Annotated in this window: 99 protein-coding genes and 1 pseudogene (1 of these 100 running past the window's edge); 53 read left to right on the plus strand and 47 right to left on the minus strand. The window is 39.4% G+C overall.

Annotation, left to right across the window (positions count from 1 at the left end):
• Positions 1–340 precede the first annotated feature (340 nt).
• Positions 341–3,295: a TonB-dependent receptor gene (locus tag H4J41_RS08820; RefSeq protein WP_182135763.1), complete on the minus strand. Its 2,955-nt coding sequence runs from the start codon at positions 3,293–3,295 to the stop codon at positions 341–343.
• Between the two features lie 489 nt (positions 3,296–3,784).
• Between H4J41_RS08820 and H4J41_RS08825 the strand changes: the two genes are divergently transcribed.
• The 6 genes from H4J41_RS08825 to mutM all read left to right on the plus strand — a co-directional run bounded on the left by H4J41_RS08825 (position 3,785) and on the right by mutM (position 14,873).
• Positions 3,785–4,126, plus strand: a complete 342-nt coding sequence (locus H4J41_RS08825; protein ID WP_182135764.1) for a DUF3802 family protein — start codon at positions 3,785–3,787, stop codon at positions 4,124–4,126.
• 134 nt (positions 4,127–4,260) lie between these two features.
• Positions 4,261–4,914 (plus strand): single-stranded DNA-binding protein, encoded by a 654-nt coding sequence (locus tag H4J41_RS08830; RefSeq protein WP_182135765.1) that lies wholly within the window; start codon positions 4,261–4,263, stop codon positions 4,912–4,914.
• A gap of 45 nt (positions 4,915–4,959) precedes the next feature.
• Positions 4,960–7,086, plus strand: coding sequence for a hypothetical protein (locus H4J41_RS08835; protein WP_182135766.1), 2,127 nt, complete (start codon positions 4,960–4,962; stop codon positions 7,084–7,086).
• A gap of 377 nt (positions 7,087–7,463) precedes the next feature.
• Positions 7,464–8,129, plus strand: a complete 666-nt coding sequence (locus H4J41_RS08840) for a TVP38/TMEM64 family protein (RefSeq protein ID WP_182135767.1) — start codon at positions 7,464–7,466, stop codon at positions 8,127–8,129.
• Between the two features lie 703 nt (positions 8,130–8,832).
• Entirely contained in the window at positions 8,833–13,488 is a 4,656-nt protein-coding gene (locus H4J41_RS08845; protein ID WP_220460822.1) for a DUF6701 domain-containing protein, read from the plus strand.
• A gap of 455 nt (positions 13,489–13,943) precedes the next feature.
• Positions 13,944–14,873 (plus strand): bifunctional DNA-formamidopyrimidine glycosylase/DNA-(apurinic or apyrimidinic site) lyase, encoded by a 930-nt coding sequence (gene mutM / locus H4J41_RS08850; RefSeq protein ID WP_182135768.1) that lies wholly within the window; start codon positions 13,944–13,946, stop codon positions 14,871–14,873.
• 82 nt (positions 14,874–14,955) lie between these two features.
• On the opposite strand, the gene H4J41_RS08855 is transcribed toward mutM, so the two are convergent.
• Positions 14,956–15,501 (minus strand): class I SAM-dependent methyltransferase, encoded by a 546-nt coding sequence (locus H4J41_RS08855; protein WP_259364424.1) that lies wholly within the window; start codon positions 15,499–15,501, stop codon positions 14,956–14,958.
• 666 nt (positions 15,502–16,167) lie between these two features.
• Here H4J41_RS08855 and H4J41_RS08860 point away from each other — a divergent pair.
• Positions 16,168–16,491, plus strand: coding sequence for a hypothetical protein (locus H4J41_RS08860; protein WP_182135769.1), 324 nt, complete (start codon positions 16,168–16,170; stop codon positions 16,489–16,491).
• A gap of 107 nt (positions 16,492–16,598) precedes the next feature.
• Positions 16,599–16,805 carry a cold-shock protein gene (locus H4J41_RS08865; RefSeq protein ID WP_081150364.1) on the plus strand — a complete coding sequence of 69 codons (207 nt, stop codon included), beginning with the start codon at positions 16,599–16,601 and terminating at the stop codon, positions 16,803–16,805.
• Between the two features lie 402 nt (positions 16,806–17,207).
• Here the strand turns inward: H4J41_RS08865 and coaD are convergent, their stop codons facing one another.
• Positions 17,208–17,702 carry a pantetheine-phosphate adenylyltransferase gene (gene coaD / locus H4J41_RS08870; protein WP_182135770.1) on the minus strand — a complete coding sequence of 165 codons (495 nt, stop codon included), beginning with the start codon at positions 17,700–17,702 and terminating at the stop codon, positions 17,208–17,210.
• An 87-nt stretch (positions 17,703–17,789) separates the two neighbouring features.
• Entirely contained in the window at positions 17,790–18,170 is a 381-nt protein-coding gene (locus H4J41_RS08875; RefSeq protein ID WP_182135771.1) for a nuclear transport factor 2 family protein, read from the minus strand.
• A 172-nt stretch (positions 18,171–18,342) separates the two neighbouring features.
• On the opposite strand from H4J41_RS08875, the gene H4J41_RS08880 reads away from it, so the two are divergent.
• Complete coding sequence (locus tag H4J41_RS08880) at positions 18,343–18,999, plus strand: TetR/AcrR family transcriptional regulator (protein ID WP_182135772.1); 657 nt, start codon at positions 18,343–18,345, stop codon at positions 18,997–18,999.
• A 138-nt stretch (positions 19,000–19,137) separates the two neighbouring features.
• On the opposite strand, the gene H4J41_RS08885 is transcribed toward H4J41_RS08880, so the two are convergent.
• Entirely contained in the window at positions 19,138–19,893 is a 756-nt protein-coding gene (locus H4J41_RS08885; RefSeq protein WP_220460821.1) for a 3-deoxy-D-manno-octulosonic acid kinase, read from the minus strand.
• A gap of 48 nt (positions 19,894–19,941) precedes the next feature.
• On the opposite strand from H4J41_RS08885, the gene H4J41_RS08890 reads away from it, so the two are divergent.
• The 3 genes from H4J41_RS08890 (at position 19,942) to H4J41_RS08900 (ending at position 22,193) form a co-directional block, all read left to right on the plus strand.
• Positions 19,942–21,030 carry a glycosyltransferase family 9 protein gene (locus tag H4J41_RS08890; RefSeq protein ID WP_182135773.1) on the plus strand — a complete coding sequence of 363 codons (1,089 nt, stop codon included), beginning with the start codon at positions 19,942–19,944 and terminating at the stop codon, positions 21,028–21,030.
• Between the two features lie 20 nt (positions 21,031–21,050).
• On the plus strand, positions 21,051–21,494 hold the full coding sequence (locus tag H4J41_RS08895) for an NUDIX domain-containing protein (protein WP_182135774.1): 444 nt from the start codon (positions 21,051–21,053) through the stop codon (positions 21,492–21,494).
• A 93-nt stretch (positions 21,495–21,587) separates the two neighbouring features.
• Positions 21,588–22,193 (plus strand): PepSY domain-containing protein, encoded by a 606-nt coding sequence (locus H4J41_RS08900; protein WP_310649788.1) that lies wholly within the window; start codon positions 21,588–21,590, stop codon positions 22,191–22,193.
• Between the two features lie 72 nt (positions 22,194–22,265).
• Here the strand turns inward: H4J41_RS08900 and waaA are convergent, their stop codons facing one another.
• Both waaA and H4J41_RS08910 read right to left on the minus strand, forming a co-directional pair.
• Entirely contained in the window at positions 22,266–23,558 is a 1,293-nt protein-coding gene (gene waaA, locus H4J41_RS08905) for a lipid IV(A) 3-deoxy-D-manno-octulosonic acid transferase (protein ID WP_182135776.1), read from the minus strand.
• Between the two features lie 89 nt (positions 23,559–23,647).
• Positions 23,648–24,076 (minus strand): Lrp/AsnC family transcriptional regulator, encoded by a 429-nt coding sequence (locus H4J41_RS08910; protein ID WP_182135777.1) that lies wholly within the window; start codon positions 24,074–24,076, stop codon positions 23,648–23,650.
• Positions 24,077–24,253: 177 nt separating this feature from the next.
• Here H4J41_RS08910 and H4J41_RS08915 point away from each other — a divergent pair, with 177 nt between their 5' ends.
• Genes H4J41_RS08915 through glpG form a run of 4 tightly spaced genes read left to right on the plus strand, consistent with a single transcriptional unit; the run spans position 24,254 to position 27,697 of the window.
• On the plus strand, positions 24,254–25,468 hold the full coding sequence (locus tag H4J41_RS08915) for a glycine C-acetyltransferase (protein WP_182135778.1): 1,215 nt from the start codon (positions 24,254–24,256) through the stop codon (positions 25,466–25,468).
• Between the two features lie 2 nt (positions 25,469–25,470).
• Complete coding sequence (gene tdh, locus H4J41_RS08920; protein WP_182135779.1) at positions 25,471–26,499, plus strand: L-threonine 3-dehydrogenase; 1,029 nt, start codon at positions 25,471–25,473, stop codon at positions 26,497–26,499.
• Positions 26,499–26,831, plus strand: a complete 333-nt coding sequence (glpE, locus tag H4J41_RS08925) for a thiosulfate sulfurtransferase GlpE (protein WP_182135780.1) — start codon at positions 26,499–26,501, stop codon at positions 26,829–26,831. Before tdh ends, glpE begins: the two co-directional genes overlap by 1 nt.
• Positions 26,831–27,697 carry a rhomboid family intramembrane serine protease GlpG gene (glpG, locus tag H4J41_RS08930; RefSeq protein ID WP_182135781.1) on the plus strand — a complete coding sequence of 289 codons (867 nt, stop codon included), beginning with the start codon at positions 26,831–26,833 and terminating at the stop codon, positions 27,695–27,697. Before glpE ends, glpG begins: the two co-directional genes overlap by 1 nt.
• 220 nt (positions 27,698–27,917) lie before the next feature.
• On the opposite strand, the gene H4J41_RS08935 is transcribed toward glpG, so the two are convergent.
• Positions 27,918–28,298, minus strand: coding sequence for a flagellar basal body-associated protein FliL (locus H4J41_RS08935; RefSeq protein ID WP_182135782.1), 381 nt, complete (start codon positions 28,296–28,298; stop codon positions 27,918–27,920).
• A gap of 357 nt (positions 28,299–28,655) precedes the next feature.
• Between H4J41_RS08935 and H4J41_RS08940 the strand changes: the two genes are divergently transcribed.
• Together H4J41_RS08940 and ubiA are read left to right on the plus strand one after the other, a co-directional pair.
• On the plus strand, positions 28,656–29,222 hold the full coding sequence (locus tag H4J41_RS08940) for a chorismate lyase (protein WP_182135783.1): 567 nt from the start codon (positions 28,656–28,658) through the stop codon (positions 29,220–29,222).
• A gap of 12 nt (positions 29,223–29,234) precedes the next feature.
• Entirely contained in the window at positions 29,235–30,095 is an 861-nt protein-coding gene (ubiA, locus tag H4J41_RS08945; protein WP_259363137.1) for a 4-hydroxybenzoate octaprenyltransferase, read from the plus strand.
• A 148-nt stretch (positions 30,096–30,243) separates the two neighbouring features.
• On the opposite strand, the gene H4J41_RS08950 is transcribed toward ubiA, so the two are convergent.
• The 3 genes from H4J41_RS08950 to plsB form a co-directional block, all read right to left on the minus strand.
• Positions 30,244–31,731, minus strand: coding sequence for a glutamate synthase subunit beta (locus H4J41_RS08950; RefSeq protein ID WP_182135784.1), 1,488 nt, complete (start codon positions 31,729–31,731; stop codon positions 30,244–30,246).
• Between the two features lie 20 nt (positions 31,732–31,751).
• Positions 31,752–36,359 carry a glutamate synthase large subunit gene (gene gltB / locus H4J41_RS08955; protein ID WP_182135785.1) on the minus strand — a complete coding sequence of 1,536 codons (4,608 nt, stop codon included), beginning with the start codon at positions 36,357–36,359 and terminating at the stop codon, positions 31,752–31,754.
• Positions 36,360–37,763: 1,404 nt separating this feature from the next.
• Entirely contained in the window at positions 37,764–40,205 is a 2,442-nt protein-coding gene (gene plsB / locus H4J41_RS08960) for a glycerol-3-phosphate 1-O-acyltransferase PlsB (protein ID WP_182135786.1), read from the minus strand.
• A 209-nt stretch (positions 40,206–40,414) separates the two neighbouring features.
• Here plsB and H4J41_RS08965 point away from each other — a divergent pair, with 209 nt between their 5' ends.
• The 4 genes from H4J41_RS08965 (at position 40,415) to H4J41_RS08980 (ending at position 43,573) form a co-directional block, all read left to right on the plus strand.
• A complete protein-coding gene (locus tag H4J41_RS08965) occupies positions 40,415–40,906 on the plus strand; it encodes an NYN domain-containing protein (protein WP_182135787.1) in 492 nt (163 codons plus the stop codon).
• A gap of 189 nt (positions 40,907–41,095) precedes the next feature.
• On the plus strand, positions 41,096–42,040 hold the full coding sequence (locus H4J41_RS08970) for a response regulator (RefSeq protein ID WP_182135788.1): 945 nt from the start codon (positions 41,096–41,098) through the stop codon (positions 42,038–42,040).
• Positions 42,041–43,026: 986 nt separating this feature from the next.
• On the plus strand, positions 43,027–43,233 hold the full coding sequence (locus H4J41_RS08975) for an antitoxin Xre/MbcA/ParS toxin-binding domain-containing protein (protein WP_182135789.1): 207 nt from the start codon (positions 43,027–43,029) through the stop codon (positions 43,231–43,233).
• 10 nt (positions 43,234–43,243) lie between these two features.
• Entirely contained in the window at positions 43,244–43,573 is a 330-nt protein-coding gene (locus H4J41_RS08980) for a helix-turn-helix domain-containing protein (RefSeq protein WP_182135790.1), read from the plus strand.
• A gap of 57 nt (positions 43,574–43,630) precedes the next feature.
• On the opposite strand, the gene H4J41_RS08985 is transcribed toward H4J41_RS08980, so the two are convergent.
• The 4 genes from H4J41_RS08985 to H4J41_RS09000 all read right to left on the minus strand — a co-directional run bounded on the left by H4J41_RS08985 (position 43,631) and on the right by H4J41_RS09000 (position 45,672).
• A complete protein-coding gene (locus tag H4J41_RS08985) occupies positions 43,631–43,852 on the minus strand; it encodes a hypothetical protein (RefSeq protein ID WP_182135791.1) in 222 nt (73 codons plus the stop codon).
• Complete coding sequence (locus tag H4J41_RS08990) at positions 43,849–44,046, minus strand: peptide chain release factor-like protein (protein ID WP_182135792.1); 198 nt, start codon at positions 44,044–44,046, stop codon at positions 43,849–43,851. The genes H4J41_RS08985 and H4J41_RS08990 overlap by 4 nt, the downstream gene beginning before the upstream one ends.
• A gap of 17 nt (positions 44,047–44,063) precedes the next feature.
• On the minus strand, positions 44,064–44,351 hold the full coding sequence (locus H4J41_RS08995; RefSeq protein ID WP_182135793.1) for a hypothetical protein: 288 nt from the start codon (positions 44,349–44,351) through the stop codon (positions 44,064–44,066).
• A 304-nt stretch (positions 44,352–44,655) separates the two neighbouring features.
• Positions 44,656–45,672 carry a YafY family protein gene (locus H4J41_RS09000; protein WP_182135794.1) on the minus strand — a complete coding sequence of 339 codons (1,017 nt, stop codon included), beginning with the start codon at positions 45,670–45,672 and terminating at the stop codon, positions 44,656–44,658.
• Between the two features lie 180 nt (positions 45,673–45,852).
• On the opposite strand from H4J41_RS09000, the gene H4J41_RS09005 reads away from it, so the two are divergent.
• On the plus strand, positions 45,853–47,277 hold the full coding sequence (locus H4J41_RS09005) for a hypothetical protein (RefSeq protein ID WP_182135795.1): 1,425 nt from the start codon (positions 45,853–45,855) through the stop codon (positions 47,275–47,277).
• A gap of 312 nt (positions 47,278–47,589) precedes the next feature.
• Here the strand turns inward: H4J41_RS09005 and H4J41_RS09010 are convergent, their stop codons facing one another.
• The 4 genes from H4J41_RS09010 to H4J41_RS09025 form a co-directional block, all read right to left on the minus strand.
• Positions 47,590–48,453, minus strand: coding sequence for a YicC/YloC family endoribonuclease (locus H4J41_RS09010; RefSeq protein WP_182135796.1), 864 nt, complete (start codon positions 48,451–48,453; stop codon positions 47,590–47,592).
• Between the two features lie 124 nt (positions 48,454–48,577).
• The gene (locus H4J41_RS09015; RefSeq protein ID WP_182135797.1) at positions 48,578–50,302 is read right to left on the minus strand and encodes a GMC family oxidoreductase; all 1,725 of its coding nucleotides are present in this window, start codon (positions 50,300–50,302) and stop codon (positions 48,578–48,580) included.
• Positions 50,299–51,069, minus strand: coding sequence for a gluconate 2-dehydrogenase subunit 3 family protein (locus H4J41_RS09020; protein WP_259364423.1), 771 nt, complete (start codon positions 51,067–51,069; stop codon positions 50,299–50,301). Before H4J41_RS09020 ends, H4J41_RS09015 begins: the two co-directional genes overlap by 4 nt.
• On the minus strand, positions 51,047–51,610 hold the full coding sequence (locus tag H4J41_RS09025) for a thioredoxin family protein (protein WP_182135798.1): 564 nt from the start codon (positions 51,608–51,610) through the stop codon (positions 51,047–51,049). The genes H4J41_RS09020 and H4J41_RS09025 overlap by 23 nt, the downstream gene beginning before the upstream one ends.
• Before the next feature lie 167 nt (positions 51,611–51,777).
• On the opposite strand from H4J41_RS09025, the gene rph reads away from it, so the two are divergent.
• Positions 51,778–52,491, plus strand: a complete 714-nt coding sequence (gene rph / locus H4J41_RS09030; RefSeq protein ID WP_146879660.1) for a ribonuclease PH — start codon at positions 51,778–51,780, stop codon at positions 52,489–52,491.
• An 18-nt stretch (positions 52,492–52,509) separates the two neighbouring features.
• Positions 52,510–53,151 carry an orotate phosphoribosyltransferase gene (pyrE, locus tag H4J41_RS09035; protein ID WP_182135799.1) on the plus strand — a complete coding sequence of 214 codons (642 nt, stop codon included), beginning with the start codon at positions 52,510–52,512 and terminating at the stop codon, positions 53,149–53,151.
• 114 nt (positions 53,152–53,265) lie between these two features.
• On the opposite strand, the gene H4J41_RS09040 is transcribed toward pyrE, so the two are convergent.
• From H4J41_RS09040 to bioH, 3 genes are all read right to left on the minus strand, one after another.
• Positions 53,266–54,273, minus strand: a complete 1,008-nt coding sequence (locus tag H4J41_RS09040) for a putative metalloprotease CJM1_0395 family protein (protein WP_182135800.1) — start codon at positions 54,271–54,273, stop codon at positions 53,266–53,268.
• A gap of 5 nt (positions 54,274–54,278) precedes the next feature.
• Positions 54,279–54,587 (minus strand): hypothetical protein, encoded by a 309-nt coding sequence (locus H4J41_RS09045; protein ID WP_182135801.1) that lies wholly within the window; start codon positions 54,585–54,587, stop codon positions 54,279–54,281.
• 176 nt (positions 54,588–54,763) lie between these two features.
• Positions 54,764–55,546: a pimeloyl-ACP methyl ester esterase BioH gene (gene bioH, locus H4J41_RS09050; protein ID WP_259364422.1), complete on the minus strand. Its 783-nt coding sequence runs from the start codon at positions 55,544–55,546 to the stop codon at positions 54,764–54,766.
• 78 nt (positions 55,547–55,624) lie between these two features.
• On the opposite strand from bioH, the gene H4J41_RS09055 reads away from it, so the two are divergent.
• Entirely contained in the window at positions 55,625–56,392 is a 768-nt protein-coding gene (locus H4J41_RS09055; RefSeq protein ID WP_182135803.1) for a ComF family protein, read from the plus strand.
• A gap of 4 nt (positions 56,393–56,396) precedes the next feature.
• Here the strand turns inward: H4J41_RS09055 and H4J41_RS09060 are convergent, their stop codons facing one another.
• Positions 56,397–58,949 (minus strand): M14 family zinc carboxypeptidase, encoded by a 2,553-nt coding sequence (locus H4J41_RS09060; RefSeq protein ID WP_182135804.1) that lies wholly within the window; start codon positions 58,947–58,949, stop codon positions 56,397–56,399.
• A 235-nt stretch (positions 58,950–59,184) separates the two neighbouring features.
• Between H4J41_RS09060 and nfuA the strand changes: the two genes are divergently transcribed.
• Complete coding sequence (nfuA, locus tag H4J41_RS09065; RefSeq protein ID WP_182135896.1) at positions 59,185–59,763, plus strand: Fe-S biogenesis protein NfuA; 579 nt, start codon at positions 59,185–59,187, stop codon at positions 59,761–59,763.
• Between the two features lie 27 nt (positions 59,764–59,790).
• On the plus strand, positions 59,791–60,027 hold the full coding sequence (locus H4J41_RS09070; protein WP_182135805.1) for a hypothetical protein: 237 nt from the start codon (positions 59,791–59,793) through the stop codon (positions 60,025–60,027).
• A gap of 6 nt (positions 60,028–60,033) precedes the next feature.
• On the opposite strand, the gene H4J41_RS09075 is transcribed toward H4J41_RS09070, so the two are convergent.
• Positions 60,034–61,365 (minus strand): MATE family efflux transporter, encoded by a 1,332-nt coding sequence (locus H4J41_RS09075; RefSeq protein ID WP_259364421.1) that lies wholly within the window; start codon positions 61,363–61,365, stop codon positions 60,034–60,036.
• A gap of 101 nt (positions 61,366–61,466) precedes the next feature.
• Here H4J41_RS09075 and H4J41_RS09080 point away from each other — a divergent pair, with 101 nt between their 5' ends.
• Positions 61,467–62,516, plus strand: a complete 1,050-nt coding sequence (locus H4J41_RS09080; protein ID WP_182135806.1) for a polysaccharide deacetylase family protein — start codon at positions 61,467–61,469, stop codon at positions 62,514–62,516.
• A 238-nt stretch (positions 62,517–62,754) separates the two neighbouring features.
• Here the strand turns inward: H4J41_RS09080 and H4J41_RS09085 are convergent, their stop codons facing one another.
• The 5 genes from H4J41_RS09085 to H4J41_RS09105 all read right to left on the minus strand — a co-directional run bounded on the left by H4J41_RS09085 (position 62,755) and on the right by H4J41_RS09105 (position 66,756).
• Complete coding sequence (locus H4J41_RS09085) at positions 62,755–63,432, minus strand: SCO family protein (protein WP_182135807.1); 678 nt, start codon at positions 63,430–63,432, stop codon at positions 62,755–62,757.
• Complete coding sequence (cyoE, locus tag H4J41_RS09090) at positions 63,432–64,349, minus strand: heme o synthase (protein WP_182135808.1); 918 nt, start codon at positions 64,347–64,349, stop codon at positions 63,432–63,434. The genes H4J41_RS09085 and cyoE overlap by 1 nt, the downstream gene beginning before the upstream one ends.
• 9 nt (positions 64,350–64,358) lie before the next feature.
• Positions 64,359–65,366 carry a heme A synthase gene (locus H4J41_RS09095; RefSeq protein WP_182135809.1) on the minus strand — a complete coding sequence of 336 codons (1,008 nt, stop codon included), beginning with the start codon at positions 65,364–65,366 and terminating at the stop codon, positions 64,359–64,361.
• Positions 65,367–65,927 (minus strand): hypothetical protein, encoded by a 561-nt coding sequence (locus tag H4J41_RS09100; RefSeq protein WP_182135810.1) that lies wholly within the window; start codon positions 65,925–65,927, stop codon positions 65,367–65,369.
• 82 nt (positions 65,928–66,009) lie between these two features.
• A complete protein-coding gene (locus H4J41_RS09105; protein ID WP_182135811.1) occupies positions 66,010–66,756 on the minus strand; it encodes an SURF1 family protein in 747 nt (248 codons plus the stop codon).
• 51 nt (positions 66,757–66,807) lie between these two features.
• Between H4J41_RS09105 and H4J41_RS09110 the strand changes: the two genes are divergently transcribed.
• Positions 66,808–67,017 carry a DUF2909 domain-containing protein gene (locus H4J41_RS09110; RefSeq protein WP_182135812.1) on the plus strand — a complete coding sequence of 70 codons (210 nt, stop codon included), beginning with the start codon at positions 66,808–66,810 and terminating at the stop codon, positions 67,015–67,017.
• 70 nt (positions 67,018–67,087) lie between these two features.
• On the opposite strand, the gene H4J41_RS09115 is transcribed toward H4J41_RS09110, so the two are convergent.
• The 5 genes from H4J41_RS09115 to lexA all read right to left on the minus strand — a co-directional run bounded on the left by H4J41_RS09115 (position 67,088) and on the right by lexA (position 72,973).
• A complete protein-coding gene (locus H4J41_RS09115) occupies positions 67,088–67,972 on the minus strand; it encodes a cytochrome c oxidase subunit 3 (protein WP_182135813.1) in 885 nt (294 codons plus the stop codon).
• Positions 67,973–68,002: 30 nt separating this feature from the next.
• Positions 68,003–68,587 (minus strand): cytochrome c oxidase assembly protein, encoded by a 585-nt coding sequence (locus H4J41_RS09120; protein ID WP_182135814.1) that lies wholly within the window; start codon positions 68,585–68,587, stop codon positions 68,003–68,005.
• An 11-nt stretch (positions 68,588–68,598) separates the two neighbouring features.
• On the minus strand, positions 68,599–70,203 hold the full coding sequence (gene ctaD, locus H4J41_RS09125; RefSeq protein ID WP_182135815.1) for a cytochrome c oxidase subunit I: 1,605 nt from the start codon (positions 70,201–70,203) through the stop codon (positions 68,599–68,601).
• Between the two features lie 12 nt (positions 70,204–70,215).
• Complete coding sequence (gene coxB / locus H4J41_RS09130) at positions 70,216–71,772, minus strand: cytochrome c oxidase subunit II (protein ID WP_404842461.1); 1,557 nt, start codon at positions 71,770–71,772, stop codon at positions 70,216–70,218.
• 586 nt (positions 71,773–72,358) lie between these two features.
• On the minus strand, positions 72,359–72,973 hold the full coding sequence (lexA, locus tag H4J41_RS09135) for a transcriptional repressor LexA (protein ID WP_182135816.1): 615 nt from the start codon (positions 72,971–72,973) through the stop codon (positions 72,359–72,361).
• A 283-nt stretch (positions 72,974–73,256) separates the two neighbouring features.
• On the opposite strand from lexA, the gene H4J41_RS09140 reads away from it, so the two are divergent.
• Together H4J41_RS09140 and oxyR are read left to right on the plus strand one after the other, a co-directional pair.
• A complete protein-coding gene (locus H4J41_RS09140) occupies positions 73,257–73,559 on the plus strand; it encodes a hypothetical protein (protein ID WP_182135817.1) in 303 nt (100 codons plus the stop codon).
• 270 nt (positions 73,560–73,829) lie between these two features.
• Entirely contained in the window at positions 73,830–74,732 is a 903-nt protein-coding gene (gene oxyR, locus H4J41_RS09145) for a DNA-binding transcriptional regulator OxyR (protein WP_182135818.1), read from the plus strand.
• Between the two features lie 248 nt (positions 74,733–74,980).
• Here the strand turns inward: oxyR and ahpF are convergent, their stop codons facing one another.
• The 3 genes from ahpF to H4J41_RS09160 form a co-directional block, all read right to left on the minus strand.
• Positions 74,981–76,582: an alkyl hydroperoxide reductase subunit F gene (gene ahpF, locus H4J41_RS09150; RefSeq protein WP_182135819.1), complete on the minus strand. Its 1,602-nt coding sequence runs from the start codon at positions 76,580–76,582 to the stop codon at positions 74,981–74,983.
• A gap of 110 nt (positions 76,583–76,692) precedes the next feature.
• Positions 76,693–77,262, minus strand: a complete 570-nt coding sequence (gene ahpC, locus H4J41_RS09155; RefSeq protein WP_182135820.1) for an alkyl hydroperoxide reductase subunit C — start codon at positions 77,260–77,262, stop codon at positions 76,693–76,695.
• A gap of 1,498 nt (positions 77,263–78,760) precedes the next feature.
• Positions 78,761–79,180, minus strand: coding sequence for a hypothetical protein (locus H4J41_RS09160; protein WP_182135821.1), 420 nt, complete (start codon positions 79,178–79,180; stop codon positions 78,761–78,763).
• 346 nt (positions 79,181–79,526) lie between these two features.
• Here H4J41_RS09160 and H4J41_RS09165 point away from each other — a divergent pair, with 346 nt between their 5' ends.
• From H4J41_RS09165 to H4J41_RS09190, 6 genes are all read left to right on the plus strand, one after another.
• Positions 79,527–80,420 carry a PepSY domain-containing protein gene (locus H4J41_RS09165; RefSeq protein ID WP_259364526.1) on the plus strand — a complete coding sequence of 298 codons (894 nt, stop codon included), beginning with the start codon at positions 79,527–79,529 and terminating at the stop codon, positions 80,418–80,420.
• Positions 80,417–81,142 (plus strand): PepSY domain-containing protein, encoded by a 726-nt coding sequence (locus H4J41_RS09170; RefSeq protein WP_259364527.1) that lies wholly within the window; start codon positions 80,417–80,419, stop codon positions 81,140–81,142. The genes H4J41_RS09165 and H4J41_RS09170 overlap by 4 nt, the downstream gene beginning before the upstream one ends.
• A gap of 158 nt (positions 81,143–81,300) precedes the next feature.
• Positions 81,301–82,200, plus strand: coding sequence for an endonuclease/exonuclease/phosphatase family protein (locus H4J41_RS09175; RefSeq protein WP_182135822.1), 900 nt, complete (start codon positions 81,301–81,303; stop codon positions 82,198–82,200).
• Between the two features lie 185 nt (positions 82,201–82,385).
• Complete coding sequence (locus H4J41_RS09180; protein ID WP_182135823.1) at positions 82,386–83,054, plus strand: alpha/beta fold hydrolase; 669 nt, start codon at positions 82,386–82,388, stop codon at positions 83,052–83,054.
• Between the two features lie 177 nt (positions 83,055–83,231).
• Positions 83,232–84,866, plus strand: coding sequence for a methyl-accepting chemotaxis protein (locus tag H4J41_RS09185; RefSeq protein WP_182135824.1), 1,635 nt, complete (start codon positions 83,232–83,234; stop codon positions 84,864–84,866).
• Between the two features lie 386 nt (positions 84,867–85,252).
• Positions 85,253–85,594 (plus strand): hypothetical protein, encoded by a 342-nt coding sequence (locus H4J41_RS09190; RefSeq protein ID WP_182135825.1) that lies wholly within the window; start codon positions 85,253–85,255, stop codon positions 85,592–85,594.
• A gap of 306 nt (positions 85,595–85,900) precedes the next feature.
• Here the strand turns inward: H4J41_RS09190 and H4J41_RS09195 are convergent, their stop codons facing one another.
• A complete protein-coding gene (locus tag H4J41_RS09195; RefSeq protein WP_182135826.1) occupies positions 85,901–86,797 on the minus strand; it encodes an AraC family transcriptional regulator in 897 nt (298 codons plus the stop codon).
• Positions 86,798–86,955: 158 nt separating this feature from the next.
• Between H4J41_RS09195 and H4J41_RS09200 the strand changes: the two genes are divergently transcribed.
• The gene (locus tag H4J41_RS09200; RefSeq protein WP_182135827.1) at positions 86,956–88,104 is read left to right on the plus strand and encodes an iron-containing alcohol dehydrogenase; all 1,149 of its coding nucleotides are present in this window, start codon (positions 86,956–86,958) and stop codon (positions 88,102–88,104) included.
• Positions 88,105–88,192: 88 nt separating this feature from the next.
• On the opposite strand, the gene H4J41_RS09205 is transcribed toward H4J41_RS09200, so the two are convergent.
• From H4J41_RS09205 to H4J41_RS09215, 3 genes are all read right to left on the minus strand, one after another.
• Entirely contained in the window at positions 88,193–88,729 is a 537-nt protein-coding gene (locus H4J41_RS09205) for a hypothetical protein (RefSeq protein ID WP_182135828.1), read from the minus strand.
• A 199-nt stretch (positions 88,730–88,928) separates the two neighbouring features.
• On the minus strand, positions 88,929–89,960 hold the full coding sequence (locus tag H4J41_RS09210; RefSeq protein ID WP_182135829.1) for a CNNM domain-containing protein: 1,032 nt from the start codon (positions 89,958–89,960) through the stop codon (positions 88,929–88,931).
• A gap of 589 nt (positions 89,961–90,549) precedes the next feature.
• Positions 90,550–91,041, minus strand: a complete 492-nt coding sequence (locus tag H4J41_RS09215; protein WP_182135830.1) for a LuxR C-terminal-related transcriptional regulator — start codon at positions 91,039–91,041, stop codon at positions 90,550–90,552.
• A 159-nt stretch (positions 91,042–91,200) separates the two neighbouring features.
• On the opposite strand from H4J41_RS09215, the gene H4J41_RS17490 reads away from it, so the two are divergent.
• From H4J41_RS17490 to H4J41_RS09230, 3 genes are all read left to right on the plus strand, one after another.
• Complete coding sequence (locus H4J41_RS17490; RefSeq protein ID WP_220460979.1) at positions 91,201–91,593, plus strand: hypothetical protein; 393 nt, start codon at positions 91,201–91,203, stop codon at positions 91,591–91,593.
• A 26-nt stretch (positions 91,594–91,619) separates the two neighbouring features.
• Complete coding sequence (locus H4J41_RS09225; protein WP_182135831.1) at positions 91,620–92,339, plus strand: cytochrome b/b6 domain-containing protein; 720 nt, start codon at positions 91,620–91,622, stop codon at positions 92,337–92,339.
• A gap of 622 nt (positions 92,340–92,961) precedes the next feature.
• A complete protein-coding gene (locus H4J41_RS09230) occupies positions 92,962–93,192 on the plus strand; it encodes a TIGR02922 family protein (protein ID WP_182135832.1) in 231 nt (76 codons plus the stop codon).
• A 170-nt stretch (positions 93,193–93,362) separates the two neighbouring features.
• Here the strand turns inward: H4J41_RS09230 and H4J41_RS09235 are convergent, their stop codons facing one another.
• The 5 genes from H4J41_RS09235 to H4J41_RS09255 form a co-directional block, all read right to left on the minus strand.
• On the minus strand, positions 93,363–94,343 hold the full coding sequence (locus H4J41_RS09235) for a Gfo/Idh/MocA family protein (RefSeq protein ID WP_182135833.1): 981 nt from the start codon (positions 94,341–94,343) through the stop codon (positions 93,363–93,365).
• Positions 94,344–94,448: 105 nt separating this feature from the next.
• Entirely contained in the window at positions 94,449–95,159 is a 711-nt protein-coding gene (locus tag H4J41_RS09240; RefSeq protein ID WP_182135834.1) for a DUF6445 family protein, read from the minus strand.
• 34 nt (positions 95,160–95,193) lie between these two features.
• Complete coding sequence (locus H4J41_RS09245) at positions 95,194–95,907, minus strand: SapC family protein (RefSeq protein WP_182135835.1); 714 nt, start codon at positions 95,905–95,907, stop codon at positions 95,194–95,196.
• A 47-nt stretch (positions 95,908–95,954) separates the two neighbouring features.
• Positions 95,955–97,508, minus strand: a complete 1,554-nt coding sequence (locus H4J41_RS09250) for a tryptophan halogenase family protein (protein ID WP_182135836.1) — start codon at positions 97,506–97,508, stop codon at positions 95,955–95,957.
• Between the two features lie 116 nt (positions 97,509–97,624).
• The gene (locus H4J41_RS09255) at positions 97,625–100,462 is read right to left on the minus strand and encodes a TonB-dependent receptor (protein WP_259364531.1); all 2,838 of its coding nucleotides are present in this window, start codon (positions 100,460–100,462) and stop codon (positions 97,625–97,627) included.
• Between the two features lie 992 nt (positions 100,463–101,454).
• On the opposite strand from H4J41_RS09255, the gene H4J41_RS09260 reads away from it, so the two are divergent.
• From H4J41_RS09260 to H4J41_RS09280, 5 genes and pseudogenes are all read left to right on the plus strand, one after another.
• A complete protein-coding gene (locus H4J41_RS09260; protein ID WP_182135838.1) occupies positions 101,455–102,024 on the plus strand; it encodes an RNA polymerase sigma factor in 570 nt (189 codons plus the stop codon).
• Positions 102,017–103,102 (plus strand): FecR family protein, encoded by a 1,086-nt coding sequence (locus H4J41_RS09265; RefSeq protein WP_182135839.1) that lies wholly within the window; start codon positions 102,017–102,019, stop codon positions 103,100–103,102. The genes H4J41_RS09260 and H4J41_RS09265 overlap by 8 nt, the downstream gene beginning before the upstream one ends.
• Positions 103,103–103,250: 148 nt before the next feature.
• Positions 103,251–104,717: pseudogene (locus H4J41_RS09270) on the plus strand (sugar porter family MFS transporter); the annotation flags it as partial.
• A gap of 208 nt (positions 104,718–104,925) precedes the next feature.
• Positions 104,926–105,972 carry a metal-dependent hydrolase gene (locus H4J41_RS09275; protein WP_182135841.1) on the plus strand — a complete coding sequence of 349 codons (1,047 nt, stop codon included), beginning with the start codon at positions 104,926–104,928 and terminating at the stop codon, positions 105,970–105,972.
• 489 nt (positions 105,973–106,461) lie between these two features.
• Positions 106,462–106,755 (plus strand): hypothetical protein, encoded by a 294-nt coding sequence (locus H4J41_RS09280; protein WP_182135842.1) that lies wholly within the window; start codon positions 106,462–106,464, stop codon positions 106,753–106,755.
• A 555-nt stretch (positions 106,756–107,310) separates the two neighbouring features.
• Here H4J41_RS09280 and H4J41_RS09285 read toward each other — a convergent pair.
• Positions 107,311–107,544, minus strand: a complete 234-nt coding sequence (locus tag H4J41_RS09285) for a hypothetical protein (protein WP_182135843.1) — start codon at positions 107,542–107,544, stop codon at positions 107,311–107,313.
• A gap of 342 nt (positions 107,545–107,886) precedes the next feature.
• On the opposite strand from H4J41_RS09285, the gene H4J41_RS09290 reads away from it, so the two are divergent.
• From H4J41_RS09290 to H4J41_RS09315, 6 genes are all read left to right on the plus strand, one after another.
• Positions 107,887–108,318 carry a universal stress protein gene (locus tag H4J41_RS09290; protein ID WP_182135844.1) on the plus strand — a complete coding sequence of 144 codons (432 nt, stop codon included), beginning with the start codon at positions 107,887–107,889 and terminating at the stop codon, positions 108,316–108,318.
• Between the two features lie 604 nt (positions 108,319–108,922).
• Entirely contained in the window at positions 108,923–109,879 is a 957-nt protein-coding gene (locus tag H4J41_RS09295; RefSeq protein WP_182135845.1) for a calcium/sodium antiporter, read from the plus strand.
• A gap of 200 nt (positions 109,880–110,079) precedes the next feature.
• Positions 110,080–110,601: a YqhA family protein gene (locus tag H4J41_RS09300; RefSeq protein WP_182135846.1), complete on the plus strand. Its 522-nt coding sequence runs from the start codon at positions 110,080–110,082 to the stop codon at positions 110,599–110,601.
• A 488-nt stretch (positions 110,602–111,089) separates the two neighbouring features.
• Positions 111,090–111,869 carry an ABC transporter substrate-binding protein gene (locus tag H4J41_RS09305; protein WP_182135847.1) on the plus strand — a complete coding sequence of 260 codons (780 nt, stop codon included), beginning with the start codon at positions 111,090–111,092 and terminating at the stop codon, positions 111,867–111,869.
• Between the two features lie 511 nt (positions 111,870–112,380).
• A complete protein-coding gene (locus tag H4J41_RS09310) occupies positions 112,381–113,112 on the plus strand; it encodes an ABC transporter substrate-binding protein (protein ID WP_182135848.1) in 732 nt (243 codons plus the stop codon).
• A 1,124-nt stretch (positions 113,113–114,236) separates the two neighbouring features.
• Positions 114,237–115,343, plus strand: partial view of a PAS domain-containing methyl-accepting chemotaxis protein gene (locus H4J41_RS09315; RefSeq protein ID WP_182135902.1) — the 5' portion only. It continues 432 nt past the right edge of the window; only the first 1,107 of its 1,539 coding nucleotides appear in the window; the start codon lies at positions 114,237–114,239; its stop codon lies beyond the right edge, outside the window.

The raw sequence follows: 115,343 nt of genomic DNA on the forward strand, positions 1-115,343 counted from the left end.
ATGAAGATATTGTTAATGAATGTAGTCGAGCCTGGAATATTTTTGTTTCAGATGCATCTAGGGTGATAGATCTTTGCTCTAGAGATTGGATAAAAGTGGGAAGTTAATTAATCAAATTGGTATAACAAGTAAGCAGGTAGATGTAAGAAAAAAGCAGCCGTGCATGCAGTTCAGCTCAGCCGTATTAAGCACAATTACCCCCTTAACTAGCTGTAATGGTATTTTTTTTATTAATAACCTGCGATTAAGCCAGAGACAAACGCTTACACTTAGAAACTCTAGACATAAAAAAACCTCGCTAAGCGAGGTTTTTTAGTTCATGGATTTGACAGAGCCTTAATTAAAACTCAGCAGATACGCTTATACGTACATAACGAGGTTGCTGGAAGTTAGTCGGTAAACCATAAGTTGGATTTGCTTCACCACGGTATCCACCAAATGCACCATCATATGAACTATAACGTTCATTAGTTTCATTTTGTTGCGTTACTTTATCGTTATTAGTCACATTAAAAATGTCAGCACGGAAAGTGATTTTACTGTCTTCAATGTAGTAATCGTAAGTCGCAGAAAGATCTAATGTCCAAGTGTTTGACGTCCTACCTTCAGAGCCACGAGTTACTAACTGTCCTTCTTTAACAAATGATTCTGCTTGATAAAGTGATGCAAAAGCATCGGTAGGGTGAAAACCGAATGAGTTAAGTGGACGACCCGTAGTGAAGTTCAAGTTTGCGCCTACAGATAAATCTTCTGTAATCGCATAGGCACCATTAATTTTAAGATTGTGACGACGATCATTCGGTAAGTTACCTGTTGCGCCATCAGTTAAGCCTGGTTGGTCAAAGTTAGTGGTTAAACCAGAATCATCTTGGTCGTTATCAGAACGAACAAAACCTTCATTGTTACCCCAACTGTGAGACCAAGTATAAGTAACGTTTAACAACCATAAATCATCCCACGCTCTATTTAGCGTCAAATCTACCGCTGCATATTGTCGCTTAGCTTCTGGATAGCCTAACTGGTCAGCAGTAATGGTATAGTCTTTAAGCTCTAAAGGACCGTCGCCATCTGGATCAGTAGTAATAGTGACATCTTCTCCAGGATTAGTTAACACATAATAATGAAAACCAGAACATAATGTACAAGCACCATCTAAAGAGTCATCAAAACCCTTATCAATAGCAACATCTTCTAGCGAACTACCAAGATCACGATAAGTTGCTTTTACGCCGAAGCTCCATGAGTCATTAATAACTTGCTCATATCCTAACATGAATTCATCTTGATACATTGGATCTAAGTTAGCATTAACTGTTTCTTTAGTATCTTTTAATTGTCCATCGGCAAATGTAGAAATAGCACCACCACTTCCAACCACAAAATTAGGCGTAAAGTCTGCATTGATACTTTCCACATCGAACACTTGACGTGTATATAATTCATCACCGGCTAAACGCACGTTAGTGTTAGTAGCTACTGGTAAGAAATAACGGCCATAGTTGGCATAGACTTTACTTTCGCCATCGCCATTTATATCCCAGCTTAAACCTAGACGTGGTGCCCATTGATTAGCAACATCAACAAACTTATCACCGGCTTTGTTGTAGTTTTCAAATGACTCATTACGTAAACCAATACGGGCTGTTAAATCGTCAGTAACTTGCCAATTATCTTCTATGTAAAATGCAGCACTTTTCGTTTCAAAGTCACCTTGGTTTACATAGAATTCTTGTCGAACAGTAGTACAATCAAGTACGTCGTTTGCTAATTCAGCTGTATCACAACCTTGATATCTGTATGCTACACCGCCAGCACGTTGAGTATCTTCAGTCGCTTCCATTTCTTCATAATCGATACCAAATCTTAACTTGTGATCGTCATGAACATACCAATCGACATCAAAACGATACGCGGTACGTTTGTCATTTTGTATTGATGGAGTAAATAAACCAAAGCCACCAAATTCTTTACCACTAAAACGTTCATAAATTGCAGGTTTGTCACCTAATGGGTTTTCACCAGCATTAAGATTACTATAACTAGCTTCGTTAATTGAATATTGCGCGCTTATTTGCAGGTCATCAGTCAATATACCCGTATATTTAAGACCCCAAGTTTTTCCACCACGCTCTTGGATAAAATCACCTAGGTTTCTTGATTTAGTCTTTGTATCGTGACTATATTGACGCTTATTAGTGTCAAGATCTGAACCGTTGTCCCAACCTGTAAATTCTAAAATGTGCTCGTCTGTTATATACCAATCAATTTTAGCGGCAAATAACGTATCGCTTGCTTCACGCTCATAAAAGTTTGAAAAAGTAGCATAATCACGATCACGTTTTTCTTGGTTAACTAAACCAAAAAAGAATAGTTTGTCTTGAATTAATGCACCACTTGCCCATAAATTGTAATTAGTAGTGCCCGTTTTATCTTCACTATTAACTTCATAATACTCACTGCCAGCTTCTTCAATGTTATCAGCATCGGTACGCTTAACATCAGGTGAGCTTGCGCGCATTGAACTAGGTTCCCAAAATGCACTTGCACCAAATTTAAATTCGTTTGAACCACTTCTAGTTGTTGCATTGACAACACCACCAGTTGAACGACCAAACTCGGCAGAGTAACCACCTGTTTTAACTTCAAAAGTTTTATACATTTCAAATGGTAATTCTGAACCACCAAGACCGTTACGGAAGTTAGTGGTGTTTATACCGTTAATGTAATAAGTGTTTTCACCAACTGATGAACCACCAAAAGAGGCGTTTTTACCGAAGTCTGAATCACCAGAAACTGTACCTGGTGCTAATAACGCAACAGAAGTTACGTCACGAGCTACTGGTACTTTGGCTAAATATTCTAAATCGACAACTAATTGCGACTCACTTGATGATACATCAATAGCTGATATATTAGCTCCTGTAACACTTATACGCTCAACATTACCAGATTCTAAAGTTAAATCTGCGCTTGTACGACCTACAGAGCTAACTTTTAGTTTATCCTGCTTTACCATCAAGAAGCCGTTTTTTTTAGCTTCCAATGAATAATTACCCGAAGGTAATAATGGGAACTTATAGTTACCTTGGCTATCAGTTGTTATTGTACGGGTTAAACCCGTATCGATATTAACGATAGTAACCGATACACCTGAAATTGCATTACCTGAATTACTTAAAGATTTACCTACAAGTAATCCGTCATTTGCCATTGCTGGCATTGCTAAACCTAACGATACTGAAACAGCTACTGCTGTTACCGAACGTTTAAATGTTTTAGAAAAATTATTTCTCATGATTGTGTTTCTCTCCGAGATTTATATTATTTTTATATTGTTGCAACATTGTTTTTGTATTGCTCTTATGCTGTTGCAAATATTTCATATGTTACAATATATGTAAAAGATGTAACATTTTTTACATCTTCACTTGAATTGAAGATAGATACAACCCTTTTATTTGTATATTGTATGCAGTGTATAAATAAAAAGTATAGTAAAAACACATTATTACTATAATACCGATAACAATCACTACATCTTTGCAATATCATTCAAAAAGACAAGTATGCCAAAATATTTTCTTCTGCTTTATATGTATTATTTTGTGTCGAAAAATATGACAAGTTTCTCAAGCCACATTTAACGATATTCCCAAGCACTTCGATAGATAACTAAACAGGTTATAGCCGCAGAACCTAGCTGTAGATTTAACTGATCGCTTGATCATCACCTCAATTTACGAGTAAAGTAGGGGCATATAATAAAAATTAGATAAATAATAAAATGGTTACCGATACTGAAGGTTATATTCATATAATTGAATATTTAACCGCTCATTTAAGCTTATTTGAAAATAGCACCCATAACGTACAGGCCAAAAGCTCGGTGTTAGAGGTAATAGAACAAGAAATGAGTGAACAAATTATTACCTTATGTAATCAAAACGATAGCTTAGCCTTCAATCAACGAAATACTATTATTCGAGAAGCCGATGCCATTGTTTATGACTTACAAGAAATATTGTCCGGTGTAGTTAACAACTCTGTGACAAACGAGCAGTTAGCCTTTATTAAAGAATTTACGATGTTAATTAAAAATTTATTTGATACTGAAATTCATAGTTAGCTTATACCTTTACCGTACGGTTGAGCTTTATGAAAAATAGCCATATTACCGTAGCAATTTTTCAGCTATGGGGCTCAGTAATCAGGCATTATTAACCTGTTAATCACTTATACCCTATAATCACAAGTAGACCTATGTTAGCTGAATTACCCCAAAACCATTTATGTAGCGTAACCCTCTTGGGTAACTTGGTAAATAAACCTGAGATTCGTTATCAAGCCAATCCGGTTATTGCTTTTGCTGAATTTACCTTGGCGACGCACAGTCGTTGGTTTGATAAAACCAGTAATAAATTTAAAGAATGGACTAGCTATCATACGGTGAAAGTTATCGGTGAAATTGTTGAACGTGCGCTTATTCACGCTGATAAAGGTGACATTATATTAGTGCAAGGCTACTTAATTAATAGTAAAAAAAATAACCGTGAAATTATCCACGCGAGTTATGCACAAACTTTCCCTAAAGGTTACGCACAATCTATCAATCAAATTCATTGCAGTGGCAATATTATTTCTGATATTAAAGTCCTGACCACAGAGCACAATAAAACCTTAACCGAAATCATTGTGGAATCGAAACAACATATATTTTCCACTGTTACTCAACAAAGCCATGTAGTGACAATACAACGCCCAGTATATGTTTGGGGTAAACAGGCACTTTATCTTGCTGAACATGGCAAAAGAAATGATCAAATAATAGTTGACGGAAAATTAAGCTATCTGAATAATAAGGACAAAAATCAATTTATCGATGCACAGCAAGCGATTTTACTTGCTAAGCACTAAACGCATGGACTGCTTATTAGTAATTTATATGGAATTCAATACTTTATGGACAAAAATAACGGGTTTAAACATTTTAAGCGGTATTTTATTTGCACCTTGGTCGCCGTTTTCAGTCAAGTGGTACACGCCATAGCGCCAATCGCCAATGATTTGGAATTATCGGCGATCGCTAACTTGAGTAAAGTGGCATTAAAAAATGACCAATGGCTTAGTGTATTACCTGTTATAGGGGATAAAAATCAATATTTTATAGCCACTAAAGCGGGGAAAATTTATCAATTAAATAATAACGAAATAGCTCAATCCGCTTTTTTTGATTTAAAATTAGCCTTAGAAAATCCCAGCATTATCGCACTAACGGCGATTACCTTAGATCCAAATTTCTCCTATCGTGACCGTGATGGCTACCACACTTTTTACACTGCCCATACCGAAGCCAGCCAAAAGAGCAGGTCAAAGTTAAGCCCCAAAAACACAAACATTAACGTCCCTTTCGACGCGGTTATCATGCGCTGGCAAATATCGAGTGTACGAAACACTATGCCTAAACTGACTCAACAACATGAAATTATGCGTATTGCCATTGCTGGGCAGCAAGAAAATATTCAGCAATTAAGTTTTAACCCTTATCTTGCCCCTTGGCACAATGATTTTGGTTTACTTTTTATTGCCCTTGCGCGCAGTGATACTTTGAAAAATGAAGCGCTTTACGATGGCGCAATACTGCGTATCAAACCAGGAACACAGGGGTTAAATAGCTATACCATTCCTGCCGATAACCCTTTTACAAACATCGCTGATATTCACAATGAAATTGTTTTTATCGCGGGACAAAAAACGGAACATTTTGACTGGATAAAAAATAGTGCGCCTAGCTTACTGGTACAATTTAACCAACCCGATGCTAATGTGCTCATCACAGCGAACATTGGTGATGACTGGCGAAAAGCTATCCCACAAGCACAGATAAAAAAACACTTACCCGCAGTAAGTACTCAACGTAAAACTTTACTTTATCATGGAAGAGAACAAGAAAATTTCCGGGGTAAGGCCTTGCACTTAAGCGAAATAGAAAACAATTGGCAATTGCAAACCATAGTATTACCTTCAATTTTGAGTAGCGACGATAAAAGTCAAGATATCAACCATAAACTCATCAAACCAAATGCAAACGAACCAGCTAAATTTAGTTTACATCAAAGCCACAATGGCGAGCTATTGTTGCTTGAACATAACCAACAGCGCTTATACACCATTAAAGTGCCTGAAATCGTCAGCAGTAAAACAGCTATCACGGATAATGCATTAAGCACTTCGAATAACAAGAGTGCGTTTGCTTTGATGTTTTTATTAAGCTTTATTGTCGCTGGCTATTTTTGGTATTCTAAAAAAAACACCTTTAAAAAACAAAGTGCTTTGCATGAACAATGGGCCAAATTTGAGCTTGATAAGACAAAAAAATCACTATCTCTGTATAAACGCCACGCCAAAACGGCTGAACTAAGCCTTAACCTATCAACAATAACTCGCAGTGAAGTATTATTGAACGATGAGGTTATTTCAACCATCAGTGCTAATTCAACACCCACCTTCTCAAATGATCTGGAAGATCAAGTACTGACTGCTTTTGCGAAAGAGCATAGATTTAAAATGGTTAATGAAAAACAGAGAAGCATTCAATTATGCTTAACCGATGATCAGCAAAACCGTTATCTAATTTGCCTGTATTTTCGGGTTGATGATACGCGTCATACCAAACTTAAATATAATAAAGTTATCGACACTGTTATCGACTGGCAATGGCTATTTGCTCAACATATCAACCCAGATAAAACCCCTACACGAACTATTAAAGTTAAGGTTCCCCGTAAAAAGCCCGCTAATAGTGTGGCGACACAGTCAACTTCTGCACAAAAGTTACGCGCCGAAATATTAGAAGATGATTCAACACCAGCAAAGCACAGTCTGGATATTTCGCTCGATAGCTCAGCTGAAGATAACCTTATAATGAATACAAACGCGCAAAATAGCGAAGCAGAGGCAAGCAATATTGACACTAAGCTAGTGTTTGCTTTAGACAAACTAGTGATGATGAAAAAACAAGGCTATTTAAATGAGCGTGAGTTTACTATCGCCAAAACAAAAATTTTAAAAAATTTAACCAACAACTAATACCGAATACCGAATACCGAATACTTAATACAATACCAGTGATTTCAACCATAGGTTAACTCGTTAACAGCGCTTGTATTTACTAAGAAAGCAGCGCAAAATGCGGCCAATTTTTCGTATTGGCTTGCTTTATGCCAACCTTGTCGCAACAATTTTTCCTGTTAGTATTCATACTTTTTGAAAATGAGTGCCTACGACTACGGCAGTATTATCATCAGTCGCGTGACTAATGTTTATCATGGCGCTAGCTTTCGTGTTGATATCGAGCAATAACCGCTACTTATTGGTAAAAATAAAACACAAAGTTGCCGCCGCTGATCTTAAGGGCAAACTTTTACTACCATGGGTTTAATATTTAACTAAGGCAAGGCAATCAATTGTTTAAAACAAAGTCAGCATTAAGGTTAAGCCTGTTCGCCAGCATAATATCATTACTTTTGGCGCTTACCTTAGCGATGCTATTACTCGGTGACTATGGCATGAGTATGCAAAGTTATTTGCATACTTTCATTCCATCCACCTTATTCGGTGGCTTAATATTTACCTTGCTTTTTACCCCCGCAATGGCGCTTGGCTTGCCTCGCCAAGTTGCGGCGTTGAGTGCCGGCTATTTATTCAGTGCTGGCTATGGCATGGTCTTAGCAACACTAGCGGCCGTTTTGGGCTGCTTGATAACCCTGATACTAGCGCGCAAATTATTTGCTAAAAGAGTGCAAGATTATTACCCTGGGCAACTAGCGAAAGTTAGCCATTTCTTTAGTCAAAACACTTTTTTAAAAGCCCTGACTATCCGCCTTTTACCGGCTGGGTCAAACTTTCTCACTAACGTTCTGGCAGGTACCGCAGGTTCGCCAATAAAGCCTTATGTCTTAGGCTCAGCACTCGGCTTTATGCCGCAAATGACTATATTTTCATTAATGGGCGCTGGCTTACAAGTCAATGGACAACAGCAACTGATGATCAGCATTGTCTTACTGGTCATTGCCCTAGTACTGAGTAGCTACTTGTATCGAAAAACTCGACACAAGTTAACTTTGAGTTAGTTAATTTGGTAAATTAAGTGGGTAGATTGAGTGGGTAGATTCGGCTAAAGCCTGAAAATTGCCACAAGTGACTCAATATTTAGTAACTTATGAGCGTTTTTATTAAGTGTTCCACCGCTGATTTGATAATGAAAAATGTAACTGTACTCAGTTAAGCCGAGTACTTTTCCATTATTTGTATGCCGCTAAGTTTGTTTTAGCTTACCTGACTGGCACTTTAAATTTACTTAGACTTTGATTTCAGCTCAGCAGCAGGGAACATTGTTTAGGGTTATTGCATTATTATACTGAGCATAATACACTGACATTGTACTGTTGAATTTACCGTCTCCCCTTTTAATTCAAGGCTATCAAGGCCATTCCTAAAACAGTAAAAACAAGGAAAAGTATTTGTCGATACTTTTTGGTAGTAGTAACACAATATTGATTTTCATAGCGCATACGCAATTGTCAGCGCTATTCATCCGATGAGATACACTTGCATAGCGTGTTACAGATACTCAGTACCCGTATTAACTTTACCAAGGTTTGTTATCCGTTTGTCGACTGGCTAAGTTCAAAGTCAACAATAGCATAACAAAATTGGAGCGACAGGTAGCTAGGCTACTAGGCAAATCCAACGTTTAATGAGCAACGAAAGTGACAACGCCACTTTTATACACACTACTATCTATACAACTCATAATTATAAGAAACCAACTTTATGACGTATACCAAGCAATACCTGTTTATTCTACTACTTTTTGTTGTGTCTAGCGCACAAGCAGAACTGCCGCCCCAATTACCCTCCCCTCTAGATAACTTGACGATTTACTCTAGCGCGGCCATCACCATGGGTGCGAGTTCAATCGTTGGTGGTAATATTCAAGTAGAGGCCGCTGCCACGATAGGTGCAAGCTCAACCGTCAGTGGCCACCTTATCGCCGGAGCCGCTGTCACACTTGACGCCACTGTAAAAATTGGTGGCTTTGTTGAGGCCCGTGACGCGGGTACGATTGGTGCAGACTCAACGGTTGCGGGCCACTTTACCACCGGAGACGCAGCAACACTTGGCGCCACGACCATAGATGGCAATATTATTGTTGGTGGCGACCTTACGGCTGGCGCCGCGATACTTGTCGGTACCAAGGCAGTGATCGGGGGCAATGTTAGGTCCGGAGCTTCCTCATCCACAGACTTTGGCGCAAATTCAATAGTTAACGGCGATGCGACAGCCGGAACCGCCCTAACACTCGGTGCCGATGTCGTCATTGGCGGCAATGCTCAGGCTGGGAGCGGCGCTGTAGCGCTTGGTGTAAATTCAGCAGTAGCAGGTAATGCTAGAGCCGGAACTAGTGTTACGCTAGCCGCAGATGCAACTGTTGGGGGGACAATTACAGAAAACAGTAGTGAGACATTTTCTAATGCCCCCAAAGAGCCGATAGATGATCAGAGTCCGGAACTTGCGGCTGTACAAGCAGATCTAGCCGCTATGCAAGCTCCGGCAGCAAATCAACTCACTACGTCGATGACCGTAAGTACAACACTGAAAAAAGGTGTTTATCATACAACAGCACTAACCACCACTGCTGGCATCACCATTACCTTGGATGGCGAAGGTGTAGATGGCCATTGGCTTATCAATAGCGACTCCTTCGTTGCCTTTGGTGCCAGTACGGTAATTGAATTAGTCAATGTAACCCCCAACAGCACCATCACTTGGAATGCAGGAGGCTACATATCTGCAGGCGCAAGTGTCAATCTAGTCGGGTCTTTTTTTGCCGGCTCTTACATCCTCACTGGTGCAAGTACTACGCTAGAAGGCGTCAGTGATAGTTGCGGTGGTTTTTTCACCACCACTGGCGCTGTTACCTTAGGTGCCAGTAACTTAATTGGCACCGTTGGTTGTAAAGCTACACCACTACTAGAATACCGCTTCGAGGAAGCTACTTGGAATGGTAGTCCCGGTGAGATTTTCGACCACACCGGTAATAACTACAATGCTCAGGTTAACAATAATTCTACACCTCAAATCGCTTCGCCAGCCCTCACAGGTAATCCTGGCACTTGTGGTTATGCTAGTCAAAATGATGGGTCTATTCAGGCAACAGACTTGCCATTAAATACCACCACTAATGGCATAAAAACCACAGTAACCTTCTGGATGAATTGGAATGGCGAAGATAGTGTCATGCCTATTGGTTGGCATCGTTACGATATCTGGATGGTCGCTGGCTCAATAGGATTTAACACTGGAAATAATGATATCTATGGTATTTCCAGTGCTGGGTTAGCCAATGGCTGGCATCATGTCGCTGTCGAGTTCACCAACGGTAATGTCACTCGTAACCGCATGCACATCGACGGTATAGAACAAGAGCTAACTCAACTTTATGGCTCACCAAACAACAGTCAAGCTTATGTTGCTAGCGAACTACGCATAGGTGGTTGGTCATATAATGCTGGTTATGATTTTCACGGTCTAATCGACGAGGTACGCCTCTACCAAAGTGCTTTAACCACAGGCCAAGTAGAAACTATTATGGCTGAACGGCATCCTTGCTTAACCACAACAACACCAACACCTTTGGCCGTATATCGTTTCGATGAGCCCACATGGGCAGGCAATGCCAAAGAAATTATTGATGAAACCGGTAATTTTAATACACAAGCGATTAATGGCGCTTTCACTAAATCAGTAAATCCTTCAATTGAGGGTAACCCAGGAACCTGTGGTTATGGCAGCTTTGATGGTGACAATGATTACATAGCGCTACCTAATAGTTTTGAAAACTTAACCGGCAGCTTCACCATAACAGCTTGGATCAACCCAAGTAATCTTGATCCTGGTTCGAGAATATTTCTTGATGATGAAAATGACACCCAAGGTTTTGGTTTTAGTTTAGGTGATCTAGGTAACGGCCAGCTAAGATTTTATTCTCGCGCTATTAACCCTGTTAGTGTTGATACCACGACCTCTATTACGCCAAATACATGGACTTTTGTTGCGGCCGTACACAACAGTGTGACCAAAACTAGGCAGATTTATATTAATGGTGTTGCACAAACCCTTACAGGAGTCAGCACTAGCGATACCTACACGGGCACTTGGGGAGAAGATAATGGCCCCACAACTATTGGCGGAGAAACAGATTTAGGTGAGATCAACAATCGATTTACTGGAGATATCGATGAAGTAAAGGTCTATAGCGGTGCTTTGACTGAAAACCAAATTTCAGCTGTTTATACTGAAACTCATGCTTGTATCCCTGCTATTCACCATTATGAAATTGCTCATGATGGCCAAGGCTTAACCTGTGACGAGGAGACTGTGTTAATTAAAGCCTGTAGCAATGAAAACTGTTCCAATTTGAGTACTGAATCAGTAACACTTGATTTTCTGGCTAACGCTGCTGTTATTAGTTCTCCAAGCTTTGTCGGTAGTACTGACGTAGTTTTTAATCATAGCGTTGCTGAGACCCTGACTTTTTCGCTCGCCAATGCCACCATTACAGCGGCCAACCCTCTTGTATGTGACGATAGCAATGGCACTAGTTGTGAGATGATATTTACCGATGCGGGTTTCAGATTTCTCTATGGTGACAGCAATAGCACAACCTTGCCCAATCAAACTGCAGGTTCAGTATTTAGCGAAACTTTAAAGCTGCAAGCAGTGCAAAACAGTAATGGTGTCTGTACGGGTTTATTTAACAAGAAGACCAAGGTCGATTTATCGCAGGAAAACCTTGCACCTAATGGCACTAGTGGTCTCAGTTTTAGTATTGATGGTAATGATATTGCAAAACACTCAGGCGTCACCCGTACCGAATTAATCTTTGGCGCCGACAGTATTGCAATAATACCGACACCCTTATATCACGATGCGGGACAAATTCGTCTGCATGCCAATTATGACAAGAAAGACGTAACACTATTTGGCAGTAGCAATCCGTTCTGGGTCAGCCCAGCCGAGCTTGTGGTCAGTGCTACATCAGGATTAAGCGACTTAGATGGCGCTACGGCAACCGCCAGCCCAACGCATGCTGCAGGCGAGAGTTTTACGCTAACCGTAAGTGCCTTCAATAGCCTTGGCGTCATCACACCAAACTATTCACCCGGAACAATACAGCTTAAGCTTGAGCGCACAGGTCCTACCTTAAATGATAGTGTCGACGGTGACTTAACTTATGCCGCAGCGAGCTCGCTAGCAACTAGTATTAGTCCGGTATTCGAAAGTGTGACGCTCAATAACTTTTCTTTAGGGCAGTCGGTTTATACGGCCGCGCAATATTCAGAAGTGGGTTTGCTAAATCTAGACCTTCAAGACAGTAATTATGGCAATGCCGGTATTGTGATTGATGCTACTGATATCAATATTGGTCGCTTTATTCCTGATCATTTCACACAAACCGTAGCAGAACATGGCGCTTTTATGGCGGTTTGTGATACAGCAACCACCTTTGCTTATAGTGGCCAAAAAAATGCCGCTAACGATAGTATGGGGACAATTTCATACGCCATCAATCCGGTATTTGCCATTACCGCCCGTAACAAACAAGGTGCTATTACCCAAAATTATTATGAAGACAATCAAGGTAGCGCTAATGACTATATGAAGCTCAGCACGGCAAATGTAAGTATTACTGCGCCCACATTAGACCAAACAACAACTGGCGTTGATAATAACAAACTGCCCTTAACAGCCAATATGACTGCGGGTATCTTGAGTCAAAATGATTTAACCGCACAGCCTACCGTTGCATTACCCAAAGGGGTATTACACTACCAATTGTCAGAGAGTGATAACTTTTTTTATAACCGCTCTGCGAACACAAAAGTGCCGCCATTTAACTCAGATATTAACTTTTCTACTACGACTATCATAGACACAGATACCGTCAACGTGACAAGCACAGTTGATGCCTCACCAAGCGGTGTTGAAATTCGATTTGGCCGCTTAGTGTTACAAAACAGCTTTGGACCTGAAACGTCAGACTTGCCACAACCGATGCAAATTGAACATTTGACTGACAATGGTTTTATTGTCAGCTCAGATAATAATTGCGTCAGTTATGATACCAACAAGATTACACTGAGCAATATTAGTTTAGACCCTGCATTCACCGGTGTACTGCCAGACCCAGAATTGGCGGCAGCAAAGGGGGATTTCATTGCGGGTAAAACACGGACAATTAAATTGGCCGCACCTGGTGCTCCACATCAAGGACAAATCCGTGTGTCGTATGATGCTTTAGATTGGTTGAAATATGATTGGAACCTTAATGGTGAATATGAAGATGACCCTTCAGCGGTTGCCTCGTTTGGCCAGTTTCGAGGTAATGACAGAATCATCTCTTGGAAGGAAGTGTTTAATCAATAATAGTCAGTAACCTTGAAATAATGACACTAAGGACTATTTCAAGGTTTTCTATCAACGAGAGTACTAGTTATTAAGTCTACTGCTTAGAGGGTTGTTTTGTAGGTCGAACTTCAGTCCGTCAACCGTTTAGCAGACTAATTAATGTCATGGGCCAACAAACATCTACAGCGGCTATTATTGGGTTTGTCAGCCTTAATGCCAAACAAAGATAAATAGCGATGTTAATTTCAGCTTAGACAATGATAATCAACTACCAAAGAGTGATTAACAATGGCGTAATGCTAATAAACGCAATTCCCTTTTTAAATTAAAAAGACCCGCTTTAAGCCATGCTACAATACTTGATGTGTGATGTTCTGGGATTAATGCTCCTGAATACTATCACTTGTATTTAAAATTTCCTCCCCCTCCCAATTTATTATTAAATAGCTAAAATTCAGAGATATAAGAGTATTATGCCAGAGTTACCAGAAGTTGAAGTTTGTCGTTTAGGTATTACGCCCCATATTTCAGGGCAGGAAGTGGCCCACGTGGTGGTTCGCAATGCCAAATTACGCTGGCCTATTCCTGATGAAGTGCATAGTGTTGTTGGGCAAACCTTAGAAAAAATAGAGCGGAGATCTAAATATTTACTACTCAGGTTTTCTAGTGGCACCTTGTTATTACATTTAGGCATGTCGGGATCAGTGCGCATTCTTGAGCACGACACCCCGGCGATAAAGCATGACCATTTTGAGCTATTATTTGCTAACGACAAAATGTTGAGATTAAATGATCCGCGCCGTTTTGGTGCTGTATTGTGGTTTCCTGAGCATCATGACTTGCAAGGCTTATTGACCAAGTTGGGGCCAGAGCCACTAACAGATGACTTTACTTATGGGCATTTATTTGCCAAAGCCGGTAACCGAAAAGTGCCGGTTAAAACCTTCTTAATGGATAATCATGTTGTGGTAGGCGTTGGTAATATTTATGCCAATGAAGCACTATTTATCGCCAGCATTCATCCTGCTACGCTAGTGAATAGCATCAGTGAAGCGAAGTTTAATGAATTAACCAATATTATTAAGCGGGTACTCGCTGCAGCCATTGCACTCGGTGGCACTACTTTAAAAGACTTTACACAGGCAGATGGTAAACCAGGTTATTTTGCCCAAAAACTTTTTGTTTATGGCCGTGCCGGTCAGCAATGTGATGGCTGCCAAAGTGTATTAGAAGAAATTCGTCAATCTAATCGCAGCTCAGTGTTTTGTCCACAATGCCAAGTTTTACCAGAAAACACCCCTAAAAATGTACAGAATAAAAAACTGAAAGCAAAAGTAAAAGTCACCACAAAGCAGCTTGCCGTTAAGAAAAAAGCGCTTAAAAGCAAAAGCGCTAACCAATAACGGCTTAAAAAAGTTCAGGGCTCCCCTGTTTATTCTTGAACTAAAGGCTATAAACTAAAGTCTGTAAATTAAAGGCGGTAAATTAACCTTTTATTTTAGCCATTTTATACAAATAAACTGGTGATTTATAGAAGTCATCAAGCCGTATTATTTTTTCAGGCTGGCATGATGGCAAGGCAAAATTATTGCTGATCAAAAAGTCAACCTTGGGTTGTTTGGTCAGTAGTTTATGCTTGATTTTGTGCATTGCCTGCGGATATAAATAACAAACGATGACTGCGGCGGCGGGTAAGTTTACCTGATAAAAATTTTGCCGATACAAGGTGAGATTATTTAAACGCCCTATTTTTTTAAGTAATGTTGAGCTAAGCCACGGCAGTAAAGACAATTCATAGCCAATAACTTGCCTTTGGGGATTACGCTTGGCCATAGGTATCACAAAGTTGCCCCAACCACTGCCAAAATCAACAATAGGACCAGTACCCGTTTCATCCGCTAATGCTAGCATGGCTTTATAGGCCTTCTTTGAGCTTGGCATCGGGGATATACCTAACTTTATGGTGCTGTATATCAACGACATGGCAATAAACGCCATAGCGATTAACAGTAAAACATCAAATATTATCAAGGGTTAATTCCACGACGGGCAGGTAGCACTATTTTTAGTCATACGTTAACCATGATTTTTTGCTTATGCAATGCCTTTTGCTGTTTTTACTTGGGTAATCATGGCGATAATGTTAAATAACCTTGCCAAGTAAATAAACACGAGTAAAGCTGCTCAGAGCAGATTTACTTTAATCTTGAGCCAATAAGCCAAGCTAATCGTTTGGATTTAAAAGAAAATTAATACCAACGTGATTGAATTCACTCATGATAAAAGCTGGTGTGGCCAGCAATACTTTACAAAAAATGAACTGTTTCATAAAGTATTGGCATTCAAAAGCTATTTACTGACTTTCATTCACTGTACAATAGTGTTTTGCACAGTATGGTTATACTGATTTTGGCACTTATACTGTTAACGACAGTATTTTATCGCTTGTAAAGTGAACGCCATGAATAAATTCAGATAATCCGGTAAGAGATAAAGCACTTGAGCTGTCGATAAATGAATTGCCTATTAAGGCACTTTTAATGCCTATCGGTGTTGTTTTATGAGTATTAGAGCCTATTACTTTATAAAATGCCTGAAAAGCGCTAAAGTTTCATTATTGGGATTATAAATCAATGCATATGGCAGGTTTTTAGTTGTTTACAGAACTCTTATTCAAATATCAGGTTAAATAACTTAATGAAATCTTATGAAAATATTGCCGAATTAATTGAAAACTTAACGTTAGAAGTTAAAGCAATTAACGATGAAATTGCTACCCTGCAGGCAGAGCCTCAGAGCTTTAATGAACAAATTATTTTTCAATATATTGCGACAGCTAGTACCGGAAAAACAAAAGATTTTGTGCGTTCGTTAGGCGTAAAGTCTGAGCGTGGTTCGCTATTTTCTTCGGGTGATGTCAGCAAGTTGATAAAAGCGGGTAGCGATGATATTTCATCTGAGTTACTTGCTATAGCGCGAAAGGTCGCTAACACTAAAAATAAAAATGGTAAGTTACGTTAAAACGTAAACTGTTTTTTGCTAAAATAGCGCAAATAATTTTAAGTTCTGATTTGTAATGGTGATAGCAAGTCAGAATTATATTTTTCACCGAAGACAAAGAGAATAATATGAGCAAAGGTATAGTTAAGTGGTTTAATGCAGATAAAGGTTTCGGCTTTATTACTCCAGAAGATGGCAGCAAAGATTTATTTGTTCATCATTCAGAGATCCAATCTGGTGGTGAATACGCAACATTGGCCGACGGCCAAGCTGTTGAGTTTGAAGTTGGCCAAGGTCAAAAAGGTCCATGTGCTAATAAAGTAGTTGCTGTTTAAGCGCTAGCACATAAGTAACCTGAGCTAAGGATAAGCCAATGGCCTGATCTCGATATAACGTCGTTATTAGGCATAAAGTTAATTCATATATTTAATTTTTAAGTACTATGAAACACTTATCCAGCGTAAGGTTAAATAAGCGAGTGCGTAATACGTACTCGCTTGTTTATATTTATTAAGAGAAAACCTGGCTTCTATTACCCTTTCATTTCCACTTTTCCTTGTACTTCCCCTGTTACCTTCGCCCGTTACTGACAAGATAAGCATAATGCCTTTTTATCTGCTACTTGTGACTTTAAGCTATTACTCAGTATATTAAGCTCAAAAGTGGCAAATAAGCGACTGTTGTTCATTTGCCTAGATGACAATAAACGACAGAGCGCAATATTGTGCTTATTGTGCTTATTGTTTTATGTTTTTTCGCATACTGCTATCAAGTGCTTGTTTTACAATCGGATGAACAAACTCGCTGACATCACCATTGTGCAACGCCACTTCCTTAACTAACGTTGAAGATATAAAAGAATTTTTTTCGGCCGGTGTTAAAAATACCGACTCTAAATCTGGGGCTAAACGTCGATTCATATTGGCTAACTGAAATTCGTAATCAAAATCAGAAACCGCACGTAAACCACGAATTAACACCTTTGCTTGATGCTCTTTAGCAAAATTTATCAATAAACCACTAAAGCCGGCGATGGTAACGTTCGGTAAATGTTTGGTGACGGCTTCAAGTAAAGCAACCCGTTCGGCTAAATCAAAATGTGGCTGTTTACTCGGGCTAGCGGCAATACCAACAACAACCTCACTGAATAAGTGGCTTGCTCTTTCTATTAAATCGGTGTGACCGTTGGTGACAGGATCAAAGGTACCTGGATAAATCGCTTTAACTGACATAATTTTAGCTATTTTCAAATGAGTAAAAATCTATTGTAATTGTTGAAGCCACTAATTTCAAAGCAATCAAATAATTTAAACACCGCCCTATTGTTTCAGCTTAGCTAACATGGCCGTCATTTGATCATTAATCATATTTAACGCTTTGTAAGGGCGGATCATTACTTTGAATTCAGTGATTTTTCCTTGCTCATTCCATGTGATCATATCAATACCATTGATGTCGATACCCTGTATGTTTAACGAAAACTCTAATACCGCTGAATTAGCGCCTAAAAACTCTCTATCGTAATTGAATGTACCATTTAGAAATGTATGAAAGGCCGCCGTTAAGTACATGCTGACCATTTTTTTTCCTTGGATAGGTGTATGGATAACAGGTGAAAATAGGGTGACGTCGTCAGCAAGCAAAGTAGAAACCTGATCAATTGCTTTATTTTTTATCAAAGTGTGCCAATGATTAAGCATTTTTATTATTCCTTTTGTTTGGTTTTTGTTCACTGTAAACTAAGATGCAACCAAATCTAACAGGTATCAATATTAAGCTTACTTAAAGTATTTACTCGAAATGCTTTAATTATCGCTGATTTTGATAGTATGATGGAAAAATATCTAACAACCAATACAAGAAGTAGTGTCCATGAAAACTCGGGATAAAATAATTCAAGCCAGCATTGTCTTATTTAATGAACAAGGTGAGCGTAATGTTACCACCAATCACATTGCCGCTGATCTTGGTATTAGCCCTGGTAATCTGTATTACCACTTTCGCAATAAAGAAGACATTATACTTTCTATCTATGAAGAGTATGCGCGCAACCTTTTAATAGAAACCATGCCGGAAGTGAACCCTGATGTAAAACCACTTGATGCCATTATTTTGTATATGGATGTGGTGTTTCTGGCGATGATGAAGTTTCGTTTCTTTTATAGTAATTTACCGGTACTACTAGCAAAAAATCCTTTATTGCACGATAAATATGTTGAAGTACAAGGCTTTATTGCACAACGCGTAAGTGAATTGTTACTGTCGCTGCGTAACGCAAACATGATGGATTTTTTAGATGAAGACCTGCCTGACATTGTCAGTATTTTACGTTTAGTGAACACTTTTTGGCTCAGTTTTTATCAAACACAAAATAATGATAATGAAATGAACGACGCGGTATTCTATCAAGGGGTATTGAAAATATTAGTCATAATTCAGCCTTACATTAGCGATGAAGCTAAGGATGAATTTTTAGAAGCTCGTGCTATGTACCGTCAACGTTGCCAAGATAGCTTAAAGGTCGCTTAACTACTGCTAGAGCTTACTTAACTACTGTATCAGTAATGCATAAGCTCTGAATGACATTGAAAGTACTTACTCAAAGTACTTTCAGTTAGTAATAACTCAAACTACCAGCACACCTCGGCTATCGCCATAGCTTAACTTTTAAGACTGGTAGCCATTTAATAACGCTTGCCAATTTTTTTCGCACCATTGAAAATTCGTTATCTTGTTATTTTCTTTGCGAAACGATCTCAGTAATCTAGCCATATTTTCTGCTGGCCATTTAGTCTGCTGTTTGCGCTGTTCACCTTGGTCAAAATCGATTAACCAAACCTGATCTTTGTCATCAACTAAAATGTTATGAGCATTTAAGTCATGATGATAAATACCTTGCTGATGAAAAGCCTTTATTACCTTGCCTATTTGTTGCCAAAGCAAGTCATTGATTGCATGCTTACTGAGCAAGCCGACCAAATCACTGGCATTTTCAATCCGTGATGACAATAAATCAGCGCGATAAAACAAGCCATTTTTAATCACCCGAAAAGCAATAGGTTTTGGCGCGGGTAAGCCTAATGCCCGCATGGATTTGAGCAAGGAAAACTCGCGAGCCGCACGCGTATTTGCCATGCCGGTATATAAATATTGATCCTTAATGACTTTGCCAATTAAACCGCCACGATAGTAATGACGCAGCACCCAGTTTTGCACCGTACCCATAGTGTTTTCAGTGGCAATAAACCAAGTAGTGCCACGACCTTGAGCACTGCCCACGACACTATTTTTTGCTTGCCAATAATCACTATTAAGCATTTCAGGTATAAAAGTGCTAACTTCATCACTGTCGTATCGACAATAAACATGGCCTTGCTGAAAAATTTTTTCAAGACAAGGTTTTACAATTGCGGGCTGGTTCAAGATAATAGGCCTATATTATATTTCTGCTCCTATTGTGGTGAATCCTTTATGCTGGGTCAATTATCTGCTCCGAAAAATTTATGTTTATTGCGATTATCTGCCATTGGTGACGTATGTCATGCGGTGGCTATGGTACAAAATATTCAGCGACAATGGCCAGAAACCCAAATCACTTGGGTCATAGGCAAGATTGAAGCGAGCTTATTACAAGATATGGTTGGCGTTGAGTTTGTTATTTTTGATAAACGTGCCGGCCTAAAAGGCTATCGCGACTTAAGGCAAACCCTTAAAGGCCATAAATTTGATGTTTTGCTGCATATGCAAGTTGCACTGCGCGCTAGTATTGCCAGCCTATGTATTTCAGCCAAGGTCAAAATTGGCTTTGATCGCCAACGCGCAAAAGAAGGCCAATGGCTATTCACCAATAAAAAAATAGCGCCGCAAAATCAGCCTCATGTGCTAGACGGTTTTATGGGCTTTGCCAAAGCCCTAGGTTTGGAAGTTACGGCCCCCTTATGGCAAATGCCGTTAACAGATGACATTCAGTTATGGGCGAGTGAAAAGCTCAGTGCCGCGAATACTGCCGGCAAACCCATTGCCGTGATATGCCCTGCCGCCAGTAAAGCCGAACGTAATTGGCATACTGAAGGCTACTCGCAAATAGCCGAGCATTTAAGCCTTTGTGGTTTTAAAGTGGTGATATGTGGCGGCCCAACCACAATGGAAAAATTACTTGCCGAGGCGATCATTAGTCGCAGTAACTTTAGCCAGGGTGAAAATGAAATACAGAATTTGGTTGGTGAAACTAGCCTAAAACAGTTGTTAGCGGTATTAAAAATTGCTCACCTTGTGGTGGCACCCGATACTGGCCCAGCTCATATGGCGGTGACGGTTGAAACACCGGTGGTAGGTTTATATGCTCACAGTAATCCCAAACGCACAGGTCCTTACTTATATCCACAGTATGTTGTCAGTGCTTATGCTGCAGCAATAAAGTTACAATATAAACAAAGTGTTGAAGAAATACCTTGGGGTACCCGTGCTAAAGGTAAAGATTTAATGATGCAAATCAGCATTACTCAAGTAAAGAAAACCATTGATCGCCTTATTCATGATAACTATCCAGAGTTGCTCTAAGCCAGCATTTAGGTCTAGCTATGAAAAAATATGTTACCGGCTTTTTGTTCTCTCAAGACGCGAGTCATCTGGTGTTAATCCAGAAAAAAAATCCGCCATGGCAGTGTGGTTTATTTAATGGTGTTGGCGGAAAAATTGAAACTAATGAGTTATCAGTTGATGCCATGGTCAGAGAATTTATTGAGGAAACTGGCGTTCAAACCCACAAAGCCGATTGGACCTGTTATGCAAAAATATACCGGCCCCATTGCTATGATGTCGATGTTTATTTTGCACATTCTGATCTGGCTTTTAGTGCTAAAACCATTGAGCAAGAGCCAGTACATATTATTAAACTCACTGAATTGCCAAGCAATATTATTCCAAATTTACAGTGGTTGATTCCGTTAGCTTTAGATAAACAAGCAGATTTTTCAATACCTGTGTTATTACAGGAAGTAGCACAAGCGCGGACTAAAGCATAATGATTAATCAGTCCAGCTAGCCTGTTAGTCACCATGCTAAACCTATAACTAATAACCAAAAACTAATAACCAAGCACCAATAAAAACAAGAATATAGAGATGAAAAGTAGAAAGCTACACAAGATCATTGGCCTGACTTTAGTGTTACCTATGTTGGGTTGGACACTGACCGGATTAGTATTTTTTATTAAACCCGGCTATCAGGGCGCTTATGAACAATTGTCAGTAAAACATCACCCTTTGAGTCAAGGGTTGAACGTTACTCCAAAGAAAAACTGGCAGGAAGTAAGGTTAGTTAACACTATTTTAGGGGCTCATCTGTTGGTGAAATCTAGCCATAAAGTTGAGCATTTGGACCCAGTATCACTACTCGATAAACCAGCGCCAACAAACTTACAATTTAAAGCCCTGTTAAATGATGCCTTTAGCGACAATAAATCGCGTTATGGCGACATTGTACATGTTGATGGTTTATCAGCACAAACGAGTACAGGCGTGAAGGTAACGCTTGATTGGCATAGCTTGACATTAAGCCAAACGGGGCAAGACACCGAATTAATTAACTTACTGTACCAAGTACATTATTTGCAGTGGACACCGTTCAAGGGCATCAATCAAGTGTTAGGTATATTTGGCCTACTCTTGTTGATTTCGCTCACTGTTTTAGGGGTTAGGCTTTATATTAAGCCACGCTCTTAACCTAAATCTTAGCCTTAGCCTTAGCCTTAGCCTTAACGCTGAAGCTACTGAGATTAAGATTAACCCAAGCATTTATGATGTTAGTAAGGTTTGCAGTGCACTTAAAGACTGCGCCGTTGCGCCTTGGTTTGCCTGCACAACTTTATAGCTATTTCGGCCCAGTGTTTGTGCGCTAGTTTCGTCAACCAGCAAGCGCACAACTTCTTGTGCTAACGCTTGCGCCATCGCTTTATTTTCATTAATTTGCACTATGCCCTGAGCTGAAATTAGTTGCGCTAAAATCTCTTTAAAGTTACTCATATTTGGGCCAACAATGACTGGCTTTTGAAATAATGCCGGCTCTAATGGGTTATGACCACCTATATCACTAAAGCTGCCCCCCATGGTCACTACGTTAGCTAGTGCGCATACGGCGAGTAGTTCACCTAAGGTATCAATAACCCACACATGAGTATTGAGTGTTACCGGCTGTTTTTCGCTGCGTCTGAGCACTTGATTACCGGCGTCTGCTGCGAGTTTAACGACTTGTTCAAAGCGCTCAGGGTGTCGCGGCACAATAATCAGTAAGGCGTTACAGTCTTGCTGCTTTACTTGCTCAAAGGCCTTTAACGCCAGTATTTCGTCACCAGGATGTGTGCTGGCTATTAACCAAATTTTGCGCTGGTCTACCAATAAAGTGCTTAACGCTTGTTGTTTAGTCGCTACATCATGATTTAACGAAATATCAAATTTTAAGTTACCTGATAACGCGCACCTTGCCGTGCTTGCCCCCATGGCCAAATAGTTATCTTGGTTGACTTGGCTTTGAGTTAATATTTTGTCAAAACAGCGAATAGTTGGGGTGATCAACCAAGCAATTTTTTTATAGCTGCGCATCGATTTGTCGGATAATCGGCCGTTGACTAACATCAGTTTGATATCATGATTTGCGCACTGAGTGATTAAATTTGGCCATAATTCAGTTTCCATAAAAATCATCGCTTTGGGCTTTAAGCGTTTTAAAAATAAAGTGGTAGAAAAAATATTGTCTAGCGGCAAATAACAATGTTGCACTTTATCAGCAAATAATTTTTGCACTTGTGCTGAGCCTGTGGGGGTAAAAGTAGTGACTGTGATGGGCACTTGAGGGTAGTTGCTCAGCAGTTGGGAGATAAAAGGTTGTAAGGCGATAACCTCACCCACACTGGCAGCATGAACAATAATGCCGTTGGGCTGAAATTTTTTTGCCAGCATACCCAAACGTTCAGGTAAGCGTTGTCGATAAGCTTGATGACTTAGCGAGCGCAACAATAATACCAACAAAAGTGGTGGTGTTAAGATAAGAAATAATAATCGGTATAAAACTAAAGCGAGAGTAAAACGCACTTAACTAGCTCAAAAATCTAAAAATCAATGTTGCACAGTATACCTAGCGACTGCTGAACTTTCACTTTAATCTCAAGTATAAGCAGATATTAACGTTTAAAAATTGTATCAAGAATAATGGATGAATTAGTTCTGGCTACGCCTTCAAGTGAACAAACCATGTTGAGTACTTCATTTAGCTTCTCTAAGGTACTCGCTTGTATTGACACTAATAAATCGTATTCACCACTAATGGAATATATATGACTGATTTGGTGAACTTTTCGCAAGGCTAAGCAGATAGTTTTTCGCAAATTTGGGTTTACTTTTAATGACACATTAGAGGTAATTAATTGGCTGGTATATTCACGGCCTAAAACGACGCTATAGGCTTCGATAACATGATTATTTTCAAGCTTATTCAGTCGGTTTTGTATCGCTGTTCTTGAAACACCGGTTGCTCTGGCTATGTCAGACACACTGGCTCGGGCATTGAGCCGTAATATTGACAGTAGTTCTTCATCTTTTTCAGTTAACAATGGGCATTCCTAAAATGGCAAAAAGCAAGAAAACAGCCATAATATTACACTTTGACATAGTTATATGTCAATTTGACTATAAAAAAAGACAAATTATTAAGTAATGTCACTTTTTTATATTATGGTCTGGGCGGATAATAACGTTATTGAAAGACTTTTATTTTTTAAGGAATTAATGTGACCGATTCTGCTAGCACCAACAATTTTTATGCCCATTTAACCACGCAAATAAACCAAGTGAAAGAAGACGGTTTATATAAAGCTGAACGAGTAATAACGACGGCGCAACAACCACAAATGGCGGTTAACACCGGCGAAGCTGTCGTGAACTTTTGTGCTAACAACTATTTAGGCTTAGCTAATCACCCCGCATTAATTGCCGCCGCTAAACAAGGTTTAGATGAACACGGTTTTGGTATGGCTTCAGTGCGTTTTATTTGTGGCACACAAGACATTCATAAAACCTTAGAGCAAAAATTAAGTACCTTTTTAGGTATGGAAGATACTATTTTGTATTCTTCATGTTTTGACGCTAACGCCGGTTTGTTTGAAACCTTGTTAGGGCCTGAAGACGCGATTATTAGTGATTCACTTAACCATGCCTCGATTATTGACGGTGTACGTTTATGTAAAGCAAAACGCTTTCGTTATGCCAATAATGACGCCGCTGAACTTGAAGCGCGTTTAATTGAGGCTGATGCAGCCGGCGCCCGCTTTAAGCTAATTGCTACCGACGGGGTGTTTTCGATGGACGGCGTTATTGCCAATCTTAAAGCGGTTTGTGATTTAGCTGACAAATACAACGCCATGGTCATGGTTGATGACTCGCATGCAGTAGGTTTTGTTGGTGAACAAGGCCGTGGCAGCCATGAATACTGCGATGTTATGGGTCGTGTTGATATTATTACCGGTACTTTAGGTAAAGCCATGGGTGGCGCATCAGGTGGCTATACTGCGGCGAAAAAAGAAGTGGTTGAATGGTTACGTCAACGTTCACGCCCCTACTTATTTTCTAACTCATTAGCTCCTGCGATTGTTAATGCCTCAATTACTGTGATTGATTTATTAGCCGAAGGTGGCGAATTACGCAAAACATTAAAAGACAACGCCGCCTATTTTAGAAGCCAAATGGAAGCAGCCGGTTTTACCTGTGCCGGTGCTGATCACGCTATTATTCCGGTTATGCTGGGTGATGCCAAAGTAGCTAGCGCTATGGCTGATCGATTATTAGCTGAAGGCATTTATGTCATTGGCTTCTCGTTCCCTGTCGTCCCTAAAGGCCAAGCGCGTATTCGTACACAAATTTCTGCGGCTCATACCAGAGCTGAATTAGATAAAGCCATTGAAGCCTTTGTGCGCATTGGTAAAGAAATGCAAGTGATTGAGGGTTAAACATGAAGTCATTAGCGAAATTAAAATCTGAACCTGGTATTTGGATGACAGAGTCTCCTATGCCAGAAGTGGGCCATAACGATCTGCTGATCAAAATTAAAAAAACTGCGATTTGCGGTACCGACATTCATATTTATAACTGGGATGAATGGGCACAAAAAACGATTCCTGTCCCTATGGTTGTTGGCCATGAATATGCCGGTGAAGTGGTTGGCATGGGTCAAGAAGTACGTGGCTTTGCCGTAGGTGACCGCGTTTCTGGTGAAGGCCATATCACTTGTGGTCATTGTCGCAACTGCCGCGCAGGTCGCACACACTTATGTCGCAATACTGTGGGTGTCGGCGTCAATCGTTCAGGTTCTTTTGCTGAATATTTAGTGCTGCCCGCCTTTAACGCCTTTAAATTACCTGATGAAATTTCAGATGACTTAGCGGCTATTTTTGACCCCTTTGGTAATGCGGTGCATACCGCACTGTCGTTTGATTTAGTGGGCGAAGATGTTTTAATCACAGGTGCTGGCCCTATTGGTATTATGGCAGCAGCGGTGGCAAAACATGTCGGTGCGCGTCATGTAGTGATCACAGACGTAAATGAATACCGTTTAGACTTAGCGCGTAAAATGGGTGCTTCTCGTGCGGTTAATGTCACTAAAGAAAAGCTGACTGATGTGATGAACGATTTAGGTATGACTGAAGGCTTTGACGTGGGTATGGAAATGTCAGGGGTACCGATGGCGTTCATCGATATGTTAGACAACATGAATAATGGTGGTAAAATTGCTATGTTAGGTATTCCTGGACAGGATATGGCGATTGACTGGAGTCAGGTTATTTTTAAAGGCTTAACCATCAAAGGCATTTATGGTCGTGAGATGTTTGAAACTTGGTATAAAATGGCCAGTTTAATTCAATCAGGCCTAGATTTATCACCAATGATCACCCATCACTTTAATATTGATGATTTTCAGCAAGGTTTTGATATCATGCGTTCAGGGCAATCAGGTAAAGTAATTTTAAACTGGGAAAAATAATGGCAAGTAGCGAAGAAGTTTTTAAACATATGCAAATCAGTGAACTGCATCAAACGTTAGCAAGTGATACGCATGTGGTGGTGGATATTCGTGATCACGCTTCGTTTCAATCTGGGCATATCCCTAATGCTATACATTTAAGTAATGACAGTTTAGCTGAATTTTTGCGTACTGCTGATTTTGACGCCCCCGTCGTGGTGTGTTGTTATCACGGTATTTCAAGTCAACAAGCGGCGCAGTTTTTGATCAGCCAAGACTTTACCGAGGTTTATTCTTTGGATGGCGGTTTTACTGATTGGCAGTTACAACATCCGGATGCTGTTGCTCGCTAATGTTGCAACAAGAACTACGGCCCCTGGTAAAAGTAACACAACACAATATTGCCTTACTGTTTTGCAACTACCTGAACACAGTTGATGTTCAGGCGCAGGTGCAAAATGAAGAGGCAGGTTTTGTTATCTACTGCCAAGCTGATAAATATGATTTTGCTCAACAAGAGTTTGAGCAATTTATCGCTGAGCCTTACCAAGCTAAATATCAGCAAGCCGCTTGGCAAAATAGTCATGTGACAGAGGTTAACTCAAGTTCTCCAGCCTTATTGAGCAGTTTTAAAACTCAGTTTTTTGCTCATGCGGGTATAGTAACCTCAGTGGTTTTCAGCTTATGTTGGTTGGTTTTTCTTGCCAGTAATTTTGGCTGGGGCAATACAATATTTCATTATCTACAATTCTATCCACAATTAAGCTTTGATGCGGTATTACAAGCACCTCATCGGTTAATTGGGCCCGCTTTTTTTCACTTCTCATGGTTGCATCTTATTTTTAATACTATGTGGTGGTGGCAATTGGGTGGCTCGGTTGAGCAAGTGATGGGAAAAGCTAGCTTAGTCAAGTTACTGATTATTTCTGCGCTGGTGTCTAATGTTGGGCAATTTTTTGTTGATGGCCCCAACTTTGGTGGTTTATCGGGCGTAGTATATGCATTGGTTGGCTATGTATGGTGGCTGGGTTGGTTGCAGCCAGAAAAAGGGCTATCACTGCCTAAAGCCATTATTGGCTTTATGCTGTTTTGGTTATTATTAGGTTATACCAGCTTAATGCCGATTAATGTCGCGAACACCGCACATTTATTAGGTTTGCTCAGTGGTTGTCTACTGGCTTATCTTCACGTTTTACAAGATAAAAAACACACTAGCTGATATGAATAATACCTGCTGCATTCATTAGTTGATTGGCTTTATATAGGAAAAATCGCGAAAGGTAAGGTATTTATTTAATCACTCGTGTGAGTAGTGATTCAATAAATATCCAAGTAGTCGCTTGTTTTAATCCATAGCTGACAAAGTGAGTGACATAGGTGTGCATGTGCTTTCATCAAACACTCTGAGCATTCATGATGGGTAGTTGGTTTAGTAGCCTTTAGTTATCTAGCCATTGAGTGAATAACAACTTTTTAATTAATGGCTTACCTGTTTCTTCTGCTAATAATTGTTTAACTTTCTCTTCACACAAAAGCTGTATTTCATTGCGGCCATTGATTGATTTTATTTGTGACTCGGGTTGTTGACCAATAATATTAATAATGGCATCACGCAGCAAGGGTGCATGATGCTCAACAATCGTATAATTTACCGAGTCTTCAATCATCAACTCTACCGTTAGGCGAACATAGCCCATTTTTTTCTTAACGGCCACGTAATTAGTTACTATCGAAGGTTCGAAGCCAAAGTAAGCATAATCAGCCGCTTTGGCAAAAGACGAACTAAGCAGTACTAAGATTAAAACAATGGATGTTTTCATACACTAAAACTCAAATTGGTTAATAAATTTACTGTTTATAGTCAAACAGTAAATAGGTTGATTGCGATTAAATGATAACCTGAATTTTGATCATACGTTGAGTTATTTAGCGATTTTTTTATCTGACGCTTATCTGACTGATATCTAGCTAATATCAAACTAATACCTAACTAATACCTAATTAATATCAAACTAATGCCTAATAAATACCTAATAAATAATACTGGCCTAAAATCGCTAATATCTACGGGCGTCAGTAAGTAGGGTAAGTAAGCGTTATGCAATAGAGGGAGTACGCTGTATTTTTGCCATGCTAAACGCTATCATACGTCGTTTTTCGTTAAATAGTTTTCAAGTATGACAACAGAGCATTCATTATTTCCTGTGCAAATGGTCGCAAACTGGCAGCCACCAGAAAACTTTACGCTGCCTAATAGCTTACGCGATTGGTTACTCGATCCTAGTTCATTAACCGCACGACTGAAATCCCATGGTCAACCATTTCGTGTCGAAGTACTAGGCCAATGCATACAAGTCTGTGATGCGGTTGAAGCCAATGATGATATTAGCGCGGGCGAGCCAGTATTGGTACGCGAAGTATTATTGTATTGTGACGATATTCCCCAAGTATTCGCCAGAAGTTTATTGCCTTTAAGCTCTTTAACCGGCGCTCAGCAAGAGTTAGCGCATTTGGGTACGCAGTCTTTAGGGCAGGTATTGTTTAACCATCCCGATTTACGGCGCAAAAAAATTGAAGTGGCGGTGTTTGACCAAGACTCTAGTGTCGCTAATCTCGCCAATTATTTAGCCTTAAAAAACACCCCACAAGCCCTTTGGGGCCGTCGTTCGGTTTTTGTACTTGATGATAAACCCTTAATGGTGGCAGAAATATTTTTACCTAATGCCATTGCCTATCAAAAATAAAAGAGTATTACTTTGAGTAATTTGAAGAAAAAACTAAGTGCTATCACACAAATTACCCGTATGGATAAGCCCATTGGCACTTACTTGTTGCTTTGGCCAACTTACTGGGCCTTGTGGATTGCCTCTGATGGTTGGCCGTCATTACATATGATAGTGGTGTTTAGCCTAGGTGTTTTTTTAATGCGCAGCGCCGGTTGTATTATTAATGATTATGCCGACCAAAAAATTGATGGTGCCGTTAAACGTACGCAAAATCGGCCCTTAGTCACTGGCGCTTTGTCGAGTAATGAAGCCTTGCAGTTGTTTGCCACCTTCATTTTACTGGCTTTTGCCTTGGTGCTAACCTTAAGTAATTACACCATTATGCTCTCTGTTGTGGCAGTTATATTAGCGGCCAGTTATCCGTTTATGAAACGTATAACTCATTTTCCACAGCTAGTATTAGGCGCCGCGTTTAGTTGGGGCATGATTATGGCTTTTGCCCAAGAGCAAGGTCAAATACCGGTTACCGCTTGGCTTTTATTTACCGCCAACGTTTTATGGACTACCGCATACGACACCATGTACGCTATGGTCGATCGTGATGATGATTTAAGAATAGGCGTAAAATCAACAGCGATCGTCTTTGCTGATCGTGATAAACGTATTATCTTATTTTTACAATTAATGACCTTAGGCTTATTATTTACTGTTGGTGATATTTTAGCCTTTGGTTGGCCTTTTCAGTTGTCGTTAGTGATTTCTGCAGGCTTTTTCTGCTATCAACAAATTTTAATTGCTGGCCGTGATCGTGACCGTTGCTTTCAAGCCTTTTTAAATAATCATTATGTCGGTTTAATTGTCTTTATTGGTGTAATGGTGGAGTATTTATAAGATTGTTAAGTAGCTTTGCCTGTGCTCGCTATACCCTACATCCTGTTATGCGCCGCTCCTGTACATAAAAAAGTCCTAGCGTTATCAAAACGCTAGGACTTTTTTAATCATTAATCACTTTACACTCAAAGCGGTTGTCACTATTACCTTAAGGTAAGTAGCTACTGCCCATTAAGTAAGTGTCTACTTCACGAGCGCAACGACGACCTTCATCAATAGCCCAAACAATTAAACTTTGACCACGGCGACCATCACCGGCAGCGAACACGCCTGGCTTGCTAGTAGCAAATTTATCGTATTCTGCCGCTATGTTAGAGCGATTGTCTTGCTCAAGGCCGAACTGCTCAATCAAGCCACCTTCAGGGCCCATGAAGCCCATGGCGATGAGTACGATGTCAGCCGGAATAACTTTTTCACTGCCCGCAACTTCTTGTGGGAACATTTGGCCCTTGTCATTGCGCTGCCAAGTTATATGAACCGTATGTACCGCTTTAACATTACCTTGGTCGTCACTTTCAATTTTTTTAGTCATCACTAAATATTGACGAGGGTCTTGACCTTGAACGGCAATTGCTTCTTTTTGACCATAATCAACCAGCAAACGTTTTGGCCATTCTGGCCAAGGATTTTCTGCACTACGTTGCCCTGGAGGACATGGCATAATTTCTAGTTGAATAGCGTTTTGGCATTGATGACGTAATGAGGTGCCAATACAATCCGTACCGGTATCACCACCACCAATAACCACCACATTTTTGCCTTGAGCATTAATGTACTGACCATCTTTATGTTCACTGTCGAGTAAGCTTTTAGTATTAGCTTTCAAGAAGTCCATGGCAAAATGAACACCCTTAAGTTCACGACCTTCAACCGGCAAATCGCGCGGTACGGTTGCGCCAACACATAGCACAACAGAGTCAAAATCGCTTTCAAGTTGTGCTGCACTAATGTCTTTACCCACTTCGGTATTAGTGACAAACACTATGCCTTCTTCGGCTAAAATATCAACACGACGTTGCACGAGTTCTTTTTGCAACTTCATATTGGGGATGCCGTACATCAGCAAACCACCAATACGATCAGCGCGCTCATAGACAGTAACCATATGACCCGCTTTATTCAGCTGCGCCGCCGCAGCAAGGCCAGCAGGGCCTGAGCCAATAACAGCAACATTTTTACCGGTACGCGCTGATGGCGGCTGGGCAACGACCCAACCTTCTTTAAAGGCATGATCAATAATTTCTTTTTCATGCAGCTTAATCGCTACTGGGTCAGCATTGATCCCCAGTACACAAGCACCCTCACAAGGTGCAGGACATACTCGGCCAGTAAACTCAGGGAAGTTATTAGTTTTATGCAATAAATCGATGGCGTCTTTCCAACGTCCTCGGTAAATTAAGTCATTCCATTCAGGAATAATGTTGTTAACCGGACAACCCGCGACGACCGGAGCAAACTCTGATTTCGCTGACTGACAAAATGGCACACCACAATCCATACAACGAGAAGCTTGCTGCTCAACATCAGCCAGTGGTATTTCTTCATAGACTTCAAGCCAATCAATTAAACGTTCGCTTGGATCGCGTTCAGTTGGCAAGGCACGACCTACGTTGATAAATCCTGTTGGATTTCCCATAATATATTCTCCTTGGCAGCTTAAGCTTTTGCGCTAGCTATGTTGTTTAAATGGATATCGAATGCTTGAACGGCTACGTCATATTCTGACTCGAACTTACCGCTTTCACGTACGTCATTCATGTAGCCTTGCATACGCTTGTAATCAACTGGCATAACTTTCACGAAACGCTTAACGTTGTTGTTCCAATCGCTCAATAATTCACTGGCAACATCTGAGCCAGTAGCGTCAAAATGCTGAGTAATTAAGGCTTTTAATTCGAGACTTTCAGCCTCGGTATCAACCGTTTCTAATGCCACCATTTCCATGTTGCATTTAGGGGCAAAGTCATTGTTCTTATCAAGTACATAAGCGATACCACCCGACATACCCGCCGCAAAGTTACGACCCGTTGTGCCTAAAATAACGGCTTTACCGCCCGTCATGTATTCACAACCGTGATCACCAACACCTTCAACAACCGCGGTAGCGCCTGAGTTACGCACACAGAAACGTTCGCCAGCAATACCGCGTATAAAAGCAGTACCTGAGGTTGCACCAAAAAAGGCCACGTTACCAATTAGGATGTTTTCACTGGCTGAAAATTTGGCTTGTTTGCTTGGGTATACCACCAGGTTTGCACCAGAAAGTCCTTTACCAAAGTAATCATTGGCATCGCCTTCCAGTTCAAAATGCAGGCCTTTAGCTGAGAAACAACCAAAACTTTGACCCGCTGAACCGTTGAACTTCACCTTAATGGTGTTTTCTGGTAAACCTTCAGCATGATATTTTTTAGAGATTTCATTAGAAATCATCGCGCCAATCGTTCTATCGGTATTGATAACATCATATTCAAGAGAAACGCTTTTCTGACTATCAAGCGCGGCTTGCGCATCTTTTATCATCTTGCGATCAATAATATCGTCAATCAGATGTTTCTGATTAATGGATTGATAAAGTGTTTCGTTCTCTTCGCACTCTACTTTGTGCAATAACGGCGTTAAATCAACACCTTTGTATTTCCAATGGTCAACATTTTCAAGTTGCTTAAGACACTGAGTCTGACCAACCATTTCCTCAATACTTCTAAAACCTAACTCAGCCATGATTTCACGTAAGCCTTCCGCCATCATGGTAAAGAAATTCACTAAAATGTCAGCACGACCGGTAAAGCGCTCTCGCAGGCCTGGATCTTGTGTTGCTATGCCAACAGGACAAGTATTTAAATGACACTTGCGCATCATAATACAACCTTCAACCACCAGTGCTGCCGTTGCCATGCCATACTCTTCTGCGCCAAGCAAGGTTGCAATCGCTAAATCGCGTGGTGTTTTAAGTTGACCATCTGTTTGTACGGTAATTCGGCTACGCAGTTTATTACGTACCAAGGTTTGATGGGTTTCAGCCAAACCAAGTTCCCACGGCAAGCCGGTATGTTTAATTGAACTCAGTGGTGAAGCACCGGTGCCGCCATCGTGACCGGCAATCAGTACCACATCAGCATAAGCTTTGGCCACACCTGATGCGACCGTACCCACACCGGCTTCAGAGACTAATTTAACGTTAACACGGGCATCGCGGTTAGCATTTTTAAGATCGAATATAAGCTGTGATAAATCTTCAATAGAATATATATCATGATGTGGTGGTGGTGAAATCAAGCCAACACCTGGTGTTGAACCACGTGTTTTACCAATCCAAGCATCCACTTTATCACCCGGTAACTGACCACCCTCACCCGGTTTAGCGCCCTGCGCCATTTTAATTTGTAACTCGTCAGCATTAGCCAAATAATGACTGGTCACGCCGAAACGACCCGAAGCAACTTGCTTGATGCGCGAATTCATTGAGTCGCCATTTTCTAACGGCGTAAAACGAATGGGGTCTTCACCACCTTCACCGCTGTTGCTCTTACCACCAATGCGGTTCATTGCAATAGCTAGCGTAGTATGTGCTTCCCACGAGATTGAACCAAATGACATGGCACCTGAGGCAAAACGTTTGAAAATGTTGCCAACCGGTTCAACTTCACTTAAGGGAATTGAAGCGCGATCACTACTAAATTCAAGTAAACCACGTAAAGTAAAGGCTTCTTTACTCTGATCATCAACTGTTTTTGCGTACTGCTTAAATTGATTAGTATCGTTACTGGCTGTTGAATGCTGTAGTAAACGAATAACCGTTGGGCTAAATAGATGACGTTCGCCATCATGACGCCACGAGTATTCACCACCGGTTGGCAATAAGTTTTCAATAGCAATACGGCTCGCTTCAGGGAAACCTTCACGATGACGTAATAGCGCTTCTTGAGCAATTTGATCTAGGCTTAAGCCTTCGATTCGACTGACAGTCCCAGTAAAATACTTATCAACAACTTCAGCGTTAATACCCAAGGCTTCAAAAACTTGCGCGCCTAAATACGACTGTAATGTTGAAATACCCATCTTAGAGAAGGTTTTCAATAAACCACTACCAACGGCTTTAGTATATTTGTCGGTAATTTGCGCGTTTGATAATTGACTATCAAGTACGCCTTCATCACGTAAACCATACATACTTTCTAGTGCTAAGTAGGGGTTTACCGCTGCTGCGCCATAACCAATAACGGTGGCAAAATGGTGCGTCTCGCGAATATCAGCAGATTCAAGAATAATATCAGCGTAAGAGCGTAAATTTTCACGAATTAAATAATGATGCACAGCCGCGGTTGCTAATACCGATGGAATAGCGACATGATCACTGTCAACTTCACGGTCACTTAAGATTAATATGGCATAGCCATCTTCAACCGCATTTTTGGCGTATAAACAAACCCGGTCCAGTGCATTTTTAAGCGCGCCAGCTTTGCCACTCGCTTTAAAAGTAATACTAATAGTTTTTGATTGCAGATGATCATTATCAATATGCTGTAACTTTCGTAATTGCTCGTTGGTCAGTACCGGTTGCTCAATTTCAACTTTATGACAATGCGCGGCGGTTTCTTCTAGTAAGTTGAGTGACTTACCGATATAGCCACGCAATGACATCACTAACTCTTCACGAATCGGATCTATAGGTGGGTTAGTCACCTGAGCAAACAACTGCTTAAAATAATGTGATAATTGCTGTGGACGATGTGACAATACGGCTAATGGCGTATCTGTGCCCATCGCGCCTAATGGCTCTTTCGACGTGCCCACCATACCGGCCAGTATTAAGTTAAGATCTTCACTGGTATAACCAAAGGCTTTTTGTATTTTGCGCAATTCTGCTAATGGCGGCTGTGCAATAGAAGCCGGTGATACAGGGAGTTGGTCTAACTCAATTTTATTTTCTGCTATCCACTGACCATAAGGCTGTGCCGAGCTAACTTCTTGCTTTACTTCGTCATCACTGATGATGCGACCTTGCTTTAAGTCCGCAATGAATATTTTACCCGGTTGCAAACGACCTTTTTCAACCACGGTGGATTGATCAACACACAAGGTACCCGTTTCAGAGCCCATGATTAAGGTGCCATCGTCAGTTAACAAGTAACGCGAAGGACGTAAACCGTTACGATCTAGCGTGGCGCCAATAACATTGCCATCGGTAAACGATAACGAGGCTGGGCCATCCCACGGCTCCATAATACAAGCATAATACTCATAAAATGCGCGTTTGGTCGCATCCATATCTGTTTGAGTTTGCCATGCTTCTGGCACCATCATCATCATGACTTGCGCTAGCGAACGTCCACTTAACACCAATAACTCAATGGCCATATCAAGGTTGGCAGAATCAGAGTTATCGTTATTACAAACTGGATTCAACATGTTTAATTCAGCAGGGCTAAAATTAACTGAACTAAACAATGCTTCACGGGCATTCATCCAGTTAATGTTACCGCGTACGGTATTAATTTCACCATTATGGGCGATATAACGAAACGGTTGCGCACGACGCCAAGCAGGAAAAGTGTTGGTTGAGAAACGTGAGTGGAACATCGCCATACCAGAGATAGTTCGCTCGTCTTGCAGATCAAGATAATATTGGCGAACTTGCTGCGTGGTAAACTGGCCTTTATAGACAATTTTAGTTGACGACATTGACGTAACATAAAACTCGTCACGTTCTTCGGCAATAGTGGCATTAATTTTATGCGAGGTGTATTTGCGCAAAACAAACAACTTACGCTCAAATTCTTGTGCTGTTAGTTTTTCTGGCTTGGCAATAAACACTTGTTCTATGTTCGGCTCGCTGTCAAGTGCCGCAGCGCCTAACATAGAGTTGTCACCTGGGACATCACGATAACCTATCAAGGTTAAGCCCAAGTCAGTAATATTTTGGTTTAATATGCTTTTACACGCGTCACTTTGCGCTTTTGAGCGCGGAAAGAAAATCATGCCGACGCCGTAATCTCCAGCATCGGGTAAGGTAAAACCTAAGCTTGCAACTTCTGCGCTTAAAAAATCATGAGGTATTTGAATAAGAATACCGGCACCGTCACCGCTTTTCACGTCAAAACCTGTACCACCACGATGTTCCATGCAACTCAACATGGTGAGTGCATTGTCAATAATATCGTGAGATTTTTTACCCTTTAGGTTGGCAACAAAGCCAATGCCACAACTGTCATGTTCAAACTCGGCACGATAAAGGCCTTGGGGTTTTTTACTCATATCATTCATTGCTCATTCCTATTTCATCAAGCGATTGCTATTAGCTAAATTGTCTTTGCTAATTAAGTCATCTATTTTTAATGCTCAAAGTGTGCGCTACTGGTCCTTCAGAATATTACTTTGAATTTCTTGAACATCTATCGCGAAACTTCTACTGAGTTTTTATGAGACGATATGTCATTAATGAAAATCATTATTTAAAGCGGCCGGGAAAATTATATGTAAAATGGCTCTGAGTCAACTCTAATGTGAATTTATATTCTAATTATTTGCATATAAATAGTGCTAAATTGATATTAAAAACTATTTATATTTACCCTCCAAGTCTTTAAATTTAGTTTTATCACGGCACGTTAGCTAATTTATTTTTTTATAAGACACTCTTTATACTGCATATATAGTTGAAAATTAGCTTTACGGCAAAGAAAACCATTATATTTTTACAAGGGGGTTTTTCATTCTCAATCGTCTCACTTTAAGGCATTGCCTACTAATATAATTTAGGGGTAATAAGAGTAACGCTCAGCCAGATAAATCATATTTTGGCTACATTTTAGTCTTTGCAAGTTGTGGCTATGAGACCGACTTTAACATTTTTGAGTGTTTTTTACTCATCACCCCGATATATAGCTTAGTTTTGATCGGTTATAAGCACTAAAAAGTTAGCTGTTTAAAATAAACATATGACACTTAGGCACAAAAAATCAACTCTAGGATAAATTTATCCTGGCTAGATTTGCCAAAATTAACGCTAAGGTCGATATTAATAGCCAACCTTATCTCAGTAAGGCAAGGGTAATAGCGAGGAAGTTCAATATAAACTTTTTCATGCCCAGTGCAGCAGTGCAAAAAATCCAATAAATGATTGCATGCAAGCAAGGGCTAGAACTCAATCAGCTTAATGCTAATAGCCAGCTTATATAAAGTAGCGACAGCTAATGGTAGATGGTCAGCTTTGGCTACTAGAGTAAAACATCATCAAGAAAGGTTTTTAAATAGAACTACGCAGGCTAGCAATCCATGTGAGGGTGAAATAGTCGCCTTAAGTGCTCATGTTTAGCGCATGGCAAAGCCACAGCCAAAAAAGCAGACACCAGATGCTTCTTCACAGTCAAGGCCATTAAAACGATTACAAGCGACAACACACCGCCTATTGGGGTATGCCATCAACTAGAACATCGATTGCATTAGCGCCTTTAGCCGTGAGCCTAAAACAGCAACAGCAGCGTCACTTCCAGCTTGCTCGGTTAATGAGACCTCTCAGCTTGCGGCTTTGCCACGTTATGAGTCAGACGTTTAAGCCCTTTTCAAACATTATCCACCCGCATTATGAGCTACTTGCTGTTAACACAACGAACGGTCGTAAAAAGCAATATAGCCGCTAGTACTAGCAAATAGTACTAGCAAATAGTACTAGCGGACGATACTTTGTAGAACCTCGATATCAACTAAATTACTCACTGAGCTTTTTAATAAGCCTAGCGTGCTGCTATCAACTAATTTATCGTCGTCATCTAACACGATATAGCCTTGATTTTTCATCGCGGTAATTAATGTTGCTTGCGCTTTTTTATCAATAAATTCAGGCGCATTAATATTGTTTAATACGGATAGGCGTTGAGCAATAGCCACCACTCTTTCATTTAACTCAAGCTTTTTAATCGGTGCTAATTGACTCAGTAGTGAGGTAATAATGGCAACACGTTGCATAGTTTCATTAACACATTCTGCGATTAAACGTATTGTGGCCCGATTTTCATCGCCACTGCTTAATGACCAAACACCGGCTTTGCTTTGTTTTGCAATGCCCTCTTGTGCCAAAAACTGACAAACCGCTTGTACTTGTTGCGCAACGTCATCGGCTGATTGCCATAAAAATAAATCTGTTTTTAATAATTCTATTAAACGCTGAACTTGGCCCAGTAAACTGTCTTGACTAATTTTTGCATTGCGCTCAAGTAAACGACAAACCAGTGATGGCAATATAAAGGTGTGCAAAATATTGTTGCGATAGTAACGCAGCTCCAAGATTGCACTGTCAGTTAAAGAAATAATCTCACCAAAACTGTCTTGGTTTACCGTCACTTTATTGAGCAAAATTACGTGCTCTAACAATGCTGCACCGCTGTCATCTGGTATGGTTAATTCAACATGGTATGGTGCAAAACGTTGCATGGCGATGAAAAAATCAAGTTGACTGATTAACTCAGCTTTAGATAAGGCTTTATTTTCTGTTGCATGTAAAATCAGTGATACTAAAGCAACACCATTTAACGCCGCGCATTGGTTGATTGAGGTCATAACTTGCTGTGCTAGCAAGTTAACACTGGGGTTTAGCCATTTAGGTTTTTGTGGGTCAATAGGATCAATGGCTTGTTTCCAGTCAGGTACCTGGTTATTTAGAAACTGATTAACATTAATCGGCTCACCAAAGTTAACGTAACCTTTACCATAGTTACGCAAATTTCGTATCGCTTTAATCACGCCAAATATCGACTCACCCTTCTTTTGGCTACCACTCAATTCTTTATGATAAGTGCCCACTTCCATCACGTGTTCATAGCCAAGATAAACCGGCACTAAGGTTAATGGTCGGTCAATACCGCGCAGCATACTTTGAATGGTCATGGCGAGCATACCGGTTTTTGGTGACAGTAATCGACCGGTTCGGCTACGTCCACCTTCAGAATAATATTTAACTGGGTAGCCACGTTCAAAAAGTAAACCTAAATATTCACGAAAAATAGTGGAATAAAGGCGATTACCCTTAAAGCTACGACGAATAAAAAAGGCGCCAGCCTTTCTAAAAATAGGCCCTGCTGGCCAAAAATTTAAATTAATACCCGCAGCGATGCGGGGTGTAACTAAGCCTTGTTGAAAAATTACATAAGTGAGTAGCAAATAATCCATATGGCTGCGATGACACGGCACGTAGATAATTTCATGCCCTTCTTGCGCTAAGTTGCGTAAGCGCTCAGCTTTATTAACCTCGATACCGCTATACAGGCGATTCCATAACCAACCCAGAATGCGTTCGCCAAAACGTACCGTCACATCGCGATAATCACCGGCAATTTCATCCATTATGGCTAATGCCTGCTTTTTAGCTTGTGCTTCAGTGATGTTTTTATTTTTTGCTTCTTCACTGATCACGCGTTTTATCGCAGGATTGACGATTAAGTTAGCAAACATTTGTTGACGATGCATCAGTCTGGGCCCTGTGGCCGCAATAATTTGTCGATGAAAGTGAAAACGTGCAATACGCATTAATTTTCGCGCACTGACTTCATCACTACCGTGCTTATCGGCCATGTGGCGAAATGAAATAGCGGCACTAAAGCGCACCAAGGTATGACGGCCTAAAAATAAAACAATGAAAAATTTGCGTAACCAGTTTGGAGATTCTTGATCGGCTAACAGCGTACCCACATTAGTATTGTTTTTTTCTTTCGTTGGAGTACGTCCCCAAATGACATTGGCTGGAATAAGTAGCGCGTCTAGTTTTTCATTATTAGCGTGAGCATTAAGCAATTCAAACCCTTGCGCTATTGCCGTAGTTTTTGTTGATTGGCGCCAATAAAATAATGCCGTGGGTTTTTCCAAAAACAGTAAACGTGACAAAATTTGACCATCAACATTCACTGGCGCTAATGGGTCAGGCAGATTGGCTTTTTTACAAGCGGTACGTAACGATAAAACATCGCTAGCCGATTGATGACGTAGCACATAAAAAACCGGTTGCTCTGTGGTTAATTGACCTAAATTAATTATTTCATCGGCAACCACTTTGCAATGCACGAATAACTTTATTGGTAAACGTAGTAATAAATAAAATAATTTACGAATGGCTAACATATTGTTTACTCTGCTTTATTTGATCGTTTATTATAACACTTAGCTTAAAAGTTGTCTCTTATACTAAGACTAAATTTTGGCTTGCGATGCTCGTTCTTAGCAGCTAATAATTAACTGTTAAAAGTGTTCAAACCAAGTACCATAATGAAATATAACGAATTTATTGAAATTAAGTCAAAATATAGCTTCATTTAGCAAAGAGGATTTTTATGCAAAATAGCGACCAATTACCAAAAATTGCCATATTTGTTGATGTACAAAATATTTATTACACCACACGAGATACTTTTCAACAGCAATTTAATTATCGCGCGTTTTGGCAAGAAATCAGCCAACAAGGTGATATTGTCTTGGCAAATGCTTATGCAATACAACGCAGTGACGACCAACAGCATAAATTTCAAAAAGCCTTAAAACATATTGGCTTTGATGTAAAACTCAAACCTTTTATTCAGCGTCGCGACGGCTCTGCAAAAGGTGATTGGGATGTCGGCATCGCCATTGACGTGATGGAGGCAGCAGCCGAAGTTGATATCGTTATATTACTTTCAGGTGATGGTGATTTTGATTTGTTGCTGAAAAAGATCATGTTACGCGACGGCGTAAAAACCCATGTTTATGGCGTCACAGCGCTAACCGCACAGTCATTAATTAATGCGTCGAGCGAATTTTTCCCTATTGATCGCAAGCTATTGTTGTAGTTAATGTTATGGGTAGCCAACTTGGCAATATTAAGTGTATGCTAAGAGAGCAATTACACAGAGTGCAAATAAATACTCTTCAATGCCGCGTAAGTTAAGTGCCAACTTTAGCTAAATTCTCAATTCAGGGTTGAGCTGAGAAAGACACTGGCCGGTCGATTTAAAAATAATAATACCAAAGGAACAAGTATGTCAGTAGAAGCATTACATAAAGTGATTTTATACCCCTTTATCAACGAGTCACTTGCCAGTTTAAAAGCGATGACAAATCTTATTGGCGAGGCTGGTGAGGCTTTTGTCGACAGCGTTGATGATTTTCGTTTTAAAGGTTACGCGGTATGTTCTGAAGTCACTGGTGGCTTAGATGGGGTTATCATGATGCACCATTATCCAGAAACGGCTATCGCGATAGGTAACTCAGTTTGTGAACATATGTTTGAAGAAAAATATCAATATACTGAAATTAATGAAGAGTTAAGTCATGCCTTAGCCGAATGGGGTAATACTATTGTGGGTCGCTCAACCGACTTACATGGCCGTTATAGCTTAGATTATAAGTTTTCTAGTCCGTACTTTGTTCACAATGTAAATGACATGGAAAAATACTTAGCGGGTGTTACCGAGGTTATAACCGTGCCGATCACTATCGAAGGTGTTGGTCGTTATTATTTTAACCTCTTGATCCGCAATGTTGAATATCAAACTATAGGTATTAAACGAGAAGCCAGTACCGGTATTAGTAATCCTCACACCCAAACATTACCGCTAGACAGTAAAATACTTTTAGTTGATGACAGTGGCATGATCCGTAAAGCACTAAGACGTTATTTATTACAGCTTGGTTATAGCAACATTATTGAAGCTGAAGATGGTTCGGTTGCCGTTACTATGGTGCAGGATCACAAGCCTGACTTTCTATTTCTAGATGTTGTTATGGGGCAAATGAATGGTGACCTAGCATTAGCAAAAATAAGAGCTGATGGCAGTAACGTTCCTGTGGTTATGTTATCTTCAATAACAGACCAAGTGTTGATTAAACGTTGTGAAAGCGAAGGTATCTCTGGCTTTATTTTTAAACCAATCAACGCTGATAATGGTGCAGAAATTATTAAGCAATACTTAAAAATAGCTTAACTAGCGCCCCGTTGATAATAATGTCCACTGGTTTATCAACAACGTTTTGAACGTCATAGGTTACAAATAACATGACTAATTCACGGTTACTTTTTTAATTGTAAGCTAATACTGTTAATAGAAAGAGCACGCTACTTTGCGCTTGTGGTGTCTTTTTCTAGCATCACGCCAATAACATTTAGATGAGGATGGCAAATTATTTTTCCATCCTTCTCGTGCAATTTTAATTTTTTAAAAATCAGAGTACAGAGACAAAATTCTTTAGTAGAGATAGTAGAGAGTTTGTTTATCACCACCTACCAAACTACTAGCTAAAGATATCAATTGGTATTGGTCGTAGTTGCTTGCTACTTATTATCTTTTCTTTGCTCGCGTATTAATTTTAGCATGAAATTTAACTCACTCGGAGACGGAGTATTCATCGCGCTCTATCAAAGTAAATATAACCCAAGTAAAAGTTTTTACAGCCACCTTCATTAATAAGCACGCTGTTGGCAAGTATGAGTCAAATTAAACACTTTATAAAAGTGCATTCAAACTCGTTGCGAAGTTAGCCATTCCACAGTTCCAACTCAATCCTTATTCATACAAACCGACCGCATAATCATTTGTGATACAGCCCATTACAAATACTGTATTGACGGATTTTAGGTTGCTAAAAGTACAAATACACGCAAGTGTAGGTGTACCTTTTCATCGGTGCCGCAACCCGTTACAGTAATAAATCGATCCTAGCGATAAACATAATAACTAGGGGTACTGCTTACTCCTATCACAATAAAATACCTGTCAGTATCACTACTACGCCTAAGTATGCTTGTTACCTAGATATATTTCACAGCATTGCCCCGCGCAACTTCCCAGTGCAGTTGCCTGCGTTATTTTTCCTGCGACATAATTTGTCGTGCCATCTTGTTAATCTATGAACTCAAATGGTTTTATACTTGGTTGTTAGTCTAGAGCATGGTGCTTAAAAGGTAATTATTATGAAAAATGATACAGAAAGGCTTGCCGCAATAACCAAAGCAGCACAAGCGTTCTTTGTTAATGACAATAAAGCCGCTAAGCGTTGGTTAAATTATCCAGTTCGCGGCCTTGATAACAAGCGGCCTATCGATATGATTAATACCGACGAAAATGCTAGCATTGTCTTAAATTTAATTAGTTGCTTAGACCATGGGATGTTTGTCTGAGGGAGTTAAAATGAACACTGAAATCGATATTGAAACGTTAAAAAAGAACCCTGAGATCTATCGGGACACTGTTCAGTTGGTGAAGCGTCCTGATGGTCTATTCTGCAAACACCCATCAGACTTTTTTAATCGTAATTACTTGAAGCACGTTAGCTCTATGACAAACGAAGAGGTTGCTGAGAATTTAGGGATTACACCTAAGCACTTATCTAACTTCCTTAATGAAAAAGTAAATATTGATCCCCACTTTGCCGTTAGATTAGCAAGAGCTACAGGCTTCTGTGTGGGAACTTGGTTAGAAGCACAGCGTAAGTTCGATACTTACCACTCAGCTAAATAACAAGCACAAAAAAGGTCAGCTATCATGGCTAACCTGTTCGCCTCTTTGGGAAAGTGCTCAAGGCCAATTAGAATCGTTGTCGTCATACCTTGTGATGGCAGGAACAAGCACATCAAGCAATGCCCAGTTTTTATCGCTTGTTACATCATCGTCGGTCAGTATATCAATGATCTTTATGACTTCGTCGTATTGCTCCCTAGAGGTTATGCCGTCCACGGGATGAAACCGTAATTCAGCTTGTAGCTCCTGGCCTAAACGCATTATTTTTTCAGTGTTCATAGTGCCCCCTGCTTAGACAATTCTATTTCTAACCGTTCCATTGCAATAACTTTGTTAGCGTATTGAGACTTTTCCTTGAGGGACGAAACCGTTATACCTGTTGCTCTATGCGTGATTTCAACACCAGTCTCAACACTTCCAACATGCGAGTGTTCACCTTTACAAATGCTAATATCTAAATCACTCTCACTCATACTGAATCCCTTGGCCTTTAACAATAAATACCTGAACCACTCCCATCTAAAGTAAGCTCTTTTCCATTAGCATCGATGAATTTAATAGGGGCTTTGAGTAGAATAAAAATAGCAACAACATCACAAGGGTATACAGCCAATTTACCCTCTATCTTGCCCACCGTACTCCCAAGCGTCATATCATGAAAACTTCTAATGATAGCTTTGGCTTCATTTGGCTCATACACTCTTTTAATTTCAGCTTCTAAGGCTGGGATAGGTACATCAGACATATAATTTTTTTTAGATGATTGGAATGTAAGCATTTTTATTATTACTCGCTAAAGGCTATTTCAATGAACCGTACTGTTCTTACAAAAAAAGCTAACCACCACAGTCAACCATTTTTCCTTTTCAGGTCTAAGCTACCCTGTTTGGGCAGTGTTCAAGACCTCATATAACCATCTCAAGATATCAATCAGTAGCGACAAAATAGGTCGCTAAATATATTTCATACCAGGCCCTTATGAGAGGAAGACGGCTACACTCACTATTCACCTGTACGAGCGAGAACAACGGTAAATAAGTTTGTTACCGCTATAGCACGCTAGGGTTAATGAGCCCGCATGTTCAACTAATAACATATTCTTCCTGAGGCTCGTCTAGGTCATAGTTTTCAATGGACTTTAACAAACGACGGATCACCCTAGACTTGAGCTGCAAGGGTTCTATAATTTGAATATCTTGAGATTGACTTAAAATCCAATTTTCAAGTTCCAAAGTGTGTAGCAAAGAGATAGTGACCGTATCCCAAGTGTCATCATCGCTTTCAATTTCTTGGGAAGCGTTTACTTCACTTTCATTAAGCAAACGCTTTGCATACCCTCTTACCCGCATTTTCACAACGACTTTTTCACCATTAACAACCACGTCTAAGCTATTCTTTTTAAGATAATCCTTGGCATTAAAATCGCTTTCAAACGTTTCATTTAATAATATTGCATTTCTTACACGGTGAACTAATAAATGCCGCGGTTCGTCATATTGGTAAAAATAGCAAACTAGCACTAATTTTGTGTCACGCACGATCAAACCTAGCGGAGTTATGGTGTGAACTTTAACTGACTTGCCATAACAAATATCAAGTTTACGTTGCTCTAATAAACCTTGTGATATTGTCGATTGAATATTTTCATCAGAAATAACAGGTGAAAGATATAATCCATGAGGCAAACTAGCCACTTTATTTGGCCAAGTACTTATTCTAGCCGCGCTATTTAGCACATCTGCTGACTTCTTAAAAACAGCATCTAATTGCTGATATACAGATAGCGGTAAATGATTTTTTAAATGTCGCTCTACTAGGTGCAAAGACAAAGCTTCCTCGGCTGAAATAGCCGGTAAAAATGCCTGGGCATTATCTTTAGCATAAGACCACTTAAACCCTTCCGGTGAGTCAATACTTATCAAACTAAATACGTCACCTAACTCGACTAGATCACGTTCAACAGTGCGTTTACTGACTGAAAAACCTCTACAATCGAGCGCAGTTAACAGTCGTTTAGCGGTTGTCCAACGTGGATAAACAGGAATTAACTGCATCATACTCATAACACGAACAAGGGTTTTTGATTTAGCTGTGGGCATATAAATGTCTTATCAATACTTGGTTATTATTATCTTTTGGCAAAGACTAGGGTAAAACGTTGCGACATATTACGTCGCAATATTTTCTTATTCTATGCCCCTAAGAAGAAAATTAGCAACTTTACTTTCCAAGTTACGCATCACTCCTTTACTGTTTAAATATGGACAAAGTTAAATACTATGACACCGCAACAACTTCAAACTATTCAATTATCAGAAAAGTTAAGTGCTTTAGAAGCGAGTAACACCATTTACTTAGATTTATCAGCATTATATGACCGACCTTTACATGTTCATACTAAGTTAGTTGAACATTTACCCGATAACCTTATTAATTTTATCAACCTTGAACATTTAGTGTTAACGGGCTTTTATAGTTTAAGGTCATTATCAGTTTTATTTAGTTTAACGAAATTAAAAACCCTAGAGTTAAGTTTATGTGATGCGTTAGGTAATGAAATTGACATACAGTGGCTGAAAAAAATAGCGGTTTTATCGTTAAAAGTTTGTTGTTACTCCCCTGCAAAACCAATAACGCACTTTGAGCAGTTAACACAAATAGGAAAGCTAACAAACCTGACAAAACTAACTATATATGACCTTACTCAGTTAGTTTCGCTCTCAGGCATTGAAAAATTAACTAATTTAACTGAGCTTTCGATTCGAAGTTGCTATGGGCTAGTCTGTATAGACGCAATAACAACTCTGCCAAATTTAACTAAGTTAGAGTTACTAGATTGTGATTCATTAAGTAAGTTAGACGGCTTGATCTTATTACAAAAAATCAGCTATTTATGGCTATGTTTACCACGTTATTCAGGTTCATATAAAGAAATAACTCAGCTAATAAATCTAGAAACATTAGAAATAGACGGTAAAGTATGTAAACAACTTACTTCATTAAATGATTTTTATAAATTAAAAAAACTACAAAGGTTAAGCTTATTGGGAGGTTCGAAATTATTGTCACTTAATGGTATCGAAAATTTACTCATGCTTACTGAATTAACAATTAATGGCTGCCATCAGCTTAAAAATATTGAAGCATTAAGCTCGCTCGATAAGTTAGCTGAATTAGCAATTTATGATTGCCCTCAACTCAAAGAGATTAAAGTACTAAATTCACTCAATAAATTGACAGAATTAAATATTATAGAGTGTAATGCTATTGATAATATTGATTTTGCACAGTGGCAAGTACCTGAATGCTTGAAAAAATTAACACTTTATCATTCGGGTAACTTACATTTATTTAATATAGTTAAGCTAATAAACCTAACGACACTAATCCTGATCGGGAAAAGCAGAGAAAATAAAACAACATGGTGTTCAATCGAAGATATTGGCGAATTACTCTCGGTGCAAGAGCTACTTCTCGCTAGAAGTATCACCATACATTCATTAAAACCTTTAAAGAAGTTATCAAAATTGACCTCGTTAAACCTTGCAGACCGTCAAATAGTTTTAGTAGCTGATACAAAGAAATTGCAGCTGCAATATTTAGAATATATTCATTTAACTGGTTGTGAGCAATTAGAAAACATTAATGTGCAAAACCTCTTGCCCAAATTAATTAAAGTACCAATAGATCATGAGTGCCAGTAACCATAACGGCTGAACTAAATAATATCGCTGCATTGTACAAAAATGCGTTTGTGATCGCTAAATAAAGGGATATTTTGATACTTTTTTAGTGCCCGGACAAATCAAAGTGTATTTAACAAGTGCTAAAACCTAAATATCGTCACGTTCAATTTTCATGTCGATGAAATCGACATAGTGAGTGTTTTACCTATTTTCTTCATTAGGCTCACTAGCTACAACCTACATTAGCAAATAATAAAAATCAGGTATAAAAAAACCTCGAATAACGAGGTTTTAATTACTGCGCAGTGCAACTACAGGTACATCAAAACACTATTCTATATTCTGGATCTGCTCGCGCATTTGCTCAATTAACACTTTTAACTCAACCGCTGAGTTGGTGATATCGGCATTAATAGATTTTGAACCTAAGGTGTTTGCTTCGCGGTTAAACTCTTGCATCATAAAATCTAAACGTCTGCCTTGTGCGCCGCCTTTTTTCAAAATGCTGCGGGTTTCTTTTACGTGACTAAATAGACGGTCAATTTCTTCGTCAACATCCATTTTTTGCGCCAGTAATACCAGTTCTTGCTCAACACGTGATGATTCAAGTTCAATGTTAGCATCGGCAAACTTGTCGGTAATGCGCTTACGTTGCCATGCTATGATTTCTGGCATGTGGCCTTTGACTATATCGGCTTGCTCGATAATACCATCTAAGCGCTGCTCAAGAAGCATCTTAAGGTTTTCACCTTCATCGGTACGAGCAACAATAAAGTCTTTTAATGCTTGATCAAAACCGGCTAGTACTTCTGCTTGAATGGTATTCATGTCAGCTTCTTCCGCTTCCATCACACCAGGCCAGCGCATAATTTCAATAGGGTTTACCGTCGCGTTATTAGCTAAGCTTGCAATGGTATTGGCATGGGTCATTAATTCGCCAGCTAGCTCTGTATTTAAGGTCATTTTACTTTTTTCTGCTGGGTTAGCATTAAAACGTAAATTACATTCTACTTTTCCGCGATTTAATTGCTTGCGAAATCGTTCTCTTAATACTGGCTCTATGCTTCTAAATTGCTCGGGTAAACGAAAATAGGTTTCGAGGAAACGTTGATTAACAGAACGGATTTCCCAAACGGCATTGCCCCATTCGCCCTTAATTTCATGGCGTGCGAACGCTGTCATACTATGGATCATTGAGTTTCCTAAATTTTTTAAATTAACATTGTGGTGAATTATGCCCTAGCTACTACTGGGTATCTACATTAAAAAGGTGTAGTTTGCGAGATCATGGTGGCAATATACCCGCTCCACGTCAATATTAAGTCTTTGCTTGCTGCCAGCGCGCTTTAATATGGTCTGCAACGCGAAACGAGTTGGCATAAATGGTAAAGGTGTAAGGCACACTGCCGCCTGTTGGCATAAATGAAGCGTCTGTAACAAATAAGTTTTCAACCTCATGTGTTTGGCAGTTTTTATTCAATACTGACGTTTTAGGGTCATGACCAAAACGACAACCACCCGCCATTAAGTTGGTGGGGGGCGAACTGCTCACCGATGATGAAACGTTGCTCGCGCCCATTTCTACTAATAACTTTTCAGCTTTTTCAGCGAGATACTCACCTACGTCTAAATCGTGATTATGCGCGCCAATACGTACTTTTGCCACAGGGTCGCCCCACTTATCGGTGACTTCATCATCTAAGGCAACAAAACAATTATCGGTTGGCAACCAGTCATTAAACACTTCAAAACGGAGTGTTTTATAGCTGGTGAATTCAGTTTTCATGCTTTGTTTGAGTGCTTCACCCCAAACTAGTGTTTCACTATTTTGGCTTTCATCATATTGCCACTGCGTGCCTTGTGCACGCGAAATAGGATTTTGATAAAACAAGAAATCTATGGTGCCGCCTTTGGCTTTGCCATCGCGATTAATTCCGGTAAAAGCTTTATCATCAATTTGATACCAGTCTTGTAAAGCACGATTAATAAAAGGCCCTACTTGGGTAAGTTGTGTTTTTTTCTCGTCGGTTAAGTCTTTATAAAAGAAATCACCACGACCCGTTCCACCGGCACTAAAAACTAAATTTTTACCGACTTGGCCGGTATTGTTGGCTAAACCGTTAGGGAATTTTTCGCCTTTGGAAGCCAATAACAAACGTGAGGTTTCAATGGCTTGGCATGCCACTACATAATATTGAGCCTGAACAGTTTTTTTGCGCCCTGCTTGATCATAATAGTGCACGCCAGATATTTCACCTTGGCTATCGGTCGCAATGTTATACACTTTTGCATGCGGTGTTATGGTGCAATTACCCGTAGCCACGGCGTGGTTCAATAATGCCGCTCGGCCACCACCTTTCGCGCCTGACGAACAACCATAACTGCTGCAATAACCTGAATATTCACAGCTATTTCTGCCCATTGCCGGTTGAGATAATATCGCTCTGGGCACTGGCACTGTGTGATAACCTATTTTTTCTGCACTTTCGTCTATCCACGATGAAATGGCATGTTCAGCCAAGGGTGGATAAGGAAAGTCGGTTGAACGAGGTTCTTGATGTGGATGTGCACTGGCTCTGCCTGATACACCAACCACCTTTTCAACTATCGCGTAGTAAGGTTCTAGCTCATCATAACTGATCGGCCAGTCAACGACATTGGCGCCTTTAATGCTGCCAAATTCAGTTTTCAAACGAAAATCTACTGGCTTTAAACGATGAAAGTAGCCACTCATAAAATTTGACGAGCCACCAACTACTGTGCCATTCCAAAAGCTCCAACCCGATTCACTGGTTGCTTGGCCTTGCCAAAAACTTTCACCTGCGGCGTTTTCATATTCTTCTTCAATAACATGCTGTTCGTCTTCAAGTTTAGGGTTGTAAGCATCACGTAAGCTGATCGCAAGTTCATCTTTATAAAACTCTTTTTCTGTTAACCAAGCGCCTTTCTCTAGCACTAACACTTTAGCACCGGCGTTGGCTAAGGTATAAGCTACTGGTGAAGCACCTGCGCCACTACCCACTATACAAATATCATATTTCATGCTTTTCGAGTTCCTGTTTGCTTGCCCATATATTGCTGATGGCTGACAATTTGTGTGCTTGTTGTCTTGGAAAACGGCGCTTTGTTACTCAGCACAATAGGTTGTTTACCGGGTAATTCATAATAACGCTGCCCAGCTTGAGGTAAGGGAAAACCCGCTTGATGATCTAACCATTGCCAACCTATACCATTAGGATTACCACCATAACTTGGCGGTGTCAGCATGGCCTCGAAAATATAGCTAACTAAATTACTTAACCAATTCTCGCCCGCGCGTGAGCGACTAATGGCCCGCAATATTTTTTCTTTTTCATCAAAGCTTAAGAGCACAAAGTTTTTCTGTAATTCACTGTTGCTGAAACCATTTAGCCAGCCCACGCCTTTATAAATAAATTCAATTTCATCGCTGTCGGTGGGCTGTTGAAACACGACATTATATAAATACTGTGTTGCTTGAATTTCTTTTGCACTAGGGCCCGTTGGCGACTCAGGTAATAAATGCGTAAGTACCGCTTCAAGGGTTAACCAAGGGTCAGTTTTCAATACTTGGGCAAATTGCTCACCAGCCAGTGTTGACCAAGCGCGTAATGGCATAGCGGCAACCATAGTCGCGCCCGCTGCAGATTTTAGTGCACTGCGCCTGGAAACTTTCTTTTGTAGCCATTTGGGCGTGCGAAAATTTTCATCAAAAAATGAGTTCACTAGCGACATTGCTGTGTTCGTTGTTTGCTTTCGAACCATAGCTTTAACCTTTTGCACTTGCGTCATTTAAATTTTCCTTATTATTTTTTACCTGCCATTTTGCGAGAAAAGTCAGCCAGTACTGCGCAGAATACTGCAAGTCGTCAAGTAATTCAGCGGTATCTTTGGACAACAACATTTGGCCGGTATTGGTTGAAACATACATATGCGGGTAACCTTGCACGGGTGGCAATGACTTCATAAAAGCTTCGTTTTCATTGCTGTCACTCACGCTTATTTTAAGCAGAACATAATTATCATGCAGCGCTTGGTAAATTTTAGGATTTTTCGCTAGAAAAGCATCCATTTTATGACACCAAGTACACCAATTGCCGCCAATTTCAATTAACACATTTCTGTTACTGGCTTGCGCGATGACAATAGCTGCTTGCGCGTCTTTAAACGGATCGCGCTTATCGTCATAAACTTTACTGTATAATGGCAATTCGTTTGCAGTAGCAATTGTTGACGGGTGTGCAGAAGCTTGCGCACTTACTGGGCTGGTGAGCAATAAACTTGATAACAATACACTCGCTAACCATAAAACAATAAACAGCTGAAATTTCATAAATTCTCTCTACGTCAATAATATTCAATGGCCACTAACAACAAACCCACAATAGAGTGACCTTATATTAATTAACTATATTTCAAAATACTTGTAACGTCATTATGTCAAATTGCTATCCGAACGATTATAATGCGCAGCAATTATACTATGATAGGAAATGCAACATGCGTCCAAGCGGCAGAACTTTAGGGCAAATACGTCCTGTAACCATTACGCGTCAATTTACCGCTCATGCAGAAGGCTCAGTGCTTATTGAGTTTGGTGATACCAAAGTTATATGTACCGCTACAGTGGAAACCGGTGTACCGCGTTTTATGAAAGGCCAGGGCAAAGGTTGGATCAACGCTGAATACGGCATGTTACCTCGCTCTACTCACACGCGTATGCGTCGCGAAGCTGCCAATGGCAAACAAAGCGGTCGCACCTTAGAGATTTCTCGTTTAATCGCGCGTTCATTGCGTGCTGCGGTTGATTTAGCTGCATTGGGTGAAAATACTATTACGATTGATTGTGATGTTATTCAAGCTGACGGTGGCACACGTACCGCTTCAATTACCGGCGCTTGTGTCGCTTTGGTTGATGCACTAAACCATATGCGCGCTAAAGGTATTATTAATAACAATCCCCTTAAGCACATGATTGCCGCTGTTTCTGTGGGTATCTATAAAGGTGAAGCGATTTCTGATTTAGAATATGTTGAAGATTCAGCCGCTGACACTGACATGAACGTTGTCATGACCGAAACCGGCAAGTTAATTGAAGTGCAAGGCACAGCTGAAGAAGAACCCTTTAGCTTTGACGAAATGCAACAAATGCTCGCACTTGCTAAGAACAGTATTAATGAACTGTTTGATATTCAAAAAACTGCTTTAAATTAAGCCAGACAGGAGCTAATTATGAAAGATTATCAACGCGAATTTATTGAATTTGCTTTAGCTAAACAAGTGTTACGTTTTGGCGAATTCACCTTAAAGTCAGGCCGTATTAGTCCTTATTTTTTCAATGCGGGTTTATTCAATACCGGTGGTGATTTAGCACGTTTAGGACGTTTTTATGCCGCGGCATTGCAAGATTCTAGCATTGACTACAATTTGTTGTTTGGCCCTGCTTACAAAGGCATTCCTATTGCCACCACCACAGCAGTTGCACTTTCTGACAGTTACAATATTGATATGCCATATTGCTTTAACCGCAAAGAAGCTAAAACCCACGGTGAAGGTGGCAGCTTAGTAGGCTCACCCCTTGAAGGTAAAGTGATGCTGGTTGATGATGTCATCACCGCAGGCACTGCCATTCGTGAGTCAATGCAAATTATTCAGGCTCACGGTGCTGAATTATCCGGTGTACTGATTGCCTTAGACCGACAAGAAAAAGGCCAAGCAGAGCTTTCTGCCATTCAAGAAGTTGAGCGCGACTTTAATACCAAGGTCATTTCTATTGTTACCTTGGCTGACTTAATCAGCTACTTGGAAGAAAAACCAGACATGACTGACAGCTTGGCTAGCATTAAAAAATATCGTGAAGATTACGGTATTTAAGTAATAAATTAACTCTTGCTATAGTCAGCAAATAGTAGTGTCACCAAACGTAAAAAGCCTGCAAAATTGCAGGCTTTTTTGTTACTAAAAATCGTATCACAGGCTCAGCGATCACTAGGCCGTTAGCTCAAATTGATAGCTTGCTGATTTTTCATAGGCTTGATTAATAGTAGCGTAAAATTTTTCAATGCGGCCCGCTCTTTCATCAACCGCTAATGGTCGGCTTGGCACTAAGGCTTCTTGCGCTGATAAGGTTTGGGCAATTTGACGATCAAAAGCTTTACTACTGTCATTATTTTCAAGGCTAGTGTCACTTTGCAGCAGCGCTTTATCAGGATATAACTGACCTAACGGCGGCTTAGCCTCAACATTGTCAGCACTGATATTCGTTAACTCTGCCTGAGCTTCTAAAATAATACTAGCCGCCGAAGCAGCAACGCGAATATCTTGTGCTGATGGATTAGCCGGTGCTAAGGCAGCCGCTTGCACTTTATTCATTTTAGCAATGGTTTCTGTTGGCTCACCTGCAATAGGCGTTAAATCAACAGAGACTTCACCAGCAACAGCATATTTTTTACCATTTGGACCAATTTCATATGAATAAGATGGCGCGCCAGTAAATGAACCACCAACGCCAGCATGAGCGTTTTCATGATTACGCACCGCTTTATCGCGATTTTCCAAGCTGCGAATAATTTGTGTATTGGCCAACTCTTCCGCACTCGATTGTTGGTCACTACTTGCACTTTTTTGCCCCGGTTTTGCTTCTCCAGAGCTGTCGCTATTTTGCTTATTAGCCTCTTGTTCTGAGTGCTTTGCTGAGTCTTGCCCTGAGCTATTGCCTGAGCCATCACCTGAACTATTGTGTGAACTATTACCAATAACATCGTTAGCGAGCTCAGCTTGTTTACGTAAGCTGGCAAAATCTACTTGCTGATTGTTTTGTGCGGGAGTGCGGCCACGCTCTTTGTCAGAGGCCGGACCTTTTTCGGCGCCTGATTGACTCGATGGCTCAGGCTTTGTGATGACTTCTCTTTGCTGATTTTCACGACGTAAGCTATCTGTCTGCAGGTTTACCACAGTTTGTATGGGTAGATGAGTGTTTTGTGGCGTGATATTCATAACCGCTAAACGGTAACGTCCAATAACGAGCCTAAGTTTTCATCGGCTGATTGCATCACTTCAACAGATGCCTTCGCTTGAAATTCTGCCACACGCAAATCTATGAGTGACTGCGTTAGGTTTACCGGACTATCACCCTTTTGTTGAGCTAGCTCGTTAACATTAGCCACAGGAGCATTACTTGCTTGAGCGACGCCATAAGATTCCGCAGCTAGGCTAGTACTAGTCGCTATATTTTCGGCCGCTTTAAAAACATCTTCATTCGCTTTTTGAAGGCCTTGTGCACCAAGATTAAAGGCGGATTGAATTTCCACAAAATACTCCTCAATGATTACTGACACTTACGCTGTACTTATACTCTGTAGTTATACTCTGTAGTTATACTCTGTAGTTATACTCTGTAGTTATCTGCTAAATTTACGGTTCAACTTAACATTCAGTTGCCTGCTCAATTATCAACCAAAAGTGTTAAAAAGTAAACCGTTACTCTTTAACTAAGATGTTCAGTTAACCAGCTTTTCAATATCGCTAAAAACTCAGCCTGATGAGATATAAATGGCGCATGTGAGGCTTGTTCAAATATATAACTTTGGCTGTGAGGGGCAAGTTGATCAATCAAAGCAATAACTTGTTTGGGTACTAAACCATCAAGCTTGCCGTATAGGCGTAAAAATGGTTGATGAATATTTTGTAGCTGCAAAGACAAATCTGAGCTTTCTAATAAACTTAATGAGTCGTCTAACACCTGTCGCGTAGGCTGTTCATATTGCATAACTAGCTCACGAATTTTTTTAATGTCTTGGCGAATATCTGGACTACCCATAGCTTGAATTTTCAAAAAATTACTAATAGTTTTTGTCGTGTCTTGAGCAAGTTGTTGATGAAACAATGCCAAAACACTGGCCTTAATGCCCGGCCAATTATCTTGTGCTACAAACTGTGGCGAGCTCGCCACAGTGACTAGCCCTAACACTTGCGCTGGGTGCTGAATAGCCATTTGACTGGCGACTAATCCCCCTAACGACCAACCAATATAAACGGCGGGTTTAGCGACCGCTTGTACAATAGCCTCTGCTATCTCAACTAATGAATATTGAGTCAGTTGTACTGCTTTATTAGTCGCAAAGCCTGGCAGATCAACGGTGATCACTTGAAAGTTGGCTTGCAGCTGCGCTAAACAGGGTTGCCAAACAGCCGAATTAAGGCCCCAACCATGGATGAATACCAAAGGAATACCTTGGCCTTGGCTGGTAATTTTTAATCTTTCTGCCATGCTCTTTTTCATGCTGAGTGTCATGCTTAATGTGCTCAATATCCGGTAGGCGCACAGTTTAACCAAAGGAGGCTGAAAATGGAATTTAGCAGCAAGCGCAATAGGGAAATACTATTAACTTTACAGCAGACATTGCGCCAAGAGATGAAAAAAGTCAGCCTAAAAATAAGCGGCTGCTCCTTATGTGGTAACACTTGCCAACATCACCCATTACTTTGTCAGTATTGCCAAGCAGATTTACCTTATTTTAATCACCAACATCTACCTTATGATTTATTATTATGGCCCGCCGTTACAAAACTGATCCCCATCAAACATTTTGATCACCTATTAGCCATTGCGCCTTATGTGTGGCCCTTCAATACTTGGGTTAGTCAGTTAAAATATCAACATAAAACCGAATTAGCCGAGCTGTTATCTTATCTCCTTATTCAGCACTGGCAGCAATATCTTAGCCTTGAACAAACAGATTTAACGCCCGACAACATCTGGGTCGTGCCGGTGCCATTACATTTAAAAAAGTGGCAAGAACGCGGGTTTAACCAAGCAGACCTGATTGCGCGCAAGTTCGCCCAAAGTGTTGGTTATCTTTATCAAGCAGATCTTGTGATCAGGAAAAAATTGACAGACAGTCAGGTGGGTAAGTCAGGTGCTGAACGCAGAAAAAATTTAAAACAAGCTTTTAGCTTACATATCAAGCCAAAGGCAAGCTTACCTGAGCATGTTATTTTGATTGATGATGTGGTGACCACAGGCACAACCGCCAATGAAATTTGTAAGCTGCTAAAAAAAAATGGAGTGCAAAGTATTACACTCCTGAGTTTATGTTTAGCGATTCCTAGCTAGCGCTTTATTCTGCCAAGTTGGCACTAAAGGCTTTAGCAAAGAATAAACTGTTGGCAATAATCTTCATACTGCCCAAAAAGTAGCCACGAAAAGCTAGGTTGTCAGTACTCGCAATAATCCGACCTTTACCGACATTGTGAGCCACCAGTGTCGGGTTATTCGCTAAACGATTCACTAAATTTTTATCGGTATAACCACTAAGCAAAGGTACATTACTGTATTTTGCTACCGTTATAAATGGCTGCGATGTTTGCTCCATAATTATGGTGCTATTTCGAAATACCGGTAACTTAATGTTTTGATAACCGTATGCTAGCGGATGACTGACATCTAATTCAGCTTGAAAAATAGCGCCAGCAATACGTTTGCGACCCGCCAGTTGCTCTTTATCACCATAAGTTAATTTATCCGTATCAAATAATTGGTCAATATGCGCTTTACTGACAAAATCAATTTTTAATAATTCTATTTCTGAGAACCAAAGTGCGGCGCGTTTTTGACCAAATAGCACGCCACCATTAGCTAACCATGCAGTTAATTCACTCTGTACCTTGCTGTCTAACGCATTATATCGGCCATCAACCATAATTATATGGCTATAGTCAGCTAAATTAATCGCGGTTAAGCGTGGCATTTCAACGACCGTGACCGGAATTTCCAGTAGACTATCAAGATAGTAAAGCATTTCACCTGCTTCATATTGAGATACCCCTTTACCACCCACCAATAATACTTTCGGCGCTGAAACTGGCCGAAATGAACTACTGCCAATATCAATGCCCTTTGCGGTTAATCCCGTATCTAAAGCGTTAAGCGCTATCTGGCTTTTAGCCGCAAAGTCAGTAAGAATACTACGCCAGTTTTCCACTTGCTGAGTACCCGCTGGTATAATAATAGTGCCTTGTTCGAAGGTTTTAACTGCGCCATTAACTGTCGCGGAAAACGCCTTAGTGGCTACTTTTGCCTTGATCTTAGCCTTGGTAATTTTATTTAACAGTTTGGGCGCTAAAAAATCATGCCATTCAAACGCATAGGCGTAAGCCGACTTGCTGACATCAGCAGCTTTTACAGCGCTAGGTTGCCATGGTTTTTCTTCAGTTTTTAAACCCCAAGTACGTCCAACAGGTGCAAATTTTATGTTCATGGCGAGTGGTAACGTCCAGCCTGAGACATCATAAAAGGTGTTATCTTGAAAGCTTTGTTGTTGATTAAATAGCGCTTTAATCACTCGGTATTGCGGCTGCTCTAATGGAATATAATAACTATACTGAGCAAAATAAGTTAACTCATTAATTTTATAATCTTGCTTAAGGGGATACACCTTAATTTGATGTTGCTGCAACTTATTTAAAAAAGTCTCTAGGCGATAATGATCTTTGGTTTCAGTAAAAATATAACCATTAAAGTTTTCATCACTGGCTTTTTTTTGTGCCTGTTGATAGAAGTCTTGTCGATAAGCTTTAAATTTTTGTTGGTTTTTCCACGCACCTTCAATGGTTGATAACGACGTTAACACATGGTTTTGTATACCGTATTCAAAAGTCAGTAAGCCATTAACAGTATCTTGTTGTAAACCTCGACTACTGGCTTGTTCAAACAAAATACCAATGCCACCATTAATGTCTGGATACGTTGAGCCCTTGCCGTAATAAAAATCATCAAAGCTTTCTTCACTGTAATATAAACGCTGTTTTTCATCGAGTGCTTTGGCGTGATAGGTCGCGAGTAACCGCGTTAGCTCGGTATTTTTTTCTGGTGTTAGCGGATGCGTTCGTGTGGGAATACCTGGCTGAAAAAAATAGCTGCTATTAGCGCCCATTTCATGAAAATCACCTAAAACATTTGGCTGGTATTGATGAAAATAAGGTAGGCGATTTTGACTTTCTTTTTGCGACAATAGCAACCAATCGCGGTTTAAATCAAAACCAAAATGATTGGTACGGCCCGTGCGCCAGTTTTGATGATGTTCGATATGGTTTGGATCTGAATTCTCAGCTATACCACTATGTGTCGCCACCCAATTAACAAATCGATCCATGCCGTCTGGGTTAATGCTCGGCTCTATCACAATAATAGTGTCGTTCAGCATATCGGCCACGGTTTTATCTTGCGATGCGGCTAAATGATAAGCCAGCACCATAGCCGCATTAGTACCGCTAATTTCATCACCATGCACACTATAACCTAACCAAACTACAATAGGGTCTTTAGCAGAAGCGACTATATCTGAGCGCCGTGCTAAAATTTTCTCAAGGTTATTTAAGTTTTCAGGACTTGAAATAGTTAATAAAATTTGTGAGCGAAACTGTGTAGTTCGACCCATTTCTTCAATTTGGAGGCGAGTTGACGATGCCGCGACTTGCTCTAGATAGTTTATTACTTGATCATGGCGTGGATGGCGTTCACCAATACCAAAGCCCAAAGTTGATTCTGGCGTTGGCACTTTTTCGCTATAAACTGCGCCCTTGGGCAAGTATGTACTTACATTGGCACTAAAAACGGTAAACGAAGCACTTAATAAACAAAATATTACAATTCGATACAACGATAACAACATACGAGATCTCCTGATTCAATAGTTAGATAAAATAACAAAATAATGCCATATGAACTAGTTATCTCGCGATAATTGCCCATTTATCTGTTTTATTGTTAACTTTTCAGCTGCTGGCTATATAAATTATGCTATCTAGGACTAGCACCAAATGACAGACAAGCGTAAAATTGTTATACTTGAGTAAAATAGTCGGGTATTGAAAAGTTCAAGCCCAGTAGGGAGAGTAAATAGTATGATGGTTAACATTTCAGAAACTGCACAAGAACACTTTGTAAAACTACTTTCTGGGCAAGCTGAAGGTACGAGTATCCGTGTGTTTGTTGTAAACCCGGGTACAGCAAGCGCTGAATGTGGTGTATCCTACTGTCCGGCTGACGCTATAGAAGCTGACGACATTGAATTAAAGTTTGAAAACTTTTCAGCTTACATAGACGCCGACAGTAAGACTTATTTAGAAGAAGCAGAAATAGATTTCACCTCTGACCAAATGGGCTCGCAATTAACCTTAAAAGCGCCAAATGCTAAGTTACGTAAAGTTGCCGATGACGCGCCATTATTTGAGCGTGTTGATTACTTCTTAAAAGCTGAGGTTAACCCTCAGCTAGCGAGTCATGGCGGCGATTGTACGCTAATGGAAATCACTGAAGACGGTTATGCTGTATTACAATTTGGCGGTGGCTGTAATGGTTGTGCCCAAATCGATGTTACCGTTAAAGACGGCATTGAGAAGCAATTGATCGAAATGATGGCGGGTGAAATCAAAGGCGTAAAAGATATGACAGAGCATGAGCGTGGCGAACACTCATACTACTAATAACCTGCTGTTGTCAGTAATGTTTTAATGTCATTATTAGAAAGAATAGGCCAAGATCCACAACGCAGTATGCAGCGTTTTCTCAGTGGACTTGGTCTTTTTATTATCGGCGTTTGTTTTATATTTCTCGGTTACTATCAGCACTATCTTTGGCAAATGCTCGGCGTGGTTATTTTAGCTGTCGGTTGTCTGCTGGCTATTTACGCTTATATCGGATTATTTGCTAATCGTTTGTATCATATATTTAATCGTACTAAGCGTTAAAAAGTGCTAGAAAGTATGCTTATTTCGATGATAATGCCAAGCTAATGTAATACCGCGTGCTAACATAAATATTGAAAATGCCGCCCACAGACCATGATTACCATAATCCTTTAATAGCCACCATACCGGAAAAAAGCAGCCAAAAGTGGCGATTATCATGCTATTTCTCATAATATGCGCCTGCATCAAACCAATATACACACCGTCATATAAATAACACCAACAGGCCAGTAAGGGTAAAGCGACAATCCAAAATAAATGTTGCTGGGCATAATCAACCACAGCCGATATATCGGAGATACTGACAATAAAATAATTGCCCGCCAGATAAAACAATAAACTATAAGCGAGCGCAAATATGCCAGTCCAAAAAAGCGCAATATTGACACTGACAAACATGCTTTTTTGATTATTCTCTCCTTTCGCCTTACCTACCATCACTTCCGCTGCATTGGCCACACCGTCTAAACCAAACGATATTAATAACAAAAAATTCATCAAGATAGCATTAGCAGCAATCACATCGTCACCTAATCGAGCACCTTGAAAGGTCATAAAAATAAAGCATATTTCTAAACATAAAGTGCGAATTAATATATCTCGATTCAGTTTAAAATAGCTTAACAAAGCGGTTCGCTCTAGAGCCGCAGCAAACATTTGCTGTGCGCTTGCAAATAAGCCCATAAACTTTTGTTTAAAGTTATTGTATACAAAGGCTAAGCCGATAAATAAGCCACTATATTCTGCAATCAGCGTTGCCATAGCCACACCTTTAACTTGCCAAGCAAAACCAATAACAAAGAGTAAATCTAGGCCTAAGTTAATCAAGTTAGTGGCAATAATTAACCACATCACTACTTTGGCTTGGTGATTACCCAGCAACCAACCCAAAATAACTAAATTAGCCAGTGCGGCTGGCAAACCCCAAATGCGAATGGCGCTATATTCTTGCGCATAAAACTGCACTTGCTCAGAGCCACCGGCTAATGATAGTGCAAGATCAAGGTAAAAATTCTGAAATACAATAACGACCAAACCAATGGCAAACGCAACAATAATCCCGCGTAGCAATATCAAACAACTTAATGCATTATTTTTTTGGCCAAACGCCTGCGCTGATAAGCCGGTAGTCGACATACGTAAAAAGCCACACAACCAAGTGATGGCGGTAATGATCATGGCGCCAACCGTACTGCCGCCTAAATAATAAGAATATTCTAGGTGGCCAATAACAGCGGTATCAACTAAACCTAGCAAAGGCGCAGTAATGTTTGACAAAATCATGGGTAAAGCAAGAATAAATAACTGCTTATGGCGTTCTATATTTGTGAATTTCAAAAAAAAGCCAACCTTTATGGCAAATAAACTGTTTAAATAGTTGAAAAAAAGCTACTTTACCTAAGCGCCTAACGCTCTATCAATACCTCGGGAAGATTAACATGAAATATCGTTTGTTGGCAGCATTATGCTATTGCCTCCACATCACCAGCTTCGCCACTGTCATACTACAATATCACCATGTCAGCGATACCACTCCAGCCAGCACCAGTATCTCTCCAAGCCAATTTGCGCTGCATATGCAATACCTAGCAGACAACAATTTTGAGGTGATTGCCTTATCAAGCTTAATGAATTCAATTAAAACCCAAACAGCATTACCCAATAAGTCTGTGGTTATTACCTTTGATGATGCTTATTTAGATATTTTAACACAGGGTAAACCGATATTAGATCAACACGATTATCCCTTTACCATCTTTATTAATCCCGGCATTGTCGAACAAAATTCCGAGCATTATCTCTCGTGGCAGCAACTCAAAGTGATGGCAGACGACGGGGTAATTATTGCTAATCATGGCATGGAGCACGATTCATTAGTGAGAATTCCTGATGGCATGACAATGCAACAATGGTTAGCGAAAAACACCCAATCCTTGCTCAATGCAGAAAAAATCATTGCAGAAAAAACCGGACAGAGTTGGCGCTATTTCGCTTATCCCTACGGTGAATATAGTCCTGAAATTCAGCAGTGGATACAAGACAATAACTTTGTCGCTTTCTCGCAACAATCAGGCGCTGTTGGCTTGGATACTAACACGACAATTATTCCACGTTTTCCGGTCTCACAGCCTTACGATCAATTACCAAGCTTGCGCGATAAACTCAATGCTTTACCTTTTAGTATTCGTGTTGAGGCAGAAAATCAACAAACTATTTTTCAACAAGGTGAGTCAACTTCAGTAAGTTTTAAGGTTGATGTTAACGATTTTAATCCTGAACAATTACATTGCTATATTTCTGGTTTAGGCCGTCAAGAAATTCAATGGCAAGGTGATGAAATGTTTACTATTAATTACAGTGCAGCACTGCCAACAGGTCGTGTGCGTTGCAATTGTACCGCCCCCAGCATTAGCGAACCTGGACGCTACTATTGGTTTTCAAAACCTTGGTTTATTCTCAAAGAAAACGGTGAGTGGTATCCGCTGTAGCCTTATTCACGGTAAATATCACCTGTTATCACTATTGGTATTAAGGCCAATAGTGATAACGAATCATACTTTCTGCCAGTAGAATTTATACCTGCAAGTAAGCCTTAACCTGTTCACTAAATTGCTAAATCAATATGATGGGCTGAATCAATATTGATTTAGCCCATTAATAAGTGACCTTTAAGCTGACAGCGATTAACTAACAGCTTAAAGCTTAAAATTTGCGGTAACTCTAGGCTCAATACAAAGCGACAATTTTTGCAAAGTCACTGACCAGTTTATCGCCTTCAATCACAGGAACTTCACCCAGTGCTTGTTTAGGTTTAAAAATCGCTTCTACTTTACCTGCAGGGTTAATTAAAACCAATGACGCACTGTGATCGACTAAATAACGGGTCGCAGTTGCGCCATGATTTTCTTTGGCATCGCTATTAACTTTTTGCTCTGACGCTGGCTCTGATTCAGTTATCGCATACATTAACCCTAAATTACGAGCAAATGGAAACAACACACCATGATGGCCATATAAGGCCTTAAATTCAGGGTTGAAGTAACCGATATAGCTGGCAAGCTTTGCTTGTGTATCTCGTTTTGGGTCAACAGAAACTAATAACACTTGGCTTTTATTGCTGATCGCTTTTAAATCATCATAAATGAAATTCATTTCTTGCAAGGTAGTTGGGCAAACATCTGGGCACGATGTATAACCAAAAAATACCCAACTCCAATGACCTTTTAGCGACTCGTTATTAAACGCTTCGCCCAAATGATCCGTTAATTCAAAGGCTTTAACATCTCTTGCTTGTTGATAATGCAAGGCAAATTCAACAGGGGCTTTTTTATTTATCTGACCAAATAACATCACACCTGCGGCTAATGCCCCCAAGGCTACAATCAGAATAACAATTTTATTCATCAACCTGTTACCGGTAATAGATAATGATCGAGTAAAAGAATAATAAATAACGCCATTAAATGCACAATAGAAAACTTGAAAGTGTCCATTGCCGTATTTTCATCGGCATTAAATTTCAGTTTCCATGCGTAAGCAAAAAACACTAAGTTCAATACCACAGCGCCAATTAAATATAACCAATTACTCATCCCCACTAAATAAGGTAACAAGCCCACTATAAAGAGCAAGACGGTATATAACAAAATTTGAGTTTTGGTAAAATTAACACCATGTGTGACGGGTAACATAGGAATATTTACTTTTGCATACTCGTCTTTACGATGAATAGCCAACGCCCAAAAATGTGGTGGCGTCCAAGTAAAGATTAATAACACTAATAATAACGCATTAGGATGCACTTCATTGGTCATTGCTGTCCAACCCAATAAAGGTGGAATAGCACCGGCTAAACCGCCAATAGTAATATTTTGCGGGGTAGCACGCTTTAAGTACATAGTATAAACAAAGCTATAACCGACTAAGCCTGAAAAAGTTAACCAAGCGGTGAGCGGGTTAACCAGGCTATATAAAATAGCGAAGCCAGTTACCGCTAGAGTCATAGCAAATGTCGACGCATTACGCGCGGAAAGTCTGCCATTCGGCAATGGGCGATTATGAGTACGCCCCATTTCACTGTCGATGCGCTGATCAACAATATGATTAATCGCGGCCGCGGCAGATGACAAAAAACCAATACCTATCATCGACGGCACTAACACCTGCCATGGAATAACACCCGGCACAGATAAACACATGCCCACTAGCGCAGTTAATACTAATAACGCGACGACCCTAGGCTTGGTAATTTCATAATAATCACGCCAAATGGGTGTACTAGGTGCGCTATGGTTCGCTTCTATTGTGTTGCTTTGACTCATAATATGCTCCTAAGTTTTACGTTTTAAACTGTATGTCATGGTAATTAATGACATCATTAACATGGCGGCTACTACGTTGTGACTAACCGCAACATTTAGCGGTAGTGAGAACCAAACATTGCTAATACCCAAGCCAACTTGCACGCTGAGTATAAAACCTAAACTCAATGCGGCGTTCTTAAAAAATGGTGCTTGCGCCTTACGATAAATGCGAATAGCCAACCAAAATAAGTACAGTGTTGTTACTATAGCACCTAAGCGATGCATAACATGAATGGTCAAGCGTGAGGCATGATCAAGGTGGCCAAATTCATAACTTTCTTTCTCCGGCGGAATAAGATCAAAAGCATGTTCAAAGTTCATCTGCTCCACCCAACCCGCTTGACATATAGGGAGTTCAGCACAAGTAAGCGCGGCATAGTTAGATGATGTCCAACCGCCCAAACCAATTTGTGCCACTAAAATAAAAATACCAATCACAGCAAATTTAAAATATTTTTTCAGGCCAATGTCACCGCCCGGCACTCGAAAATCACTCAAACGCAAATACAGTAATAGCAATAAACACAGCGTAGTAAAGCCGCCCAGTAAATGCCCCATTACCACCACAGGCATTAACTTCATGGTGACAGTCCACATACCAAGTGCCGCTTGAAAAGTAACCACTATTAGCAGTAAAATTGGCAGTCCTAACGGACCACGTTGCGCACGACGCTTTAGCGACATTAAGGCAATAATAAGGATCAATAGCCCTAATGCACCAGCGAAATAGCGATGGATCATTTCATTCCATGCTTTTTCTGGTTCAACAGGACGTTCAGGAAATGCTTGCTCAGCAGCCATAATTTGGGCACTGGTTTTAGGCACTTCAACTAAACCATAACAACCTGGCCAATCTGGACAACCAAGACCTGCATGGGTTAGTCGTGCGTAAGCGCCTAAACTGACCACCACAATCGCTAATAATATACTAACAAAAACAAGTTTTCTAAGGTCGGAAGAGCTTTGTGTTCTCATTTAGCCAATCCTTGAATACTTCAGCAGTTTCTTAAAGTCTGCCAATATGGCTTTACCAAATTGTGGCAACTGCTCGGCATTTTTTGGTGGTATATGGCTAAGAATGACGTTACCTAGGGGGTCAACAATCAAGACTTGTGATTGTGTTATCGCCACCTTTGCCAAAGCGGGCATAGTTTGAATATGCCAACGATTAAGTTGAATTTTTTCTACTTGCTCTGCACGTAAATCTTGTTGCGTTAAGCCGACGAGTTTCACACGTGGCATTTCTTTACCTAGAGCAATATAAGTATTGTTAACACTGACCAAGGTATTTTCACATTGCTCATCACAACTAGTTGGCAAGGTGTATAACATCAACCATTGGTGATCAAAGTCGTCAATACTTAAGCCAAGTTGCGCTAAGGTTAACTCATTTTCAATCAGTTGCCCTTGATTGGTCACTCCGTAATTAAACCATTGCTGATTCAATGCTAATTTAGCTAGTGCAATGGGAATGATGAACACCGCCAAGAGAATTAGCATACTGCGGCGCGATTTATTTAACTTTGAAGAACTCATACAACTTAGCCTTTTATTCTTATTATTTGGTTTCGGTATTTGTCTAACCTGCTTATTCGTCATTATCTCAGGTTACTTATGCTTATTCAGACCGATCTTTTTTAGCCATTTTTATCGCCGCCCAAACCATCAAACTGATCCAAGCTAACGCTAAACTAAACCATTGAAACGCATAGGCTCGGTGTTTTTCTGGTGGCATTACGATGGGCCGCCAATTTTTTATATAACCTATGGTCTCTTTTTTATCTAAATAAACGACAAAGGGCAATAGTTTCTTACCAATTAATTCTGAAAACTTATCTAGTTCGATTTGCTGTACGCGTAATGGCCAGGACGGATTAGTTAAGTTTTGTGCTTGCAATTGAATACCCACTTCCACTTCTCGCACATGGCCTGTGATGCTGTGTTGGCCAGTAATCGGGCTGATTTCAGGTAATATATTTCGGTCAATTGAGCCTTGCACCCAACCTAGATTAACTAATATAGCATCACCATTACTTTCAATGATTTGATAAACACGATAACCCAAACGGCTTTTATTGGGTTGGTTGTCGAGTAAAAATATTTTATCGCCAACAAAATCACCCTTTAACTGAATAGGCAAATCGTTAATACCATCTTGTAAACCGCTCAGTGTTAATACTTGCGCTAGTGATAAGGCTTGGCGTTGGCTTAATTCACTGATGTGCTGTTGACGTTGTTCTTTTTCAAGCGCACGGTCAATCTGCCAAAATCCGAGCTTGATTAATGACGAAAATACTAGCATGGTAAATATAACCATCGGCCAATTAAGTTGCTTGAATTTGTGCTTAAGTGATACCGACTTCATAGACTACCGCATGTTGACTAACTAAAAACAGATGATAAAAGAGAGAATACTGTGTTAATTAAATTTATTGTTGTCGGCTTATTAGCCTTTATGGTTTATAACCTATTTCGAGCGTTATTCATTATGAATAAAAATGACCCGAATAAAGCATCCATGTCTAAGTTTATAGGCCGACGGGTGATGACCTCTGTTGTACTGATGTTATTACTATTACTGGGTATTCTCACCGGAGTGATCACACCTAACCCTAGTCCGTACTAAAAAGTCAAAAGGTACGATATTTATCAAGACAAATATCGTACCTTAAACTGCTTATTCAAACACAATAGCGTTAAATAATATAAACGAACACGAACAGTATTACCCACACTACATCAACAAAATGCCAATACCAACTCGCGGCTTGAAAGGCAAAATGGTTTTTCGGCGTAAAATGCCCCTTAAATACTCGAATAAGCATCACAAACAGCATAATAGTCCCTAAGGTCACATGCATACCGTGAAAGCCTGTCAGCAAATAAAAGGTATTGCCATAAATGCCACTGTCTAAATACAATTTCATTTCGTCGGCATAACCATGGGCGTATTCTAAGCCTTGGCAAAACAAAAACACCACACCTAGCACAACGGTCAGCCCTAACCAAAATTTCAATAAACCACGTTTATTCTGCTCTAACGAAACATGAGCAAAATGGGCAGTAATTGATGAAGTTAACAACAAAATAGTGTTAATTAATGGCAAGCCATACCAACCCATAGCAGTAGTTTCAGTACCGTCTGGCGTTTTAATTAATGGCCAAGTCGCGGTAAATTCAGGCCATAAAATTATTGCCGTTGCGGCATTATTTCCGGCACCATCAAGCCAGGGCACTGAAAAAGTACGGGCGTAAAGTAAGGCGCCAAAAAAAGCGGCAAAAAACATCACTTCTGAAAAAATAAACCAACTCATACCTTGGCGGAATGAATTGTCCATTTGGTGACTATATTTTCCTGACATTGACTCGGTAATAACATTGTTAAACCAACCAAACATCATATAAATAATCAAGGCAATACCCGCCAGCAATACCCAGCCGCCGCCTGCATTTTCAGGGTTATTCAAATTTGCTACATAATTTGCCGCACCTACGGCAATCAAAAACAAGGCAATAGCGCCCACTATTGGCCACTTGCTTTGCGCTGGTACGTAATAACTTTCGTATTCTTTTATTGTCATTGTTGTTCCCCTCATTTAAGTGCCAAGCACTTAAGAATCAACCGAGCTTGTAATGTCGTACAAGGTGTAAGATAGGGTGATGGTGGATACGTCATCGGGTATGTCTAAATCGACATAAAATTGCAATCCCATTTCAACATCCTCACTGGCTTTTAACGGTTGGCTATTAAAACAAAAGCATTCTATCTTTTGAAAATAAACCGCCGCCCGCCCTGGTGATACTGACGGCACAGCTTGTCCGACAATATCGCTTGTAGACTCATTTTTAGCGTAAAATATAACGGTTTTGCGCTCACCTGGGTGTACTTCTACTTCATTAACCATGGGCTCAAACTTCCAAGGGATACCTTTGGCTGTTCGAGTCAAAAATTGTACGGTAATGGTACGTTCGGTATCTATGCTCTTGACGTTGTAACTTGCCGCAACATTAGATGTTTTTCCGTTTAACCCGGTGATATCACAAAAAACGTCGTATAACGGCACCAGCGCAAAACCAAAACCAAACATACCAAAAACAATCAACATCAGTTTTTTTACTGTTTTTTTCACCGAAGCATCATGCGTTGTCGCTTGTGCTTGCTTTGATAACTTGTTTTGCGATTCACCGTTAGTCATTTTAGCTCCACTTAATCAATTTTTGGTGGCGTTGTGAACGTGTGGTATGGCGCAGGGCTAGGCACTGTCCATTCCAAACCTTCAGCTCCATCCCAAGGTTTCATCGGCGCTTTTTCTCCGCCTCTAATACACTTGATAACCAATACCAAGAAGATTAACTGCGAAATACCAAAGGCAAAGCCACCAATACTGACCCACTTATTAAAGTCAGCAAACTGCAAAGCATAATCAGGAATACGACGCGGCATACCGGCCAACCCTAAAAAGTGCATTGGGAAAAACAATAAGTTTACTGAAATAAGTGAACACCAAAAATGCCACTTACTTAACGTATCGTTATACATGTAACCCGTCCATTTTGGTAACCAGTAATAAGCGCCAGCAAAAATAGAAAACAACGCCCCAGTAACCAATACATAGTGGAAATGAGCCACAACAAAGTAAGTATCGTGATATTGAAAATCAGCTGGGGTCATTGCTAACATCAAGCCAGAAAAACCACCAATAGTGAACAAAATCACAAAGGCAATAGAGAACAACATAGGGGTTTCAAAACTAAGAGACCCACGCCACATTGTTGCTGCCCAGTTAAAGACTTTCACCCCTGTAGGTACGGCAATTAACATCGTACAATACATAAAGAATAATTCGCCAAATAACGGCATACCCGTGGTAAACATATGATGCGCCCACACGATAAACGACAAAAATGCAATTGATGCGGTCGCGTAAACCATTGAACTGTAGCCAAATAGAGGCTTACGTGAGAAGGCTGGAATTGTTGTAGAGACAATACCAAATGCAGGTAGAATCATGATGTAAACTTCAGGATGACCAAAGAACCAGAAAATATGTTGGAACATTACTGGGTCACCACCACCGGCGGCATCAAAGAAACTGGTGCCAAAATAGGTATCGGTTAACACCATAGTAACGGTACCCGCGAGCACCGGCATCACCGCTATCAACAAGTAAGCCGTAATGAAAAATGTCCACACAAATAATGGCATTTTCATGTAAGTCATACCAGGCGCACGCATATTCATGATGGTTACAACTATGTTAATTGCACCCATAATTGAGGAGATCCCCATAATATGTACCGCAAAAACGAAGAACGCTGTACTACCGTTACTATAGGTGGTTGATAAAGGTGCGTAGAAGGTCCAACCAAAGTTTGGTGCACCACTTTCCATAAAGAAAGACGACAATAAAATAGCGAAAGCAAAGGGTAATATCCAAAAGCTCCAGTTATTCAGCCTAGGTAGTGCCATATCTGGCGCACCAACCATCATAGGTAGCATCCAGTTAGCCAAACCGGTAAAGGCTGGCATTATCGCACCAAATACCATAATAAGACCGTGTACTGTGGTCATTTGGTTAAAGAAATCAGGCTCAATTATCTGTAGTCCAGGCTGAAATAATTCAGCTCGGATAACCAACGCCATAGCACCGCCAGTTAAAAACATGATAAAAGAGAACCATAAATACATCGAACCAATGTCTTTATGGTTTGTGGTATATAACCAGCGTTTTATGCCGGTCATTTTATGATCATGGTGCTCACCGTCATGTGAATCATGCTCGGATTGATCATCAATTACATCTGTAGTCATTATAACGCCTCCCTACTTCGCGCTAGCAGCAGCAACGGCTGCTGGCTGGACTAAATCACCGGTGTTATTACCCCAAGCGTTACGCTCATAAGTGACAACCGCCGCAATTTGCGTTTTAGTTAATTGGCCGGCAAAAGCCGCCATCGCTGGATTTTTCTTGCTGCCGTTAAGCACCATATCCAAATGCACTGCTACATCACCTGTAGCAATCACACTACCTTTAAGTGCAGGAAAAACAGGCGCCATGCCTTCACCAGTAGCTTGATGACAAGCAGCACAAGCTGTCATGTAGACATCTTCACCCAGGGTCATTAATTCGTCTTGGCTATAAACCTTTGATAAATCTTCTTCTGGTATGACTTTGGCAACGGTTTCAGCAACTTGTTCTTTAACGTCTTCAACCGCTTGCTCAACCGTATCTGAGGTACCTGCGCCACTAACCGCTTGCACGTCAGCCGCTTGAACAGCTTCACCTGTATTGTTACCCCAAGCATTACGCTCATAAGTTACAACCGCCGCAATTTCTTTTAAGCTTAATTGCTTACCATAAGCTTGCATGCCGGTACCTGCTTTACCATTAACGACAATATCTATATGCGCGCTAGCGGGACCCGTTGTGGCAATAGCACTGCCTTTAAGGGCTGGAAATGCGGGTGGTAAACCTTGTCCACTGACTTGGTGACACGCTGCGCAGTAAGCGGTATAGGTTGTTTCGCCCAGTTGCATTAATTCGTCCATTGAAGCCGAAGCATTTAACGACGCCGCTTCAGCAGCTGCTGCATTGGCTTTCATTTGCTTTTGCTCATCAAGCCAAATGGCGTAATCGGCTTCAGACTTAACTTCAACCACTATCGGCATAAAGCCGTGGTCTTTGCCACACAACTCAGCACATTGGCCACGATAAACACCGGGTTCATCTACCTTGGTCCAAGCTTCATTAATAAAGCCTGGGTTAGCATCTTGTTTTACCGCAAATGCCGGTACCCACCAAGCATGGATAACATCATCAGAAGTAATAACAAAACGCACTTTTTTATTGGTTGGAATAACCAAAGGACGATCAACTTCTAACAGGTAATGTTCACCTTTTTCTGCTGAGGTACCATCTTGGTTTTCGTATTGTTCACGCGGGGTAGAAAGCACTGAATAAAACTCAAGGTCTTGATCAAAGTATTTATAATGCCATTTCCACTGAGAACCCGTTACTTGAATGGTTAAGTCCGCATCATCGTTATTTTCCATATCGATAAGCGTAATAGTGGCAGGAAAAGCCATAGCAATTAGAATAACGACAGGGATCGCCGTCCAAAGAATTTCAACTTTTGTGCTTTCATGAAAGGTTGCTGGTTTGAAACCTTTTGATTTACGGTGAAACACCATAGACCAAAACATTGCACCAAAGACCACAATACCAATACCAGTACAGATATACAGCACCAGCATATGTAAATCATATACGTCTCTACTAACCTCAGTAACACCTTTGGTTAGGTTCAGCGACATATCTGCCCACACTGAACTAGACAACAAGCCCCCTAGCAACAGCAAACCTAGGTTACGTCTTTTCACACGACATCTCCTTCACCTTTAATTTAGGCCAAATAACGTATTTTCATTATGAAAACCGGCTAGTTAGCGCATACATTTATTATTATTTAAGTGACGCATTAATCAACAGTTGTCAATTGCGCCCTATTGTTTTTTTTGTACGTTTTCCAGACTAGAATTACTTAAAACTTGATAGGGGTCAATTTTTAATTTCAAAAGCATGATAAATAAAAACCAGTAAATACAATAGAGTAAAAGCCCTAAACCGGACGATAAGTAGATTTTTAAAAGGATGGCTGCAATGTTCATGTTTTGTTCAAAGCCTGTTTTTCATGCTGAATAATAAATAATCAACACAGAAATTTGCTGTATAAAAAGCAAGCTATTAGCGGTATTTATTGCCGAACAGAAGGATAGCTCTAACCAAAAAAATTTAGCTACATATTAGGTAAATAAATGGTTATCAAGCATGTGGAATACGCAGATTTTAACACCTTGAATTAAACCAAGTGATAGTTAAATCTGCGAAATATAATTTAGGAAAAAATAGTGTAGGAAAATCTAGTTTAGCTAAGTATTAGCATTTATGAAGTAAATGAAACGTGAACTACATCCAATCAGCCGCGCGAATAACACCAACGGCTAGGCCTTCGATATTAAATTGCTGAGATTTTAAATCGACCTTAATCGGTGCAAAATCTTCATTTTCAGCATGTAAATAAACCACATTGCCCTCACGTTTAAAACGCTTAACGGTAACATCGTCTTCTACACGAGCAACAATCACTTGACCATTTTGCACATCAGTTGTTTGATGAACGGCCAACAAGTCGCCATCCATAATGCCGATATCTTTCATGCTCTCGCCATTAACACGCAATAAATAATCAGCCGGAGGATGAAATAAATTGCCATCAACTTTGTAATGCTGCTCAACATGTTCTTGCGCCAAAATAGGCTCACCGGCCGCCACACGACCAATAAGTGGCAAACCATCTTCAGCGATAAACTCTTGTGCAAGACGAATACCACGCGATGTGCCAGGCAGCATTTCAATATAGCCTTTCTTCGCTAGCGCTTTTAAATGTTCTTCTGCTGCATTGGCCGACTTAAAACCAAAACAAGTAGCAATTTCGGCACGCGTTGGTGGCATACCCGTATCAGAAATTTTTTCTCGGATCAGATCAAAAATCTGCTGTTGTCTGGGTGTTAAAGGGCGCATAGTTGTTCCTTAAGCTACTTAAGAGCAAGCCTGTATTTTTACACAGTATTACTGTTATTGTATACAGGCTGTAAATAAACGCAAGAAAATAATCAGTCGCCTTTGCTAGTTTGGGTTTTAGTTGCAATTAGTGATGCTAGCAAAAAATTAAGTGCTCAAGCCATATTGTTGTAAAGCGGCTTTCTCGATTAAGGTCATTAAAAATACCCATAAATATAACTATTAACCTTGCTTAAACAGCAGGTATATAGGTAAATCAACCTTAGAAGGTGAATGGAAAATAATGAATAAACACGAATATTTAGATTGTTGCCAAGCACAGTTGCTAAAAGTTTTTAGCCTCGCAAAAAATCATAAAAAAGATGATAAGCAAAAATTCAGAGTTGAAGGCTTTATCCATGCGGGTAAAGCGTTAGGCGTTATATCTCATGTAGAGGCTGTCGATGTTATTGCGCGAGCTCACTTTCAGGTATTTGGTGAAAGTATTGAGTCTCGCCAAAATAGAAAAGCGAGCTTAAAAGAAGCGGTTGCCAAAGGTGATGAAAATTTTATTAACATTCCAGCTTATGAGCGATCAAAGCTGTAATGCTTCAATTTCCCTCAACTTCTTAACTCTTCAAGATTTCAAGATTTCAAAGTACCCTAAGTCATTTTAAACAACGGCTTAAATGTGCAGTGATGCAATAAGCGCCTCAATTAACCACGTCGTTAGCAAGTTTTAGCCTTTGCAAACATGGTTTAGTCTGGGTATTAACGCTTCAGTGCAGGCTTTGCTTTTCAATATGCTAGCTAAACTCAGTACCTTAAGCTAACATAAATTTAGCTATTAACTACCTTATATCAATAGATTTAAACTATGATAAAAATTCGTGATTTAGAATATCTAACCGCCATTGCCGAATATAAGCATTTTGGCCATGCCGCTGAGGCTTGCTTTGTTAGTCAACCAACGCTAAGTGGTCAAATTCAAAAACTAGAACAACGCCTTAAGCTAACCTTAATTGAACGCCAACCGCGCAATGTTATGCTAACACCCGCAGGAGAAAAGTTAGTACAACAAGCTCGGCAAGTACTTAACGCCGCGAATAACTTTGAAGAAGCGGCAAAAGCGCTACTTGACCCACTGTCAGGTGATTTACATATAGGCTTAATACCGACGTTAGCGCCATATATATTGCCGCATATTATGCCGGCACTAAACAGCAATCTCGCGAAAATAAACTTCTATTTACATGAAAATAGAACGCAAGATTTACTGCAACAATTGGAAACAGGTAAACTCGATATTTTAATTTTGCCTTGGTTGCCAGAAATGGCGCGTTTTGAACGTTACGATTTATTCACCGAGCCCTTGGTGATGGCAACGTCTCCTTCACATCCACTGGCTAATAAAACTAAAGTAACATTTGATGATTTACATAATCAAAAAATCCTCACTTTAGAAGATGGCCATTGTTTGAGAGATCAAGCCATGGGCTATTGCTTTAGCGCTGGTGCGGAGGAAGATCATAGTTTTCGAGCCACCAGTCTTGAAACTTTACGTTATATGGTGGCCAGCAATATGGGTATTACGCTGCTACCACAGTTGGCGACAATTAATTATGCTCCACAGAAGCATATTCATTACATTCCTTTTGAAAGCCCGCAACCGGTGCGTGAAATATCATTACTTTGTCGTGCTGGTTACGCGCGCATGGAAAGTGTTAGAGCTGTGGTTAATGAAGTGCGCCAAGCAGTGACGGGTTTATTTGATGAATAAATTAGCTATGTTTCACAACCCGCTTATGAGCATCGAGCAAAAACAGTTAAACTTCATTTAACTTGATGAACTAAAGTCCAAGCTATATCACGCCTGCATGGACCCTACATGGGGGAAGGTTAAATCAGTGCAACAGCAAGCGCGCTATTAACGAAAAAACGCTACCCTTGCCAACGATAGCGTTTATTTTTTGAGCACTTATTGCACTGGCGTTTCAGTGTTAATTTAAGCTAGGAAATAATGCGCTACTAAGCTGCAGCTTCGCTAACGCTTTCAGTGTTTTCAAGCGGGTTCGGTGTTCTAATTAAATAATCGAATGCACCTAATGCTGCTGTTGCACCGCTGCCCATAGCGATAATAATTTGCTTAAATGGCGTGTTTGTTACATCGCCCGCCGCATAAACACCCGCAATATTGGTTTCGCCTTTGTGGTTAATGATCACCTCGCCTCGCTCGGTTAAATCAACAGTGCCTTGCAAAAACTTTGAATTTGGCACTAAACCAATTTGTACGAAAATACCCGCAAGTTCGACACTCTCTTGCTTATCTGTTGCACGATTAAGGTAGTTTAGTCCAGTAACATGCTTGCCATTACCTAATACTTCGGTGGTTTGAGCATTAACAATAATCTCAATATTTGGCAACGAACGTGCTTTATTTTGTAATACCGCATCAGCACGTAGTACGCTATCAAATTCAAGAACAGTAACATGCTTAACTAAGCCAGCGAGATCAATGGCTGCCTCGATACCTGAGTTACCGCCACCAATCACCGCAACTGATTTGCCTTTAAATAATGGTCCGTCACAGTGTGGACAATAAGCAACACCTTTACCACGGTATTCTTGCTCACCAGTAACGTTCATTTCTCTCCATCTTGCGCCTGTAGCAATAATGGTTGAGCGTGTTTGTAAGATAGCGCCGTTTTCTAATTCAACGGTGATTAAACCACCTTCAACATCACTTTCTATAATTTTTTTCACCTGTTGATTATTCATAATATCAACATCGTATTCATTAACATGGGCTTCTAGGTTAGCCACTAGTTTAGGCCCATCAGTTGCATTCACTGAGATAAAATTTTCAATAGACATGGTTTCTTGTAATTGGCCACCAAAATTGTCTGCCACTATGCCGGTGCGTATCCCTTTACGGGCACTATATATCGCTGATGATGCACCTGCTGGGCCACCACCTATAACTAATAAGTCAAAAGCTGCTTTGTTGTTTATCGCCTTAGCTTGTCTCGCGCCAGCATTGGTATCAACTTTGTTTAAAATTTCAGTTACCGTCATTCTGCCTTGGCCAAACGCTTTACCATTTAAGTAAACTGCCGGTACTGATAAAATATCTCGTTGGTAAACTTCTTCTTGGAATAATGCCCCATCAACCATCACATGCTTAATTTGCGGATTAATTGCCGCCATCATGTTCAGTGCTTGCACTACGTCTGGGCAATTTTGACAACTTAAGGAAATATAGGTTTCAAAGCTATGCTCACCTTCTAGAGAGGCAACTTGCTCAATCACCGCTTTATCAAGCTTTATTGGATGTCCACCGCTGTGTAACAAGGCTAATACCAGCGAAGTAAATTCATGCCCCATAGGCACGCCAGCAAAGCGCATTTCGCCGCCAGTTTTAACTGATTTTACTAACATTGATGGCACTCGCTCGTTGCTTGCATCTGCTGCAACAACCGAGACTAATGCTGACATTTCAGCAATTTCTGTCACCAAAGTATTTAATTCTTTTGATTTAACGTCGTCACCTAAAAATACTGATAATTCAACAGCCGATGTTAAATTCTGTAAATAGGTCGTTAGTTGTTGCTTTAAGTTCGTATCTAACATGGTTTATTCCTTTGAAAAACTGATGAATAGGATGATTTTTAGGTCATGCTGAATTGGCTTGATAAATACCGCAATATTTTAAAAAATATCGCGGTAGTTTTTTACTTTATTTAGATTTTGCCAACTAAATCTAATGATGGTGTTAATGTTTCTGCACCTGGCTGCCATGCTGCTGGACATACTTCACCGTCATGTTCAGCTACATATTGTGCCGCTTGAATTTTGCGCACTAGCTCTTTTGCTGAACGGCCTATACCTAGATCATGTATCTCAGCAATTTTAATTTCGCCTTCAGGGTTGATTACAAACGTGCCACGTAATGCTAATCCGTCGTCTTCAATCATGACACCGAAGTTGCGCGTAATTTTGCCTGTTGGATCACCAATCATTGGATAGGTAATTTTGCCAATAGTGTCTGAACTGCCGTGCCAAGCTTTATGGGTAAAATGTGTGTCGGTTGATACTGAGTAAACTTCAACGCCCATTTCTTGTAGTTGTGCATAATGGTCAGCCATATCGCCTAACTCTGTTGGACAAACAAAAGTAAAGTCAGCTGGATAAAAGAAAAATACTGCCCATTTTCCTGCAACATCAGCTTCTGAAACCTCGACAAATTCGCCTTTACTAAATGCTGTTGCGTTAAATGGTTGGATGGTTGAATTGATAATTGATTTATACATGTTTATCTCCACTTGTTTTAAAAATATGAGTACTTGTTAAGTTGGGACAATGATACGCCGGCATTTAAAATAGGAACAATCGTTTGAATTTATTATATCGATAGGCAAAAGCTATGATTGAATTGTAGAATGAAATGTAAAAAGAGAGGACATTCTTGCTGTGACTAGTTAACTTTATTTTATAGATGGCTAAAATTTAAATGTTGCAGGAAGTTATATGAAAAATAAGATTGCATATTAATATCAGCTTATTTTCTTTAGCTATGATCAAAGCAAAAAAAAGACAAAAAAAACGCCCCTCAATTGAGGAGCGTATAAAAATATAAAACACTAATAAAAACAAAACCGAGGGGAGAGTCTCTTGCTAAGTAAGAGTGCCATTACCCTGGTTAGTTCAATTTATATAAAAATAAACCTAAATCCCTCGACGAATATTTGGTGAAAATAAATGATTCACTACTCAAAGAACAAAAATTAATCGCTTTGCTCCTTGAGCACTTTCAATAACTAATAAGTCATCCGCCAAAATATAGGCAAAAAAAACGCCCCTCAATTGAGGAGCGTATAAAAATATAAAAACACTAATAAAAACAAAACCGAGGGGGGAAATCTCTTGTTAAGTAAGAGTACTATTATTATGGTTAGTTCAATTTAAATAAAAATAAACCTAAATCCCTCAACGAAGATTTGGTGAAAATAAATGATTCACTACTCAAAGAACAAAAATTAATCGCTTTGCTCCTTGAACACTTTCAATAACTAATAAGTCATCCGCCAAAATATAGGCAAAAAAAACGCCCCTCAATTGAGGAGCGTATAAAAATATAAAAACACTAATAAAAACATAACCGAGGGGGAAATCTCTTGTTAAGTAAGAGTGCTGTTATTATGGTTAGTTCAATTTAAATAAAAATAAACCTAAATCCCTCGACAAAAATTTGGTGAAAATAAATAATCTCACAACTCAAGGAACAAAAATTAATCGCTTTGCTTCTTGATCACTTTCAATAACTAATAAGTCATCCGCCAAAATATAGGCAAAAAAAACGCCCCTCAATTGAGGAGCGTATAAAAATATAAAAACACTAATAAAAACAAAACCGAGGGGAAATCTCTTGTTAAGTAAGAGTGCTATTATTATGGTTAGTTCAATTTAAATAAAAATAAATCTAAATCCCTCGACAAAAATTTGGCGAAAATAAATAATTTCACTACTCAAGGAACAAAAATTAATTTTTTTGCTCGTTGATCACTTTCAATAACTAATAAGTCATCCGCCAAAATATAGGCAAAAAAAACGCTCCTCAATTGAGGAGCGTATAAAAATATAAAAACACTAATAAAAACAAAACCGAGGGGAGAATCTCTTGCTAAGTAAGAGTAACTTTATAGTGCTTAGTTCAACTTTATTGACAAATAAATTTCATCAATAATAAATCCTCTCACAACACCTTGATTTTATTTAATTAAAATGACTTAATCCAAATAAAAAATAATTTTATATCTGTGTAAGTTGCTGCCTATCAGCAATTAAATTAAGTATCTTGGACAGTTTTTTAGCAAGGTAGCCCGACAATAGTTTCGGCTGTTGGCGTATTAATTCAGATTCCGCTGCTGTAATAGCAACATGACAATCTATTAACTTGTTGTTTGAGCTCAGCAACAAAACGTCATCTGCAAACGTTTCTACTTCAACATTCGGTGCTTGTTTTGCTACATTGCCAAATTCGTTAATCGCGACAAGATAAAAATTGATCTGTAAAATATCTGCTTCATCGCCATACCAATTCGCCGTCATGGTATGAAAATTTAACTGCGCTTCGAGTTTATTACTAATGGCGGCAATATTTTTTATTTCGGCCACTAGGTCATCACTCACCTGAATAGAAATTGGCAAGGTTTCAGTCATAATATCCATGATGGTTGACGCCTTTTTAATAAGTAGTTTATCGGTAAATAATGAGCGCTCACCACAGCTATATCATTTGATGGTTTTGCCTATGTTATTATACCATAGCTAACTGACTAAATTATTTTTTGCATATCTGTGCATTTATCTTCATATCCGTCCATAAAAATCGCGCGATTAAGTTCACTAGGATTAAGTTCAATAGTGAGCAGACTAAATACTAAGCTCCACGCCATTAAAAAAACAAAGACAGACCTTTCTATCTCATCGTTATTCAGTTGCTATTGTTGCACTTTTATCGATATTATAAGGCCACAGCCTATGATCAAAAGTTATCAATCGCACTGCTGCACCCATGATGGGTGGATTCGTTAACGCGGTAACACTCACACCCTTAACTACTGCCAGTAGAATAGCTATTGTGGAGAATAACCTAATTAAAACAACATTGACTAAAGCTAGAACAATAAGAAAAAAGCCTTTAAAACTCTTTAATCTCAGTCATAAGTTGCATAAATGGTTGATGTTATTTATTGGTGCGCAATTTGTTATTTGGTCTGTTACGGGTGCTTATATGGTCTTTTTTAATCTTGATTATATTCACGGTGATAGCTTAATTATCAACCATCAAAATAAAATAAAATCAGAGAACTTAACATACTCCTCGTCAACCTTATTTCAACAATATCCACGGGCTAAAAACTTAAGTGTTGGCATGCTAGTGAACCGTGAAGTCTATCGCTTTAACATAGCAAAACAAGCATTTATAATTGATGCACAGAGCGGCGAACCGTTATCGCCATTAAATAAAAATACCGCAATTACCATAGCAAAGCAGCTTTATTCTGGTGATGGCAAAGTACTGAATGCCGAGCTAATAACCACAAATCCACACTTTGGCTTAAGTGCTCGACATTTGCCCGTATGGCAGGTTAATTTTGACAACTTCGCCTCACCGTCGCTTTATATCTCAGTGAGTAACGGTAAACTTGTGAGCAAACGTCATCAACTTTGGTATTTGTTTGATTGGATGTTTCGCTTGCATATCATGGATTATGGCGACGACGAAGATGTCAGTAATTGGTTGCTGTTTTTTATTGCTTCATTGGGATTTTTTGCTGCCTTTAGTGGTTTAGTACTGACTTATTTCAAAGTGATCAAACCGATAATAATCTCACGTAGAAAAAGCCGTGATAGGGCTAAAAAAGCGCAACAAGATAACCGCTTACCTTTTGGAGATAAGTCATGATGCTTTGGATAAGAAAAATTCATAAATGGGCCTCATTACTCATCGGTCTGCAACTACTTATTTGGCTAACCAGTGGCTTAGTCTTCAATGTCATTGATCACAAAAAAGCCCGCGGTAATGCTTATCGTCAAACGGCCATGGCCGAGCAGCCAACGCTGGCAAACCAAGCACTGTTACCCGTTAAAAGCATACTAAAATTATACCCGGCTACGCTTGAACTCAACCAAGTCAGTATTCTCTCGCAGCCTTATTACCTGCTAACTCAACAGCAAGGCTTATATCGCCACTTTGCCAACAGTTACCATATCGTTAATGCTATTACCGGTGAGCTAACCTTGGTGGATGAAACATTCGCCAAAGCTATTGCCAAAGCGACTTATAATGGCCCAGGTAATATTAAATCTGTCGCGTTAATAACGCCGCCAATTGCCGATTTTCTCAAACATAAAAATCCCAGTTGGCAAATTAATTTTGCTGATGACTTAGCCACCAGTGTTTATGTTGAACAAGGCTCTGGTCGTTTAGTGGGCCATAGTAATAGTGATAAACGCTTTGCCGATTTTTTCTTTATGTTGCACTTTATGGATTACGGCAGTGCCGGCAGCTTCAACACAATTCAAATGATATTATTTGCTTTTATCACATTATGGCTCACGCTTTCTGGTTTGATATGGACATTACATTTGCTGCGAAAAGGTCAATACCGCTTAAAGAAATTTTAGCTCCATCGCCATAGTGCTAGCCATATTTATAGCCATAGTTCTAGCCATAGTTCTGCTCCTCATATTGATGATAGTAATAGTACAAAGCTAAACACTTTATTTTAATTTGCTCTGCCAGCGGTTACTATAGCTGCCCATGTATATTGTAGAATAACCTAATGACAAAATTAATTAGCCTTCTTTGCATCGCACTCACGTTTTTAAGCACCACAACTTTTGCAGAAACCTTAAAAGTCGCTTCTTGGAATATCGCCTGGTTGGGTTCTCATGAATATAACCAACGCAAAGACTCCGATTACCAAAAATTAGCGCGCTATGCACGCGAATTAGATGCCGATGTCATTGCCTTACAAGAAGTTGAAAGCGCAAAATGGGCACAAAAAGTTTTTGGTGACGACTATGACTATTTTTTCACCACAAAAGACTGGGTGCAGCGTGTTGGTGTCGCGGTAAGAAAAAGCAGCGGCTATAAAGCCAGTGCGGTCGAATACCGTGAACTTGACCAAGGCCTTGCGCGCCGAGGCATGGACGTTACCCTAACAAAAAATGGTAAGAGTGTGCGCTTATTAGCTGTGCACATGAAATCAGGCTGTTTCGATAACGCACTTGATCAAGCCAGCATTGCTAAAATGCCCAATAGTAATGAAAAAGAACAATATGCAAAAATTGCCTGTGCAGAACTTGCCAAGCAAGCCAAGCCATTAGAAGCTTGGGTTGATGCCCGCGCTGAAGAAGGTATTCCCTTTATATTACTCGGTGACTTTAACCGTCGCTTTGTTAAAGACATAGCGTTAAATTACACTGAAGTACAAGGTTTGTGGCAAACCATTAATGATGAAGGTAGCGAAGCACTTTGGGCGCCTACTATTACAGCAGAATCACAATGCTGGGGCGGGTATTACAAAGACTATATCGACCATATAATTTTTGATCCCAAAGCAAAAGCACATTATGTTGAAAACTCATTTGAGCAATTAGTCTTTGAGCCAAAATACACCCGAGAGCTTAGTCAAAAACTAAGTGATCACTGCCCTATTTCAATAAAGTTGGCACTGTAAGCGCTTGTTAACCACCCAGCATTCATTAATGCTGGGTGGTATTTTTATAACGTATTATAGTCTGGCTATTAAACTTGTCAGTCATTGTGCTAAGCAGACATGGTTTCAAAAGTTGTCGCAACAACCCATGCCTGAGCTAGTGACAATGTAAGCAGCAACGTTTAGGCTAAACGGTGAAATTAACCATGAATGATATCCAGAATAATATTCAGAGTGCAACGAAAGAATACGTCATTTTATTGCACGGTTTAGCGCGCTCAGCACACTCCATGGACAAAATGGCACAACGCTTAACCGAGCAAGGTTACCACGTGTTAAATATTGACTATCCTTCACGTGCTTACTCTATTGAACAGTTGGCAGAACAAACCATTTCAGATGCGTTAGCACAATGCCACAACATGCCGGTCAGCTTTGTAACCCATTCAATGGGTGGCATTTTAGTACGGCAATTTCTCAGTCACCATAGTATTAAAAACCTCAATAAAGTGGTTATGCTTGGGCCACCAAACAAAGGCACTGAAATTGTTGACAAGCTGGGTAATTTACCCGGTTTTCACTTAGTAAATGGTGATGCAGGCATGCAATTAGGTACTGGCGCATTAAGTGTGCCTAACCAATTAGGCAAGGCTAATTTTGATGTCGGCATTATTGCGGGCACCCAAAGCATAAACTTGCTGTTATCGACCCTCATTCCTGATGCTGATGACGGTAAAGTCTCGGTCGAAAGTACTAAAATTGATGGCATGAATGATCATATTGAAATACCAACCTCTCATGTCTTTATGATGCGAAATGACGCGGTTATCGCGCAAGTCATTAGTTACCTCAAACAAGGTAAATTTAACCGCTAATATAACGATAATAGTACTGACGATATTGTTTAAGCCCTGATAACTAAAAATAATATCTGACTGCCTGCGAGCACAAACCATCTCAATAAAGACTAAAGTCTGATTGACAATCCCATCCACGTTGACTACGGTAAATTACAAAAATAAATTGGTTAAATAACCACGCGGTAATAAGTCATGTCAACAAATCGTCAGATTGCAGTCTCACTAGCTTTACTTGCGGCCACTTTAATAGCATTGCTATTAATTGTCTTAGCACAGATAACAACCAGTATAACTTGGTATGTATCATCTATATTTATAGCAAGCCTTGTTATTTTTTTCGTCAGTATCAACTTTGTAATTAAGAAAAATCAACAAAATCAGCGTCAGTTATTGCTTCACGCTTTAAAGCTTGATATTTCCACCAACCAATCTTTGCAGGATATTCTCTGCAATCAGGCGAGTAAAACCAGCATAGCAGGAAAAAATATTGACGATAAAGCCAGCGAGTTAGCTATTAACTCTGCAGAAGTCAGTTTTTTCCTTGAAAAGCTCAGTAGTGCTATTGAATTATCGAGTGAAGATGTTGATCGGCTGGCCAGTGCTGCGGAGCAAATGTCTATTAGTATTAAGGTGATGAATGACAATGCTGCAATAGCATCGCAACAATCTAGCCAAGCCATGACAGCAACGTCCGCCGGCTCACAGCAGCTAAATGACAATGTCGAGGTAATCGAGCAACTCAATAGTGATGTGATCAATGCCGCTGAAAAAATAAAATCGCTCTCACAAAAAGCCACTAAAATTCAAAATATCACTAATGTTATCGATGGAATTTCACGCCAAACCAACCTCTTGGCATTAAATGCGGCGATAGAAGCTGCGCGTGCTGGCGAACAAGGTCGAGGCTTTGCGGTTGTGGCCGATGAAGTCAGAGCATTAGCATCGAAGACAGCTGAGGCAACAGATCAAATTGGTAGCATGCTCACCCAGATCAATGAGGAAACGTTACAAACCACTGAGGTTATGGCGCAAGTTGTTCAGCAAAGCCATAATATTGTTAGCAGTATGGGTTCACTCGCTATTTCATTAAGTGATATCAATCAAAAAATGACTGAGTCGTCTGATGCCAGCAACCTCATCAGTAACGCACTAGAAGAACACAATGCCACCAGTGATGAAATTTCCATGGCGATCACAAATTTGCATGACTTTTTGCTCGAAAAAAGTAAAGAAACCCATATAGTTTCAGATAAAGCAAAAGCGCTATGCGAAAGTACCGAGTCAATATTCATCGATCTGGCTGAATTCAACACTGGCTCTTTAGTGGAAAAAATTTGTTGGCAAGCACAGCTTGCCGCACAACAAGTAGCCACTATGTTCAGTGATAAAATTTCACGCAATGAAATTAGCCAACAAGCTCTTTTTAACTTTAGTTATAGTAAGATTGCCAATACCAATCCGCAAAAATATCACAGCACTTTCGATGACTTTACCGATAAATTTTTACCGGCTATTCAAGAGCCTATTTTAAAAGAAAACCTTGAAGTTGTCTTTGCTGGCGCCGTCGATATCAACGGCTACTTTCCTACTCATAACCAACGTTATTCGCAACCGCTAACCGGTAACATCGCCACTGACAGCATTAATAATCGCACTAAGCGAATATTTGACGATAGCACAGGCATTCGATGTGGCCAGCACAGGCATAAATTTCTTCTGCAAACATACAAGCGTGATACAGGTGAAGTTATGCATGATGTTTCTGCGCCAATTATCGTCAACGGCCAACACTGGGGCGGCTTTCGTATCGGCTTTAAAGCACAATAATGTTGAGCAACACCTCAGTGCTATTGTGAAATAATTATGAAAGTTTCAAATTAACGATGCCAATCAGATAAAAGTTTAGTATGGTAACTTTGAGGGTTTGTTAAACTTTTTGATGATTTTTACCCGTGATTATTCGCTTTTGATCATAGGACAGTGCATATACTTAGCCATTATTTTAGTCAAACATCTGATGATGATGAAAAGGACTAACAGTGCTACTGATTGCCTTCAATATCACTTGCTGTTTGCTGTGAGGAGTTTACATAGCACAGGTTGCTAGATACCTTGCACCGCGATCAAGCTGTATTGAATGCAAAAAAAGAAACATGAAAAATTAACACCCCCTACCAAAGCAGTATTTAATAAATCTAGGTGAGGGAATCAAGATGATATTATTGAAAAAATTAACGCGATCAACTGTTGTGGTATTAAGTGCGATATCGAGTTTTACGTCGGCAAACGAAATGGAAATCACGGCTATAAAACAAGTGATTTCAGAAAACAGCAAACGCCATACCTATAGCGGCAATGTCAGAATTGCTTTTGCCCATGGCAACTTGTCGACTAAATCAAGTCGTGCTTCTTTTCAAAAAGGTAAAACTGTGATGGAAGGTGATGTAGAGATTATGCTCAGTAACGCCATTGCCAAAACTCAAAGAGTGACTTTCATACCCTCACAGCAGGGCTTAGTGGCTGAAATGGATAAAGTTACCTTTACCTATAAATAACCACGAAAAATAGCGCGTTAGCCTTATTGTTGATGCGATATTCATAGGGATAGTTTTTATCGCTCGGCGTTTGTGCTGATAACAGTTAAATTCCAGTTAACTTGATTGACTGAAGTACACCTACACTGTGCTTACGGGTATCAATCTAGCCTTGGGTAATTGTTTATGTAGGCCATTTTTTATGTAGGTCGGACTTTAGTCCGTCAGCTGTTAAGCGGGCGATTACTGTCATGGGGCAAATATGAACCGCAAAGTTAATTTCACCTGAGATGGCAATCATTAACCTTTAAAATAGCTAAGCAACAGTCAACTCTCTATGGTTCTGGGTGTGGCGTTAAAATGGCGCTTAAATTCGCGGCTAAATTGTGAAGGGCTAGTATACCCCACCAACATTGCCGCCTCTGTTGCCTGTTTACCTTCTGTTACAATCAGATCTTTGGCTTTGTTTAAACGTATTTTTTTTAAATATTGTAAGGGTGTTTCACTGGTAACTTGTCGAAAAGCGCGATGAAAACCTGAAACGCTCATATGTGCTTGATTAGCCAAATGCTCAACCGATATTACCTCGGCATATTCTGTGTGCAGCGTATCAAGCACACGAGCAATCCTAGCATAATGACCATCATGACGAGCTAAATCAAATAATATGTGGCCATTATCACCCACCAGGGCTCGGTAGACAATTTCTTCAACAATCGCTGGCCCAAGAATTTTTGCTTCAACATCTTCGTGTAGCACTTTGATTAATCGCGTAATAACACTATTGAAATTATCATCTAAACTATTTGATTTAACACCAAAATCTAATGGCGTTTTATGACTCGGTGTTGCTAGATTACCTAACGTATTTTGTTCATTAATTTGGTTAACTAGTTTATGTAATATATGCGAGTCAACATCAATAATTAACCCTAAAATAGGCAAGCCATGATCAGAAAATGCCTCACATTCTAATGGCATTGGCACACCTAACACTAAATAGTCACCTGAGCCATATTGCACACAATTCTCTGCAACATAAATATTTTTACGCCCTTGCCCGATGACAATAATGCCCGACTGATAAAGTAATGGCTCTCGATCACTACCGGCACTAGCACGATAAAATTTTACACCCGGAATCAGCGTTTGATAGCTGCCATTCAATGTATTCAATGATTTTAAATGCGCAAAAGACTGCATTAGTTGTGCTAAATTTTTCATAACTCACTCAAACAATAAACATGTTTCTCATCACATTTATACAAATAGGCAATGATTATCGATAAAAACGTCTATTTACACAACATTTATTACAGTAATATGCAACTCAACATAAGCTGCTATGCTTTTTATTCGATAAATATTAAATGAGGTATCCCATGGAATTTTCATACGTTAACCCAACTCAGATCCATTTTGGCCAAGGTAAAATTGCCAGTGTAACTGAGGCTATTCCAAGCACTAGCAAAGTGCTGGTTATTTACGGTGGTGGCTCAATCAAAAAAAATGGTGTTTATCAACAAGTACAAAATGCCTTAAGCCAGCATACTTGGATAGAGTTTTCCGGTGTTGAGCCTAATCCAACGATGGAGAATTTAGATAAGGCTGTTGCCCTAGTTAAAGCGGAAAAAGTTGATTTTATACTCGCGGTTGGTGGCGGTTCAGTGATCGATGGTGCGAAATATGTTGCTGCCGCTGCATGTTATGACGGTGCCGGCTGGGACATTCTATTAGGTAAGCATACCGTTACTAAAGCTATCGCCATTGGCGCTGTACTGACCTTACCTGCTACCGGCTCAGAGTCTAATTCGGGTTCCGTTATTACCCGCGCAGAAACTCAAGATAAACTGCCATTCTCTTCACCAGCCGTGCAACCAAAGTTTGCCGTACTCGATGCCGATGCGATGAAAACATTACCAGAACGTCAATTAATTAATGGTTTGGTTGATGCTTGGGTACATACCTGTGAGCAATATTTAACTATGCCAACGGGTGCTATGGTACAGGACGGTTACGCAGAAGCCTTACTTAAAAACTTGCTAACTTTGGCTAAGCAATACGACCAACATGAAACACTACAATGGCGTGAAAATCTCATGTGGACAGCAAATCAAGCACTTAATGGCTTGATTGGTGCCGGTGTACCGCAAGACTGGGCAACACATATGATTGGCCATGAAATGACCGCACTTTACGGCGTTGATCACGCACGCTCATTGGCGATTGTACAACCTTCATTATTGCGCAACCAACTAACGGTTAAAAAAGCTAAGTTAGAGCAGCTAGGTCATAATGTTTTTGCCTTAGCTGCAGGTGATGATTTAGCTGAACGCACAATTGTTGCTATTGAAGCCTTCTACCATAGCTTAAATGTTGCTACACAATTAACTGAACACGGCGATGATAAAGCTAGCGCTATTGATAAGATCATTGCACAGCTTGAAGCACACAAGATGACAGCGCTAGGTGAACACCAAGCCATTACCTTAACGCAAAGTCGTGAAATATTGCAGTTAGCGATTAAATAACAGTCTGTAAGCTAATAGTCTGTAAAATGAGTAACGCTCAATAAAAAACTAAGCGAGTAGTATTTTCAGTACTCGCTTAGTATTGCCGCTATTTACTTAACGGCTGATTTGATAACACACCTCTGATCTCGTTTAGCGCGTCTACCGCAAAACCTTGATCATAAAAGTATAATATTTTGCCTTTATTATTTAGCAGCACCACACGGGCATTAGAAATATTTTCATTACCGGTAAAAGCCTGAACTTGTTCACCATCGTCATAAATCGTCACTACCCCTTGCCATAGAGGTTTTGGAATGCCAGATCGCATACCATTATCAATAAAGGTACTAAACATTTGTGGAAATAAGCCTTGAATAGTAGGTACTTCATAAACTTTTACCTGGGTATCGGTTACATCTAAAGCAATTAACCAACGATCAATATCAAACTGTGAATTTTGCACATAACCAATCAAAAGTAAGGTTACGTCGTCAGTAAAATCACTTGGAATGGTGAATGATTTTTTTTCTAAGGTTTGACCTTCTACGGTTGGAAATATTGCTCCGGTAATATTTTTATTTGGATATTGTGTGCTACAAGCTGTTAGCAACAATAGCACCAAAAAATAGCTAATTATTCGCATGTTATGCTCCTGCTTAATCTGTTAAAAAACAATACGTCAGCGCTTTTATTTTGGTTCACAGCATAAACCAATAAGCAGATGACATTTAATAGCAAAAATAGTCGAAAAGTGCCAATAAACGGGTGGAAATAATCATAGACTTTATGGTCTGATTAACCGATGAACTCAACAAAGTGTAGTACCATTACACAATAATATGCTACTTAAGTCCTCTTAATCGCTCACGATATTTATCGCGCGCCAGTGCTTGCATATCAGTTACCGTATCGCTTTCATCAACAATTTCACGACCAAGCAAGGTTTCAATGGCATCCTCTAAAGTAACAACCCCTGAGGTTTGACCGTACTCATCTTCAACTGAGTAGATATGTATATGATTTTTAATAAACATATCTAACAACTGCTGAACCGGTAACTTTTCAGATACCGCGGCTAACTTAATCACAAAATTACTAATCGGCTCATCACCATGCCCGTTACGTTCAGCTTCATACAAATCCCCTTTAATCACTTTACCGGTGATATCATCAATGGTTTTACCGTAAACCGGTATGCGGGAGAATTGCCGAGTTTGTTCATGATTTAGCGCCGCCGTGACGGTTATGTCTTGATGTAACATGTGCACTACCGTGCGTGGCGTAAATACATCGCCAGTGTGTAATTCTCGCAAATTTAATATATTTGATAAATATTCGTTTTCTTGCGAGAACAGACTGCCATCTTTGTAGCTTAATGACGCTAGGGCTATAATTTCTTCCCGAGTAATTTCATTGGCTTTACCCCGCTTGAATGAGTGCGTTAACCGAGTTGAGAGCCAAACCAATGGATAAACAATTCTCACCAACCAGGTGATAACAAAGGCAGAAGGTATGGCCAAACTGCGCCAGAATGTTGCTCCTAAGGTTTTAGGAATAATTTCTGAAAAATACAAAATCACCAGTGTTAACAGCACAGCAATCATGGTTTCCCACTTTTCACCAAATATACCGATAGCCTGTGCGCCAACACCTGCCGCCCCCATGGTATGTGCAAAGGTATTAAGAATTAATATACTGGCAAGTGACTCTTCTAAATGCGTTTTAACTTTTGCTAGCACCAGTCCATGCTTAGGTTTTTTTGTTTGCATTTGCTCAACAAAACTTGGCGTTATCGATAATAATACCGCCTCAAGTATTGAGCATATAAATGACACCCCAATCGCAATTGCCAAATAAATAAACAGTAAAGTCACTTAGTCATTCCAAATCTATAATATTAAATTTCACTGCTAAATAGCATATCACAATGTAGGCAAAGCACTTGGTTTGAGTGCTTAGCTTAATGGTATTAGTAGGGATTGAGGTGATTAATTAAACAAAGCAGTGACAAATTTATTGCCAGGATAGATTTTAATTTTTTGACGGTAACTCGCTGTATTAATTTTGCACAAATATAAATAGTACATTTTTTTGAAAGCATATTAAAAATTTACAGCAAACAGCTAAACTTTATGTAAACTTATTCGCCAACAAGGCGGCTAAAAATAACCACATTGTGTTGCCATTGAAAAGTGTGTCATTAAAAATTGTTGTCATTAAAAACAAAGCGCCAGAAACCTTCAACACATTTAGTTTTAAAACTGTTAAGGCTTACTGCTTGGCTTCATCAAGGTTTATCAAGCGAGTCAATCATCATTTAAAGTACAAGTAATAAAGTTTTATCACTTGTACTGCATGGCATTACCGCAATATATTGCGCTGTGTCATTAAAAGTTTTGAGTATTAAAGTCGCTGGGCCATACTTATTAAAACTAAAACTAAAGTAAAGTAAGAGCGCTTTATTTACGCCATAAAATCTTCTAAAAACCAAGCTGCAAACTCATGCCGCCCTTCTACATTGGCTTTGCTATATATCACAGAGGCTTGCTGGCGAACCGTTTTGTCTTTGGTATTTCTAACACCGCTTATTTCTTTGAAGCTTAGTCCTTTAAGCAGCAACATGGCAATTTCTTGCTCACTAAGTGTTAAGTGCCATTGTTCAAACTGGCCATGAATAACATGACTGTAGGCATGGCGAGCATTTTTTATTTCTTGAGAAATATTTCTCAATTTATCATCTGAAACGACTAACTCTTGTTTTAGCCTAACGGTATTTAATGTGCGAGAACGTATATCTTTAACTAAAAGCAGCGCACCAAAACCAGAAACTATCACAATAAGACTTTCTGAGAAAACATGCCACATAGGTACACCTAAAGAAATATCAGTGATCACGTCAAAAAAATTTAATAGCATTATTATAACTAAAATTAACACTATCACTTTATCCTTCATAAAACCTCTTTATATCAATAAGTTAAATATACAATAGACAAATGTACCATCACGAAGAATAAACCTAAATTAAGTAAGGTTCGACCTATGTCTAATGACCCTTGATATAATAACAGTAATAATTACCTTACAACGTTTAATTACCTGTGAATTTATTGTATGTCGTTATTACTGGTGAAAGAAATACCTCAGATACTTAGCTGCAAATATACGCTATTTTATTTATGCTTTATGGTGCTATTTCAAATATCGTCAGCATTTGCCTTTGAAAAAAGCCAAGTCGTTGACCTGTCTTCGCTTGGCGCTTTTGAGCTGAAATTTTCCACCGTTAAAAAAGCAAACTTTATGGTAGGCCAGCATTTAATTGGCGAGGTAAGCTACAAACCTGGTGACACTATTGCTAGTGTTGAAGGCTATCGAGCGTTTTATCAATTTGAAGTTCTGCTATTTTTTAAAGACATAGAAAAACTTAAAGATATACTTAAGCCAATTTGCCAACCCACCAAGTTAAAATACTGGATCACTGCTGTTTTACAATCTGGCCACTTTTAACTCCACAGCAATAAAAGAGAAATAATATGAATATTAATAGGCAACAAGTTTTCGTCTGGAGTCGTAAAGTCAGGCTTTTTCATTGGATAAATGTCATCGCAATTTTATTACTCATTGCGATAGGCACAGTTATATTAAATGGCAAAACATTGGGCCTGAGTACCGAAGGTAAAGTATTATTAAAAACCATACATGTGTTGGTGGGATATGTTTTTGCGAGTAACTTAATTTTTAGATTAATCATAGCTTTTGTTGGTAAAGGTTATGAGCGGTGGCATAAAATCCTGCCTTTTAAAAAAGGCTTTAAAGCTGAATTAGTTGCATTTACACAAGGTGAAAAGTTAGCTTACAAAGGCCATAGCCCTGCAGGTAAATTGATGATACTAGCACTGTTATCCGCCATGACAGTGCAAATGATCTCAGGTCTTGTTATCGCCGGCACCGACATTTACTACCCACCCTTTGGTCAATATTTTGCTGAAAGTATTGCCATCAATAAAGACAATATAGCGGCGATAAGACCTTATTCAAGAGAAAACATTGATGCAGCGGCTTATCAAGTGATGAGAGATTTTCGAAAACCTTTTATTACCGCTCATGTTTATGCTTTTTACTGTCTGCTATTGCTTATTCCACTGCATATTATTGGGGTGATTATTGCTGAAAGACGGGAAAAAAGCGCCCTTGTTTCTGCCATGTTCAATGGTTATAAATACCTACCCAAGCATAAGACTGATGAGCATTAAAGCTTAATTTTTATTAAAAACTAAAGATAATTAAAAACGAAAAAATACTGACAATAATCCTAAACACCACTCTAGCAGGTGGTGTTTAACGGCTGTTTGAATGAAAAATTTGAATCCACATCACCAATATAGAAAGTGAAAATAGTGTGTGAAAAATAGGTCTGGAAATACACTTTATAAAAATCGCGCCATCAAGATTAGCAAGCAGATAAGTTCCTCAACAAACAGGCTAAATAAAGCTCATATTGATCTAACCATATAATGTTAGATGAGGGATATTAATAAAAAAATAGCGCCTTTAGGCCAGAAGAGTACTCAGTAAAGGCGAGTATTATTTTTTGTTTAAAGACAGTGTAACCCCGACTCTTTAGCGCACCATGATTCTTATATATCACAACCTACAACCGCTATATTCCGCATTAAAATTAAAGGCCAGATCACGCTAATAACCTACACAGGTAAAAACTACTGAGGTTTCACTTTGTGCGCCTAACTCATTTTATTGATTAAATTTTAACAGAACATCAAAGCGCTACTATCTTAATATAGTTGGACAACCTACGTTTAATAGACGATAGTTTAAGTATCTTAGCCACTAATAATTACTTTAAAGGAGCTCAAATTGGAGACTGAAAATTTAACTACCGTCACTATTATTTATTACCAAGAAGACAGCTTAGAATTAAAGCATGAAATTAAAAGCTATCCTAAAAATAAATCTGGCAGGGTTATTATCCCACAGGAGTTCAAACAAGATAAGTCTATATTAGCTGTCTGTCTTGGTGAGATAACTATCATAAACAAAATCGGTGATAGAATTATGTCACTTGGCATCGAAGATGAGAACTTTTAGTCTTTAAGCTTTATCGACAGCTAAGCCATATTAAATTTTTCAATCATCAGTTTATGCCTGCTTTTATTATTAAAAAATAACTAACAAAGTAACTAACAAAGTAACTAAAAGCTGGGCAACCGTTTTAGATGTCAATAATTTAACTCAAGATGTTAAATTAATATTTCAAATTAATATTTCAAATCAATAATGGCTCTAACCTTATCTAAAGTTGTAATCAGCTGGCGACTAAAATTAAACGTCATGATATGACTTTCTTTTTTGCCTTGGCGTAATAGTTCATTAAAATGGCTAATTTGATAATTATAGCCATGGGTTTTACAGTCAAAAAATACCGATTCTTCATTATTATCTTTAATTAAAGTCACCGTTGACGGGCTATGAAAGCCACTATTAATTTTAATAATGCCTTGCTCGCAATAAAAAATAGCTTCACTGGGGGTAGGCTCTAATAGTGTTGACGTTAGTGTTGCTACGGCATTATGGTAATTAAATACCATAGCGCAGGAAGAGTCAGCGCCATTCTCAAAAAAGCTTGCCTTGGCTGTTATGGTATCTGGCACGCCAAGTGTTGAAAGTGCAGCAAAAATAGGATAAATGCCAATATCTAAAAGACTACCTCCTCCTAGCGATTTGTTAAAAAGCCGAGACTCTTCATTAAAGACCTTAACAAAACCAAAATCAGCTTCAATTTTCAGAAGATTGCCATAAGTTTTGCGACTCAGCTCTGCTAAGACAAAATTATAATGGGGCAGAAAATAGGTCCAAAGTCCTTCCATCAGCAGAGTATTATGTTTAGTGGCAGCAGCAATCATGCTATTCACTTCATCGATATTCATAGCAAAAGGTTTTTCACATAATACCGCCTTGCCCTGCTCTAAACACAACAGGGTATTTTCTTGATGTAAAGAATGTGGCGTTGCTATGTAAACAGCATCAATGTTTTCATCGTTTACTAACGCTTCATAGCTACCGTAGGCTTTAATTGCTTGATATTTTTCGGCAAAGTCATCAGATTTTTGCTGTGTTCTTGATGCAACCGCATAAAGTTCAGCACCTTCCACGGTTAATAAATCTGTCGCAAACTTATTGGCTATATTACCTAAACCAATAATTCCCCAACGTATATTTCTATTTTTCAGTGACTTCATTGACTATTTCTCAATATAAAAAGTGACAGGAAAAGGATTTTCTCATGCGTCTAATCGCCCTAGAGATGGCACAACGACCTACAGCTAGAAAATACTTTCTTTAAATTATTCAACATAAATGAAACTACCAATAGTTAGCCTGCCTATTTTAGGATCTGAAGACAAACCTAATATCGGATTAATGTCACCTGAGTGTAAGGCCATACTGGGATAGATCACGGCTCTATTCATACCGGCAGCCACTGAATGAAATTGCTCAAAAAGGCTATTGTCTGAGTTTACGTAGCAGGGGTTTTTATGTAACTGATGCGCCATAGCCTCCTTTTTCAGCTGCTGACCATAACTGACTAAACGCGCTGAGGTGATGCGCTCAAATGCACTGGCTCGGTGTCGATAAAAAGAAGTTCCGCCATGTTCTGGCTCACATAAGTAATGCACTACCGCCAATTGATTAATATTGGCGGTATCAAAATGCGGCAACATTTGTATCGGCTTTAAATGCTCAGGAGCTCTATCTGAAACAGCAAACGCAGACATTAATGCTGTAGCACTAGTGGCGGTATCAAAACCAAAATATGATTTAAATAGCGGTAAGTATTTTTTACAAATTTGTTCACTATATATTTCTGGTGCTAAAAAACGTTTGCCCGGATAGAAGTTTTGTTGATCGGCTCTAAATAATGAGCCATCACCCGCGCAGGAAATTAAATCATCAGGTTTGTTGGCAAAACCATCAATAATCAACAAGGGTATATTTTCTTTACCTATCGTCAGCTTAGTTAAGCTAGGATTATCATTTAGTGTAAAATCTAACATCGAATAACGTTTACCCTTGCTAAATCTCTAGTGATTAACTTAGAGACTTATTTTTTAAATCAATTAGTGTATGAATTTGCCCTAAAGATATCATCATTGTATGTATGGCAGACAATAAGCCACTTTGATGTAAAGATAAAATTTGTTCATTGTTTAATGCTGCGAGTTTCACTTCGTCAATGGTATATAAACCGGCTAATTTAGTAGCGCTTTGATTCATAAAAGTAATGTCTAACGACATGGGTTTAATTAATGCCATTGACGTTAGTGTTGCTATTAATACTTTATTTTCTTTTTCACCCAGCAGTAATTGCGTAAGATTTGCTTTCACGGTTTTAAAATAGCTAGATTCATCACCTTTTTCATCAAAAAGTGCCTGTCCAATTTCTTCTGATACTGCGGGACTATCGGTATTCAAGCAAACAGCAAGTTCGTTATGATGCTTTTCATCGCTCGTTTCAACAAAAAATGGTTGCCGCCTTATTTGTAATGGCACATAGAGTCCTTGCCATTGTGCTTGCTGCCAAAATAAGTTTTCATTTTCCTCAAAGCCTAACATCGCCGAAAATACAAACTGTCCTGTGTCGCCATTTTTAGTCAATACAATCGGATATTGCACCGCTAAATGAATAAACTCGGCTAAAACAACCGGAATCAGGGGTAAATTAGCACCATGGTGTTCAACTTTATTGAGATCTATTTTAGTGTTTAAATGCTTTTTATTATCTACTGCGACTAAACTAGCCATGTATAATTTCTCTTGTTCGCTGATGACTTAAATTCGGCTAAATTCAATTAAATTCGGTTAAAGCCAAATTCAATGATTTTATTAATTAATTCACGGTTTTTCGGCAGTGTCGCTACCGCTTTGTCGGTGAGTTTTTTATTTTGCGCAAATTGATGTTGTGCAAAATCAATATTATCGAGTGCATAAGTGTTTTGGCTATAATCGCTTTTAAAACCCATACCATATAAAACATACTGATAACTTGCCGCAGGAAAAACTTCATTATTACTGGTAAAGTCATGATCAGCGGGTGCTCGATATTGCCAAAGCGCCATCGCTTCTTTTAAACTTTCAGGAATAGATTCAGGATTGCGGTTATCAGTCCAAAAAGCGTTATCAGTTCTTTTACTTAAAATGTAATGTAACTTAAGAAAGTCGATGATTTTTTCCCATCGATAAAGAAACGTTTCATTAAAGCGCTTGGCGGCTATGTCCATAATGTCACGAGACTGCGGCAATTGTTCACTGATCATTTGTGCTGACAATTCTACCATCACCAAAGCAGAGGCTTCTAATGGCTCTAAAAATCCTGCCGACAAGCCTACCGCCACACAATTGTTTTGCCACATTTTTTCTCTATGACCACTAACAATTGGAATTTTCCGTACCGTTAGTGATGAAAATTTATCACCAACATACTTAGCTAATACTTCTCTGGCCTGTTCTTCAGATGAATATTTACTCGAATATACATAACCAACACCGCGGCGATGTTGTAAGCCAATATCCCATATCCAACCTGCTTCTTGGCCAGTTGACACGGTATGAGAGGCAATTGGCGAATCGGCGTCATCATAAGGCACTTGTACTGCTAACGCCGTATCAATAAATAATACGTCACTGCAGCTCTTAAATGGCACTTGATAATGCTGACCTAAAAGCAGCGAAGAGAAACCGGTGCAATCAACAAATAGATCACCGGTAATATCCGCATTATTTTCAGTACTCACGGATGAAATATCACCGTTTGGGGCTGAGTTAACACCCGTAACGTTATCAATAATATGAGTAACCCCAAGCTTTTCTGTGCAATGCTTTTGTAAAAACACAGAAAACTTCACAGAGTCTAGGTGATAGGCATAATTTGCAACCGCCGCAAACTCAGGCGTTCTAATCGTTTTAGGCGCTAAGCCATTTTCACAAACCGACTCTTGAAAACAAACGTCTTCAGAAAATGATTTAGTCCCTGCTTGGCCTTGCTTTGCCAACCAATGCGCCGCTAAGTCGCCTTGTGAAAATCCTTGTGGCAGCACTAAGGGATGATAATAAAAATCATCTTCACTACCATCAACCCATTTAGCAAATTTTGCGCCTTGCTTAAAACTGGCATCACATTCGCGAATAAAATCTGTTTCGCTAATACCTAACGCACTCAACGTACTGCGCATAGTGGGCCAAGTTCCCTCTCCAACGCCAATAGCCGGGATATTAGGAGACTCAACTAAAACCACAGTTAAACCTTGTTCCGTATTACTTTTATGTTTTGCTGCTAAACGCCCAGCAGTCAGCCAGCCCGCTATTCCGCCACCAACAACAACGACTTTTTTGGTCAATTTATTCATAGTTAATCTGCTAATGTTATTTTAGCTCTCGTTTAGTAAGAGAGTATTGAAGTAGACTTTTACTTCTAGAGGAAGTAAAAGTCTTTATGCATAACTAAGATTATAAATTATAAAGCTTAGAAGCTACCGCGTACGCCCAATGAAATACGACGGCCACTATCAACAACGTCGAGTATTTGATTAGAGAAACGACCACGGCTATGAGTGTATTCTTCAGTTAAGTTAATACCCTCAACAAACACGGTGATTTTTTCAGTGACATCAAAACTAGCACTAGCATCCCACTGTGCGTAATCTTCAACGTAAGTCACACCATCACCGCCACTTTGGCTAAGGCTTTGCAAGAAAGTATCACGCCAGTTGTAAGCGATACGTGCTTGTAATGGACCATTTTCATAAAAAGCCACTAAGTTAGCCGAGTCACTTAAACCGGTAACCGCAAATACTTGCGTAATGTCAGTATTATCAAGTTCAGCATCACTATCAACAAGTGTTGCGTTCGCTAAAAGACCAAAACCTGTGTCACCAAAAGTATGCTGGGCTGCAATTTCCCAACCGTCTACTATGGCTGATTCACCATTACTAGGAGCCGTATTAGTAAAAGTCGCCACACTATCTTCACTATCAGGCGCACTAACATCAGCACCCGTAGACGGATCTGTTAATAAACTACCATTAGCTGTTACAAAAGTTTTTGCTAGCTTGGTGTTGGTAATAAAGTTAGCAACATGCTTTCTAAAATAACCGGCAGAAACATAGCTTGCTTCGTCATAATACCACTCAAGTGACAAATCTAAGTTATCAGAACTAAAGGGGACTAAAGCTGAATTACCACTTGATGACTGTAAGTTACCTTGACGAGTCGTTTGCAAAGAAGTGATAGGCCTTAAACTACTTAAGGTAGGACGTGTTAAGGTTTTTGAAACGGCTACACGAGCAATTAAATCTTCATTTATTTCTAATTTAACACTGAAATTAGGTAAGATTTCACTGTAACTATTATTTTCCGTAAAGTTAGTTGTATCACCGTATGCCGCTAACATTTCAGTTGCATCCAGAATACGTAAACTTTGAGGGTTTGCTTGCGAAGCACTCACCGCAACATCTGTAGTTTCATAGCGGAAACCTGCCGTACTATAAATAAACATATTGGCTATTTCGCCATAAAAATCAAGTTCTAAGTATAGAGATGCTGTTTCTTCTTCAACTTCAAAAGAGTTGTTGGTTTTAACGGCGTCAAAGTCGACACCTTCAATATTACCTAAGAAATCAAATAAGGCTTCACCATCAAAACTTAACCATTGTGTCGGTGAACGGCCACTGCCACTTACGCTACTTAAAAAGTCATCACCGGCATCAAATACTTCCTGAGGGAAAGCGCTAACATCTGGAAAATCTTTATAGTTACAGTAAGTACAGTGAATACCGCTTTCATCATTATTCCAGGTATTTACCGTTTTAGTTTCAGACGAAAACATAGCGCCAAATCTTGCTTTAGCAAAACCTGTGTCGCCATCAGCCGCCCAAACACTGTCCCAGCGAAGTTGCGTAATATCGTCTTCAACTTCATCACCACCACGGATCATCACGTGTGCGCCGCTGTTAGCCGTATCTAAATAATCAGATACACCTGCAGGGGCAACATAATCAGGACTTGTCGGGTCTTGGTTAACACCATCGCCTTCTTGCTGACCACTGTATATTGAATCATTGGCGGTTGCGAAGTCTGAGTAATAAGGCAAAATATTATCATCAAGATTCCATTGCACACGGTTAGCATAGCCTAATAACGCTAAGTTACCGCCTCGACCATTGTTAGCCGCGCGTGTCGCATTCGAGTTACTAATATCAAACTGCATGTTTAAGTTATCATTAACATCCCAGTCAAAATTAAGACCAAATGAAGTAGACTCTGTTAAACGGTCGCCCTTTTTCGCATGAAAATCCGTCGCTAAACCCACTTGTTGATACATCTCAGTAACCGTGCCATTTTCATCAACAACAATGTTTTCTGCGTTATCAGAAGTAAACCAGTGACCGTATGATGTGGTATCAGAATTAACATCAAAATCAGAATATAAAACATCTGCAGTAACAATTAAGTTATCGGCAGGCGCGTACTGTAAAACTAAATTAGCATTAGTACGTTCTCGTTTTTCAGTAGTAACTAAAGAATCAAAGTTTTGAGGAATAAAGACGTTACCTACGTAATCATCTCCTGATGCTGTTTTTGGTGTCCCACGAGTGAATGATGAGTTTTCTCGCCAACCAGCAGATTGCGCTCTATTTAAACGCGTTTCACGCTCTAAGTAAGAAACAGCAAATAAAGCACCAAAAGTGTCATCGTTAAAGGTATCACTGATTAATAAAGAGGCTTGTGGTGTGGTCTCTTCACTATTGCCATCGTAAATACCTTTAAGGCTACCCGCTAACTTAAAGCCACCAATAGCGAAAGGTTTAGCTGTTTCAATATTAATAGTAGAACCGATACCACCAGACTGCATAGTGGCTGTCGATGTTTTATGCACATCTAGCGTTTTCACCATTTCAGCCGCAATAGTGTCAAAACTAAAATCGCGACCTGCGCTTTCAGTTGCTTGTTGACGACCATTAACTAATACCGTGTTAAATTGTGGACCAAAACCACGAACAGTAATTTTTTGACCTTCGCCGCCGGAACGATCAATTGAAACACCTGAGATACGTTGCAGTGACTCTGCAAGGTTAGTGTCTGGAAACTTACCTATGTCTTCTGCTGAAACTGAATCTACAACACCACTTGCTTCACGCTTGGTGTCCATAGCACGGCTCAGTGCCCCCCGAATCCCCCGAACTTCAATGATTTCTACTTCTTTAGCTGTACTTGCTGTTTCTGCAATTGAAGGTGCCGCTGCGACTGTAGTTAAAACCGCTAATACTGCACTTGCTACTTTATTTTTTTTATAATGTGCCATGTTGTTTGTTCTCTCAAATCTTGAATCTATTAAGATAGATAACTGCCCACTCTCGCTAATATCTGTTTTAAGCCCGGTATTTCTGAGTAACTTATTCAGCGCATTCATCACAGAAAAACTACCTGAAACTCGATTTGTTTGCTTATCCGCAATTTTATTTAACGGAAAAAGTAACGTTATATCGGCCTGTTCAGCAAAACTTATTAACGATATGTCGGCTCTTTGTCTGGGAATATTGAAAGATATTTTTTCCTTGGCATGCACCCAACTAGGTAGGCTAAAAAGCATAACAATACAGAAAAAATGTACTTTAAATTTCAAATATTCCACATGTATAGATTTTCGCCATACATAAAACAAAGACGACTGGTCTATTTTTTTCCTCCATAAGGATTTCGAAATTATGGTTAAATTATTTTTTGAGAGAAAACCCAGCATTACTTTTTTTAAGCCTTATTTAATTTTTATGGTGCTTTTTTTTGGCAAAAAACGAAAGACGAATAAAACAAAAATATAAACCAAGTGGCCACCCACTGACTTTTAGACTTGCTTAACGTTACTGTTTATATTTTATTTATTACAACTACTTGCTCAAAATCATGGTATTTATTTTATTTATGGCAACTAAATTACAACTGATCGACCTTATTCAACTCTACGCAGAATTACAAGTGATGAATAGATTCAATAAATTCGATAGCAGCGGTTTTTGTAAAGCACATTTAAAATGTGTGGCTAATATCTTTGAGTTCTCTTTGAGTGAATTTTCAGCTCTCTGATTAAAATGGCACAGTAACTTTTTTAGTCGCTGCTTTTTAGTATCCGCTTTGAAAAATAAATATTTGTTAATAGGTTATAATATGTCATTTATTGCTAGCGGATTTTTTAACATGAATCGTCTTAATGGTTACTAAGGTAATTTAATGGTTTGCACATCAAACGTTAACTATAAATCATTACCAAAAATTACAATAATAAATAGAAGTAACCTAATGTCGAGCGACACCTTATTTTATAAAATATATTTAGCATCGAGAAAAAGTATTTCTCGCGTGGTATCTCGCATTGTTCCTCCGGATGAAATTGAAGATATTGTTCAAGAAACCTATGTACGTATTTGCCAAATAGAAAATAAAGAAAATATTACTTCACCAAAATCGTTTATGTATAGAACAGCACGGAACTTAGCGCTAGATTATCAAAAAAGAGCCGGTGTTAAACTTGTTGACCGTGTTGACGATCTACAAGCTTTGGAGTATTTATTATCAAATGACGTTGATGAAATGTATGAAAACACTTTAATTAACAATGAATTTTCGCACTTTTGCGAAGCCGTCAGACAATTACCCACACAATGTCGCAAAGTTTTTGTATTAAAAAAAGTGTATGGATATTCGCAGCGTGAGATCGCTGCTCAATTAGGCCTTAGTGAAAGTACCGTGGAAAAACATATAGCAACCGGCATGAAGCGTTGCACGCTATTTATGCGAAACATTAATAAACTAGAGAGTAAATCTTCTGCTAGCACTTCTCAAAGTATTGCTGGAGGCACTCATGAATAATGTTCATCAAATTAATAAAAAATCGACTCAACAGCAATCTGCTGAGCGGTTAGAAGAAACCCGCTTAAATGATGCTAGCGATTGGATCGCTAAATTAGATCGTGGCTTAACGACATTAGAAAAAAAGCAGCTAACTGAATGGTTATCGACTGATGTTTTAAATATTGAAGTTTTATTTGAAGTAGCGCAAATGTGGGACAAGATGGACCACTTAAGTCGTTTATCTGATATTTTTCCGCAAGCGAATGTTAAGAAAAAACAAACAAGAAATGCTATTACCGCTGTGGCTGCTTCATTTATTGTCGCATTAACGCTTATGCTTTATCAAAGTGGCTCCAACCTTTTACCTTTTGCCCAAAGCACATCTGCTATCGTTGCAATGCAGGCAAGTTATCAAACCAATATTGGTGAAAGTAATACCATTAATTTACCTGACAACAGTAAAATAGTGCTTAACACTAATAGTTTTGTACAAGTTAAATATAGCCAAAACTCTCGAATAATTGAGTTACTACGTGGTGAAATTCATATCGATGTGGCACACGACACCGCACGACCTTTAAGTGTTATTGTTGGAGGTAAAGTTATTCAAGCCGTGGGCACTGCTTTTAACGTCGAAGTGCGCAATGAATTAGTCGAATTGATTGTCACCGACGGGAAAGTGTTAGTCGCACAAAAAGATAATACCCTTGACGATGGCATTGAGCAGATAGCAAAAAGACTACCAAAAAATTCGATGGCGATATCAAAAGGCGAAAAAGTCGACTTAGACACATCAGGTAAAACACAAGAGAAAGTCAGAAAAGTAGACCCCATAGAAATGGCGGCTAACTTAAGCTGGCGTCAGGGCAATTTAATATTTCGTGGTGAGTCGCTTGCAGACACAATGACAGAAATTAGCCGCTATACTGATATAGAATTTGAATTAGCTGATGATAAAGAACTTCAAAAAATACAAGTCGCTGGTATGTTTAAAACAGGTGATGTCACTGGCTTACTTGATGTGCTGACACGTAATTTTAATATTAGCTATCAAAAAGTTGGCCCACATAAAATCGTCTTAAAATATGCTGGCTAACACTTGCATCATATGAAAACCAAAGGCTTAGCTTTTCATATTAAGCCTTTAAAAAAAGCCTTTAAACCACCGTTCTAGATTGACCATTATGAAAAATAATGGTCTTTTTATTTCAAGCGCTTAATTAAAAAATCAACACAATAACAATAACAATAACAATAAAGGAAAAAGCATGACTGAACAAACACATTTAGCTGGTTTAAATGGCACACAACAAACGCCAGAAGAGGTTAATGCCTCGTTTTTATATGTACTCTTTATTTCTTCTGTCGCTGCGTTAGGTGGTTTTCTTTTTGGTTTCGACTCCGGCGTTATCAATGGCACAGTGACAGCGTTAGGCAATGCTTTTCAATCCAATGATGTGGCAACCGGATTTAATGTCGCCTCTGTTTTATTAGGTTGTGCCGTCGGCGCATTAATGGCTGGACCGATTTCTGACCGTTTCGGCCGTAAACCCATTATGATTGTTACCGCCATAATATTTGCTATCAGTGCCTTTGGCTCAGGGATATCAGATTCTTCTATTGAGTTTATTTTTTATCGACTCATTGGCGGCTTGGGCATTGGTGCTGCATCTGTTTTAGCACCGGCTTATATTGCAGAAGTTGCACCTGTTGCCTTGCGTGGTCGCCTAGCAACTCTTCAACAACTCGCCATAGTACTAGGTTTATTTGCCGCATTTTTAAGTAATTATATTATCGCCTCATCAGCAGGAAGCGCAGAAAATTCATTTTTACTCGAACTGTCAGCTTGGCGATGGATGTTTTGGGTCGAATTAATACCAGCGACATTGTTTTTAATTGGTGTGTTATTTATTCCAGAATCACCACGTTATTTAGTGGCGAAAGGTAATATGAAACAAGCACATGATGTGTTTAAAAAAATATCAGCCGGCACTGAAGATAAGCTTATTGATGAAGTAAAAACATCATTACACGGCAATAAGAAAACTCATATTGCCGATTTATTTATTGAAGGTAAAAAGAATATACATCCCATTATTTGGGTCGGTATTGCACTTTCTGTTTTTCAGCAATTTGTCGGTATTAATGTTGTTTTTTATTATGGCGCTGAGCTATGGCAAGCGGCAGGTTTTGATGAGTCGCAATCGCTCTTAATCAATGTAATGACGGGAACAACCAATATAATCTCAACCTTTATTGCTATTGCTTTAATAGACAAGATTGGCCGAAAGCCTTTGTTATTAGTAGGCAGTATCGGCATGTTTATCAGTTTAGGCATCTTAAGCTTTATTTTTGGTAGTGCCGGCTTTGATGAATTAGGTAAAGTAGCATTGTCTGATGCGATGGGCACTTTCGCTTTGGTTACCGCTAACTTATTTGTTGTGTTTTTTGGCTTAAGTTGGGGCCCAGTAGTTTGGGTATTATTAGGCGAAATGTTTAATAATCGTATCCGTGGTGCCGCTTTAGCAATTGCCGCTAGTGCCCAATGGATCGCAAACTTTGCCATTACCATGACCTTCCCTATTATATTAGGCTCAATTGGTTTAGCCGGCGCTTACGGTTTATACACCATATCTGCGTTTATCAGTATTTTCTTTGTCGTGAAATATATCAAAGAAACCCGTGGCGTTCGTTTAGAAGAAATGGAGTAACCTTTCAGGTTGATAAGGTTCGTAAGCTTAAATGCGATCGAACCTTGTTCTTTATGCCATGGTTGATCAAATTGACAAAGTAAGTGAACCAAGTGGTGTGAATATAATTTACCTGTTCATAACATAGAAAGTGGCTGTATTAACTGATCTAGCATTGAGGGTTAAGGCGTAGTATAAGGTTAATCAATGTGAAATTAACAAGGTCATTATGGATTCATTAACACAAATTGTCTTGGGTGGCGCGGTGGGTTATGCGGTATTAGGCAACAAAGTTGGTTACAAAGCCGCTATTTATGGTGCTATTTTAGGGACCTTGCCTGACTTAGATGTTTTCCTGCCATACAGTGGTGACGTAGAAGCTTTTACTTACCATCGAGGATTCAGCCACTCGCTATTAATACACTTGTTAATCAGTCCTTTTATTGCCTGGCTACTAATCAAATGTCATCAAGCTACAGCAATTTATAAGAAGCACTGGTTTTGGCTGGTTTTCCTTTGTTTATCTACCCATGCGATTTTAGATAGCTTCACGGTTTATGGTACACAATTGTTGTGGCCTATCACTGAATATCCCTTTGCCGTCTCTAATTTATTTATTATTGATCCCCTGTATACCTTGCCGCTATTGTTTGCGTTTATTGTTATTTTTCTGCCCAAAATTAAGCCAGCAAGGGTCACAAAAATTAATCATTTTGCATTAGCCATAAGCTGCCTTTATATTTGTTGGTCTTTAACCGCAAAATTTTATATCGACAAAAAAGTAACCATTGCGCTGAACGATAGGCAGATAAAAGTCGACCATTATTTGAGTGCACCTGCGCCTTTTTCCACCTTACTTTGGCGGGTATTGGTCATGTCAGACGGTCAATATTACGAGGGTTATGTCTCTGTATTTGACTCAGCGTCGGATGTGAGTTTAGAGGCCTATCATTCGTCAGATGCTCTACTGACTAATATCAAAGATGAATGGGATGTACAGAGGCTTCAATGGTTCACTAAAGGTTTTTATTCAGTCAAAGCAGAAGAACAGAATATTGTTTTATCTGATTTACGTATGGGTGCGGAATGCCGTTATGTGTTCAATTTTATTCTCGGCGAGCAAACTAGCACTGGGATTGTTAAAAGCGATGTTGAGAAGGTGAGTGATAGGCCTGATTTAAGTATGCTTGGCAATGTTTGGGATAGAATTTGGGATGCTTCAGTTTCATTGGCTCCGCTTAAAAAAAGCGGCGTGTGTGTCAATAGGGACAGTTGATTTTATAGCGACGTTTAACAAAACGGGCATGTTGAGTAGTGCATGCGCCCGATCGAGCCAACGAACAGCATTGTAAACCAGACAAACCGACATTAGCACTGATGATTAACCTTAGCTTCTCCCCGCTAATTGCTGTCCCTTTTAGCATGGTTACTAAGGCTCACTACTGCCACTTTGCTGACCTAATTTACACACAAATTTTTCTTAATAAATAGTCCACTTATCCACCATTGTGGCCGTTCATCATCGAATTATTAATGCTAACTTTGTGCGCATTGTTGACGTTAGAGTTTGCTTTACAAACGGCAGCTAAAAGCGGTCTAAAATCACAAGTAATAATCACCTCAATTAATGGCAACTAAGATACGCTAGCTGACATTTCAATATCTATTTTAAACTTCTATCGTTTTCCAATTTTTTTGTTCCAACTATAGGTTACAATGTCCCTTGTTAATTTAGTGCCTATTGAGTAAGTCATAAAGTATGAAAATGAGTAAAATCTGCCATCGTTTGAACAATAAGTTATTGGCTGTATTAGACCAAATCAATGAAGAGGCAAAGCAAGTCGGTGGTTTTAGTCATATAAGTCACACTGTTCAGTTCGATTGCTTCCCTGCCAGTTTATTAGTGCACTGCCATTTTAGTGAAGCACAAAAGCTACGTGTTGCACAGAGCAGTCATGCTGAAACCAAATTACAAAAGCAGTTGCATAAATTTCTTTTTAAAAAAGGAATCGTGTTAAAAAATCCTAAAATGAATTTAAAACTGCAAGGTCCGGCTTAGCATCAAACAGACTATATTTCACAAGTTGTGTAATAAATATTTAGCTAGATGGATAATACTCTAATACTCACTGACCAGACGTCAACAAAGCCACCACAGCGGTCATACCCTTTTGAATTATTAACGATCACTTTGTGCGCAGAGCAGAAGTGATATTTTGAAAATGTAGGTGTTTATCGAGGTCAACCGAACACCAGTTAGTTGACTTAAGCAGGTTGATAGCCAACTTAATAATCATTGGCATAGCGGACGTTCTCAAAATCGGTTGTGAGATTAATTTCATTATCAAGAAACAAAATACAATAATAGAACGAGAATCATATCTTTGACTGCTTCGACTCATTCCTACCGTTCGTTTTCTCTATCGGAACGTTTATTTTTGGCTATATTAAGAAACCGTGGCTAATATGCCTTAACAACTTCTCTTAGTCGTTTCTAATTAAATTGGATCGCATGAGACCGAAAATCCTTGGTGCTGTTTACAAGATTTTTATCCAAAGGTTGTCGCGTGGGATATGCATTTATTATTGAATATAACAATGAGGTATAGCTTTATTAACGCAGAGTAAGTTTAGGTTGGAACTTGACGCTACCGTCAAAATCAACGGCTATCAGATTTTTTTGGTTTCGTAGTACAGCAAGCACATCGCCATGGTAGCCATTACGCACAAACAGAAGCATCGCTCCAAAGCGCTCTAACTGGTCGACCTCGTAATGCTGGATCAAAGTCAGGCCATTGTATACTTCGTTTGATGTGGCGCGTCCACGACGTTCGTATGATGATGACATATATAGATCTCCCAGTAATGATAGACGTATGACATCAAAAAAAGACTGTCAATGCTAAAAGTATTAACAATTATAGGTTCGATGTACGGAAAGGACCAATCCGATGAGCTAAGCAATTATTATGAGTATGTGCATAGTCATATGTTTCGACCTACTGGCACTCTATCACTTGTTTTTATTGTTATTCCTAATCGCGAAAAATATCAGCCATTTTTAAATGACATTAAAAGATAGTCATAAATACTGGCTATACTTAAATTGTTTAAATGATACCGAGTGTATTTTGAGCACGGTATTCAATGTATTTGCAAATACACAGGTTGTTTTTAGCAGGAGGAAAAAATGCGCACACTTAATATTTTATGGCCTACAGACTTTTCTGATACGGCGTCACATGCTTTAAGATATGCCGTTGAAATGGCAAACTTATATCAAGTTGGAATCCGTATTTTACACGTTGTAAAACAACCTTTAGGTGATGAAAATTACATGATTCTTGCGATTACACCGGAAGAGTTAGCAAAAAGCATGGAAGAGGTTGCAGCGAGCCGAATGCATGAGTTATTGGGGCAGCTAAATACAAAATTAAAAATTGAAACCGTTATTCGACGTGGCGATGTTATTACTGAAATTTTGGCTGAGGCAAATAGCGGCGACATTGGTATGGTGGTAATTGCCAGCCATGGTAGGACCGGAATCGCTCATTTTTTGAATGATAATGTTGCTGAATCGATTACCAATAAAGCTGAATGTCCTGTGCTAGTGGTTAAATAGCATTGGCTATTGAACGTATTTTATATCGTAAGTATCTGTTTTATTGGCTTATAAATTAATATTTGTAGCGTTAGAAGCGAAAACTATTAACGCAATGTGGTTGTTCAGCCATTCTTAGCTCTAGTTCAAAACATACAAAAACTTTCAGTATAAATTTTCAAATGCTAACTTTTACAATGTGACAAAAGTTAGCATGCTGAGATGGACACCCACAAGCGGCAATGAGCTTTGCAGAAGACACTGATCTAACCTCTAATGCTCGTACACCTATCGACTGGCAACAAAGCCACCAATATAGTCATACACTTTTGAATTATTAACGATCACTTTATGCGCATTGTTGACGTAACGACCTGAAAAGATTAATGTCTTCTTAGAGCGATCACCCGCCAGTCAGGAGCAAGCTTACTGCAAAAGGAGTCATTCGCTTTGTAGAAATGCATGGCAAGTTTATGTCATTTCTGACCGCTAGTAGATATCTCAGTGAGCGGTGTTGTGGTAGGAATAGATAAGCGTTATACAAAAGGGTGTTATTTTAGGCACTGCGTGTAGAGTGTATTTTCTCGGTAGGCTTATTCAAATTTAAACTAGGTAACGACGAATCATGATTAATTTTTTGTTTTTATTACTTGGAGTGGGTTTACTTACCATTGGTGGTGAAGCGCTGATTCGTGGCTCATTAGCAGCCTCGCGGCGTCTTGGTATATCACCATTACTAAGTGGTCTAGTTATCGTAGGTTTTGGCACTTCAGCACCAGAATTGGTGGTGTCTATAAATGCAGCCTTAAATCAACAGCCTGATATCGCCATTGGTAACGTCGTAGGTAGCAATATCGGTAATGTTTTACTGATCCTAGGGATATGTGCTCTCATCGCGCCGATGACAATCAGGCCGCTGGCATTACGCAGAGATGTGGTTACTGTAGTTGCTGCTAGTGTATTTTTTGTGGTTTTAGTTGGCGGAAGCTCACTGGGTCGCGCAGATGGTCTGTTCTTGCTAATTGCCTTACTAGTATATTTAATATGGGCTTATCGGAGTGAACGCATCCATGCACCCTCTGCGGAACTAAACATAGCCGAAGCTGAAGAAGTTCACGAGTTACCAAAATCAATAGGTTGGACTGTAACTGCTGTGATAATTGGGCTGCTGCTGTTAATTTCAGGGTCACAGGTACTGCTTATTGGAGCTGTTGGTATTGCTGAAAGTTTAGGGGTTTCTGAGGCGGTCATCGGCTTGACATTGGTCGCTGTTGGTACATCTCTTCCAGAGCTTTCAATTTCTGTAATTGCTGCTCTGCGTCGGCACGCTGATGTGGCTATTGGAAACATACTTGGTAGCAATATATTTAATTTGTTTGGGATTTTAGGAGTATCTGCTTTACTTCAACCGCTTCCAGTGCACGTGAGAATTCTGCAATTCGACCAATGGGTCATGCTTGCATCGTCGGTATTACTATTTCTGTTTTTGTATACAGGGCGTCGTTTAAGCCGATGGGAGGGTGGAGTACTCTTGACCGCCTACGGAGTTTATTTAGGCCTAAGTTTTATTGCATTCGGTTAACTATAGATAACTATGCTTACACTACTAAGTTAGCATAACAAATGTCTGCTGCGGAGGTTGCGCAGAACCAAAGGTATAGAACTTAGGTTAGCAAACATATGATTGTGAATTGAGTTTTAAATGAGTTAGCATAAAGTTATTTTTAATGCAGTTAAGAGCTGCAATTTAGAAGTTTTTGTTTTCAATTGGAGCGTGACTTAATGAAAAAAATAGAATCAGTTTTCGAACACTTTTTATGGAACTCTCGATTGTTGGTTCTTATCCCTGTGATTTCAAGTTTACTTGGTTCTTTAATACTATTTATAGTTGGTACCATAGATATTATAAAGGTAACTTTGACAAGCATTAATTACTACCTTGGCCGCGAAACTCTAGATATTCATGATTTTATTGTTACCGACATTATATTAGCAATAGATATTTATCTAATTGCCATTGTCTTGCTTATCTTTGGTGCAGGTATATACAGACTATTTATCTCTCCGATTGATGAATCTGAAGCCAGTGATATTAAACATCCATTTAACATCCAGTCTTTTGATGAGCTGAAAGATAAAATTGTCCGAGTAGTCATTCTTGCGGTAATTATTGAGTTTTTTAGAGCTGTGGTGGACATTAAATTTTCAACCGCTCTAGATGCAATTTACTTGGCAGTATCTGTTTTTGCGCTTGCAGCATCTCTGTATCTTATGAATAAGAGTCATAAAAGTCATCCAGAGTAAATAGTCTATATGCGCACTAAAGCAAACTAATCACATTCCAGTTACTTAAGACCATTGCAAAGAGCATGACTGGGACAAACACTCACAAGGCTTTACCTAGCAACGTTCACATTTGCCCTTTGGAAGAGCGTTAATGTCGGTACTTTAGCTCAATCAAAAACTAACATCCCCAATGTTTGTTGAACGTCAAAACGTGACGAAACGAGTAAAGACCTCAACGGCAGCTATGAGCTTGAAGCAGACCTTAGCCACAACTACCTGCTAATGTCGTCTATGCGCACAAAGTGATCTTAATGAGTTAAGGCCGCCCCCTTTAGCTCGCACTTTACTGATGCTTGGTTTTTGATTAAAGTAAGGTATAGTTTTACTCATTCCATATGGGTAAGTTTTGATACTTTGTTGAAATATACTTTACCTGTTCATAACATTATTTTCGCTGTTGTTATCGTGCTGTGCTGAACCACCTTAATAAAGGGAGTAGTCAATAAATGTTAGATAAAAAAATTTACAACTTACTTTTTTTGTTATTAATTTCAAATTCCAATATTCGAGCTGAGACGTTACATATTGCTTCTGACATTTGGTGCCCCTATATCTGTGATAATAAGAAAGCTCCAGGGATTTTAGTTGAGGTTTTAAATGAAATAGCCACAGCAAAAAAAATGACGGTTAATATTGAAGTCATTTCTCTATCACGCTCTCTTATAATGGCTAGTAGATCTGAAATAGATATTGTATTAGCTGTAACAAAATCTCACATTACAGATCACAAATTACAAAGTAGTAACCAGTATTTTGGTGGTTGGCAAAATGACCTTTACATCAGTAAAAACGTTGATTGGTCGCCTAATAAACTTAATGATTTAGACGCTTTTTTAAATTCAGGTAAAACTTTAGGGATAATTAAAGGGTATGACTATGGTCCATACATTAACAGTCTAAAGTCTAAATATACTGATAATATTTTTCAAGCTACTGGTGATTCTCCTTTAACGAAAAATATTGAGATGTTACAAAAAGGACGTATTTCGGCGCTTCTTGATTATAGATATAATATTCAATATGAAGTGAATAAAAATAATATTGTTGATCTAATATATGCTCGTAGTGAAGGTGGTTTTGTTCCATTATTTTTAGGTTACTCTCCAACAATTCTTCCTGAAGTCATTAATAGTATTGATGATGGACTTGACCTAATTCGCCGTAAGGGAATTTTGAGCACTATTTTAGAAAAATACGGTGTATCTGATTGGCAAAACCAAATTTAAATTACTATAATTTTCCGTTGCCCGTTTATAGTTAACGATTAAAAATCGAATATAAACGACAGTAATGGGCTTTCAGCGGTCGGTGGGGTGGTTCGTTTCTCAATCGTCTAAACACCAACTTCGCGCTGAAAGCAGATATCTAACGCCGAAAATAGCGGCGAAAATTCAGCACCGCCTCAGATAAGTCTGTTTGAATAAAAGCAGTTCATCATCATAAGCAAAACTGGTTTGCACAACAGCGGGAGGCGCTTGTCTTGAATCCTGAATTAAGTAGAAACAGTTGGTTAATTGACAAAAAATAACCGACTTTCACTCCCTTAAGAATATGAAATAAATGTCAATATGGAAAATATAAGGCATTATGTATTTTGATTTTAGGAAAAATGACGTTTTATTTTACCTATACTCGAAATTGTGTTTTATTTTTTTTGTTCGGCATTCTTTTGAATAGAATAAATATAGTGACATTGCTTTTCATCCAATGCAGATAATCTTTAAAGGCTTAATAACTATGCTTTCAATTTTAAAAAGAACATTAGGCGCTGTATGTATAATCTTAGCTTTTCATAGTAAGGCTAATGTTGCTGATTTGGATGTCCTCATTGTTACTGAGCATTTACCTCCCTATCAAATTAGTAAAGATAACAAACTGATCGGTGGTCTTGTTGCAATTGAAATTCAAAAACTAATGAAGACAGTCTTACCGGAAAGCACTATAGAGGTGATGTCTTGGGCGCGCGCTCATCAAGTTGCGTTGGTGCGACCTAATACGATTATATTTTCCTTGGTGAGAACGTCCGAACGTGAAGATAAATTTATTTGGATTGGTAAAGTAGCACAGGTACGCACCGAACTGATTACATTAAAAGATAGTGAGTTACAGCCCATTGAAACCCTTTCTGAACTTAAAAACACTCAAATTGGCGTGAAGCGACAGGACGCAGTTGCCACATTTTTGAATAATAATGGCTTTGAATACGGTAAAGAGTTAGTTGAAATTGTATCCACAATGTCGACTATGCGAATGCTGGAAAAGGGTCGGATTGAAACAATTCCCTCCAACCAACAGATTATTGAGTTCTACTGTCAAAATACAGGGTGCGCTAATTCAGACTTCAAAACACTTTATGTTTTTAAAAAATTATCAGAAGAATTCTACCTAGCGGCAAGTCTTGGTACTGATGCAAAATTGATTGAAAAGTTGAAAGCGGAATTTACTAACTTAGATTTACCCATCCAATAGCAGCCATTCGATATGATTACCATGCAGGGCTTCTTAATTTTACTAAGCACAGTGGTCAATAATCCCATTATGATGTCGACCACAACGACTATTTTTGGCTTATCGCCTTTGGTACTGATTCTACTCACTCATAAAATGTTAATTTCGGCTATTAATCGTAGTGTTGAATTACAGCTTCAATTGACCTGATTTTTGCTACATTTCGTGTGTTTAATTACCCACTTTATTTGCGAACCTGCGGGGTCAGGTTTGTTGAAAAATAGAATTTATTTTATTTTTGATGCGTTAAACACTTAGTGTTTGCAGCAGTTCCCATCGAATTCTGTGCCAATGAAAACGCAGATGCCAGATGTCTGCATTGGTGGGAAAGTTACGCCGCTGCTTACACAACCATCAATAGGCAGTATCGAGTGTGGTTGCGTTGAATATATCGTTTACGTTTAGCATCTGTTGAATATAGCTGAATACTGTTACAAGTCATCCCTATACATCTTTAGTCTCTGTGCCCTCTGGGGTGAAAAAATAATTGCTGGGTAAAGCATAAGCAGTAAGCTATGAACGGTCCCTTATGGCACTAAGCAGTCCTTAAAGGGCTGATTTTTTGTTTCAATATTAAGTCGGCTTTGTGGCATTAGTGAGCCTTAGATAATTATTTTTAACCTCCATGAGATGTTCTACTGCAAAGGTCTTCTTGGTGCGCATAGACGACATTAGTAGGTATTTCTGGCTGATGTCCGCTCACGTATCTTTGTTAACATTGGGCTAGTGATTATTAGAGACTTCTTCAACTAGCCAACAGCGGTCGTTACTAATCAAAGGCTATGCACTAATCCTCCCCGTCAAGTACGCGGTGATTTGTCCCGTTAGAATGATAAAATCCCCTTTTTTTTGTGAAATATTAACAATGGGCTAACCGTTGACCGCCTTTTTATATTGCTGAGATACCAGAATCATCTAAGATTATGTTCTGCACCTGCTTTAATGTTAATTGCTAATTAGTACTTATGTTGATCTAGATCAAATTATTAGTTTTTATTTTAATTTACATGGAATTATTAGCTTTGATGTTGTTTTTAATCAATCTAAAATACTGGCTTTTTATTGGCGTATTAATATTGAGTGTTATGAAGCATACATCAGGTAGTGAAAGAAATTTCTCAGAAAATGAACAATTAGTATCTATTACTGATCTTGAGGGAAGAATAACTTACGCTAATAAGGAGTTCTGTGAAATTGCCGGCTACTCTCTTGATGAGCTCGTTGGACAACATCATAATATAGTTCGACATCCATCCATGCCTAAAGCTGCTTTTGCTGATTTATGGAGTAAACTTAAACAAGATAATTCCTGGCGAGGTATGGTTAAAAATCGTTGTAAAAATGGCGATTACTATTGGGTCGATGCCTACATAACCCCCGTCTATGAAAATGGAAAAATTACCGGCTATCAGTCCGTTAGAACATTGCCGAGTCACGAGCAAAAACAAAACGCTCAACAGCTATATGATACTCTGAATAATGGGCATTCAGTCTCAGGTTTAGAGACTAACGTTAACATGAGAAGGTTATTTGCTATTGTTCTCATTACTCTGGCATCTTTTGGTGTTTGGGCATATACAAGCTCAATAGTTCCATCTATCGTGTTGCTAAGTTGTATCGCTTTGCTTTCTCTTATTTTTTCACCCGAACTGTTCACCTTTCCAAATTATGTCACGACCACGAAAAAACTATTTGATAGTCCGTCACGTCTAATTTTCTCGGGAAAGGGAGCATTGGGTATTATCGCTTACCCTCTCGAATTATATAAAGCTCAGATAAGAACAATACTAGGACGAAGTCATGATTCCGGACAGGAACTGGTAAGGCTTGCTACTGAATTACAGTACTCTTCAATAGAAATGCTCGAAAGTATAGAAGAAGAGAACTCACATCTTGCACAATTTGCAACCGCCATCACTGAAATGAGTGCGACGATTGCTGAAGTCAGTTTAAATACCAATCAGACACATGACAAAGTTTTAATCGTAAAAAACGAATGTCGGGAAAATATCAATGTTATCGAAATCAGCCAAAACAAAATTAATTGTTTGGCGGATGATGTTGAAAAAGCGGCCAGCAATGCGCTTGAATTGGTAACCGATGTCAATAAAATTTCAACGATCATGTCTGAAATTCAGGGAATTGCGGATCAAACAAATTTACTTGCCTTAAATGCTGCAATTGAAGCTGCA

The organism is Colwellia sp. MB3u-45 (assembly GCF_014077005.1).
GTDB lineage: Bacteria > Pseudomonadota > Gammaproteobacteria > Enterobacterales > Alteromonadaceae > Cognaticolwellia.

Coding starts and splice junctions, on each gene's coding strand:
- H4J41_RS08820 (WP_182135763.1), bottom strand. CDS start 3,295: ATGAGAAATAATTTTTCTAAAACATTTAAACGTTCGGTAACAGCAGTA.
- H4J41_RS08825 (WP_182135764.1), top strand. CDS start 3,785: ATGGTTACCGATACTGAAGGTTATATTCATATAATTGAATATTTAACC.
- H4J41_RS08830 (WP_182135765.1), top strand. CDS start 4,261: ATGTTAGCTGAATTACCCCAAAACCATTTATGTAGCGTAACCCTCTTG.
- H4J41_RS08835 (WP_182135766.1), top strand. CDS start 4,960: ATGGACAAAAATAACGGGTTTAAACATTTTAAGCGGTATTTTATTTGC.
- H4J41_RS08845 (WP_220460822.1), top strand. CDS start 8,833: ATGACGTATACCAAGCAATACCTGTTTATTCTACTACTTTTTGTTGTG.
- mutM (WP_182135768.1), top strand. CDS start 13,944: ATGCCAGAGTTACCAGAAGTTGAAGTTTGTCGTTTAGGTATTACGCCC.
- H4J41_RS08860 (WP_182135769.1), top strand. CDS start 16,168: ATGAAATCTTATGAAAATATTGCCGAATTAATTGAAAACTTAACGTTA.
- H4J41_RS08865 (WP_081150364.1), top strand. CDS start 16,599: ATGAGCAAAGGTATAGTTAAGTGGTTTAATGCAGATAAAGGTTTCGGC.
- coaD (WP_182135770.1), bottom strand. CDS start 17,702: ATGTCAGTTAAAGCGATTTATCCAGGTACCTTTGATCCTGTCACCAAC.
- H4J41_RS08875 (WP_182135771.1), bottom strand. CDS start 18,170: ATGCTTAATCATTGGCACACTTTGATAAAAAATAAAGCAATTGATCAG.
- H4J41_RS08880 (WP_182135772.1), top strand. CDS start 18,343: ATGAAAACTCGGGATAAAATAATTCAAGCCAGCATTGTCTTATTTAAT.
- H4J41_RS08890 (WP_182135773.1), top strand. CDS start 19,942: ATGCTGGGTCAATTATCTGCTCCGAAAAATTTATGTTTATTGCGATTA.
- H4J41_RS08895 (WP_182135774.1), top strand. CDS start 21,051: ATGAAAAAATATGTTACCGGCTTTTTGTTCTCTCAAGACGCGAGTCAT.
- tdh (WP_182135779.1), top strand. CDS start 25,471: ATGAAGTCATTAGCGAAATTAAAATCTGAACCTGGTATTTGGATGACA.
- glpE (WP_182135780.1), top strand. CDS start 26,499: ATGGCAAGTAGCGAAGAAGTTTTTAAACATATGCAAATCAGTGAACTG.
- glpG (WP_182135781.1), top strand. CDS start 26,831: ATGTTGCAACAAGAACTACGGCCCCTGGTAAAAGTAACACAACACAAT.
- H4J41_RS08935 (WP_182135782.1), bottom strand. CDS start 28,298: ATGAAAACATCCATTGTTTTAATCTTAGTACTGCTTAGTTCGTCTTTT.
- H4J41_RS08940 (WP_182135783.1), top strand. CDS start 28,656: ATGACAACAGAGCATTCATTATTTCCTGTGCAAATGGTCGCAAACTGG.
- H4J41_RS08950 (WP_182135784.1), bottom strand. CDS start 31,731: ATGGGAAATCCAACAGGATTTATCAACGTAGGTCGTGCCTTGCCAACT.
- gltB (WP_182135785.1), bottom strand. CDS start 36,359: ATGAATGATATGAGTAAAAAACCCCAAGGCCTTTATCGTGCCGAGTTT.
- plsB (WP_182135786.1), bottom strand. CDS start 40,205: ATGTTAGCCATTCGTAAATTATTTTATTTATTACTACGTTTACCAATA.
- H4J41_RS08965 (WP_182135787.1), top strand. CDS start 40,415: ATGCAAAATAGCGACCAATTACCAAAAATTGCCATATTTGTTGATGTA.
- H4J41_RS08970 (WP_182135788.1), top strand. CDS start 41,096: ATGTCAGTAGAAGCATTACATAAAGTGATTTTATACCCCTTTATCAAC.
- H4J41_RS08975 (WP_182135789.1), top strand. CDS start 43,027: ATGAAAAATGATACAGAAAGGCTTGCCGCAATAACCAAAGCAGCACAA.
- H4J41_RS08980 (WP_182135790.1), top strand. CDS start 43,244: ATGAACACTGAAATCGATATTGAAACGTTAAAAAAGAACCCTGAGATC.
- H4J41_RS08985 (WP_182135791.1), bottom strand. CDS start 43,852: ATGAACACTGAAAAAATAATGCGTTTAGGCCAGGAGCTACAAGCTGAA.
- H4J41_RS08990 (WP_182135792.1), bottom strand. CDS start 44,046: ATGAGTGAGAGTGATTTAGATATTAGCATTTGTAAAGGTGAACACTCG.
- H4J41_RS08995 (WP_182135793.1), bottom strand. CDS start 44,351: ATGCTTACATTCCAATCATCTAAAAAAAATTATATGTCTGATGTACCT.
- H4J41_RS09000 (WP_182135794.1), bottom strand. CDS start 45,672: ATGCCCACAGCTAAATCAAAAACCCTTGTTCGTGTTATGAGTATGATG.
- H4J41_RS09005 (WP_182135795.1), top strand. CDS start 45,853: ATGACACCGCAACAACTTCAAACTATTCAATTATCAGAAAAGTTAAGT.
- H4J41_RS09010 (WP_182135796.1), bottom strand. CDS start 48,453: ATGATCCATAGTATGACAGCGTTCGCACGCCATGAAATTAAGGGCGAA.
- H4J41_RS09015 (WP_182135797.1), bottom strand. CDS start 50,302: ATGAAATATGATATTTGTATAGTGGGTAGTGGCGCAGGTGCTTCACCA.
- H4J41_RS09020 (WP_259364423.1), bottom strand. CDS start 51,069: ATGACGCAAGTGCAAAAGGTTAAAGCTATGGTTCGAAAGCAAACAACG.
- H4J41_RS09025 (WP_182135798.1), bottom strand. CDS start 51,610: ATGAAATTTCAGCTGTTTATTGTTTTATGGTTAGCGAGTGTATTGTTA.
- rph (WP_146879660.1), top strand. CDS start 51,778: ATGCGTCCAAGCGGCAGAACTTTAGGGCAAATACGTCCTGTAACCATT.
- pyrE (WP_182135799.1), top strand. CDS start 52,510: ATGAAAGATTATCAACGCGAATTTATTGAATTTGCTTTAGCTAAACAA.
- H4J41_RS09040 (WP_182135800.1), bottom strand. CDS start 54,273: ATGAATATCACGCCACAAAACACTCATCTACCCATACAAACTGTGGTA.
- bioH (WP_259364422.1), bottom strand. CDS start 55,546: ATGGCAGAAAGATTAAAAATTACCAGCCAAGGCCAAGGTATTCCTTTG.
- H4J41_RS09055 (WP_182135803.1), top strand. CDS start 55,625: ATGGAATTTAGCAGCAAGCGCAATAGGGAAATACTATTAACTTTACAG.
- H4J41_RS09060 (WP_182135804.1), bottom strand. CDS start 58,949: ATGTTGTTATCGTTGTATCGAATTGTAATATTTTGTTTATTAAGTGCT.
- nfuA (WP_182135896.1), top strand. CDS start 59,185: ATGGTTAACATTTCAGAAACTGCACAAGAACACTTTGTAAAACTACTT.
- H4J41_RS09070 (WP_182135805.1), top strand. CDS start 59,791: ATGTCATTATTAGAAAGAATAGGCCAAGATCCACAACGCAGTATGCAG.
- H4J41_RS09080 (WP_182135806.1), top strand. CDS start 61,467: ATGAAATATCGTTTGTTGGCAGCATTATGCTATTGCCTCCACATCACC.
- H4J41_RS09085 (WP_182135807.1), bottom strand. CDS start 63,432: ATGAATAAAATTGTTATTCTGATTGTAGCCTTGGGGGCATTAGCCGCA.
- cyoE (WP_182135808.1), bottom strand. CDS start 64,349: ATGAGTCAAAGCAACACAATAGAAGCGAACCATAGCGCACCTAGTACA.
- H4J41_RS09095 (WP_182135809.1), bottom strand. CDS start 65,366: ATGAGAACACAAAGCTCTTCCGACCTTAGAAAACTTGTTTTTGTTAGT.
- H4J41_RS09100 (WP_182135810.1), bottom strand. CDS start 65,927: ATGAGTTCTTCAAAGTTAAATAAATCGCGCCGCAGTATGCTAATTCTC.
- H4J41_RS09105 (WP_182135811.1), bottom strand. CDS start 66,756: ATGAAGTCGGTATCACTTAAGCACAAATTCAAGCAACTTAATTGGCCG.
- H4J41_RS09115 (WP_182135813.1), bottom strand. CDS start 67,972: ATGACAATAAAAGAATACGAAAGTTATTACGTACCAGCGCAAAGCAAG.
- H4J41_RS09120 (WP_182135814.1), bottom strand. CDS start 68,587: ATGACTAACGGTGAATCGCAAAACAAGTTATCAAAGCAAGCACAAGCG.
- ctaD (WP_182135815.1), bottom strand. CDS start 70,203: ATGACTACAGATGTAATTGATGATCAATCCGAGCATGATTCACATGAC.
- lexA (WP_182135816.1), bottom strand. CDS start 72,973: ATGCGCCCTTTAACACCCAGACAACAGCAGATTTTTGATCTGATCCGA.
- H4J41_RS09140 (WP_182135817.1), top strand. CDS start 73,257: ATGAATAAACACGAATATTTAGATTGTTGCCAAGCACAGTTGCTAAAA.
- oxyR (WP_182135818.1), top strand. CDS start 73,830: ATGATAAAAATTCGTGATTTAGAATATCTAACCGCCATTGCCGAATAT.
- ahpF (WP_182135819.1), bottom strand. CDS start 76,582: ATGTTAGATACGAACTTAAAGCAACAACTAACGACCTATTTACAGAAT.
- ahpC (WP_182135820.1), bottom strand. CDS start 77,262: ATGTATAAATCAATTATCAATTCAACCATCCAACCATTTAACGCAACA.
- H4J41_RS09160 (WP_182135821.1), bottom strand. CDS start 79,180: ATGGATATTATGACTGAAACCTTGCCAATTTCTATTCAGGTGAGTGAT.
- H4J41_RS09165 (WP_259364526.1), top strand. CDS start 79,527: ATGATGGGTGGATTCGTTAACGCGGTAACACTCACACCCTTAACTACT.
- H4J41_RS09170 (WP_259364527.1), top strand. CDS start 80,417: ATGATGCTTTGGATAAGAAAAATTCATAAATGGGCCTCATTACTCATC.
- H4J41_RS09175 (WP_182135822.1), top strand. CDS start 81,301: ATGACAAAATTAATTAGCCTTCTTTGCATCGCACTCACGTTTTTAAGC.
- H4J41_RS09180 (WP_182135823.1), top strand. CDS start 82,386: ATGAATGATATCCAGAATAATATTCAGAGTGCAACGAAAGAATACGTC.
- H4J41_RS09185 (WP_182135824.1), top strand. CDS start 83,232: ATGTCAACAAATCGTCAGATTGCAGTCTCACTAGCTTTACTTGCGGCC.
- H4J41_RS09190 (WP_182135825.1), top strand. CDS start 85,253: ATGATATTATTGAAAAAATTAACGCGATCAACTGTTGTGGTATTAAGT.
- H4J41_RS09195 (WP_182135826.1), bottom strand. CDS start 86,797: ATGAAAAATTTAGCACAACTAATGCAGTCTTTTGCGCATTTAAAATCA.
- H4J41_RS09200 (WP_182135827.1), top strand. CDS start 86,956: ATGGAATTTTCATACGTTAACCCAACTCAGATCCATTTTGGCCAAGGT.
- H4J41_RS09205 (WP_182135828.1), bottom strand. CDS start 88,729: ATGCGAATAATTAGCTATTTTTTGGTGCTATTGTTGCTAACAGCTTGT.
- H4J41_RS09215 (WP_182135830.1), bottom strand. CDS start 91,041: ATGAAGGATAAAGTGATAGTGTTAATTTTAGTTATAATAATGCTATTA.
- H4J41_RS17490 (WP_220460979.1), top strand. CDS start 91,201: ATGTCGTTATTACTGGTGAAAGAAATACCTCAGATACTTAGCTGCAAA.
- H4J41_RS09225 (WP_182135831.1), top strand. CDS start 91,620: ATGAATATTAATAGGCAACAAGTTTTCGTCTGGAGTCGTAAAGTCAGG.
- H4J41_RS09235 (WP_182135833.1), bottom strand. CDS start 94,343: ATGAAGTCACTGAAAAATAGAAATATACGTTGGGGAATTATTGGTTTA.
- H4J41_RS09240 (WP_182135834.1), bottom strand. CDS start 95,159: ATGTTAGATTTTACACTAAATGATAATCCTAGCTTAACTAAGCTGACG.
- H4J41_RS09245 (WP_182135835.1), bottom strand. CDS start 95,907: ATGGCTAGTTTAGTCGCAGTAGATAATAAAAAGCATTTAAACACTAAA.
- H4J41_RS09250 (WP_182135836.1), bottom strand. CDS start 97,508: ATGAATAAATTGACCAAAAAAGTCGTTGTTGTTGGTGGCGGAATAGCG.
- H4J41_RS09255 (WP_259364531.1), bottom strand. CDS start 100,462: ATGGCACATTATAAAAAAAATAAAGTAGCAAGTGCAGTATTAGCGGTT.
- H4J41_RS09260 (WP_182135838.1), top strand. CDS start 101,455: ATGTCGAGCGACACCTTATTTTATAAAATATATTTAGCATCGAGAAAA.
- H4J41_RS09265 (WP_182135839.1), top strand. CDS start 102,017: ATGAATAATGTTCATCAAATTAATAAAAAATCGACTCAACAGCAATCT.
- H4J41_RS09275 (WP_182135841.1), top strand. CDS start 104,926: ATGGATTCATTAACACAAATTGTCTTGGGTGGCGCGGTGGGTTATGCG.
- H4J41_RS09280 (WP_182135842.1), top strand. CDS start 106,462: ATGAGTAAAATCTGCCATCGTTTGAACAATAAGTTATTGGCTGTATTA.
- H4J41_RS09285 (WP_182135843.1), bottom strand. CDS start 107,544: ATGTCATCATCATACGAACGTCGTGGACGCGCCACATCAAACGAAGTA.
- H4J41_RS09290 (WP_182135844.1), top strand. CDS start 107,887: ATGCGCACACTTAATATTTTATGGCCTACAGACTTTTCTGATACGGCG.
- H4J41_RS09295 (WP_182135845.1), top strand. CDS start 108,923: ATGATTAATTTTTTGTTTTTATTACTTGGAGTGGGTTTACTTACCATT.
- H4J41_RS09300 (WP_182135846.1), top strand. CDS start 110,080: ATGAAAAAAATAGAATCAGTTTTCGAACACTTTTTATGGAACTCTCGA.
- H4J41_RS09305 (WP_182135847.1), top strand. CDS start 111,090: ATGTTAGATAAAAAAATTTACAACTTACTTTTTTTGTTATTAATTTCA.
- H4J41_RS09310 (WP_182135848.1), top strand. CDS start 112,381: ATGCTTTCAATTTTAAAAAGAACATTAGGCGCTGTATGTATAATCTTA.